Annotated in this window: 80 protein-coding genes, 3 tRNA genes and 6 pseudogenes; 30 read left to right on the forward strand and 59 right to left on the reverse strand. The window is 47.0% G+C overall.

Translation table 11 applies throughout. The features are described 5' to 3' along the window. Positions 1–37: 37 nt before the first annotated feature. Together EPO18_RS02425 and EPO18_RS02430 are read right to left on the reverse strand one after the other, a co-directional pair. Positions 38–1198 carry a YagK/YfjJ domain-containing protein gene (locus tag EPO18_RS02425; RefSeq protein WP_292430017.1) on the reverse strand — a complete coding sequence of 387 codons (1161 nt, stop codon included), beginning with the start codon at positions 1196–1198 and terminating at the stop codon, positions 38–40. 1069 nt (positions 1199–2267) lie between these two features. Then, positions 2268–2492: a helix-turn-helix transcriptional regulator gene (locus tag EPO18_RS02430; protein ID WP_292430020.1), complete on the reverse strand. Its 225-nt coding sequence runs from the start codon at positions 2490–2492 to the stop codon at positions 2268–2270. Between the two features lie 175 nt (positions 2493–2667). On the opposite strand from EPO18_RS02430, the pseudogene EPO18_RS20780 reads away from it, so the two are divergent. After that, positions 2668–3321 (forward strand): annotated as a pseudogene (locus EPO18_RS20780) (IS1 family transposase); the annotation flags it as partial. A gap of 32 nt (positions 3322–3353) precedes the next feature. On the opposite strand, the gene EPO18_RS02440 reads toward EPO18_RS20780, so the two are convergent. The 4 genes from EPO18_RS02440 to EPO18_RS02455 form a co-directional block, all read right to left on the reverse strand. Then, positions 3354–4376, reverse strand: coding sequence for a hypothetical protein (locus EPO18_RS02440; protein WP_292430026.1), 1023 nt, complete (start codon positions 4374–4376; stop codon positions 3354–3356). Positions 4377–4549: 173 nt separating this feature from the next. Beyond that, positions 4550–5578: a type I restriction-modification system subunit M gene (locus tag EPO18_RS02445; protein WP_292430029.1), complete on the reverse strand. Its 1029-nt coding sequence runs from the start codon at positions 5576–5578 to the stop codon at positions 4550–4552. A 47-nt stretch (positions 5579–5625) separates the two neighbouring features. After that, the gene (locus EPO18_RS02450) at positions 5626–6879 is read right to left on the reverse strand and encodes a tyrosine-type recombinase/integrase (protein WP_292430032.1); all 1254 of its coding nucleotides are present in this window, start codon (positions 6877–6879) and stop codon (positions 5626–5628) included. A gap of 177 nt (positions 6880–7056) precedes the next feature. Then, positions 7057–7143 (reverse strand) — tRNA-Leu (locus tag EPO18_RS02455). Between the two features lie 88 nt (positions 7144–7231). Between EPO18_RS02455 and queA the strand changes: the two genes are divergently transcribed. From queA to EPO18_RS02545, 18 genes are all read left to right on the forward strand, one after another. Next, on the forward strand, positions 7232–8251 hold the full coding sequence (gene queA, locus EPO18_RS02460; RefSeq protein ID WP_292430035.1) for a tRNA preQ1(34) S-adenosylmethionine ribosyltransferase-isomerase QueA: 1020 nt from the start codon (positions 7232–7234) through the stop codon (positions 8249–8251). 977 nt (positions 8252–9228) lie between these two features. Then, positions 9229–11139 (forward strand): sigma-54-dependent Fis family transcriptional regulator, encoded by a 1911-nt coding sequence (locus EPO18_RS02465; protein ID WP_292430039.1) that lies wholly within the window; start codon positions 9229–9231, stop codon positions 11137–11139. Between the two features lie 80 nt (positions 11140–11219). Then, a complete protein-coding gene (locus EPO18_RS02470) occupies positions 11220–12632 on the forward strand; it encodes an aldehyde dehydrogenase family protein (protein ID WP_292430041.1) in 1413 nt (470 codons plus the stop codon). A 212-nt stretch (positions 12633–12844) separates the two neighbouring features. Next, positions 12845–13069 carry a zinc ribbon domain-containing protein gene (locus EPO18_RS02475; RefSeq protein ID WP_292430044.1) on the forward strand — a complete coding sequence of 75 codons (225 nt, stop codon included), beginning with the start codon at positions 12845–12847 and terminating at the stop codon, positions 13067–13069. Between the two features lie 103 nt (positions 13070–13172). Further along, positions 13173–14276, forward strand: coding sequence for a cobalamin-independent methionine synthase II family protein (locus EPO18_RS02480; protein ID WP_292430046.1), 1104 nt, complete (start codon positions 13173–13175; stop codon positions 14274–14276). A gap of 18 nt (positions 14277–14294) precedes the next feature. Then, on the forward strand, positions 14295–15062 hold the full coding sequence (locus EPO18_RS02485; RefSeq protein ID WP_292430050.1) for an SDR family NAD(P)-dependent oxidoreductase: 768 nt from the start codon (positions 14295–14297) through the stop codon (positions 15060–15062). Positions 15063–15090: 28 nt separating this feature from the next. After that, a complete protein-coding gene (locus EPO18_RS02490) occupies positions 15091–16656 on the forward strand; it encodes an NAD(P)/FAD-dependent oxidoreductase (RefSeq protein ID WP_292430053.1) in 1566 nt (521 codons plus the stop codon). 10 nt (positions 16657–16666) lie between these two features. Further along, on the forward strand, positions 16667–17434 hold the full coding sequence (locus tag EPO18_RS02495) for an SDR family NAD(P)-dependent oxidoreductase (RefSeq protein WP_292430055.1): 768 nt from the start codon (positions 16667–16669) through the stop codon (positions 17432–17434). Between the two features lie 11 nt (positions 17435–17445). Then, positions 17446–18366, forward strand: coding sequence for a CoA transferase subunit A (locus EPO18_RS02500; RefSeq protein WP_292430058.1), 921 nt, complete (start codon positions 17446–17448; stop codon positions 18364–18366). Next, positions 18359–19222, forward strand: a complete 864-nt coding sequence (locus EPO18_RS02505; protein WP_292430061.1) for a CoA-transferase subunit beta — start codon at positions 18359–18361, stop codon at positions 19220–19222. Before EPO18_RS02500 ends, EPO18_RS02505 begins: the two co-directional genes overlap by 8 nt. Positions 19223–19225: 3 nt before the next feature. Next, complete coding sequence (locus EPO18_RS02510) at positions 19226–20140, forward strand: XcbA family protein (protein ID WP_292430064.1); 915 nt, start codon at positions 19226–19228, stop codon at positions 20138–20140. Continuing rightward, the gene (gene comA / locus EPO18_RS02515) at positions 20133–21008 is read left to right on the forward strand and encodes a phosphosulfolactate synthase (protein ID WP_292430067.1); all 876 of its coding nucleotides are present in this window, start codon (positions 20133–20135) and stop codon (positions 21006–21008) included. The genes EPO18_RS02510 and comA overlap by 8 nt, the downstream gene beginning before the upstream one ends. Continuing rightward, positions 21008–22519 (forward strand): 2-phosphosulfolactate phosphatase XcbC, encoded by a 1512-nt coding sequence (gene xcbC / locus EPO18_RS02520; protein WP_292430070.1) that lies wholly within the window; start codon positions 21008–21010, stop codon positions 22517–22519. Before comA ends, xcbC begins: the two co-directional genes overlap by 1 nt. Beyond that, positions 22516–23883, forward strand: a complete 1368-nt coding sequence (gene xcbD, locus EPO18_RS02525) for a 3-sulfopropionylcysteine synthase XcbD (protein ID WP_292430072.1) — start codon at positions 22516–22518, stop codon at positions 23881–23883. Before xcbC ends, xcbD begins: the two co-directional genes overlap by 4 nt. Further along, positions 23880–24935, forward strand: coding sequence for a coenzyme M biosynthesis enzyme XcbE (gene xcbE, locus EPO18_RS02530; RefSeq protein WP_292430076.1), 1056 nt, complete (start codon positions 23880–23882; stop codon positions 24933–24935). Before xcbD ends, xcbE begins: the two co-directional genes overlap by 4 nt. 16 nt (positions 24936–24951) lie before the next feature. After that, a complete protein-coding gene (locus tag EPO18_RS02535; RefSeq protein WP_292430079.1) occupies positions 24952–26319 on the forward strand; it encodes an FAD-dependent oxidoreductase in 1368 nt (455 codons plus the stop codon). A 228-nt stretch (positions 26320–26547) separates the two neighbouring features. Beyond that, positions 26548–26694, forward strand: a complete 147-nt coding sequence (locus EPO18_RS02540) for a hypothetical protein (RefSeq protein ID WP_292430081.1) — start codon at positions 26548–26550, stop codon at positions 26692–26694. A gap of 354 nt (positions 26695–27048) precedes the next feature. Beyond that, complete coding sequence (locus EPO18_RS02545; RefSeq protein WP_292430084.1) at positions 27049–27660, forward strand: hypothetical protein; 612 nt, start codon at positions 27049–27051, stop codon at positions 27658–27660. Between the two features lie 17 nt (positions 27661–27677). On the opposite strand, the gene EPO18_RS02550 is transcribed toward EPO18_RS02545, so the two are convergent. Further along, positions 27678–28079: a hypothetical protein gene (locus tag EPO18_RS02550; protein ID WP_292430086.1), complete on the reverse strand. Its 402-nt coding sequence runs from the start codon at positions 28077–28079 to the stop codon at positions 27678–27680. Positions 28080–28515: 436 nt separating this feature from the next. Here EPO18_RS02550 and EPO18_RS02555 point away from each other — a divergent pair, with 436 nt between their 5' ends. Then, positions 28516–28854, forward strand: coding sequence for a hypothetical protein (locus EPO18_RS02555; RefSeq protein ID WP_292430088.1), 339 nt, complete (start codon positions 28516–28518; stop codon positions 28852–28854). A 754-nt stretch (positions 28855–29608) separates the two neighbouring features. Here the strand turns inward: EPO18_RS02555 and EPO18_RS20655 are convergent. The 7 genes and pseudogenes from EPO18_RS20655 to EPO18_RS02580 form a co-directional block, all read right to left on the reverse strand. Further along, positions 29609–29911, reverse strand: a complete 303-nt coding sequence (locus EPO18_RS20655; protein ID WP_363331468.1) for a type II toxin-antitoxin system RelE/ParE family toxin — start codon at positions 29909–29911, stop codon at positions 29609–29611. Next, complete coding sequence (locus EPO18_RS02560) at positions 29898–30179, reverse strand: type II toxin-antitoxin system ParD family antitoxin (protein ID WP_292430090.1); 282 nt, start codon at positions 30177–30179, stop codon at positions 29898–29900. Before EPO18_RS02560 ends, EPO18_RS20655 begins: the two co-directional genes overlap by 14 nt. A 286-nt stretch (positions 30180–30465) precedes the next feature. Beyond that, positions 30466–30663, reverse strand: coding sequence for a hypothetical protein (locus EPO18_RS02565; RefSeq protein ID WP_292430092.1), 198 nt, complete (start codon positions 30661–30663; stop codon positions 30466–30468). Next, a pseudogene (locus EPO18_RS20660) lies at positions 30653–30790 on the reverse strand (hypothetical protein); the annotation flags it as partial. The pseudogene EPO18_RS20660 and the gene EPO18_RS02565, both read right to left, overlap by 11 nt. Before the next feature lie 34 nt (positions 30791–30824). Further along, positions 30825–33308 (reverse strand): DNA/RNA non-specific endonuclease, encoded by a 2484-nt coding sequence (locus EPO18_RS02570; RefSeq protein ID WP_292430094.1) that lies wholly within the window; start codon positions 33306–33308, stop codon positions 30825–30827. 36 nt (positions 33309–33344) lie between these two features. Next, positions 33345–34229 carry an SGNH/GDSL hydrolase family protein gene (locus EPO18_RS02575; RefSeq protein WP_292430097.1) on the reverse strand — a complete coding sequence of 295 codons (885 nt, stop codon included), beginning with the start codon at positions 34227–34229 and terminating at the stop codon, positions 33345–33347. 143 nt (positions 34230–34372) lie between these two features. Beyond that, positions 34373–36181, reverse strand: coding sequence for an alpha-amylase family protein (locus tag EPO18_RS02580; RefSeq protein WP_292430100.1), 1809 nt, complete (start codon positions 36179–36181; stop codon positions 34373–34375). Between the two features lie 532 nt (positions 36182–36713). Between EPO18_RS02580 and EPO18_RS02585 the strand changes: the two genes are divergently transcribed. Together EPO18_RS02585 and EPO18_RS02590 are read left to right on the forward strand one after the other, a co-directional pair. Then, the gene (locus EPO18_RS02585) at positions 36714–37016 is read left to right on the forward strand and encodes a type II toxin-antitoxin system Phd/YefM family antitoxin (RefSeq protein WP_292430103.1); all 303 of its coding nucleotides are present in this window, start codon (positions 36714–36716) and stop codon (positions 37014–37016) included. Then, positions 37006–37392 (forward strand): type II toxin-antitoxin system VapC family toxin, encoded by a 387-nt coding sequence (locus EPO18_RS02590; protein ID WP_292430105.1) that lies wholly within the window; start codon positions 37006–37008, stop codon positions 37390–37392. The genes EPO18_RS02585 and EPO18_RS02590 overlap by 11 nt, the downstream gene beginning before the upstream one ends. Before the next feature lie 288 nt (positions 37393–37680). On the opposite strand, the gene EPO18_RS02595 is transcribed toward EPO18_RS02590, so the two are convergent. From EPO18_RS02595 to EPO18_RS02610, 4 genes are all read right to left on the reverse strand, one after another. After that, positions 37681–37881: a hypothetical protein gene (locus EPO18_RS02595; RefSeq protein ID WP_292430108.1), complete on the reverse strand. Its 201-nt coding sequence runs from the start codon at positions 37879–37881 to the stop codon at positions 37681–37683. Between the two features lie 525 nt (positions 37882–38406). After that, on the reverse strand, positions 38407–39615 hold the full coding sequence (glcF, locus tag EPO18_RS02600) for a glycolate oxidase subunit GlcF (protein WP_292430110.1): 1209 nt from the start codon (positions 39613–39615) through the stop codon (positions 38407–38409). Between the two features lie 16 nt (positions 39616–39631). Beyond that, a complete protein-coding gene (gene glcE / locus EPO18_RS02605) occupies positions 39632–40687 on the reverse strand; it encodes a glycolate oxidase subunit GlcE (RefSeq protein ID WP_292430112.1) in 1056 nt (351 codons plus the stop codon). Further along, positions 40687–42144, reverse strand: coding sequence for an FAD-linked oxidase C-terminal domain-containing protein (locus EPO18_RS02610; protein WP_292430114.1), 1458 nt, complete (start codon positions 42142–42144; stop codon positions 40687–40689). Before EPO18_RS02610 ends, glcE begins: the two co-directional genes overlap by 1 nt. An 840-nt stretch (positions 42145–42984) precedes the next feature. Here EPO18_RS02610 and EPO18_RS02615 point away from each other — a divergent pair. Continuing rightward, a pseudogene (locus EPO18_RS02615) lies at positions 42985–43092 on the forward strand (cytochrome c); the annotation flags it as partial. Positions 43093–43122: 30 nt separating this feature from the next. On the opposite strand, the pseudogene EPO18_RS02620 reads toward EPO18_RS02615, so the two are convergent. The 3 genes and pseudogenes from EPO18_RS02620 to EPO18_RS20785 all read right to left on the reverse strand — a co-directional run. Then, positions 43123–43314, reverse strand: a pseudogene (locus EPO18_RS02620) (IS3 family transposase); the annotation flags it as partial. Positions 43315–43326: 12 nt separating this feature from the next. Then, the gene (locus EPO18_RS02625) at positions 43327–44385 is read right to left on the reverse strand and encodes an IS110 family RNA-guided transposase (RefSeq protein ID WP_292430116.1); all 1059 of its coding nucleotides are present in this window, start codon (positions 44383–44385) and stop codon (positions 43327–43329) included. A 218-nt stretch (positions 44386–44603) separates the two neighbouring features. Continuing rightward, positions 44604–45637: pseudogene (locus tag EPO18_RS20785) on the reverse strand (IS3 family transposase); the annotation flags it as partial. 75 nt (positions 45638–45712) lie between these two features. On the opposite strand from EPO18_RS20785, the pseudogene EPO18_RS02640 reads away from it, so the two are divergent. Next, positions 45713–45949 (forward strand): annotated as a pseudogene (locus EPO18_RS02640) (tyrosine-type recombinase/integrase); the annotation flags it as partial. 87 nt (positions 45950–46036) lie between these two features. On the opposite strand, the gene EPO18_RS02645 reads toward EPO18_RS02640, so the two are convergent. The 17 genes from EPO18_RS02645 to EPO18_RS02725 form a co-directional block, all read right to left on the reverse strand. Next, a tRNA-Lys gene (locus tag EPO18_RS02645) sits at positions 46037–46112 on the reverse strand. Positions 46113–46161: 49 nt separating this feature from the next. After that, complete coding sequence (gene queC, locus EPO18_RS02650; protein ID WP_292430120.1) at positions 46162–46836, reverse strand: 7-cyano-7-deazaguanine synthase QueC; 675 nt, start codon at positions 46834–46836, stop codon at positions 46162–46164. A 32-nt stretch (positions 46837–46868) separates the two neighbouring features. After that, positions 46869–47510: a 7-carboxy-7-deazaguanine synthase QueE gene (gene queE, locus EPO18_RS02655; protein WP_292430123.1), complete on the reverse strand. Its 642-nt coding sequence runs from the start codon at positions 47508–47510 to the stop codon at positions 46869–46871. Positions 47511–47512: 2 nt separating this feature from the next. Beyond that, positions 47513–48391: a tol-pal system protein YbgF gene (ybgF, locus tag EPO18_RS02660; RefSeq protein ID WP_292430125.1), complete on the reverse strand. Its 879-nt coding sequence runs from the start codon at positions 48389–48391 to the stop codon at positions 47513–47515. Positions 48392–48393: 2 nt separating this feature from the next. Then, positions 48394–48969 (reverse strand): peptidoglycan-associated lipoprotein Pal, encoded by a 576-nt coding sequence (pal, locus tag EPO18_RS02665; protein WP_292430128.1) that lies wholly within the window; start codon positions 48967–48969, stop codon positions 48394–48396. Between the two features lie 57 nt (positions 48970–49026). Continuing rightward, a complete protein-coding gene (tolB, locus tag EPO18_RS02670; RefSeq protein ID WP_292430131.1) occupies positions 49027–50310 on the reverse strand; it encodes a Tol-Pal system beta propeller repeat protein TolB in 1284 nt (427 codons plus the stop codon). 82 nt (positions 50311–50392) lie between these two features. Continuing rightward, on the reverse strand, positions 50393–51679 hold the full coding sequence (gene tolA / locus EPO18_RS02675) for a cell envelope integrity protein TolA (RefSeq protein WP_292430134.1): 1287 nt from the start codon (positions 51677–51679) through the stop codon (positions 50393–50395). A gap of 9 nt (positions 51680–51688) precedes the next feature. Continuing rightward, positions 51689–52084 (reverse strand): protein TolR, encoded by a 396-nt coding sequence (gene tolR, locus EPO18_RS02680; RefSeq protein ID WP_292430137.1) that lies wholly within the window; start codon positions 52082–52084, stop codon positions 51689–51691. A 41-nt stretch (positions 52085–52125) separates the two neighbouring features. Continuing rightward, positions 52126–52803, reverse strand: a complete 678-nt coding sequence (gene tolQ / locus EPO18_RS02685) for a protein TolQ (protein WP_292430140.1) — start codon at positions 52801–52803, stop codon at positions 52126–52128. Further along, positions 52793–53209: a tol-pal system-associated acyl-CoA thioesterase gene (gene ybgC, locus EPO18_RS02690; protein ID WP_292430143.1), complete on the reverse strand. Its 417-nt coding sequence runs from the start codon at positions 53207–53209 to the stop codon at positions 52793–52795. Before ybgC ends, tolQ begins: the two co-directional genes overlap by 11 nt. 9 nt (positions 53210–53218) lie before the next feature. Then, on the reverse strand, positions 53219–54250 hold the full coding sequence (ruvB, locus tag EPO18_RS02695; protein ID WP_292430234.1) for a Holliday junction branch migration DNA helicase RuvB: 1032 nt from the start codon (positions 54248–54250) through the stop codon (positions 53219–53221). Continuing rightward, positions 54250–54852 (reverse strand): Holliday junction branch migration protein RuvA, encoded by a 603-nt coding sequence (gene ruvA / locus EPO18_RS02700; protein ID WP_292430145.1) that lies wholly within the window; start codon positions 54850–54852, stop codon positions 54250–54252. Before ruvA ends, ruvB begins: the two co-directional genes overlap by 1 nt. Next, positions 54849–55349, reverse strand: coding sequence for a crossover junction endodeoxyribonuclease RuvC (gene ruvC / locus EPO18_RS02705; protein WP_292430237.1), 501 nt, complete (start codon positions 55347–55349; stop codon positions 54849–54851). Before ruvC ends, ruvA begins: the two co-directional genes overlap by 4 nt. Positions 55350–55362: 13 nt before the next feature. Further along, entirely contained in the window at positions 55363–56109 is a 747-nt protein-coding gene (locus EPO18_RS02710) for a YebC/PmpR family DNA-binding transcriptional regulator (protein ID WP_292430148.1), read from the reverse strand. A gap of 191 nt (positions 56110–56300) precedes the next feature. After that, positions 56301–56942 (reverse strand): HAD-IB family phosphatase, encoded by a 642-nt coding sequence (locus EPO18_RS02715; protein WP_292430151.1) that lies wholly within the window; start codon positions 56940–56942, stop codon positions 56301–56303. Next, on the reverse strand, positions 56939–58522 hold the full coding sequence (gene serA, locus EPO18_RS02720; protein WP_292430153.1) for a phosphoglycerate dehydrogenase: 1584 nt from the start codon (positions 58520–58522) through the stop codon (positions 56939–56941). The genes EPO18_RS02715 and serA overlap by 4 nt, the downstream gene beginning before the upstream one ends. Positions 58523–58625: 103 nt before the next feature. Beyond that, the gene (locus EPO18_RS02725) at positions 58626–59693 is read right to left on the reverse strand and encodes a L,D-transpeptidase family protein (RefSeq protein WP_292430156.1); all 1068 of its coding nucleotides are present in this window, start codon (positions 59691–59693) and stop codon (positions 58626–58628) included. A gap of 269 nt (positions 59694–59962) precedes the next feature. On the opposite strand from EPO18_RS02725, the gene EPO18_RS02730 reads away from it, so the two are divergent. Together EPO18_RS02730 and EPO18_RS02735 are read left to right on the forward strand one after the other, a co-directional pair. Further along, complete coding sequence (locus tag EPO18_RS02730) at positions 59963–61369, forward strand: amino acid permease (protein ID WP_292430159.1); 1407 nt, start codon at positions 59963–59965, stop codon at positions 61367–61369. Positions 61370–62729: 1360 nt separating this feature from the next. After that, positions 62730–62936, forward strand: coding sequence for a hypothetical protein (locus EPO18_RS02735; protein ID WP_292430162.1), 207 nt, complete (start codon positions 62730–62732; stop codon positions 62934–62936). Between the two features lie 80 nt (positions 62937–63016). Here the strand turns inward: EPO18_RS02735 and EPO18_RS20665 are convergent, their stop codons facing one another. The 9 genes from EPO18_RS20665 to EPO18_RS02775 all read right to left on the reverse strand — a co-directional run bounded on the left by EPO18_RS20665 (position 63017) and on the right by EPO18_RS02775 (position 73775). Then, complete coding sequence (locus EPO18_RS20665) at positions 63017–63214, reverse strand: Arm DNA-binding domain-containing protein (RefSeq protein ID WP_363331470.1); 198 nt, start codon at positions 63212–63214, stop codon at positions 63017–63019. Between the two features lie 154 nt (positions 63215–63368). Then, positions 63369–63456 (reverse strand) — tRNA-Ser (locus EPO18_RS02740). Between the two features lie 69 nt (positions 63457–63525). Further along, positions 63526–65433 carry an ATP-binding cassette domain-containing protein gene (locus tag EPO18_RS02745; RefSeq protein WP_292430165.1) on the reverse strand — a complete coding sequence of 636 codons (1908 nt, stop codon included), beginning with the start codon at positions 65431–65433 and terminating at the stop codon, positions 63526–63528. A gap of 1 nt (position 65434) precedes the next feature. Continuing rightward, positions 65435–66661 (reverse strand): competence/damage-inducible protein A, encoded by a 1227-nt coding sequence (locus EPO18_RS02750; RefSeq protein ID WP_292430168.1) that lies wholly within the window; start codon positions 66659–66661, stop codon positions 65435–65437. Positions 66662–66910: 249 nt separating this feature from the next. Continuing rightward, positions 66911–69535 (reverse strand): EAL domain-containing protein, encoded by a 2625-nt coding sequence (locus EPO18_RS02755; RefSeq protein WP_292430171.1) that lies wholly within the window; start codon positions 69533–69535, stop codon positions 66911–66913. After that, positions 69532–69978 (reverse strand): hydrogenase maturation protease, encoded by a 447-nt coding sequence (locus tag EPO18_RS02760; RefSeq protein ID WP_292430174.1) that lies wholly within the window; start codon positions 69976–69978, stop codon positions 69532–69534. Before EPO18_RS02760 ends, EPO18_RS02755 begins: the two co-directional genes overlap by 4 nt. A gap of 7 nt (positions 69979–69985) precedes the next feature. After that, complete coding sequence (locus EPO18_RS02765; RefSeq protein WP_292430177.1) at positions 69986–71524, reverse strand: nickel-dependent hydrogenase large subunit; 1539 nt, start codon at positions 71522–71524, stop codon at positions 69986–69988. Positions 71525–71527: 3 nt separating this feature from the next. Next, complete coding sequence (locus EPO18_RS02770; RefSeq protein ID WP_292430181.1) at positions 71528–72469, reverse strand: NADH-quinone oxidoreductase subunit B family protein; 942 nt, start codon at positions 72467–72469, stop codon at positions 71528–71530. Positions 72470–72881: 412 nt separating this feature from the next. Further along, positions 72882–73775, reverse strand: a complete 894-nt coding sequence (locus EPO18_RS02775) for an AEC family transporter (protein WP_292430186.1) — start codon at positions 73773–73775, stop codon at positions 72882–72884. Between the two features lie 115 nt (positions 73776–73890). Between EPO18_RS02775 and EPO18_RS02780 the strand changes: the two genes are divergently transcribed. The 4 genes from EPO18_RS02780 to EPO18_RS02795 all read left to right on the forward strand — a co-directional run bounded on the left by EPO18_RS02780 (position 73891) and on the right by EPO18_RS02795 (position 76803). Further along, positions 73891–74274, forward strand: coding sequence for a rhodanese-like domain-containing protein (locus EPO18_RS02780; protein WP_292430188.1), 384 nt, complete (start codon positions 73891–73893; stop codon positions 74272–74274). Positions 74275–74312: 38 nt separating this feature from the next. Then, positions 74313–75038 carry an orotidine-5'-phosphate decarboxylase gene (gene pyrF, locus EPO18_RS02785; protein ID WP_292430191.1) on the forward strand — a complete coding sequence of 242 codons (726 nt, stop codon included), beginning with the start codon at positions 74313–74315 and terminating at the stop codon, positions 75036–75038. 64 nt (positions 75039–75102) lie between these two features. Continuing rightward, positions 75103–75834: a sulfite exporter TauE/SafE family protein gene (locus EPO18_RS02790; RefSeq protein ID WP_292430194.1), complete on the forward strand. Its 732-nt coding sequence runs from the start codon at positions 75103–75105 to the stop codon at positions 75832–75834. A gap of 9 nt (positions 75835–75843) precedes the next feature. Continuing rightward, positions 75844–76803: a sigma-54 interaction domain-containing protein gene (locus EPO18_RS02795; RefSeq protein ID WP_292430197.1), complete on the forward strand. Its 960-nt coding sequence runs from the start codon at positions 75844–75846 to the stop codon at positions 76801–76803. Between the two features lie 105 nt (positions 76804–76908). Here the strand turns inward: EPO18_RS02795 and pdxJ are convergent, their stop codons facing one another. From pdxJ to EPO18_RS02855, 12 genes are all read right to left on the reverse strand, one after another. Further along, the gene (pdxJ, locus tag EPO18_RS02800; protein ID WP_292430201.1) at positions 76909–77673 is read right to left on the reverse strand and encodes a pyridoxine 5'-phosphate synthase; all 765 of its coding nucleotides are present in this window, start codon (positions 77671–77673) and stop codon (positions 76909–76911) included. 127 nt (positions 77674–77800) lie between these two features. After that, a complete protein-coding gene (gene recO / locus EPO18_RS02805; protein ID WP_292430203.1) occupies positions 77801–78580 on the reverse strand; it encodes a DNA repair protein RecO in 780 nt (259 codons plus the stop codon). Next, positions 78573–79454, reverse strand: coding sequence for a GTPase Era (gene era / locus EPO18_RS02810; protein WP_292430206.1), 882 nt, complete (start codon positions 79452–79454; stop codon positions 78573–78575). The genes recO and era overlap by 8 nt, the downstream gene beginning before the upstream one ends. Then, positions 79451–80134, reverse strand: coding sequence for a ribonuclease III (gene rnc, locus EPO18_RS02815; RefSeq protein ID WP_292430209.1), 684 nt, complete (start codon positions 80132–80134; stop codon positions 79451–79453). The genes era and rnc overlap by 4 nt, the downstream gene beginning before the upstream one ends. Beyond that, on the reverse strand, positions 80131–80508 hold the full coding sequence (locus EPO18_RS02820) for a DUF4845 domain-containing protein (RefSeq protein WP_292430211.1): 378 nt from the start codon (positions 80506–80508) through the stop codon (positions 80131–80133). The genes rnc and EPO18_RS02820 overlap by 4 nt, the downstream gene beginning before the upstream one ends. A gap of 91 nt (positions 80509–80599) precedes the next feature. Further along, a complete protein-coding gene (gene lepB / locus EPO18_RS02825; RefSeq protein ID WP_292430214.1) occupies positions 80600–81376 on the reverse strand; it encodes a signal peptidase I in 777 nt (258 codons plus the stop codon). A 69-nt stretch (positions 81377–81445) separates the two neighbouring features. After that, positions 81446–83245 (reverse strand): translation elongation factor 4, encoded by a 1800-nt coding sequence (gene lepA / locus EPO18_RS02830; protein ID WP_292430217.1) that lies wholly within the window; start codon positions 83243–83245, stop codon positions 81446–81448. A 236-nt stretch (positions 83246–83481) separates the two neighbouring features. Beyond that, positions 83482–84243, reverse strand: a complete 762-nt coding sequence (locus tag EPO18_RS02835) for a DUF3530 family protein (protein ID WP_292430220.1) — start codon at positions 84241–84243, stop codon at positions 83482–83484. A gap of 29 nt (positions 84244–84272) precedes the next feature. Further along, complete coding sequence (locus EPO18_RS02840) at positions 84273–85328, reverse strand: AI-2E family transporter (RefSeq protein ID WP_292430223.1); 1056 nt, start codon at positions 85326–85328, stop codon at positions 84273–84275. 43 nt (positions 85329–85371) lie between these two features. Beyond that, a complete protein-coding gene (locus EPO18_RS02845) occupies positions 85372–86043 on the reverse strand; it encodes a glycine-rich domain-containing protein (protein ID WP_292430225.1) in 672 nt (223 codons plus the stop codon). Positions 86044–86169: 126 nt separating this feature from the next. Next, positions 86170–86505, reverse strand: coding sequence for a cold shock domain-containing protein (locus EPO18_RS02850; RefSeq protein WP_292430228.1), 336 nt, complete (start codon positions 86503–86505; stop codon positions 86170–86172). Between the two features lie 207 nt (positions 86506–86712). Continuing rightward, positions 86713–86999: hypothetical protein (locus tag EPO18_RS02855; protein WP_292430231.1), on the reverse strand; the 287-nt coding region annotated here is incomplete at its 5' end.

An 86999-nucleotide genomic window follows, 5' to 3' on the forward strand; every position in this document is an offset into this window, starting at 1 on the left:
GGCTAGGGATTGGATACCGCCTATGTTTTAAGGTTCGTTAAGCAGCAATCCGCTTATTATTACTCAAGTTCGCTAAGGTTGATTTCCTTGGTCGGCCTCTTTTCTCAGCTTCTGCTTGTTCTATTTTTTTAGTTAATATTTCACATTTTCCAAATGATCGCCCATTTTGGGGCACGATTGCATTAGCGTAGTAGTCAGTCTTCGTCAGATAGCTCGCTACCCTCTGAAGGTTTTCGATTTTTTCAAGCTGATGGTGACTAATCATACCAATCCCCAGAAACTTATAGTCCGCTTTTTTGGCATTACAGTTGAAATAAAGACCTTTCCCATCGGTAATATCATTCACCCAAAATTCCCCAAGCATTTCGATTCGGTCAATATCCTGTTTATCCATAGAGCCGTCAAAAAAGAGCAGCATATGATAGTGAAACCCAGTCAAATGAGTATATTCCAGTTTCCAAACATAGCCGACCATCCCTTCAAACAAATCATTCCTTGACCAATTATGAAAAAAATCTTTGCGATCTTTTTTTACCTGAACATACATTTCTAATATATCGTCCTTGGTTAGCATGGCCCCGCCCATGATGTCTTTTTTATACCTACAGTCAAGGCGACCCACTAAAAGCCTCGGATGTAAAAAGAAAAGATAAGCGATATAATTAATCAGGCTTTTGGTGTTTTTATTTACAAGGCGTTTATGTTTATAAATGGCGTTTTTAAACTCCTTACCATTCACCTCATTTCTGATTTTATCTACAAACACATTGAGTATGTTTGCTAACTCTTCCAGATCATATGATTCAGAAAACCAGCATAGATTATTCCCAATCTTACCCATATTCAAAGGTCCCACTTTCTCCCTTAGTTCATTCTCGAGTTTAATGTACAGACCTGTGTAAGGATTCAGAGTATGAATAGGAAAGGTTTCTGTTATCAAATCAGTACAGCCAGAATTAATGTAATACATTAACAGTGTCAGAATGCTGTTATTTTTGCATTCAATATAAGGTCCATTACCACGGCACACTTTTGCATCAAAAAGCTCACCTGTTGAATTGCTTATGATTTTAACCAGTTTTTCAAGTTTGATAATATCTCCCGCTCTATCATATTCATCAGTGCGCAGGAAATAGTCACCATAATACCCATAAGTATTTTCTTTGAAAGCATCAATAATCTTTTCTTCATCAATCATGGTAATACAGCCTCAATATGTGAACCCAGGGGGCTCTTAATACAGGAGTCAGTCAATATGCAGAGACTTGACTGAGTTAATTTGTTTTTCATTGGCATCAACATCTATTCACTATTAATTATTAATTATTAATAACATAAAAGCCAAAATAAGCATCCACTTAATATGCCGGATATGTAACAAATATTTGTCTGGGCTACTCTTAAAATCAGCAATATTTTTAATTAACTTCATAATATAGTTAGTGACTTAAATCCAAATCTTTGACGCGATAAAAAGCGTGATATTCACAGTCACGCTTAGGTTAATTCAAACAGTATTGGCGACACACAGAGTGCTATGCAGTAAGCCAGTCGATGAATAGATTCATCGCGTAAAAGTTAGGTCTTGATGCAAATAGTTAGGTTTTTTGTATTATATTTCAGTTGCTTGTTTGTATATTCGATTTCTCCACTGTAAAATCTGTTGATCTCGGTTCTTTACACAGTTTCGCCGTTGGGTTTGCTTATACTAAGCTAAAACCGTGCTGGGCATTTATATGGATTTTTCTTATGCGGAATATTCTCTTGATCTGTTTAACGACAATTTCCTATATAGGCTTCCTTAAAATGTTATGAATATTTAATTTACATTTAATCTATATATAACTTTCCTTCAGTTTAATAATTTGCCTTCAACTATTAATAGTTATTTTTAATAATCCCCTATGATTATGACTGAGTATTTGGTTAAAGGAGTTAACCCAAAAATTATGAAATTAATGATACATCCACATCCGATCTATTCGTCGAGTTGAAGTCTTGTATTAAAATATCGTGAAATTGCGTTTTATATTTATTAATATTTTTTTCATGCAATACTTATTAAATTAGGCTTTTATTGCATTTATTATTAAAATATATTTATAAACTGTACATCGACACACTCCGCCAATACATGGGTAACGACTAAAAATTGCTTGTCGACTTTTCTTAATAGCTAGCGAAAGTACTATGTTAATCAAGGTATGCGCACGAAAAGCCAAATGATGAATTTTTGATTGATTAAGTAGAGCATTTAGTTTGTACTTTCATGCAGCCTCGCTCATGGAAGTAATTAGATTACGAATGTCCTCAATACGCCAGGCGGTTGTACGCGGCCCTAGCTTGACGGGCTTAGGGAATCGACCATCTTTAACACCCTGCCACCAAGTTGATTTACTCACAGGGATAAGCGCAGGTATAGGCGGTTGTGCATTGGGATTGCCGATTATTGTTGACAGGCGTATATAGCCCGTTTGAGGTAGTTGGTGCATTTTGTATTACTCCCGGTGGTTAATGTCTAATGTCCGGGACAGTTTATTACTATCCGAAATACCTAGAAATACGAGTCCGGCGGTGACCGTTCATCGTCAGACCGCACAATGTACAGTCTCCGAACGGAGACTGTGTAATGGGTCAGGAATGTGATTTTCTTGTATCCTATTGGTTATGACCTATTACAAAGAAATGACATGCACAGCTTATGGCTGTAATCCCATTATGAAGGCCGTCCCCAGTGCAGCGCATACACAGCGTTACCTTTGTAAATATCCGGATTGTGAACCTAAAACTTTCATGTTGGCTTACCGCTTGTGAATACGGCATTAAAGAGTAAGTTTTCGACATCTCAAGAAAAATACCGTAATTAGCACTTTCTTTGTATGCAGAGGGGATTTTGGGGGAGAGATTGGAATTGGCTTGTAAAGAAGCTGAAATGGATATGCAATGGTCCTTTGTCGGCAACCAGTCCAATCAACGTTGGCTCTGGTATGCCGTTGATCATGCCACGAACACGGTATTGGCTTATGTGTTTGGCAAACGCAAGGATGAGGTATTCAAAAAGCTGAAAGCATTGCTCGAACTCTTTGGCATTAGCCGTCATGACATCGATGAGTGGGGCGTTTATGAGCGCCATTTTGAAAGCGATATGCACGAGGTCTGTAAACGTAATACCCAAAAGATGAACGCAAGAGTCTGAATCTCAGGACTTGGATTAAGCGGCTTATACAAAAAGCAATGGATTTTTTCGAACTTGGAGATTATGCATATACGGCCATCGGGTTGCTGATCAACAAATTCGAATTTGGTTTGGATATTCAGCCAAATTGCACATTTAACCCACTACCGGAGTCTGCTTACCGAAATCGAATTCCTTTTTCATTTGCGGCTTTTCTAATCCATCCTGAAACTGTTCGAGGTTCATACTCCATACTTTTTTGTTTCAGCCAATCAGAAAAATGAAGTCCAGCTTTTTCCGCGCTGGGGTGTTTATTAGTATCTTTGAGCCATTCATTAATTACTAAGGCTTTTGCTTCATGATCTTTCTTGTGGCGTTGCCGATTTAATTCGGCCGACCGCTCTTTTTTCCTCTTACGATCTTCTTCTTCCTGTTTGATTTTCTCGTTCTGATATTCATCATGTGTTTTAGTAAGTTCAAGTCTATGAACTAAAATAATTCGTTCAACCTCGTGTAAATGTTCAGCATAGCAAGCCGCATCCATCGCTTTCAAAGCTTCGCATCCGGCCATAGAAAGGTTAATATTTGATCCGATAGTCTTGAAGCCCATCTCTCGAATCATTTCGTCCAGATTAGCAAATACTTGTGAAACATCTTCATTTATAGAATCAGGATTTATAAGGTTGATTGCGTCTGATAATAGCCATAGAGCTAGCACAGCAAAAAGCTCAAACGGTTTGCAATCGTCTGTGACCACTTCTGTTGCTTCACTAAGCTCGTCCAAAAAGCTGACACACTCTTTTAATGTATCTATTTCACTGGTGTTTCCTGCTGTGGGAATATCCAAATCAACTTCTCGATCTGGGTTAAAAACCCATTTACAACCGTCACCATTATCAACAGAGTCAAAGAAATACAGTGCATATTGATATTCGTCCTCTTCATCTCGACTTTTACATTTCCCTAGTTCAGACTGAGTTAATATGGCAAATAATCGATTGATTTCATTTTCTTTCACAGATTGAAAATATATATTAAATAGTCCATCAATGTATTCAGCAATCGATATGCATTGTTCTACAGTCCGATTTTTCAGTAATGTTCGTGCACGCCATGCAATATCGGGTAAATGAGAAATCGGATAAATTGGAACATCGCCAGATAAAGGATTGAATTTTTCAAATTGATTCCAGAATTCCATTTTGCGACCTCTTGTGCTTGCCCTTGATATATTTTCACGCCAGCCGGACAAGGATTTCCAGTTTTCGGGGGATCAGCCTAGACACGACAAAATTAATCAATCGTCACATTGACGACTAAATTGTTTGATACTTCTTAAAATTCTCCGCCTGCTCAAAAATTTCCTTATAAACCTCATCCCGGTCTACCGGCGGATAACGCACCATTCGCCAAAATAAAACCCGCCACACCATTTTCCGAAAGTTTGGAAACCATGTGCAGAATCCAGCCATAGTTAGCGTTGCTGGTGGGTGGCGTTTCGTAGCCATTCCAGCGGGGATCATCGGTCAATTCATTGGATGCTCGCCAGTCTTTTTGATTAAACGGTGGATTAGCCATAATAAAATCGGCTTTTAAATCGGGGTGCTGGTCTTTAGCAAAGGTATCACGCGAGGCCGCACCCATATTGGCGGCAATGCCACGAATGGCGAGGTTCATTTTCGCCAGCTTGTAGGTGGTGGTTTGCTCCTGCCCATAAATGGAAATGTCTTTGCGGTTGCCTTTATGACTATCGACAAATTTCATCGATTGCACAAACATACCACCAGAGCCGCAACAAGGGTCATAGATTTTGCCTTTGTAGGGTTCAATCATTTCCGCAATCAGATTGACGATACTTTTGGGCGTATAGAATTCGCCCTTGCCTTTGCCTTCCGCCAATGCAAATTTACCCAGAAAGTATTCATATACTCGCCCCACCACATCTTCATGCTGGCTGCTGATGGTCTGAATGTTGTTGATTTCATCCAGCAGGGCAGCCAGTTTGCTGACTTCCAAATCCAGCCGTGAAAAATAGTTGTCCGGCAACGCTCCAGCCAGCACTTTATTTTTCTTTTCGATGTCATGCAGGGCGGTATCAATTTTTACCGCTATATCATCCTGCTTGGCGTTTTTCTTGATGTAACTCCAGCGCGATTCTTCGGGCAGATAAAACGCGTTTTTCATGGTGTAAAAATCGACCATATCCACATACTGATCGCCATGCTCGGCAATGATTTCCTGTTTTCGCGCTTCAAAGGTATCACTGACGAATTTCAGGAAAATAAGACTTAAAACAACGTGTTTGTATTCTGATGGTTCAACACTTCCGCGCAACTTATTGGCCGAGTCCCAGAGTGATTCTTCAAAACTTTTTTGTTTCGTTGCGGCTGATTTTTTTGCCATGTCATTCCTTGAATGAATTTTAGATAAAGATTCTAAGTTGGTCGTTGTTAAGCAGTTTGCTTAAAAGGTAGCACATCCGCACCTTTTTTCAGGTTATCAAGATAATCGGCCCAGGATTGCATCATGCGCCGTCTTTCATCCAGATATTGCGCCCGATTATAGGCAGCTCTGACTTGATCTCGTGGCGTATGTGCTAATTGCCTTTCTATCGCATCCGGACTCCATCCTTGCTCATTGAGCAGGGTGGATGCGGTGGTTCTGAATCCGTGAGCTGTCATAACGTCCGAATCGTATCCTAGCGATTTAAGCGCCGTGCGAATGGTGCCGTCCGACATGGGTCGCCCATCACCACGGATTGACGGAAACACATATTGCCCTTCGCCGGTAAGGGGTTGGATTGATTCCAGGATTGCTACAGCTTGAGTGCTTAACGGTACAATGTGATGAAAATCGGTTTTAGAAATATAAGGTCGCCATTCCCGTGCTGTCAAATCAACATCATCCCAAAGCATTTGCCGGATTTCGCCCGGTCTTTGAAATAGTAACGGCGATAACCTAAAAGCCGATTGCACAACAAAAGTGCCTTGATAATTCGATATATCCCGCAAGAGTAGGGCGACTTGCTTGGGGTCAATAATCGCGGCCCGGTGCTTCACCTTTTGCGCCGGTATCTGCTTAGCTACGGGTTGCGCCGGATCGTAGTCGGTGTAATTGTGAACAATCGCATAGGCAAATGCCGAACTGATTTCCGCGTGCAATCGGTGCGCCGTTTCAAGTTGCTGTTTATCGATCATCGGCTTTAAGACTGCCAGCACATCGGCGGATTTAATTTCCTTGATAGGTTTATCACCTAATAACGGAAAAGCTAATCGTTCAATTCGACTTGTTTTCTTTTGATGTGTTGTTGCGCTTGTCAGGTGGGCGATTGAATCCAGCCATTTTCGGGTTACATCAGCGAAACTGTCCAGAATTGGCAAGCCTTCGTTTATTCGATCTTCATTTAATTTGGAAATCCGTTTGACTGCCTTAACTTGCTTTCTGAGTTGGCCGGGATCAATGCCATTTGCAATTTGTGCGCGGGCTTCTTCGGCTTTGCGCCTTGCATTTTCTAAACTGGTATCAGGATAGGCCCCAAAAGCGATTTTCTTACGCTTCCCTTCAAACTGATAGACGAACCGCCACAATTTAGAACCACCAGCTCCGACGAAAAGAAACAGGCCACCGCCATCATTGATGGTGTAATCCTTTTCTTTGGGTTTTGCTGCTTTGTAAACCACGTCTTTATTGAGATTAACCGCCATTTGCCACCTCTCATTTGTTACCTTTTTAATGAGCATTATAGGCAAGGTAACAAAAAAGGTAACACTTTTTATCGGATACCCCTGTGTTTCACTGGATTTCTTCGGACAATAAAAAACCCGCCAAGCCTTACGGCTTGCGGGTTTATGTACGTCTTTGCACGGCTCTGTACTTATGTTTGGTACCGAGGGCCGGAATCGAACCGGCACGATGTCACCATCACCGGATTTTGAATCCGGCGCGTCTACCAGTTCCGCCACCCCGGCAAAGAGCATGTATTATAGGTAACGTTTATCAAAAAGGCTAGTTTTTTTAAAGTGTATTTGAAAGCTTAACCTGATAACATCGTCCGCTATGAAAAAAAGTGATTTTAACTACCCGTTACCCGAAGAATTAATCGCGCAAAAACCCTTGGCCGAGCGCAATGCAAGCCGTCTATTATATGTGGATCGAAATACCGGACGGATAACCGACCGGCAGTTTACCGATTTTATCGATTTAATCGATCAGCGCGATTTACTTGTTTTTAACGATACCAAAGTGATTCCTGCACGGCTATTTGGCAAAAAACAAAGCGGCGGCAAGGTCGAAATTCTCATCGAGCGCATTCTGGACGATCATCACGCTATTGCTCATGTCAGATCGAGCAAATCATCGAAACCCGGCACTTTGATTGAATTGGAATGCGGCTATTGCTGCGAAGTGTCGGGTAGGATGGATGACCTGTTTCGATTGGAGTTTAAAGGCGATAAAAGTTTGCTCGCACTATTGGAGCAAATCGGCCATATTCCATTGCCGCCTTATATTACTCGTGAAGACGATGAGTCCGACCTGACTCGCTACCAGACTGTCTTTGCCAGAGAAGCAGGCGCCGTTGCGGCGCCCACCGCAGGCCTGCATTTTGATCAAGCGCTGATGGAAAAGCTTAAAGTCAAAGGCGTGCAAACCGCTTTTGTGACTTTGCACGTCGGCAGCGGCACTTTTCAGCCGGTCAGAGTGGAAGATTTATCCGAACATTTAATGCATAAAGAATACTTTGCTGTGCTGCCGGAAACCGTAACCGCTGTTCAACAAGCCAGAGCAATTGGAGGGCGGGTTATTGCGATAGGCACGACGGCGGTCAGGGCGTTGGAATCAGCATCCCAAAGCGGCCGGCTAGAGACCGGTTTTGGTGATACGGATTTATTCATTACCCCCGGCTATCAATTCAAGTCGGTTGATGCGATGCTGACCAACTTTCACCTGCCCGAGTCTACTTTATTGATGTTGGTTTCAGCGTTTGCCGGTTACGAACACATTATGAACGCATACAGCCATGCAATCGATCATTCTTACCGATTTTTCAGCTATGGTGATGCGATGTTTTTGGGGTAGATATTCGATGGAAACTGTAGGATGGTTTCACTTTAATATACACAGTTTCAAGTTGTTTCGATATGGCTATTCCGATTCACTATCGTTTGACTAGTGCGCCTAAATTTACCCCTGAATTTTTGATTAAACTCCCCTACTCCACAAGGCGAACCATCGGCTTGTGCAGAACTCAAAACACCTTTAATCGCTGAAACACTCTATATACAGTTTCTATTTGTGCCCTCTCAATAAGAAAGGCCAAAGCTACTCTGTTTGTTTCGATTATTCGGTAGACACTAATATTCCGGTAGTGTTGCTTTTGCATAATTCCAGAGCACCTAGTGCTTCAAGAAAGCAAGCCGCGCCATCACCCTTAATCTTTCCGACGCTATTTTCGTGCTATCTGTTCGTCGACCGCCAATACCTCGGGAAAAAGGAACCTCTTGCTTATCGTAAATGTGGCATAGAAAAGCCAGATCACGTCCCATGCGGTCACGTATATGGCTTGAAGAAAAACTGCCAAAGGCCCAACCTGAACTGTGTCGCTATGGAACACCTGTAACGAAACGACACAGTTTGACAATCCCGAATTCATCAAAAAAACACAAAAATCTCTTGCCTTATCAAATGGTCAATTCTGTCATAGTGAGGCTTATAGCGGCGAAGAGGCATTATTTAAGCATTTGGCACAGATCATGCTTTATACTTTGACAATCAGCTTTGAGGCAATGGCAGCACTGTAGACATGACGGCTTAAATTTGAGGGTTGGATTATTGCTCTGCATGTAAGCCAGATGTCGGGGTTTAATTCTTGGGACTTATCTAAAGCAGCGTCTCTGATATAGGTATAACTACTATGTTTCACCTAATCGAGTTTGAGCGTAAGATGATGAAAAAGAAAAAACGCCATTGTAAGTAATTGTTAAACCTGCCCAAAAAGGTAAACAGGTGCAGCAAAAATTACGCTATCTGATCAAAATTAAAAATTAGGAAGCAGCATGTTGACCAAATCGACCGACACTACTTTACGTAAAGCGCGTCATCTACTGGTTGAACGAGGGGAGTTACCGCCCTCCGAATTAGTAGGAGCCACGGTTTTGCAATCTTGGAGCCGCTGTCTTAATGCGGGTCTTGTGCCCATTGGCGGCCCGTCGGATGCGCCTTGTCTTGAAGGCTTCGAGTTTGCCCGCGCCGCCGACCGGCAGCACCTACTGATCGCACATGCTCGGCCAGTTATGGAGTACTTGTACTCACAGATACATGATTCCGGTAGCATGGTTATTCTTGCCGATGATTGTGGGGTACTGCTCGAGACCCTGGGCAACTCCGATTTTTTGGATCGTGCCGAACGGGTCGCCCTAAGGCAAGGTGCTTCGTGGCTCGAACAACATCGGGGCACCAATGGCATCGGTACGGCTCTGATGGAGAACAGCCCGGTGGTCGTTCATGGTTTCGAGCACTTTCTCGAACGGCACAGCTTTCTTTCTTGCGCCGCCGTGCCCGTAGCGTCACCGAGTGGACGCGTTCTGGGTGTGCTTAACATATCCGGCGATAACCGAACCCGCCATCCTCATCCCCATACCTTCGGGTTTGTGCGAGCGGCAGCGCAGATGATCGAGAACCGCTTGTTCTACGCACTTCATGGCGACGCGTTACGGTTACGCTTTCATCCGCTTGCCGAAGGTATCGGCACTATTGCCGAGGGTAAGGTCGCCCTGTCGGATGACGGCTGGATAGTTGGCGCCAACCAGTCCGCATTAGCCCTGCTGGGGCTGTGTCCTTCCGACCTTGGGACAACGCCGGTTGCCCATGTGCTGCAGGTATACCTAAAGGATCTGGTCCATTGGGGACTGCGACGCGGCAGAGAACCGATGCGAGTCATGCGGCACACCGGCGAATGCTTGTTTGTCCGTGTCGAATTGGGTCATAAGACTTTCCAAACCTTCATTCCTCGTGAACCCGAAGCCAAGGAAGATGCGCTGTCGGCGCTCGATACCGGCGACATGCAGATGAAAACCGCCATCCATAAGGCGCGCCGGCTAGTCGGAAAGTCCATAGCGCTGCTGCTGCGGGGAGAGTCGGGGGTCGGCAAGGAGCTTTTCGCTAATGCTTTCCACAATGCCGGGCTGCGGCGGGGGAAACCTTTCGTTGCCGTTAATTGCGCAACGCTGCCGGAAAGCCTGATCGAGACGGAGTTGTTCGGCTACGATCCAGGTACTTTCACTGGCGCTCGTAAGGAAGGCTCTCCCGGCCGCATACGTTCGGCGGACGGCGGCACTCTGTTCCTCGACGAGATTGGCGATATGCCGCTGGCTCAACAAGCGCGGCTGCTACGGGTGTTACAGGAGCGCGAGGTGGTGCCGGTGGGAGGCATCAAGCCTATGCCAGTCGACTTCGACTTGGTCTGCGCCACGCACCGCGACTTAAGGGCCGAAATGGAAGCCGGCCGCTTCCGTGACGATCTCTACTACCGCATCAATGGCTTCAATCTTAAATTACCGGCCTTGCGCGAGCGTAGCGATTTCGATGTGTTGGCAGCGCGCATGTTGCAGGAAATGGCCCCGGACCGGAACGTGATGCTCGATGACAGTATCGCAGCGGCCTTCGCCGCTTACGCCTGGCCCGGTAACCTGCGCCAATTGGTTAATGTCCTGCGAACCGCTACCGCCCTGCTCGACGAAGGAGAGAAAATCATCGGCTGGCAGCATCTGCCCGACGACCTCGCCGAAGAACTGCTGCTGGACCGGCATACGGCTGCATCTCCTGATGAGGCAATTGCAGCAGAAAACCTGAAAGAATTGTCGGAAGCCGCTGTAGCGCGTGTGATCGCCGCAAGCCGCGGCAACATGTCCGAAGCCGCGCGGCGCTTAGGCATTAGTAGAAACGCTCTATATCGCAGAGTGAAATAGGGCCAACACAATCGCCAACTGCAAAAAGATGCAGGTTGGCTTATGAGATTCATCATACACAACGTGGATAAATATATTTTATGAGTACAGATACAAAAACCGAACTAGATGAAATCGCTATTTATGTTCAAAAAGCGCGTAGTGCCCAAAAAGAAATTGCGGATTACACTCAAGATCAAGTTGATGAGCTGGTAACAGCAGTATGCTGGGCTATCGTCCGTCAGGATCGCGCAGAAGAATTAGCGAAACTGGCTGTTGATGAAGGCGGTTTCGGCAATTACAACGATAAAGTGAGTAAGATCCGTAACCGATGCATGGGAACCCTGCGCGATATGCAGACAGTGAAAACGGTCGGAGTTGTGGAAGAAATCCCCGAAAAAGGCTTAGTTAAAATCGCCAAACCGGTCGGCGTGATTGCTGCGCTTATTCCTACGACAGGCCCTGACGCGACACCGCCTTTAAAAACGCTGCTGGCCTTGAAAGGCCGAAATGCCATCATAGTAGCCGCTCATCCCCGGACGCAAAAAACCACCGAACTCACCGTAAAGTATATGCGCGAAGCCTGCGAACAGGTAGGAGCTCCGGCGGATTTGGTTCAGGTTATTGAAAAACCCTCACTTCCGAAAACCCAAAAATTGATGCAGCAAGCGGACTTGATTGTAGCAACCGGCGGCGCCGCAATGGTAAAAGCGGCATACAGTTCCGGAACGCCCGCTTATGGCGTTGGAGTTGGTAATTCAGTTCATGTGATCGATGAAACGGCCGATCTGGATGATGCCGCCAATACCATTGTGACGGCCAAGAAATTCGATTATGCGACCAGTTGTCTGGCTGATAATTCGGTTGTAGCTCATGAGTCGATTTATGACGACTTAAGCGGACGTCTGAAAGAACTGGGCGCTTATCTTTGTAGTGCGGATGAAAAAGACAAATTACGACGACTGATGTGGCCGACGCCTGAAAACCATATTCCTGACGTTAGCGTAATCGCAAAATCGCCGGCCTTTATCGCAAAGTTGGCCGGCTTCAATGTGCCGGAAGATTGCAGTTGTTTAGTCGTGGAAGAAAACGGCGTGGGCCCTGAGCATCCTTTTTCAGGGGAAAAACTGTCGCCGGTACTAGCGCTATACCAATACGTTGGCGACATTAACAATGCGATAAACCAGGTTAACGCTATTACGGACTATCAGGGGCATGGCCACACCTGCGGCATCCATACGGTCAACGACGACCATGCGCTGGCCTTGGCAATGCAAACCAAGACTGGCAGGGTGATGGTCAACCAGAGTTTGAATGAAGGCGCGGGCAGCCCGCGAAACGGTCTGCCTTATACGCTCAGCCTAAGTTGCGGTACCTGGGGTGGGAATATAACGACGGAAAATGTCAATGCCCGGCACATGATTAATCTCACCTGGGTTTCCAGGCCGATTCAGCCAAGACCGATTGATGAAAAGAGTCTTTTTGAAATGCATTGGCAAAAGCACAGTCGTTAAGTTGTTAAAAACTTGTTTTAAGTTACAGCGTTTTCAAATTCAGTTAGTTACTAAAGGCGTGACGGGAGTGCAAGCTTTGCTTGCCAGCGCAGGCGAAGCCTGCACTCCAGCGACAGTGACGACGACATAGCCATTTAACTGTGTAATTAATTTAAATTGAAATCACTATAAGTGACTTGTAATAGAAATATCTAAATAGAGGTCTTGAGCAAATGCCGGTTTATCTAATCAGATGCGATAAATGCGATCATCAATTTAAAAGCTTGGTTTTGGCTAATACTCAAGAGCCCAAAGAATGGGTGTGTTCCCAATGCGGCAGCCATGAAGCAAAACCGACTCATGTCTATGACGATCCGCATCCACTGGAAAACGACCATGGCGCAGGCTGTCCGTGTTGCAGCGGGATAAGCGGAATATTTAAAACACAAGTCAATTAATTATAAGGAGGTGTTCTTGATAACTTTGATTCATGGGTTGATTAAATCAACTGATCATTATTAAAAAACCGAAAACAAAAAACTATAAATTAGGAGGTGCAGCATGAATAAGGTACTGATTCCAACAAGTATGGTAGGCAATTATCCCAATCCAAGATGGTGGGATGCAAAATTTGCAAGACATTTCAAGGGTGACCGGCAGCCGCCGGATGCTATGTGGCGGGAAGCGCTGGAAGACGCTATGGCGGCCATCGTGACCGATCAAGTCAATGCCGGCCTGGATATTATCGCGGACGGACGGTTACACGGCGATAACTATGCCGACGCTGCACTTTATTATTATTTTAATCGCTTAGGTTATGACCTTTCCGGTAGCCATCTCGGTTTTCCGATCTACAGCCGATTGCATTCCGCCACGGTTACGCAGGAAATCAAACGCCGCGGACAAATCATGGTCGAACAAGCCCGCGCTCTCAAACGGGCGACTGATAAACCGGTCAAAGTTCAATACACCGGTATTCAGGTGCTGGCGCAATGCACCAATGACCTACATTATTCTAACAGCCGCGATCGCGCGATGGCCCTTGCCGCTGCTATTAATGAAGATATTTTGGCGGTTGACGAATTGGGTGTTGAGTATATCCAGCTTGACGAATTTACCTGGCCTTATTTTTACGAAGATTGGGCAATCGAAGCGTTCAACCGCGCCGTTGCAGGCGTTAAAAACGCCAAGATCGTTTGCCATATCTGTTGGGGAAATTGGGGCGGCACGCCGGCTTATTATCCCGATGATAGCGTAGGCGCCGGTGAGGTTTTCGATTTAACAAAACGCGCCCAAGACGCTAAAAGCCCGAATCCGACAGCATCGGTGGTGCCTAAGTCTTATGAGGCAAAAATCGATGTCTTTAACATTGAAGGCATCGGCCGCATGTCGTTTGACGAATCGGGACTTGAACTGCTCAAGACTCATCCAATACCCAAAAATATGATGTTCTGGGCGGGCGTTATCGATGTCAAAAGCACAGTCACCGAAACGGCAGAGCAAGTTGCGGACAAAATCCGCAGTTTATTAACTGTGGTTCCCGCCGATCAGCTCGGTGTCACTACGGATTGCGGATTGATACTGTTACAGCGTTATATCGCCCAGGATAAGCTTCACGCCATGGTTGAAGGCGCAAAAATCGTCCGTAAAGAATTAGGTCAATAAATTAACTAAAGGTGTGTTATGTCGGGAAAATTACAAAATAAAACGGCTGTTATTACTGGAGCAGCCAAAGGGATCGGTTTTGAGACTGCGCGATTATTCGGAAAAGAAGGCGCGAAAGTCACCATTATGGATATTGACGAACAAAGCGCGATTGAAGCCGCAAAAAAACTATGCGATGAAGGCATTGAAGCCTATGCCTTTCAATTGGATGTGACGAACGCGGAAAGCGTAGAAAAAACCTTCCAAAAAGCGATAGCGAATTATTCAGGCGTGTTGAACATTTTGGTCAATAACGCAGGCATCGCGGATTTCGGTACTGTAGAAAATACCTCTTTGGATGTTTGGAACCGCATTATGGCGGTCAATTTAAACGGTACGTTTTTTTGTTCCAAGGCTGCGATACCGAGCATGAAAGAGCATGGCGGCTCGATTGTCAATTTCGGTTCGGTTGCCGGAGTGGTCGGCATTCCGGGGATGGCGGCCTATTGTGCAGCAAAAGCCGCGGTTGTCGGCCTGACTAAACAAATGGCAGCGGATTATTCTGCGCAAGGTATCCGAACCAACTGCGTCTGTCCCGGCACTATAGCCAGTACTGCGCTCGGGCAACAACTGCTCGGTAGCGATACCTCTGAAGAAACCCAGAAAAAACGTTTAGCGAAATATCCTATAGGGCGTTTCGGTGAGCCGGTCGAGATTGCAGAAGCCGTATTGTTTTTAGCCTCCGACCAAGCCAGTTTTGTCAGCGGCGCGGCTTTCAACGTCGATGGCGGCATGACGGCGATTTAAAGGTCAATCCAAATAGCAATAACACTAAATGGCAACTGCAATGGATATTTGGGGAGACTACTTTACTATCGCAAAGTGGCAAGACTTTGTGGCCGGGGCGCTGGAATCCGGCAGTAGTTATCCTGTTTTCAACATAAACCCAAACGACGCCCGCGAATTTGACGCTATTTATCTGGGCGGCGGAGCCGCCGGACGCTTTGGTGCGGCTTATTTGCGGGCGCTTGGCGGGCGCGTGCTGATTATCGATCGCTGGCCATTCCTGGGCGGCTCCTGCCCTCATCAAGCCTGCGTGCCTCACCATCTGTTTTCGGATTGCGCGGCGCAACTGATGCTGGAGCGCACTTTTTCCGGCAAGCTCTGGTTTCAAGATCTCAACGACAAAATGGTTTCTATCAAGGCCATCGTTGAACTGTTTCGCAGCGGCAGGACAGGCCCCCATGCGATGATGAACTATCAAAGCAAAGAACAGCTCGGCCTGGAATTTGTATTGAATGCAGAAGCCAAGATCATCGATGCCCACACGATACAAGTCAATGACAGCCAATTCCATGCCAAAAACCTGGTGCTGGCACTGGGAGCGAAACCGGTAGTGCCGGATGTTCCGGGCATTCAGTTAAAAGGCGTATTCAATTCCCAGAGTCTGGTTGAAAAATTGGACTATGAGCCGGGCAACACCGCTGTAGTTATCGGTGGCGGGAAAACGGCAATCGAATACGGCTGCTTTTTTAATGCCACGGGGCGACGCACTATTGTTGTTGCCAGACATCAAGCGATGCCGATGCTTAAAGATGCCGAATCCCGCGCTTACGCGATCAAAATGATGGAAGAACAGGGTATGGAGTTTCTGGAAAACGCGGAATTATCGGTTATTCACGGGGATGCGCAAGGCAAGGTGAAGACGGTCTCTATAAAAACTTCCGATGGCATCATCGATATCGATACCGATTTTATTTTTATCGCGATTGGCGAGCAGGCCAATTCGGAGCAGGCCGCCCAAACATTGGGGCTGGAATTGGACGATAAAAGCGCCATCAAAGTAAATCGACGTATGCAAACCTCACTAGCCAATGTTTATGCAGTCGGCGATGTGACCGGGCCGCCGATGGAAATGTTTAAAGCCAGGAAGGAAGGCGTATGCGCCGCTAAAAATATCATGGGCCAAGTGAGCGAATATAAAGCGGCCGATTACCCTGATTTTATGCATACGCATTACGAGATCTGTTGGCTGGGGCTAAGCGAAGCACAAGCGCGTGAGCGCTATGCCAATGTAAAAATCATGAAATTACCGCCCGATAATCCCAACGGTCTCGATGTCGGCTTGCCGGCAGGCGACCGGATGATGCTGTACTTGATGGCGAAGCCGCGGATGTCGGGCTTTCAAAAGCTGATTATCGATGGCGACACACGAAAAATAGTCGGCGCTATCCATATCGGTTATGGCGCTAAGGACGGTTTTCAATACCTCAACTATCTGGTTAAAAATGGGGTAACGATAGATGACTTAGCCGATATGGACGAATTGTTTATCAGTCCCAGTTATTTCATTCAATTGTGCCGCTTACGTGCCGGCGATATTCATTTTAATGACATGTAGAGCCCCAATAATGATGAATCGATTTCAAGGAAAACAGGCCGTTATAACCGGCGGCGCTACCGGCATGGGTTATGACATAGCCAGACGTCTTGGCATGGAAGGGGCTTCGCTTGCGATATTGGACATTAACGAGGCCGCATTATCGGATGCAACCCAAGCTCTTCGTGCCAATGGCATCGTTGTCAAAGCTTATCAAGTTGACGTCTCCGACCCTCGCGAAGTGGCTGAAACCTTCTCTGGACTGATTGCAGACTGTTCCGGCACGCTCGATATTTTGATTAACAATGCCGGTATTGTCGATTTCGGTACCGTTGAAACCACTGAATTCGATTCTTGGAATAAGGTCATGGCAGTCAATTTGAACGGCACGTATCTGTGTTCGAAGTTCGCATTGCCGGCAATGAAACAACAAGGCGGAACCATCGTTAACTTCGCCTCGGTGACGGGGATGGTAGGTATTCCCAATATGGCCGCTTATTGCACGTCCAAAGCCGCGGTCATAGGTTTGACCAAACAAATGGCGGTTGACTATTCAAAGCTGGGCATACGTGTCAACTGCATTTGCCCAGGCATGATTGCCGATACCCCCATGGGACGGCGAATTCTCGGAACTGACGAATCCGAGCAGTTGATGAAGTTACGACTCAGTAAATATCCGATCGGGCGATTCGGTAAATCCGAAGAAATCGTCGCGGCGGTGTTGTTTTTGGCTTCCGACGAAGCCAGTTTTGTCTGCGGCTCCGCATTTACTGTAGACGGCGCGATGACAGCTATTTAAGGTTAAAACTTATGTATACACAAAACGATAAACGATGTTCATTAACTGAACTCGTTGCACACATACAAAACGGCGATTGTTTGGCTATTGGCGGTGGCTTATCCTGGCGCGAACCGATGGCGGCTTTGCGGGAACTGATCCGGCAAAACATTAAAGACCTTAAACTGGTCGGTTCGGCACACGGCATCGATGTCGATTTGTTGTGCGGTGCCGGAAGCGTTGCCGTCAGTGCCGAATCCTATGTCGGCTTTGAGCAAGATTTCGGCATGGCGCTGAACTACCGTCGAGCCTGCGAAACGGGTGCCGTGAAAGTGGAAGATAACTGCTGTTACTCCTTAGTTCAGCAACTTCGGGCAGCGATTCAAGGCTTGCCTTTTATGCCGATCCGCTCGGTGCAAGGGACGGATTTTCTTAAGCTGCACCCTGAATTTAAAACGATGACCTGTCCTTTTACCGGCGAACAACTGGTTTTAGTGCCTGCGCTCAAACCCGATGTCGCGCTTATTCATGCCCACTATGCCGACGAGCATGGCAATTTGCATATTGAAGGGCCGCCGGTGGCCGACGTTCTTTTTGCCAAGGCATCCAAAAAAGTCATCGCTACGGTTGAAGCTTTAATCCCTCATGATGAATTGGCAAAAAAAGGCGTAACGATTCCGTATTTTTATGTCACCGCCATTTGCGAAGTTCCCTACGGCGCTCACCCGACTTCCTGCTACCCGAATTATGCTTATGACCGGGAACATACGGCCTCTTATTACCAAGCCGCCAAACACGGCGCGGACAGTTTTAATCAAAACTACCTGACGCCTTTTGTTCACGACTGCAAAGATCATGACGCTTATCTCTTAGCCGTCGGCGGCAAAGCCAGACTGGCTTGTTTGGAGCAGTGGGATCAGAGCATGGAAAAATGGATGCAACTTTATGAATAATCAAAATAAGATTCAAACGTGTACACTCGGCGAATTGATGATTTACCAGATCGCACTGTCGATAGAAGACGGGATTTTAGCGTTTCACGGTTTCGGGTCGCCTCTGGTGCAGTTAGCGTTGCATCTGGCAAAACGCAATCATGCGCCCAATTTGGTGTTGGTCGCAGGTGCGACGTATGGCATCAATCCGACCCCGGCATTTTTAACGCCAACGACCAACGACTTCGCGATGAACCGCGATGCCGAGTGTCATTTAACGATTGAAGAACTTTTTGACCTTGCTGCGAGCGGACGATTAGGCCGGATGTTTTTGTCGGGTTTGCAAATTGACCGTTGGGGCAATATGAATGTCACCCGCTTGGGAAACGATGAGCGGATATCGTTAAAACTGCCCGGCGGAGGCGGGGGCTGTAATTTATCCGCCGATGCCGATCATGTAACTATCTGGACGGCGGCGCATCGCACCCATGCCGACGAACATGGCCGCCGCCGTTATCGCTTGGCTAATCGTTGCGATTTTATCACCAGTGTAGGACATCGCACCGCGGAAGGCTTGCCGCGTGCCGGTATGCCTTATCGCGGAAGCGGGCCGGATTGCATAGTGACTGATTTAGGGGTATTCGGTTTTAATCAGGAAGGTCATGTGCAATTACGCGCCCTTTACCCGGATACCAGTGTCGAAATGATTGCTGAAAGCACGGAATTCGATTTGCCTGTTGCCGCTGATCTGTCGACAGCCGCTTTGCCCGAGCCCGAAATGATCGAGTTTATCCGCCGTCTGGACCCGCTAAAAATCCATCAGCGGGAACTCAGTTCAGCCGATCGTGGACGCTTTTTTCAATTGAAAGAGGCATGACCGATGAATGGCGAAATTCTACAGGTCGGGACTTTAAAGCAGCAGATTAACTTCGTACCTTTGCCGTACCGTTGCGTGAGCTTCCAACCTTATGAAGGCGAAATGGATGCCGCCGTGATAACGCAGTATCTGCTGGACCGGGAAGTCTATCGGCGCACCGACATTATCATTTTGCATAATTCCCGTCAGGAATATGCCGTTGCCGCCGTGCAACGCACAAGCTCCGAAACCTTATTTTGTCCTTTAGAAAAGGTAGAAGTGCTGGCGTTGCCGGATGATTGCGTTTTTATTGAAAATCCCGATACAGACCCGGCCAATCGCTCTGCACTGGCTAAACTAGCGGTTGATCGAGGCGTTACCTCCGAACAAACCGCAATTGTGCAGGGTAGCTTTGACCACATCAATATTATCCATCGGCCTAAGCCTTTTGTTTTGCGTGTTGTTGAGGTCGTGCCGCCGTCTCCGCCCAAACTGTTTCATTTAGTGGAACACGTACTCAGTTACGCTGATTTACCGCCGGTAATTGTAGAACTGGTCGCTATTGATTTACGCGATCTTGCTAAGGAAGCAACGCCGGAGGCTTTTCTGGTGCCCTGCCGGTCAGGTGGGCTGGATAAGCTGTCCGCACCGGTTTATTTCCTGGATGAAAGGCCGAAACAACGCGAGAACTGGACCCTGATCGGTTGTGAACGCAGCCTTCAATTTCATCAGCATTACTATGGCGACGTTCCACCGCGCATAGAAATGTGTCCCCGCCAACTCGTTAAAGATGACGGAAAGACAACCCTTTTAAAATGCTGTCTTCTTGAATTCGATATAGAGCAAAACGGTCATTTAATGACGGTGCCTTGGGGTTCCGACTTGGCAATGATAGAAAAGGCATTACAGCAATTATTAAGGGATAAAACTTATGAGTGAATTGGCATGGGAAAATATTATCACCGGCATTCGCAATTCCAGGGAAGTCAAACCGCGTAAAACCGGAACCACGATGGTTATGGATGTCGGCAAAGGCATCAGTGAAACGCTGAGTATTTTGCAAACGACCTCAAACTATATCGATTTGTGGAAATTTGGTTTCGGCACCTCGGTTTTTCTGGAAAAAACCTTATTACAGGAAAAACTGAAATTACTGGAAAGCTACGATGTGCTGACTTTTCCGGGAGGAACCTTATTAGAGGTGGCTTTATTGCAGCATCATTGCCGCGTTTTTATGACGCATGCGAAATCCTTAGGCTTCACTGCGGTGGAAATTTCCGACGGCACCATACCTCTGCCCGCATTCAGACGAAAAAAAGTCATTGAGTGCGCTTTGAATGCAGGGCTGATTCCGATTACCGAAGTGGGTAAAAAAGACCCGAAACGGCAGCCTACCACCGAACAAATTGCCGAAGAAGCACTGCAGGACCTGGAGTGGGGAGCGGCATGGGTCATCATTGAAGGCAGGGAAAGCGGACAGGGAGTCGGTATTTTCGACGAAGCCGGAAAAGTCGAAGAATCTTATATCGACCGTATTGTTGAAATTATGGGCTCCCAAGTCAATGCGTTGATTTGGGAAGCGCCGCTAAAAAATCAACAAGCCTACCTGATAGAAAAGTTCGGAGGAAACGCCGGATTAGGCAATATTTGCCCGGATCAGGTATTGGCCGTGGAAGCTTTGCGGAATGGATTGCGCTTCGATACCTTGGACCGAGTCAGTTCGCAGTTGATGCGCAGAGGGGATTGGGACCCCAACCAAACTGAGCAGGACTGTAACGCGGCCGTCCAATTAACAGGGAAAAGCTAATGTCGGAAGAAGTCGCGGGAGCAATTCAGAAACAAGTGTTGGAAATAGGCACTCGATTAACATCGTCTCCTTCGGAGTGTTTGATCGAATCCGCTTTCGCCTGGGAGCTGAGTCATCAACAACACTTGTTTGAAGCTGTTGGCTTAGTGGATCTGGCTCACACCATCAGTACGATGGAACTGGGAACCATTCCCCGGCAACAAGGCATTGAATTACTGCGTTTCTTACTGGCTCTGCAAGATAAACCCGATTCTTTCAAGGCAATACCCGCAGGCGGCGATATCTATACCAATCGTGAAGCCTGGCTGGCGGAAAGAACCGGTGCCGTAAAATGGCTAGGTGCCGGACGCGCCCGGCGTGAAGCTATTACCTCGGCCTTCGTTTTAGATGTCAGGCAAAGGCTACTGACGCTGTCGGAAACCCTGATAATGCTGGCTGAAACGTTCATTAACCGGGCGGAGAACGATAAAAATACGCTGATGCCGGATTATACCTATCTGCAAGCCGCGCAGCCGACGACATTCGGGCACTACTTATTGGGCTTTACCTATCCTTTACTAAGAGATTTGGCACGGCTTGATTGCCTGCTGGAAAAAGTGAATCGCAGTCCAATGGGCTGCGGCAGCACAAACGGTTCGCGTTTGCCGCAAGGGCGCGAGCAATTAGCTGAATTATTAGGCTTTGCCGATATTATTCCGCATGCGCGGGATGCGATGTGGCAAGCCGACTTAAGCATAGAAAATAGCGCCCTATTGACGGCTTGTATCGTTAACCTCAGCCGTTTAGCGGAAGACCTGCAAATTTTCAGCACCCAGGAGTTTGCGTTGGTTGAATTGGACGATCAACATGCTCGGGCCAGCAAAATCATGCCGCAGAAAAAAAATCCGTTTGCTTTAACCCACATACGAGCCATCGCCAATAAGATGATCGGCCTGACGGCTTCGGTTTGCGCGTCGGCTAGAACGCCCTCCGGCCAACCGGATAACCGTTTGATGATTTACGGGGAATTGCCGGAGGGTATGCAACTGGTTGAGCAGGCGGCGGCGCTGATGTCCGAAACGCTGCAACGGCTTAGTTTCAAGTCGGATAGAGCGTATGCCCTGATTGGCTCAGGATGGGCTTTAGCGACGGATTTGGCCGAGGCGCTGGTGCAGTATTGCGACCTTGATTTTCGCAGTGCGCATCAGTTAGTGGCGAGTCTGGTCAGGGAATATCCGGCCCATAGTGATTTGAAAATGGATGCCGACGCGGTCATGCGCATGAGCGAAAAAGTGCTGGGTAAAACGATTAGCCTGACCGATGCACAACTTAAGTCGGCATTAACGCCCGAGGAAGCGATTCAGCAGCGAAAAGAAGCCGGAGGCACGGCAAGCGCCAGCCTGGATGCCATGTTGGCCGATTGCCGTCAGCAACTGAATATGTTTCGGGAAAAAAACCAAGCCAATAAAACTTTTTTTGAAAATAAACGCCACAGTTTATTGCAGCGCTCAGAGAGCTACATAAGAACATGAGTGATTCAGTCCATATCAGTGATTCTGAAATTTACGGCGTATCCTGGACAACACCGGAGCTTCGCGGTCTTTTCTCAGAGCAAAACCGGATTAAAGGCTGGCTGGAAGTCATGACCGTGCTTGCCGGCGTACAGGCCGATTTCGGTTTAATTCCAAAACAGGCCGCCCTCGAAATTGAAACCTTTTATAACCATCTTTCAATCGATGAGACTTTTTTAAAAGATATTGGCGAAGATTTTATCAAGACCAATCACTCTCTGTTGGGGCTCATCAATGCCGTAAAACAAAGGTGCGGCCCGCTGGGCGGAGAATGGCTTTGTTATGGCGCAACCGTACAAGACATAACGGATACGCATATTGTCCGTGTGCTGATGTCAGTCAGGCAATTATTTGCCGAGCAACTTACCGAATTGGAAAAAGTCCTTAAAACGCTGGCTATTGAGCACCGTTTGACGCCCATGTGCGGCCGCACGCACGGACAGCCCGGATTGCCTATTACCTTTGGATTTAAAGCGGCCGGTTGGCTGGATGAATTCGATCGGCACCGGTTGAGACTGAATGAATTAAAAACTCGCCTGGGAGTCGGGCAATTATGCGGAGGAGTCGGTAGCTTATCGTCGCTAGGTTCTAATCCCCTGGAATTACAGGCGGCGTTCATGCAACGGCTGGGGCTGGAAGCGCCGGCGATTTCCTGGACCAGTAGCCGGGACCGCTTGGCCGAATGGTTAAATGTTCTGGCAATGATAACCGCAACGGGTGATCGCATAGGGCAGGAAGTATTCAATTTGCAGCGTCCTGAAATAGCCGAGTTAAGTGAGGGTTTTATCCCCGGAGCCGTCGGCAGTATTACCATGCCGCATAAACGAAACCCTGAAATATCGGAACATCTAGGCACTTTGTCCAGAGTCGTCAGGCATCATGCCGCCCATATGGCTGAAAGTTTGGTGCATAGCCATGAACGCGACGGCCGAGCCTGGAAAAGCGAGTGGGCCATTATCCCCGATGCAACCTTAGCCGCTGGAAAGTCGCTGATGCTGCTTAAATCACTGATCGAAGGATTACAAATTAATGCTGAGCGAATGCTGCAAAATATTGAGGCAATGAAAGGCTTTATTCATGCTGAAAAAGTGATGTTGGCTTTGGCAGAGAAAATCGGCAAGCAAAGTGCCCATAAGCTGGTTTATGACATTGCCATGCAGAGTCAAGAACAGAATATGCCACTGAAGCAGGCCTTGATGCAGAACAGCCAAATTGCTTCGCTACTGAGCGAAGATGAAATTAACAGCTTATTCGATCTGGATAAAAGCGTCGGATGCTGTGCGGAAATGATTGATCAAGTAATTGCCCGGATTAATTTGCCATGAACAACAAATCACTAGAGCTTCAACGAAAAAATACCATTGAGACAATAAGCGCTCAAATACCCAGGCACAGTCTTGCTCAATATCCGACTCCGCTAAGACCCGCCAAACAGCTTTCCGAATATTTGTCCGGACCGGAACTTTGGTTTAAACGGGACGATTTAATCAGTTTTGGTTTTGGAGGCAATAAAATCAGGGGCCTGGAAGTCATGCTGGCGGATGCGTTGGCACAGGGGGCCGATACACTGATTACCGGCGCCGGAGTGCAATCCAATCATGTCCGGGCCACGGCCGCCACGGCAGCTTATGCCGGACTGCGTTGCATTGCGGTCTATTGGGGCAATCAACCCGCTCAAGTGGACGGCAATTACAGGCTGACCAAATTATTAAATGCGGAATTCCGTTTTACACAAAGCGATGACAGAGACTCTGTTGATGCGATGATCAATGCTGTCGCGGAAGTACAGCGATGGAATGATGTCAAACCTTACGCAATACCGCGTGGCGGAGCTTGTGCTATGGGGGTTTTGGGTCATGTCTTGGCTGTTTTCGAGCTTTATCAACAATGCCTGAGTCAAGGTGTAGAACCCGATGCGATCGTACTGGCAGTAGGTTCCGGCGGAACCTATGCGGGTTGGCTGCTGGGCATCAGGCTGTTGAATCTGCCCTGGAAAATGCTCTGCTACACCGTCAGCCGGGAGCCGGAACAGGTCAGTCAGCAAGTTGCCGATTTGGCTACCCAAGCCGCAGCCTTATTGAAACTGGATTGGACTTTTTGCGCCGAAGATACGCCCGTCTTTGGCGGCTTTATCGGACAAGGTTATGGCATCCCAAGCCCGGAAGCAGCCGAAGCGATCAAGCAAATCGGCCGTAGCGAAGGCATTTTGCTTGATCCTGTCTATACCGGTAAAGCAATGGCCGGATTCCTGCACGGGCTGCGAAACAAACAGTTTGAACAACACAAAAAAATAATTTTTGTGCATACCGGCGGCGAACCGGCATTTTTTGCCGGAAACGGCGATTGGTTGAATTCCAGTCCAACCGCTGAACAATAACGAATTAGGGGAATATATGAGAATCATCGTCATAGGCGGTGTCGCAGCGGGCACAAAAGCAGCGGCAAAAGCGCATCGGGTTGATCCGAATAATGAAATCATCCTTTACCAGGATGAATCCGAAGTGTCCTACTCCGCTTGCGGATTGCCTTATGTTATTAGCGGTGTAATCGCCGATGAACGAAAAGTCATCATCAGGCAGCCTGAAGATTTTGCCAAGGACGGTATCCAGGTTTTTATACGGCACCGCGTGCTTGGCATCGATACTGGCAAACAGCAACTCACCGTAAGGAATCTGCAAAACAATACGGATTTTATCGTTAGCTATGATCGATTGATTATTGCAACCGGCGCTCGTCCAATAGTGCCGAATATTGAAGGAATAACATTGGAAGGCGTTTTGACCTTGCGCAATATCGCTGATCTGGCACGATTCAAAACATTGTTAAGCACAGTGCAGCCGCAAAAGGCCGTCATTATAGGCGCCGGGTATATCGGCTTGGAACTGGCCGAGACTTTCCATGAGCTAAATATAACAACCACCATCATCGAAAAGGCCCCCCGTATTTTGCCGAAATCCGATCCGGAAATGGCTCAACTCGTACATGACCATTTGCTGGAAAACCAGGTTGAAATAATACTTGGCGACGGTTTAGCCAAACTTGACGGCAACAATGGCCGAGTGACTTCCGTGGAGACGGAATGCGGAAAAATAATACCTGCCGATCTCGTTGTGATCGCCATTGGTGCAAAACCTAATGTGGAACTGGCAAAAGAGGCCGACATTGAACTCGGGATCACCGGAGCCATTGCTGTTGATTCAAGAATGGAAACCAACATACCGGGCATTTACGCCGCCGGTGATTGTTGTGAAACAGTCAACCGGATAACAGGTGCAACAACATGGATGCCTTTGGGCGATATCGCCAATTTACAAGGCCGTGTTGCAGGGGAAAACGTTGCGGGGGGCGACGCCCATTTCCCCGGCGTTTTTGGAACGGCAATATTCAAGACCTTTAAATTGACAGTCGCAATGACCGGTTTATCTGAGCAATCCGCGCTGGAATCGGGGCTTGATCCCATTTCGATTAAAACGGAAGGAAGCGACCGAGCTCGGTATTATCCCGGTAAACAAGATTTTTCCTTAAAACTCATCGCCGATCGGAAAGATGGCAGACTATTGGGCGCTCAAGCGATTGGTCTTGGGAGTGTCGATAAAATGATCGATATCGCAGCTACCGCATTACTGGGTAAGCTGACTTGCTCTGATCTTGAAAACGCAGACCTCGCTTACTCGCCACCCTTCAGTCCGGTGCTATCGCCAATCATCGTAGCGGCCGGTGTCTTACACAGTAAATTGAGCAAATTAAGTTTAACCGGCTAAGCATTTAATTAATTTTCGAGTGTTAATCACTATACAAAACCTACCAGATAACTACAGAAATCAACATTGAAAACTTCCCATGCACCAGGAATGCTACCTATGAAATCAATATCTTACAGCATATTAAGTTGGTAAAGTCAGTGTTGATAACTGGAAAATATTGGGCGCTGATTGACTTATTTTCAGCCTTTAACAGCATAAAGATTGATTTAGAATGATATTTTAAAATTGAAAAACCGAGTAAAGTCGTTTGTTGCCGGTAACTGCGGCGCGGCTGGTGTGACTCTTGAAGACCGTGAGGACTTGTTGGGTCATCATGCTGGACACATCACTACGCATTACAGCAAGGTGGAAATCACCCGACTGATTGAATGAATTGCTTTGCGATGGTAAACATCGACCAGAATTGTGACGCTGATTAAATATGCTTAATCGTCAAAAAATCGGAAATAGAAATGACAGGCATAAAAAAAGTTGCCTTTGAAGACTAACAGATTGATTAGTAATAACTTTGTGGTGGGCCGTGCGCGATTCGAACGCGCGACCATCGCATTAAAAGTTCGATTCTAATCTATATCAAACAACTGCATACTACTTATAAATCCATATAATTAGAAGCTTATCAGCAATTAGACATCATGTAAAGTCGTTAAAAGTAGCAAGAAGTAGTACAAACCACTGTAGTTTTGTAAACTGTATTTAATGTGTCGATAACTATCCCAAGATGAAATGAATGACATTAGCTTTGAGAATATTAAAATACGGCCTGACATTTTTCCGTCAAAATGGCATTACAAAAACCTTAATCCAGAAGATGTTGAATGGATAACAGGAGGAATTAATCGAGCCAGCCAACTCACGACAAATTCTAGGCTTAATAGCTCTTACTGGAAGAAAATCTCCTTAGACAAGTTGGTTGAATCATATGGCGATGCGTGGAATTATAATGACCAGATGATTATTTGCGTTTGGGACGCTCATCAAAAAGAAAGTGAACCGCCTATCGGTTTCATTTCGTTTGATGTTTCTTGGCACGAAACCACAACTAAAAAAATAAATGACCTCTTTCTTACCATTAACCTTATTTGGGTTCGTCCTAATAAACGTGGATTAGGAGGAATAAGCGCAAGGCATATTACATCTCACCTGATCTTATATTTTGAAAGCTGCAAACTTTATCACCCGTTTGTTGCATTGAAAGGCTTAACCGTTTTTTATTATGCGGATTTTGACTCATTAGGTGGAGAAAAAATTTCCTATATCATCCAGAAAAATCTGGAAAACATGAAATACAACAATACTTGGAAAATCAGAGAACTAAACTTTGATGTCGGCTTTTAACGACTATGCCACACTGCTTAATTTTGTGGTGAAGTAGCAAACTTCACAATATCCTCATTACAATTTATATCAGCCATAACAATCCCTTCTTTTTCAATTTGCTCTTTAATGTCATTGAACGCATCGAATAGATTGCTTTGGCTGTCATCAGGCGCATCGTAGGCAAATAAAATCTCATCTGGACGGATAAAACGATACTTTTCCAATTGCTGAACTTTTGCAAGCCAAGAAAGACCGTGGTCAATCAACTGACTAGGCTTATCTTGCTTAAAGTGAATCGGTTTGATAACTGATTGCTTAGTATTTTTGCAAACGAAGGGAAATTTAACCTCATACTTATCCGCCTCACCAATCGCGCCTTCCTTGTATTTTTCGCCAAGATTGCAATGGTTAAGCAAGTCTCGCACCTGCTTTCTCATTTTCTCTTCATGCCCAGGCTCATAGATAAAACTACGATGAATATAATGTTCAAACAGCTTATCGACAGTAGCAACTGGATTTGTGCAGAATAAAGCCCGGCTATTGCTGAAACGAACAATATCTTCACGACAACGGTGTTAATCGGCGTGCAAATTTTGCCAGTTCCTTTTAAAAAACAGCATCCTTATTTACCAGCTAAAATTTTTATCTTGTTGTTTTTATGATTTTCCGGGGAGTCGCTATTTTTGCGAAAGCTTTTATGGGCATCCCTGCCCAACAAGCGGCAAAAACTACGCGACCGCTAATGCCTGCGGCGGCCCCAGCCGTCCTGCTTCTTTCGTTGGATACCCAACAAGGGGTATCCAACATCATTCTCGCAATGACTCGACGCGATGTCGGGAAAGCCTGCATTTTCACTACGCAAAAAGACGCTTCGTGAAAACACATGCGCTATCGCTTCTGGGGACTACTCGACTCCTGTCTCGCAGCGATCGCCGGGAGCAAGGAATTAAAAGCGCAACCGTTGTCAGAGAGCTTGCAGTAGTGAGGCGCCTTCTGACATTGGCTTCCAGGGTTTGGCGTGATCTGGATAATCAACCGTGGTTAATGGTGGCGCCATTACTACGGATGCCAAACTGGAAAGATGCGGCGCAGCCCTATCCGCTTTCAATTGATGAGCAAAGGCGATTTTTTAAAGAATTGCCCGTGCATTTGGCAGAAATGGCGCTTTTTGCGATCTATACCAGCGCTCGTGAGAATGTGGTGGCTGAATAGCGCTGGGCTTGGGAAATCAAGGTGTCTGAAATCGGGTCATCGGTATTTCTAGTACCTGGCGAGTTCACCAAAAACGAAACCACGTGCCTGATTGTGCTAAATAGTGTGGCTCAAAAGATTGTCGAATGTCGACGAGGAATACAGGAAACTCACGTATTTGGCTATCGAGGTAAACCTGTTGATCGGATGCATAATTCAGCGTGGAAAAAAGCCTGGTTAAGAGCAGAGCTGCCAGTAGGTGCTAACACGTATTGTCGGGGCCACACAACTTGCGACACACCTTTGCAAGGCGTCTACGATTAGCTGGGGTGCCTTTAGAAACAAGAAAAGCCTTGATGCACCACATAGACGGTGACATTACGGTTCACTATTCGCCAGCAGAGGTTGGAGAACTACTGAGCGCGGTCGAGAAATTGACCCAGGTAGAAGGGGTGACCATGCTGCGATTAGCCTCATGATTTACCCAGTGGGTAATTTTAAAAACAGCAGGCATAAAAAACCAGCTGATAACGACATCTAACTGGTTGATTTTCTTGTACTTTGGTGGTGGATCGTGCGCGATTCGAACGCGCGACCATCGCATTAAAAGTGCACCCATCAGAACAATATCAATTATAAATCAATGACATAGGATACGGTCATTGCGTGACTTTGCACGACAGTGCATAACGAATCACAACCGAAACACGCAAAATTCACGCAATATCAGGTAACGGTTTTGACAATATTCGGCTACGAAGTACTCTAATTGTCGTTAGAAATTTCGGTCATAATCCATGCGCTCATGAAGTATACGAGATACCAAGATCGCATTAGGGACTATTCGATAGATAATGATGTGTTTCCCAGCTGGAAAGCAGCGATGCTCCGAAGAAATCTTTTTCTTCCGATGACCAATCTCAGGGTTCTGCTGAATGGTCCTCAAAGCTTTGTCTAAGACGGTCCGATAAATATAAACTTGATTCTCACCCCAGGATTCCAAGGTGTATTGCAGGATGTCAGCAAAGTCATCTTCGGCCTGAGGCGATAGGATTAACGATAATTCACCCCCTGACATCTGAACTGATTTTTTTGCCGTTACGAGAATTCTCAAATGCTTTTTCAGTGATGTCTTCCAGCCGTTTGACAGAATAAGGGAGACCTTCACCACGGGTTAACTGATCATCGCCGATCTTCACAGCAGCCCTGAGTTTTTCTAATTTTTCGTCTTCTTCCCACATGCGACGGATGGCATCCCGTACAACTTCCGAAGCATTGCTATAAAAACCAGTCCCGACTTTGGCTTGTAGATATTGTTCGATTTCAGGGGATAAATTGATATGCATGGTCTACCTCGATTAAGTATACATAATACTTACATATAACATACATAAATAAACTTTTTTCCGCAATGTATGTTAATCAACTTATAAAAATCGCCAGTTTTTTAGCGTTCTTATCAACGTAGTAAATGAACAGACCGAAGGATAAAGATTGAAATTATTTTCTTTGGATATCGTAATACTCTTGGGAAGCTAAACCTTATCAATGGGTTGGTCAGATTCAAATCGAAAATCTGTTGGTGAATATACCAATGAAGAAATCGAGGGTTTACTTCGTTTCAATCAGCGCTTATCTGTTAATCAGCGCCCAATTTTTTCCAGTTTCAGCATCGGTTATGCTCGTCATTAAAATCATAAAACCACAAGATAAAACTTTTAGCTGGTAAATAAGGATGCTGCTTTTAAAAGAAACTGGCAAAATTTGCACGCCGATTAACAGACCATAGTAATTATTTCCCCACGCCACAACTATACCGTCATGTTTCAATGCCGGAGTGGTAGTCTCCTGCTGCTATAGCCTTAACGTTATTTAATTGAGGAGGAATAGTAGCCTCACCGTTCCTGTTATATCCCCAGCCCGCTACCGTACCATCGGCTTTAAGTGCAAGAGAATGAGAGCATCCTTGCTCTCAATTATCTAAGTAGAGGTTACTGCCAGCATTGATCTAAACTACAGACAAAACCAATCGGATGATGGGTAAAGTGCATTACTGACATACGTTCACCGCCATGCGCATAAGCACGCTCTTTAGTTATCCATTCCCCGCGTAGTCTAAGGGCCGTTCCCGTTTGAATGCTTGGGACGGGTCTGGCTAGCCCAAGCCGGTCACCAAAGCGGATCGATAGAAAAACCTGCTCCTGATCGGCAATCACTCGCTGAAGATCGGCATTGACATCTTGGTCACCTTCAATTGACTCGGTTACTGTGAGGATGACATGTTGATGGCGATCCCCCCCATTATTTTCGATACCAAGATATTCCGCGACTATGGTCTCGATTTCGACGACATCCCGTTGGCGCCGCTCACGCATTTTCTTGCGGCGCGCTTCTAGTCCCAACGGGGCCTCTTCCGGTTGTACTTCAATTGTTTGGGACTGTGTATAAGCCGTAAGAAACGACTCGAAACTGTCAAATTGCCCAAATCCCTTTGTACGAATACTCGATCTGCGCGGATGTTGAATATCCATCAAGCTTCTTAAAGGACGGTCTGTTGTGTCCCCTTGCATAACATCAGCTGCTAAAACATTCGCGCCGAATGCGATGCCGGTGAGTTGCTCGAGGCGGGCAATGGAGACTTGAAAATTATTGAAAGTACCGACCGGTAGGCGTTCGAAAGTGATATTCCGAGCGTATTGTTTTTGACTGACCACATAGGCACTGGAGTAAAGCTTGCCTGTAGCGTCGATAACCACAACCACTTTCCAGAAAGCCTGCGGAATCTTCACGCCACGGTGGAGCTCGTCGTCGCCCCGAAACAGAGGGCCCGTAAAAACCGTGGCCCGCAGGTCATCCTGGTCCGTATTCGTCAAGATAAAGTTTTCGAGCCCTTGCCAGAGCGATTCCCCCTGATTGAATTCCCAGTATTGGGGAGAACAGTTGGTCCAATGGAAAGTATCTTCGTTTGCGCGGGCTAAAGTTGCGGCATCACCCCAAACCGGGTCAAGCCGGCGCACCAGATGTCCCCGGTCAAAATAATTGCCATTGGGCTCGTTGCCGTAAAGTTCATCACCGACTTGGAGTTCTTCAGGCAGGCGAGGGTCGTAGAACCAGGCATCATTTCCCCGGTCGAGGCTGACCGACTGAGTGCCATCGATATTTACAGCCGTAAAAAATGCAAGTCGACGATCGGTGTTGAAAACGATGGAGAAATGCTCATAGCGCAATTCCCCGTCAGCATTACCCTGAATCGAGGCTACTTGGCCGAAGCGTAGTGCCCGGTCGGTCAGCGTGGGGAGCGGCACTTCCTGGCCAAGAAAATTCGCATCATAGCCGACCCGGCCGGCATAGTAATTTATAGGATGGGTCCGACGACGAACTCGGCGTTCAGCTTCCGCGACTTCAGGCGAAGCCGGTGCTGGTAAGGCAGGGCTTACAATGCTGATTTTCTCGTTACGACCTGCGAGCGGGCGAATGCCATCAATGTCGTCGAGTAAGGCTTTCACCAGGAGCGGAGGATTTGGCGCATTTTTCTGTTGCGCACGGATATTGCTGAGGATCGAACTGACGCGGATGCCCTCATTCGCTTCCCAACGCAAGAGATCTTCAGGCAAATGGCTGGCCACTTCTTCTGAGACCCACTCGCCCGTAGTCCGTTGGTACTGGATAGCCCCGTTCTTTGTTCGGGCCACTGGTACGCCGCTATGATGGACGGCTACGACCTGCCAATTGTCGTTGAAGGTGGGAGAGCCGGATGAGCCAGGTGCTGTGTCCGAGGCATACCAAAGAAAGTCCTGCCGAAATTCAGCATGGCCATCACCGATCTGGATCACTTTATTTTCCCGAATGGCGATAAACTTTTCGTCCCCATTGGGGTGTTGAATCACGGTCACAAATTCGCCTTCCTGAACTTTATGGATCCCTGGCTCCAGGCGTAGAAAGCCGAATTCATCAAGGGTCGCCATGCCGTCGACCGAGCGCTCCATCACGGCCACCACCGTAAAATCGAGGCTGTCCCTGGGGACGGTAATGAAGGTACTGTCGGGGTCAAGACGAAAGCGTCGGCTGGTCTTGAATTGACCGTTCGCATCGCGTTCGTATCCAAATTCGATGATGGCCCGTCGCGCCTCGTCAATGGAGCCGATGACATGGTTATTGGTGATCATCAATCTCGGTGTAATCAGGAATCCGGTTCCCCAACTGCCGCTTCCCCCAAAGTCTTCGGGGACATCGACGCGTCCAACGGCAGCAGAAGCCAATTGACCTCGGGCGAGATAGTTAACGGGTAAAAGATCATTGCGGCCAATAAATCGCTCAAAGTCTCGGCCTGTAAAGCCCCCGCCACTGCGGGCCAAATGGGTGAGGCGAGCTCCCAAAACCGCATCACTGGGTTTTGGTGCTGGGCGTTTCTTCAATGTTCGTATCAGACCGATAAATTCTGGCGAGTATTCTTTTTTAATATCAAAGTAGGCCATGACTGATTCCTGTTGTGACTAAAAAATTTTTAGGTGTTAAGGATTATTGAACAAGGGTGCCATAGTTTCATGAAGACGTTGCGCCGCACGAGCGAAGGCACTGTTGATTGGATGGAGTTCGTTGGCCCAGTCGGCATAGGGATCGAGGATGGGACGAAGATCGACATAATGAAAATTTGGATAGTGGGTATCCAAACTGGTAAGCATGTCGTTATATAAGTCAATGATCTTAAAGACGATATTTTGCTGTTCGATTTCGTCGAGAATCGCTTTCTGCGCCAGTGCGGGACGGAGCCAAGGACCAGCAAATGTAAAGAATACGAAATTGACGCCTTTTCCAGTCGGAATGGTATGGCCATAACCGTGCGTTACGATATGCGTATCAGGTGAGCGTTGAGCAACAGCGGTAATCAGATCTTCGAAATAGCGCCGAAAAACGTTGTTGATCATCTGTGAGGCGAACTCAAAGCGGAAAGAGTCCAGCCCGCTGAGTTTATGATTCAAGTAAGACTCAAATTCATCGCCGGCAACATCATTACCGCCGCCTGAAAAAAGAAAGACTTTCGGCTTGATTTGTTCTATGCGTCGCAAAATCGTATGAATCTGGGGAATTTCACGCTGGAATTGACGATTGATATCCGTGCCATAGATCATGTTTTCCAGCGTATCACCGGCTTTCGCAAATTTCTCGATATCGTAGTCAAAGAGATTTCTCAGGCAGTCAATCAGATCAGAACCCGGCAGATAATCGAACCAGGAATCGCCTTCGGCGATAATTCTGCTACGGCGCTTTGCTGACGCGGCTTCAAAAACAAACGGCTGAGCATGCTGACTCTCTACCGCTTTGAGTCGAGAAGCTTCTTTAAAATTAGCCAGTTCCTCAGGCGTGAATTTATCTAAATAGCTAAAATCTTCACTCATCACGGTTCTCCTATTAGAGCTAGTTTATAAAATAAGTTGTCTTCAGGGGCAGACAAGCTACGTCAGCCTTCATGGGGGGCTTCTACCCCTTAAAAAATATATGACCCCAATTAGACCCAATCTCAAACTCAAGTTGATAGTTGTTAATATAGGGTGTCCACCCGCTGATTAGGTCGATCCAACGTCCGTTGTCCGAGAAATTGACGGTCACTCCCTGTGTAGTTAGCGAAATTGAGAACCACCATGAACTGATGGAACTCCCTATTGGGCGAATGGTCGTATCTCTTAAAAATCATAAGACTGCGATGAGAATCGATGCCAAAGCCAGCAGGATTAAATTGAGTCTGCCATTCTTCCCAATAATCCGGGTAGAAGTTCCCGGTCCGTAGGACTTCGTAAGTTTTGCGAACTTCGCAAAGCTTGGAATACAGATTAAACAGAGAGAGGCCAATCTTATCCTCTACATATGGCCAGTGTAACGGTCGTGGTTGTACTCTTCGGCCGCTCCCGTGGTCGTCTTCGGGAATCCAATGATCTTCGCCGAACTCTTGCCCATTTTGGATCATGGGTGTTCCGCTAGAGGTCATCATCGCTATCATGTAGGGCTGAGTGCGATAAGCCTGCAATGCACCCTCATTAGAGTGTGCCCCTGCCTGCCAATTGACGTGAGAATGGTCATGATTACTTAAATAGACGGTTGGCCTCTTCATAGCATCTTCGAGGTACCGACTGGTGTTGAGCGCATTGAGCAGCTTGGACGGAATCGTATTATTCCATAGGCCGTCAAATGTACCTGCGTAAAGTGCATTGTCCCAATAACTGGTGGCTTTAGTGTGATTAGTAACATTTGCCGCATTCAATTGAAGATGTTCAAGAGTGAGGGAAAAGTGTTGTTCTCCGAGATCTTTAAGATGGGAGTCTATATCATGAAGAAGTTGGGGTAGCCCATTCAGGGTTTCATCATTGTAGAAATTGACCGTATTATCAAACCGAATGCCATCAATCTTAAAGGTATCAATCCAGTAGAAGCAGACGTCTCGAATAAACTGGCGAGTGCATTCTTGATTAAAATCCAGATCTTGCAGCCCTTCAAAGTCTCCATAAAATTTACCCGTATACGGGCAGTCGGTATCATAAGTCTGATAAAAACTCTTATAAGGAAAACCTGGATAAACATGGTTAAAGACTCCATCCATGATCACGTGAATGCCTTCCTGATGGCATAAGTCAATCAGTTTCTTGAGCCAGGAAAGCTTTTCTTCCGGCTGAAACAGATTATTAGCATAGCGATAGCCGACCGAAAAATACAGGGAAGGCGTATAGCCCCAATTAAATTTTGAGTCATTCCATGCCGTCCAGGGCATGAAAAGAATGGCGTTAATGCCGAGCTTTTTGAAGTGCCCGACCATGTTTTCGGGTTTGATTTTATCTCGGACCGCATCAAGAGGCGCGCGAGCTCCCCGATATTCGTCCGTAAAATCATCAATCATCATCTCATAGATGATCAGATCCCGAAGGGGAAGCCTACCGCCCGCGATGGGAGAAATCACATTATCATCAGGCTGGCTTCCCCCAATCACGAAGCCAGCATTCATGTTTTCACGCCCCCCGTATCGAGTGCACGGGTCACTCACCCAGCGGGGTGGTTCGGACGCGTCGTTGAATGTGACGTAGTATTTGTATTCATAGAATCCAGCCTTTAGATCGACAGGCGTTTCATAACTCCATATTTCACCCTCAGGATGGGGGGCTTTAGTTAAAGCCGGTGCATTCATAAAGTCCCACGCAGTTTGTCCTAACTGAGCTTGAAAATCGCCGGTAACCTGAATTAATTTGATATTGTGTCGAATCTCGCCGTTAACACTAGGAAAGAACACCTTAAACCTGACTTTGTCAGCGGATTGACTGTTTCCGACTTGCCATGAGCCGAGTTTCTCTTTCATATAGTCCATAACTCTTTCTCCTGATGATGTAAATATCCAATGAATTCATCATTACAACGATCTGAATGAGCAAAGCTGGAAGTACAAAGAAATCCCAACTTTTTGTTATATCATTAAAAAATCGGTATGTGGATCGCGCAAAAAGTAAGTGAACAAAATTTCAAAGGGGAATCGCTGTTTTGACGCTTATTCCGGTAGAAACCAAGATTGGTTTCATTTAGCGGCTTAAATAAGCGGCCCATGCTAAATAAGGTGAATTAATCGCTAAAGGCAATCCATGGAACTTTGTTGGCCATGATGCGCGTGGATTTCTCCTTTAATCTTTGAATTCTATAAATATTAAAAACAGCTAACCTATTAACTAGATGATGCGCTTTGGATTTTTCGCTGTCAAATTTTAGTTAATGACTACTATCTGAATAAAGGGTTTATACAGATCAAAAAGAAGACTCAATCTTCATGTTGATAGGCATTTTAGTCACTGTATTAAAGTTATTGGATGATTGCATCCCTGTATAGATTCGATTTCACGATCAAGATCATGTTAAAATATTTATTTTTAAATATCTATTATCCTAGCCCCATGCAACTCACTGCCTCACAACTTCAGTCAAAGCATAAAGCACTCATCGACGCTCTGAAACGTGGAGAAACGGTCGAGATTACTTATCACGGTCAAACGCTCGGTATAGTCCATCCAGCAGCACCAACTGTTAATTCAAAACAGCAAGAAGCCGCCATGAATGACTTTTTCGGCATGCACCGAGATTTAGGGGTTACCAGCGTGGAAGACGAATTACGCACGATCCGCAAGGGACGCCGGAGTACATTGAGTGATCTTTGATACCAACATTTTGATTTACGCTGACAGAGGCGTGGCATCGGCCAAAGAATTAATCTTAAGCACACAGAATCGATCAATTTCTGCCGTCACCTATATGGAATACGTGCCGTTTTGCCGAAATAAAAAAGAACTGGCAACATTCGAGAAAATGCTCAATGTGCTTCAATTCACTATTCATGAAATTGACCACGCTATTTCCTATCATGCTCGACAATTAGTGAAACAGTTTGCTCTCGGCCATAACATGGAAATGGGTGATGCCTTAATTGCTGCTACCGCTATGGCCCATAACGAACTACTATGCACGGGCAACATCAAGCACTTTGCTCAAGTTAACGGCTTGATGCTTGACCATTATCAGCCAAATGAGAACTGATTTGATATGTCAGAAAATTCTGTATTTGTCTAAATTAGTCTAAAAATTGTCCAGCCTTAGCGAACTTAATGTCTTTATACCGGTTATCTCATGTGGCTGATTTATTCAGTGATGTTTTAAGAACATATGCCAAAAATGTGTATTCGTTCAACTCTGACTGGCAGATACTTCTAAAGAAGTAATAATTGTCCACGATTAGGTTTAAACCACTACCGCAAAAATAGGACGGATCCATTTTTAGCTGTCGCGAAAAAATTTTGGCGCCTTATACCTCAGGACATCGTCGAATTAGTATTCAGCAAATCCTCCAATCATGACACCGACGTAATCCATTCCCCCCATCCCTTCAACTGTAACAATTTCACCATTCTGAGGATGACGCCAATGGTTAACGACTAATCCGGCTATCCTTTCAGTTTTTATAACTTCAGATTCATCAAGGAGGATTGCCAGATCATTTTCTGCCATTGGATTGATAATTACACTCATTAAAGTACCTTTACATTAATTAACAAATAAAAAGCGTTCAATGTTATCAGCAAATCAGTGTATAAAAAACAAACTGTTATTAATCGGCGTTAAGTTTTTTCCAGTGATCAGCAGAGTGATAATTTTAAAAAATCATTTTAGAACAATTATTTGATCTATTAACTGAAAAAATTAGACGCCCATTATGTTCAAAAACTTGCAAATTTTCGAAGCCGGTTAACACTCTGAAGCTTTTGAACTTAAAAAAATTTTTTCGAAGGTTGCCTGTTAATTCGCATCCAATATTTTCCCCCATATATAACTGGAAATTATCTATTCATAATTGTTTTTAACCACTGTAGTTTTTAATGTAGTTTTTGGGTACACGCTGCCCTGCCCTAAACCAAATTATATTAGGGTTTCGTGACTCGAATGGCTGTTGCTGACATCATTAAAATTCTTTAAAACCCGAAAAAATGCATTTCAAAATATCCATTTAGCTCGGGAGTTGTTGCTGTGTGAACTGACGCCACCCGCTTTCAAGTTTTAGCTCTCCATTTTAGGCGCCAATAGCTCGACCCAATGTACCACTGGCACACTTGCCTTTTCCTGCAAGTGCATCCAACAGCCAATGTTGGCGGTAGCAATTACATCGGGTTGTTCAGCCTGAAGCGCCTGGATTTTAGCCTTTTGTAAACGCCCGGCTAGTTCGGGTTGCAGGATGGAATACGTGCCTGCCGATCCGCAGCACAAATGCGAATCGGCGACAGCCGTTAAAGTAAATCCTAATTCAGTGAGTAGGTTTTCCACCACACCGTTCAGTCGTTGTCCGTGTTGTAATGTACAGGGCGAATGGAACGCAACCTTACGTGACAACGGTTGCAGGCTCAATATGTCCTCGACTTGCAATATCTCACTGATGTCTTTGGTCAGTGCGGCAATTCGTGCGGCTCTGTCAGCATAGAGCGGATCATCCTTTAATAACATGCCATAATCCTTGGTAGTGACGCCGCAACCACTGGCCGTCGTGATAATGGCTTCAATCCCATTTTCCACATGCGGCCAGCAGGCATCAATGACCCGGCGCATCATGTCGAAACTGGAGGTTTGATCGTTCAGATGATAACTCAGCGCGCCGCAGCAATGATCAATAGGCACTACATCGATACCGAGGCGATCAAGCACTCTTGCCGCGGCTGCGTTGATACGCGGCGCCAATGTCGGCTGCACGCAACCTTGCAGAATCAACATTCGCCGATCATGGCGTGCGGCAGGCCAGCTATCAGCGGTTTGCTTAGACGGTAATTTGGCCTTCAGGCGCTTCGGCAACACTGGCCGTAACCAAGCGCCAATCCCGGCCAGCATCTTAAAACGGCGCGGATACGGCAAACTCCACAACAGCAATCGCCGCAACAATCGTTGTGGCCATGGCCGGGAAACACGCTCTTCTATAATCTCACGACCAATATCCAGCAGGCGGTTGTACTTGACTCCAGACGGACAAGTGGTTTCGCAAGACCGGCAGGTTAAACAGCGATCCAGATGTTGTTGTGTCTCCTCTGTCGCGGCTTCACCTTCCAACAAGTGCTTAATCAGGTAAATACGGCCGCGCGGTCCATCAAGTTCGTCGCCGAGCAGTTGATAAGTCGGACAAGTCGCGTTACAAAATCCGCAATGCACACAGCTGCGTAGTATAGCTTCGGCTTCTCTGCCCGTATCGGTGTTGTTAATGAAATCGGCGAGTTGGGTTTGCATAGAGATCGATAAGGTTTCAGCGGTGCAAGCGACCGGGGTTGAATAGTTTTAAAGGATCGAAAGCTGCGCGAATTTTCTGCTGTAAAGCCATCAACGCCGGATCAAGTCTGATCCAATCGGTCTTGTTGTTGCCGCGAAAGCAAACGGCATAGCCGCCAACTTTGGCAGTAGCAGCATGAATGGCCTCCGCCGGCTCTTCGGTTTTCAACCACCGCAGCGCTCCGCCCCAATCCAGAAACCAATCGCCGGATAATGACAGGGATGCCGAGGCAGGCGCCACGCTGATCCGCCATAAATTGCCGGGCTGCTGAAAATACGTGAGTCGCTGCTCTCGCAAATCCTGCCAGAAACACTCACCTTGAACATCGGTGTCACCGCCAAGTTGACGGGCAGCGGCCTGCACGGCCGCTTGCGCGCCGGATAATCGCACTCTCAACTGCTCGCCATCGTAGGCCGACGCCGATAGTGGCCAGGGTCTAACCGATAATGCGTTCATCTTGGTCACTGCTTCACCGGCAGAAAGCGTATAAGCCAAGGTCAATTCCGACTTGGGAATTGGGAGCACTCTGAGCGAAACTTCCAACAGCACACCCAGACTTCCCAGTGCACCAACCATCAAGCGAGACACATCGAATCCAGCCACGTTTTTCATCACCCGACCGCCAAAGTTCAGCACTTCGCCACCACCGTTGATGATCTTACAACCCAGCATAAAATCGCGAGCACTGCCGACAAAAGGCCGCCGTGACCCGGAAAATCCGCAAGCCAAGGTGCCACCCAACGTTGCATATTCACCAAAACCGGGCGGCTCGAAAGCCAGCATTTGCCTGTGTTGTGCCAATAGGCTTGTAATGTTGTTGAGCGAGGTGCCGGACCTGGCGGTAATCACCAGTTCACTGGGTTCGTAGTCGATAATACCGCGATGGCCAGCCATTGGTAATGGTGTTGTCGCTTGACAGGCTCCGCCGTAGAACGCTTTGCTGTCACTGCCAACGATGCGCAGTGCGGTGCCGGTTGCAGCGGCTTGTTGAACTTGTTTCTGGAGGTCTTCGCTTAGATCCTGTTCACGCATTAAAACCGCTCCAATTCTGGATGAGGCAATTGGCCGTGATGAACATGCATATGCCCAAGTTCCGCACAGCGGTGCAAAGTTGGAATGGCTTTGCCGGGGTTAAGCAGACCGCGCGGATCGAAAGCGTGTTTTAGCCTGTGGAATTGTTGCAGTTCGGCAGCCTGAAACTGTACGCACATCTGGCCGATTTTTTCGGTGCCGACACCGTGTTCGCCTGTAATCGTGCCGCCCATGGCAACACAAAGTTCTAAAATTTTGCCACCCATGGTTTCGGCCTTGGCAAAATCATCCGGCCGGTTGGCGTCGTACAAAATGAGTGGATGCAGATTGCCGTCGCCCGCATGAAACACATTGACCACGCCAAGTTGATATTGATCGGCCAACTCGGTGATTTGCTTTAACACGGCGGCCAGGTGTTTGCGCGGGATGGTGCCGTCCATGCAATAGTAGTCGCTGGCGATACGCCCCACCGCCGGGAAGGCCGCCTTGCGTCCGGCCCAAAAGCGTTTACGCTGATTGTCATCACTGGCTTTGCGAATTTCGATGGCGCCGTTGCCTTGTAAAATGGACTCCGCGCGAGCACTGTCGGCAGTAACCTGTTCGGGCATTCCATCCAGTTCGCATAGCAGAATTGCGGCAGCATTGATTGGATAACCCGCGTTAACAAACGCCTCGGTCGCACGGATAGCGGCGTTATCCATCAATTCCAGGCCCGCCGGCAAGAGGCCGTCGGCAATAATGGCCGCTACCGCGGCACCGGCCTGTTCGACACTGGCGAATGCAGCGAGTAATACCTGGGTCTGAGGTTGTAATGGCAACAGGCGCACGGTGACTTCCACTACTATGCCAAGCAAACCCTCCGAACCAATTGCCAACGCCAGCAAGTCATAACCCGGCATATCGAGGCCACTACCACCCAAGGTCAATAACTCGCCATCGATCGTCACGAGCTTAACTTGATGTACGTTATGCACGGTCAATCCGTACTTTAAACAATGAACGCCACCGGCGTTTTCGGCGATGTTGCCCCCGATGCTACAGGCAATTTGTGAGGATGGATCAGGCGCGTAGTAAAGGCCATGCGCTTTAGCTGCTTCGGAAATGGCCAGATTGCGCACACCGGGCTGTAATGTCGCGGTACGATTGACTGGGTCAATCGCCAAAATCCGGTTCATTTTGCTCAGCCCCAACACAATACCGCGTTCGACCGGTAAAGCCCCACCAGCCAACCCTGTGCCGGCCCCTCTCGCCACAACTGGAATCTGATGTGTCGAGCATAGTCTCAACACAGCCTGCACCTGCTCCACCGTTTCCGGCAAAACCACCAGTGCCGGCAAATGACGATACGCAGACAAGGCGTCACATTCATACACCCGCAAGCGCGCCTGATCAGCAATCACACTGTTAACGCCAACCAAAGCTTGGCACTGTTGGATAAAGTGGTCAGACAAGATCACAATGAATTCAAATAACTGTCGATGAAAGTAAACATTAGTTCAGACCTTAGTTTACCCATTAAAACTGGCTAGCCGTAAAAATTTGGATTGATCTATGGATACAAAGGCCGTGAAGCCGCTCAACTGATTCGGATTTAGAGATTGTCCGGTCGATCACATCATTTGAAAACGGCGTCTAAATTTTGCCAATTTTACAGCACAAGAGCGTTTAAATTGGCCAATAGCTATCCACTATCATGTTGATAGTATTACACATGCAAATTTTTTATGTGGAAAATTCAACGCTGATTACTGGCAAATATTGGAAGCCGTTTTCCAGTACAGTATCTAATTAAATTGTGGAAGTTATGTAAGCGGTCTGTTTAAATTATGACAGTCCGTTAATCAGTTATCGTTCATCCAATCATCCGTAGCTGGCTTTCTAGTAACTCCCTTCTATTGTGCTATAGTTCAATGGCTTTAACAGCGAATCATTTATTTGCTGCGGTTTTGTTGACAAATAATCAGGTTAATCATTCATGATCGAACCCGTTGCATTACAAGATTTTTTTATCACTTTTTTCTCATCTGCTTTAATCATATTGGCAGGTGCAAGTTATGCATTACTGTTCGCCTGGTCTAAAGTTAATCCAAATTTCCGCATATGTTTCTTATTTCGCGTTGATTCTCTCCGTAGCTGAATTAACGCGGGCCGCTCACTTTCAAGGCTACTGGCTGATTATTTCCTTTGTGATGGTAATCGGCTATTTTTTTGCACCGATAGGCATTTGGCATTTGTGCGTTAAAACACATGCTAAGCCTGTCCCCTGATCTAATAACAATAACAACAGAGGATAAGCTATGAACGAAACACCCTTGTGGGCTTCGGAATCATTCTGGAAGAAAACGGCAATCTGGGTAACGGCGGGATCATTTTTGATTTTAGTTGTGTTGACCATGGATTCATTATGATGTGTCAACACTTTTCCGGACACACGGTTAAGCAGCTTTGTGTTGCAATTCATAGTCTACAGGCGATAAATAGCCATTTGCGGAATGGAGGCGTTCGCGGTTGTAAAAGACTTCAATATACTCAAACACAGCCTGTCTAGCGTCGGCACGGGTTTGATAGGTTTGATGATGTATCAGCTCGGTTTTCAGGGTATGGAAGAAGCTTTCTGAAACCGCGTTGACGCTCCTATGTCAAGGACAACTCGCTTCTTTTAAGTCGGCCAATATGAGCGGATAAAGTTCACGGACAAGGTAACGTTTTAAGCACCGCTGAATTTCTTTGGTTGATTTTCCTTCTGCTGTCCTGCGGGCAACGTAGGCTCGCGTACGCGGATCACTGCGCATCCTGACTAATACAATGGTCCATAATGCATTATTTGCGGATCGGCTGCCTCCCCGGTTAAGTCGGTGACGCACGGTTTTCCCCGATGAGGCCGGTAGCGGGTTCGTGCCGCATAAAGCCGCTAGGGCTGCTTCGTTCCGTAAGCGCTCTGGGTTATCGCCAGCAATGGTTATTAGTGTAGCGGCTGTTTGCGGGCCGACGCCAAATTGATCACGTAGCCGTTTAGCCCCCTGTTTAGTAAGCGAATCTAACGTCGCATCGAGCTTCTTAAGTTCCTCTGTTAAATATAACCATCGCTCTGCCAATAGGCGAAGCGAGATCGTTAGTGTTTTAAGTAATACGGTATCGCCTAATGCTTCAAGTTGCTCACAGCCTTTTACACATTGATCGGGTTTTGATTTCCAGAGCCGGTTGCGAATGTCATCCGGGGCGCTGACCAGTAATGCACGAAGTTGGTTTATGGTTTGCGTCCTGGCTTTGACGGCACTTCGTCTTGCGACGGAGATCATTCGCATAGCTTCAGCAACCCCACTTTGGAGCTTAGGTATAGCTTGAGCTTTGCCGGATAAAACCATTCGCGCAGCATTCTCGGCGTCAGTGGGGTCTGATTTCCCTTGAAAACGGCGCTGTGACCGGTCAGGCCGATTAATTTCAAAAATTTCAACCGTCTTGGTTCGCAAAAATTGCGTTAGGCCGGCACCATAAGTTCCGGTACCTTCAATCCCGGCACTGCGCAATTGGCCAAAAGACTGAGCCCACCGCCACAATTCCTGGTATCCCGTTAAATTTGCGGGAATCGATAACTCACCAAACCATTTTCCTCGAGCATCGATGACCACGCCAACGTGGGTATCCAAATGCGTATCCACACCCAAAATTACTTCATAGGGTAAAAATGCTTCGGTCATGGCCTAAAGTCTCCTGAAGATGCTAATAAAATCACCTCACTAACACCCGGACAAGACACTCAAGTTGCAAGACAAAGCTCCTATTAGGTCACAAGTAATAGTTCCGGTGAATATCGGAGAACGCCGGTACCCAACCGACAGGTCAACACAAAGACAATGAGGTCAATCCCAGCACGGGTCAGATTGGGCCGAACGTTCAAGAGCATTTTATTCTGAGTATCCCAACAGTTGCCTTTACGGCTCATGCTCTGCCGGATGCCGTGCTGTTTTAATAGCGCCCGATGACTTTCCGAAGCATATTGACTGCTTCGGTCACTGTGCCACAACAAGTCTTCCCCAGGTTTTCGTTTCCAAATGGCCATTAATAGTGCGTCGTTCACCAGTTTAGTCCGCATATGCTCGGCCATTGACCAGCCTACGACTTGGCGGGAATACAGATCAATCACGACTGCTAAATACAACCAGCCTTCTTGAGTAGGGATAGTGGTGATGTCGCCGGCATAAGCCTGATTGGGCTGGTTCACTGTGAATTGACGATCCAGATGATTAGGTGCAATCGGCTGGTCATGCTTGGAATTCGTTGTAGCCTTGAATTTACGTTTCGTTTTACAAACCAAATCGGCTTCCCGCATCAACCGCCCTATGCGTCGACGACTGACTGCCCGATCTCGGTTTAATAACGATTTTTGGAGTCGCCGAGTTCCATAGGTAGCGCGGCTCTTCTTGAACAATCCTTGGATAATAGCCGTCAATTCAATATCATCCGTTTCAATCGTGGTTTGGGCGCGATGCAGCCACACATAGTAGGCACTTCGGGAAACCTGCATCAATCGACACATCGAATCAATTGGAAACTTGGTATCATGCTGTTTGATCCAGGCGTACTTCTCGGCAACTGCTCCTGCGTCGCCTAAAGCGCCTACTGTTGGTGCTCTACCTCCTGCATCCATGCAGTCGACCGTTGCTCCTTGGCAAAGTACGCTGCTGCCTTTTTTTACAGATCGCGCTCCTCTGTCAGTCGGGCATTTTCTTTCTTTAGACGCTTTAATTCTTCATAAAGATGATCGTCAGTCCGAGCCGTTTTATCGCTCTCTTTCGGGCGGCTATATTTTGCTATCCAGGTATGCAGGGTATTCACATTAATACCGAGATCTTTGGCGACCTGGATAATGGGCTTATCGGATTCATTCGCCAGCTTAACCGCTGAGGCTCTAAATTCGGCTGTATAGGTTTTTAGTTTTTCTCGGTTCATTTCGGATCACACTCTTTTCGGGATATTTTAAATTGTGTGTCCGGTTTAGTGTAGCCACATCAAAAAGCGTGGGTAAGAGCAGGGTTGCCAGTCGGCTCCAATGTATTGTCGGGGCCACACAATCTGCGACATACCTTTGCTAGGCGTCTGCGGTCGGCTGGGGTACCTTTAGAAACCCGTAAGGCATTGATGCACCATATCGATGGTGACATAACTGTCCACTATTCGCCAGCAGAAATTGAGGAACTGTTGATTGCGGTCGAGAAATTAAAAACGGTAGAAGGAGTGACTATGTTGCGATTAGCATCATGATTTACCCACTGGGTAATTTGAGAAATAGCAGGCATAAAAAAACCAGCTGATGATAACATCTAACTGGTTGATTTACTTGTACTTTGGTGGTGGGTCGTGCGCGATTCGAACGCGCGACCATCGCATTAAAAGTGCGGTGCTCTACCGGCTGAGCTAACGACCCAACAAAGACCGCCTATTATACTGATAAATCTAATTTTGGCAACATCTTTTTAATTTTTGTACCTTGTTGGATCTTGTATTCCTGCTTCAGCAAATCCAATTTTTCTTAGCCGACAGGCATCACAAACTTGACAAGCACGACCTTGCTCATCGGCGGAATAACAGGAAACGGTGCTTTGATAATCCACACCTAACTCAACACCCTGCTTAATAATTTCCGCCTTACTGAGCGCAATCAGCGGGGTATGTATGGTGAAATGTTCACCTTCTACGCCCGCCTTAGTGGCAAGGTTCGCTAATTGCTGAAATGCTGCGATAAATTCAGGCCTGCAATCAGGATAGCCGGAATAATCTACGGCATTAACACCAATAAAAATATCAGTAAGATTTAAAACTTCCGCCCAACCCAAGGCAAATGACAGGAATATGGTATTCCTTGCCGGCACATAGGTTACCGGTATACCTTCTTGTGCAGTGTGAGGCACGGCAATATGCTCATCGGTCAGTGCTGAGCCGCCGATCGAGCTTAAGCCCAGTTTAATGATTTTATGATCTTCGACTTGATAATCTGCGGCTATCCGCGTAGCGGCAGCTAGCTCGGCATTATGTCGCTGGCCGTAATCAAAGCTTAAGGCGTAACATTTGAATCCCTGCTTTTTTGCAAGAGCAAGAACGGTAATTGAATCTAATCCTCCCGACAGAAGGATAATGGCTTTTTTTTGCATACTTGTACTGAGCGTAGTAGATGTATCGGGGCTTACTTACCTTGGGCATCATCCCAGAGTAATTTATGGAGTTGAAGTTGAAAACGGACAGGTAATCTGTCTTTTAGAATTTTTTCGGCAAGTTCGGTTGGATTTTGCTGCCCCATCACCGGTGAAAATAATATCTCACAGCGATTAGGCAAATCATATTCAATTAAAACGGATTTTGACCAATCATAGTCCTTATCATTACCGATAACAAACTTAACTTGGTCTTTTGCAGTTAGATATTCGATATTTTGATAAAAGTTTCTGCTTAATTCACCTGAGCTGGGTGTTTTAAGGTCCATAACTTTAACAATACGCGGATCGACTTTCGACACATCAAGCGCACCGCTGGTTTCAAGCGAGACAACATAACCTTTGTCGGCCAACTTGGTCATTAACTCAAGACAACCCGGCTGTGCCAAAGGCTCGCCGCCCGTTACTGTAATATAGCGGGCTCCGTATTGTTCAACTTCCGCAATAACCGCATCTATTTCTATTTTTTTACCGCCTGTAAAAGCGTAGGCTGTATCGCAATAGACGCATCTTAATGGACAACCGGTGAGTCGAACAAATACGGTGGGTAGGCCTACCGTATTCGACTCGCCCTGTATCGAATAAAAAATTTCAGTGATTCGTAACAAACTCACAACTACTGTTTAACATCTTCAAGCAGAAGTAATTTCTTGGTCGCCAGACGCGCCGCTGTCGAGCCGGGAAAATCCGTAGTGACTCGCGTTAAATATTCACGAGCCTTAACCGGATTTTTTTGCTCAACCTCGATAGTGCCTAATTTTAACAAAGCATCAGGCACTTTAGAGCTGCCCGGATAATTTTCAATTACGCTATTGAAGGCTTTGCGCGCCGAATCAATATCCTGATTGACTCTATAGGCTTCACCTAGCCAATATTGGGCATTATTTGCATACTCGCCTTTCGGATTTTTACCCAGCAATGCATTGAATTCAGCAATTGCCTGAGCGTTATGTCCGTTTCTAAGCGCTTCATAGGCTTGTTGATATTGCTGCTTATCGTCGCCTACAGGAGGTAGGCGAGGGGCGTTAGCAGGAGCGGAAGCTTCACCTGAAACTTGCACAGTATCCGTTTTTTGTACTGGAGTCTGCTTAACCTCCGGCACTGCAGGAGCCGCAACTGGAGTTTCAGCCGCCTTTGCTTCAGATGCAACCGCCTCCCCCTGCGTTTGGGGACTTTCAACGGTCGCCGGTTTAACACCTTCAGCTTTTTTCTCAAGACCTTGCATCCGCTCATCAAAATCAGAATACATCGTGCTTTGAGATTTTTTCATCTCGGCAATAAGATTTGCCTGCTCTTCTACTTTGCCTGTGAGTTGCTGCATTTCAGCTTGCAGTTGCTCCAGTCGCCCCATCATTTCATACAGCGCATTGGTTGATGAAGGCTTTACAGTATTGGCCTCACTCGCTGGGTACATGGAATTATCAACGACTGGCGGTAAAGGATCCGCATTAACAGCGCTACAAACACACAGCAGCATGATAAGACGAGCTTTCATTTTTATTTACCTTGGTAAACTATCTCAACGCGACGATTAAGCTCCCAGGATGCTTCGTCGTGTCCTAATGATGCGGGCTTTTCTTCGCCGTAACTAACGGTATCTAGTTGGCTTTGCGAAACACCTTGAACTTTCATCATACTGACTATGGATTTTGCGCGTTGCTCACCTAATGCAATGTTGTACTCGCGCGAACCTCGTTCATCACCATGACCTTCCATAACAACGCGTTGGTCAGGATGTGCCATCAAATATTGTGCATGCGCTGCAATTACCGGAACAAAATCATCCTGAACCTGGCTGCTATCCAACATAAAATAAATAGTGCTTTTTGACAACGGGTTGTTCGGATCGCTAAATTCAGGGCCTATGCCTGCATTAGGATACATTCCCGAAGCATTCATTTCTGACCCGGACAATCCTGATCCATTATTTAAGCCTCTGGTTGACGCATCGTTAATACCACTCGCAGCATTTTGACTGCCGTCGGTAAGACTCGCATCTTTTTCATCTTCACTGCAACCGGATAGAATTACCGCGCTTATAGCCAATGCCAATACTGTTTTATTCAATTTCATTTTTAATTCCAAAAAATAGTTATTAATTTTATAAAAAATCTGTCGCACTCAATCGAACTAGGGTGACCATGCCGGTTCACGAATTTCATTGCTATCAAATACCAGCTTCTGTTGCATTTTACCATCCAATGATACAGCCGATAAGTAGCCAGCATTACCTTTTCGGGAAGCGTATAAAATCATACTGCCGTTCGGGGCAAAACTTGGTGATTCATCTGATCGGCCATCAGTGATTACATTAACTGACTTAGTTGCCATATCCATAACGGCAATACGAAAATCACTGCCATTCCCGTGTACCATGGCTATGTTTCTGCCATCCGGTGAAAAACTGGCCCTTGCATTATAAGCACCTGAAAAAGTCAGCCTTTTTTCATCTCCACCTTGGCTTGACATAATATATAACTGTGGTTTCCCGCCCCGGTCCGAGGTAAAAACAATACTACTGCCATCAGGAGACCAAGTTGGCTCGGTATCAATCGCAAAACTTTTAGTTAATTTAGTTAAAGTACGCGTTACCAGATTTAAGACAAAAATATCGGGATTGCCATCTTTAGATAAAGTCAGAGCCAATTTCCCCCCATCGGGCGACCATGAAGGTGCGCCATTGATGCCCGGAAATTCGGCAACTCTGACTCTTTCGCCGGTAGCCAAGGTCTGAATATAAATTGCGGCTGATTTTTTCTCAAACGACACGTAGGCTATTTTTCTGCCATCAGGCGACCACGCAGGAGACATCAACGGTTCCACGGATGAAGCTATAGTTTGCGCGTTAAATCCGTCTGCATCTGAAACTTGAAGCTTATGGGTACTTTGTCTGCCTTGTCTGCTGCTGGTAATGTACGCAATCCGGCCACTGAAAACACCTTTTTTACCGGTTAATTTCTCAAAGATCAGGTCGCTGATATGATGAGCCGTTCTACGCAAATCGCCCGCCGATGATGTCATTCGGTAACCCATCAGTTGTTCGCCCTTATAGACATCAAATAACTGAAACTGGACATTGTACTGACCATGGTCTTCTATCACTTGACCGATAACCAGGTAATTCTGACCTATAGCCTGCCAGTCTTTGAATTGAATAGCTTCCGCAGTGCCGGGTTTAGCCGGCATACTTTGCTTGTCCAGCGTTTTAAAATAACCACTACGCCCTAAGTCTGCATCAACAACAAAACTAACATCAACCGGAACGCCCGATGCCCCTTGCATGGCAAAAGGAACCACTGAAATAGGCAATGCACTCTCAATGCCCTCGGTAATTTCAATCGTCATCTCTGCATAGCTACTTGGCACATAGAAACTAATCAGACCAATCAACAAAACTTTTCTAAAAAAACTCACTTGTTCACCTCAGTAACTTAACTGAAAAAAGGCCATTAAATGATTGATATCATCTTTATTGATAATCATACCGTGTTTCGGATTATCTGGAACGGTCCGGATCAAACAAAAACTTAAATGACTTAAATTCTCTAGCAGATAGTTCTTTATCTTTAGGTACCGGAAGTGGCGATGCTTTGTGTACAGCATTTTCCGCTGACCGATCAAAAACTTCATCACCGCTAGAAGTAACAACAACGGCATCAATCACTGTACCATCTGACATCAATCTGACCTGAATTGTACACTTTAAACCTTCTGAAGCGGAAACCGGTCGAATCCAGCTTCGGGCTACTTTTTGTCGAATGGCAGCAGCTGCTGTTTTTATCGCCAACTGATCTTGTTCGGCATCCATTCTCGCTTGCTCTGCCTCCATTCTTGCAGCTTCGGCTTGTTCCGCCTCGGCTTTGGCTCTGGCGGCTTCAGCTCGCTCCGCTTCAATTTTGGCTTGTGCAGCCGCTTCAGCTTTTGCTTTTTCTGCTGCCGCTTTCGCTTTGGCGGCCTCCGCCCGCTCCGCTTCGGCCTTGGCCTGTGCAGCAGCCTCTGCTTTTGCTTTTTCTGCTGCCGCTTTCGCTTTAGCGGCTTCCGCCCGCTCCGCTTCGGCCTTGGCCTTTGCAGCGGCCTCTGCTTTTGCTTTTTCTGCCGCCACTTTCGCTTTAGCAGCCTCAGCTTTGGCTTGTTCGGCGGCTTCTGCCTTCGTTTTTGCAACTTCGGCTTGTTTTGCTTCGGCCTTAGCTTGCTCAGCGGCTTCGGCTTTCGCTTTGGCTATTTCGGCCTGCTTTGCTTCAGACTTGGCTTTCTCGGCGGCCTCTGCCTTCGCTTTTGCGGCCTCGGCTTGCTTTGCTTCTGCTTTGGCCTGTGCGGCGGCGTCGGCTTTTGCTTTGGCTATTTCGGCCTGCTTTGCTTCAGCCTTGGCTTTCTCGGCGGCCTCTGCCTTCGCTTTTGCAGCCTCGGCTTGCTTTGCTTCTGCCTTGGCCTGTGCAGCAGCTTCGGCTTTCGCCTTAGCTATTTCGGCTTGTTTTGCTTCGGTTTTGGCTTTTTCTTCTTCAGCTTGCTGTACTGCCTGTTCGGCTTCCTGATTAGTTTCTGTTTCCGGTTTTAGTTTCTCTTCAACCGGAGTTTCATTCTGCTTTTTTGGTTCTGCTGTGATATCAGCCGGATTCTTAACTTTAGTTTCATCGACAATTTCAGCATGAATAATTTCAGGCGCGGACTCCGATTCCGTTTTATCGGGTTTCAATAGAGCACTTAAGGCAAACAGGCCTAATATCGTAAGATGCAAAGCCAAAGCCAGAATGATTGGCCAGGAAAATTTCTTTTTACTATCCATCGAAATTTATTATTCGCTCGACTTGGTCATTAAACCCACACTGGACACACCGGCATTTTTTAATCCCGCCATCAACGTAACGACAACACCGTAATCAATACCTTTGTAAGCTCCGATTAGAACCTGCGTTTTCGGTTTGTTGGCTAATACTGCCATTACCCGGCCTTCTACCTCTTCTGGCTGTACCTGCTCCGGTTCTTTATCATCAATTGTAATAAAATATTGACTCTGTTCATTAATCGACACAATAACAGGTAAATTATCGCCTTCCGATTCTACCGTTGCAGATTCAGCTTGAGGAAGCTCGACCTGCACACCTGTCTGCAACATCGGCGTGGTGATCATGAAAATAATCAGTAACACCAAAGTCACGTCAATGTAAGGAACTACATTGATTTCCGCCATGGGCTTTCTGCGCCCATTTTTTCTGCTTATTTCCGGTCCGCTCATTTTTGATGCGCCTGCCTTTGTAACAACACGACGAACTCTTCAACAAACAGTTCATAACGGCCGGTCAATCTGTCCAGTCGAGTGGAAAAGCGGTTATAGGAAATAACCGCGGGGATCGCGGCAAACAGGCCGATAGCTGTTGCAATCAACGCTTCGGCAATCCCCGGTGCGACTTGCGCCAAAGTTGCCTGCTTGACATTACCTAGCGACATGAATGAATTCATGATGCCCCACACCGTGCCGAACAAACCGATGTAAGGACTGATCGATCCGACCGTAGCAAGAAATGCCAAATGCTCATCAAGCCGTTCCAATTCTCTCGACAATTCGATGCGCATGACTCGTTGCGCACTTTCCACCTGTACTCCGGGCTCTACATTACCGGCTTGCCTCATTCGGGAAAATTCTTTATATCCCGCCAGGAATATTTTCTCTATACCTTCCGGCTCAAAATCCTTGGCTGCCAATTTTCTATAAAGGTCGGCCAATACCACGCCTGACCAAAACTGCTCTTCAAATTCATCGGTGATTTCAACCGCTCGATTAAGCTCTTTGCGTTTAGTAAAAATGAATGTCCATGATGACATTGATGCAGTTAGCAATATCAGCATGACGAATTGAACAACAAAACTGGCTTCTTTAACTAAATGGAAAATCGATAAATCAGTATTCATTTACTATTTGCTCTAAAATTACTATAAATAAGGTTTCAGGAATCGCTTTAGGACGCATGGTTTGTGCATCCAAACAGGCAATTCGAACACTGCCCTTGCATAAAACATCGTCGTCTCGTGTAATGATTTGCTCGAATGTAAGGCTGGCTTTTTTAGCTAAAATCACCCTCGCGCTAACTTGCAGTTGTTCATTAAATCGTGCGGGACTCAAATAATCGACCTGAACCGAACGCACCACAAAAATAATGCCTTCATTAGCGATCAGTTTATCCTGCTCATAACCCATCGCCCTGAGCATCTCGGTTCTGGCCCGTTCGAAAAATTTCAGGTAGTTGGCATAAAACACCACTCCTCCTGCATCGGTGTCTTCGTAATAAACCCGTACCGGCCAGAAAAAATTTTTCATATGGTTTAATTATTCAAACAAATCCTCTGACAGGCCCAAATGCTTTGGAGGCGTCAAGCCAAAGTGCAAATAAGCATTTTGGGTAACCACTCGACCTCGAGGCGTACGCATAATAAAACCCTGTTGCAATAAATACGGTTCCACAACATCTTCAATCGTGCCCCGTTCTTCGCTGATCGCGGCGGCCAACGTATCCAATCCTACCGGCCCGCCGGCAAAACCCTCAATCATAGCCATAAGCAGCTTGCGATCTAATGAGTCAAATCCGTTACTATCTACTTTCAACATTTCTAGAGCCTGAAAGGACAGTTCCCCGGTAATCGTGCCATTGCCTTTGACTTCCGCATAGTCGCGTACCCGCCGCAACAATCTATTGGCAATCCGGGGCGTACCGCGAGAACGGCGGGCTATTTCGTAAGCGCCTTGCTGTTCCATTGCAATGCCCAGCACATGGGCTGAACGCGTCACAATATTCGCCAGCTCATCAACTGTGTAGAACTCCAACCGCTGAACAATACCAAACCGATCACGCAACGGGGACGTCAGCAAACCGGCGCGGGTAGTTGCGCCTATTAGGGTAAAGGGCGGCAAATCCAGCTTGATGGAACGTGCGGCAGGGCCTTCGCCTATCATAAGGTCAAGCTGATAATCTTCCATAGCCGGATATAAGATCTCTTCAACAGCCGGACTTAAGCGATGTATCTCATCTATAAACAACACATCGTGAGCTTCAAGATTAGTCAGCAACGCCGCAAGGTCGCCTGCTTTATCAAGTACAGGCCCTGATGTTTGACGAATTTTAACACACATTTCGGCGGCTATGATATTTGCCAATGTGGTTTTACCTAAACCGGGAGGGCCGAAAATTAACACATGATCCAGCGCTTCTTGCCGCGCCGTGGCCGCTTGGATAAAAATCTCCATTTGCTCGCGCAATTCTTTCTGACCGATATAATCGGCCAGACGCTTGGGCCGAATAGCTCGATCCTGGCGCTCTTCATCCGAATGACTGTGGGCGGTTACCATTCGATCACTATCAATCATCTTACTGTACCTTGAAGCGCCAGCCTGATAATGTCTTCACAACTTTTATCTTCAACACTGATATTTTGCACCATTTTACTGGCATCCAACGGCTTGTAACCCAGAGAACACAAGGCGCTAATGGCTTCCTGCTTTGGGTTACCGGCTAGTTGAGCATTACCGACACTCGCCACTGATAAACCGACTGAATCACCCAAGTCGGGCAATCTGTCTCTCATTTCAATAACCAGGCGCTCAGCCGTCTTTTTGCCAACTCCAGGCAAGCGCACCAATGCCTGAGTGTCATTATTGTAAATACAGCGATGGAATTCTTCGGCGCTTTGTCCTGACAAGATCGTCAAAGCCAACTTCGGTCCGACGCCATTGACCTTGATCAAGGTTCTGAACATCGAACGATCCGCTTCGGTTGAAAACCCGAATAGAATATGCGCATCTTCCCGAACGACCAGATGGGTATGCAATATTATCTCTGAACCGATGGCAGGCAGATTATAGAAAGTCGTCATCGGCGCTTCGACTTCATAACCTACTCCGCCCACATCCAGCATCAACAGAGGCGGCGCCTTAAGCACCAGTTTGCCGCGCAGAAAACCAATCATCGCAACAGCCCCCGCTGCAAACGTTGCGCAGTCTGCTGATAATGGGCATGACAAATGCTGATACCCAACGCATCGCCGGCATCGACTTGTAAATCACCTTGAATATTTAACAGAATTTTCACCATGTGCTGAACCTGAGTTTTTTCGGCACTGCCCTTGCCCACCACAGCTTGTTTGACTTGCCGGGCCGCATATTCAAACACCGGCAAACCGGCGGTTTGAACCGCGCAAATCGCCGCTCCTCTGGCTTGACCGAGTTTAAGCGCAGAGTCGGCATTTTTATGCATAAAAACCTGCTCTATGGCCATTTGTTCTGGTTGATAGCGCTCGACAACTTCCAGCATACCATCAAATATCTGTTTGAGCCGATCGGGAAAGTAATCGGCATTAATCCGAATACTGCCGCTGGCTATGTACTTATAACCGTGCAATGAGCTTTCTATAATTCCGTAGCCGGTTATTCTTGAGCCGGGATCTATCCCTAAAATTCTCATCAGCTACAGTAAACTATCAATCCAACCCTTCCATAATTTCATCGCTAATATCCGCATTGGAATAAACATTCTGTACGTCGTCCAAATCTTCCAACCTGTCTATCAAACGCATCATTTTTTCCGCGCACTCGGCATCCAGCTCGGCCATTGTTGCCGCCTGCATCGTGATCTCGGCATTATCCGGTTCAAAACCTGAGGCAACTAAAGCCTCCTTTACTTCCAGATAATTTTCCGGCGTAGTCATCACATCAACGGAACCGTCATCATGGGTAATAACATCTTCCACTCCGGCTTCCAGTGCCGCTTCCATCAGAGAATCTTCATCAACAGAAGGCGCATAACTGAGTATTCCTACTTTACTGAACATATAGGCCACAGAACCATCTGTACCCAAGTTGCCGCCTGCTTTAGAAAAAGCATGACGGACTTCACCGACAGTACGATTGCGATTGTCGGTCAGGCAGTCGACCATAACTGCGGTACCGCCGGGTCCGTAGCCTTCATATCGAACAACTTCGTAATTAACGCCTTCTAAGGCGCCGGATGCTTTTTTAATCGCGGTATCAATAGTATCCCGGCGCATATTCGCACCTAAAGCTTTATCTACCGCAGTGCGCAAGGCAGGATTACTTGCTGCGTCCGGTCCGCTGGTTTTTACCGCTACCATTATTTCACGCAGTATCTTAGTAAAAATTTTTCCGCGCTTAGCATCCTGTCCCGCCTTACGGTGCTTGATATTAGCCCATTTACTATGCCCTGCCATTGTCTCTCTCTTAAAGTACAGTTAAATATGTGCTCGTAATTACTCAGCAGTTAGGAAAAATAGAACGCTGATGACGCTGATTATTATGATCAGATAAGATTTTTCAATATTTGCAACTATCTGTGCATATCATATTTATCTGCGTCATCTGCGTTCCATTGTATTTTTATGGGACTGAGTAGCTACAAAGCTTATAAAATATGCGCCAATATAGAAACCAAGCTTGATTCAGCGCTGTAAAGATCGGCCTGATCACGAACAATCTGTCTGTCAACCACACCGCCAAAGCCGATCACAACCGCTCCGGCCTGTTTGGCTTCCATGTCGGTCTTGCCATCACCTATCATGACCAGCGAACCTTGCGTCTTAAGTAGCCGTCTGCAAATCTCGGCTTTTCCGCCCGATCTGGCCAGTGGCGAATTTTGGTCATAATTAAGATAACTACCGTCTTCATTGAAGTAAATATCGACAGCATGAACCTGAGTTTCAGATAGGCCTAAATACCTTGCAAGCGGCAAAATAGCCTGCCGAATTCCGCCACTGATAATATGCAACTCCTTGTCCGGTGAGGTTAAAGCATCAAACACTTCTTTAACGCCATCGACTATCTGCTCAATATACAAATCCGCAAGCCAGCCGATACTGTCCCGGTCCGGCCTGATCAACGACAAACGCCGCTCATAAACCGCTTCCAGCGGCACCTCGCCATTCATCGCCGCATCGGTCAATCTGGACATTTCCGCGCCTAGACCGACACGTTCGGCAAGTTCGTCTATACCTTCTATTTTGCTTAACGTGCTGTCGCAATCGAAACAGATGACATCAAAACTCATAGGTTAATCTGGATAGCCTTGTGTACGGCAGGTATATGACATAATTGCTGCAACAAATCGCCTGTTAAAGGCTCGGTAACGCTGATAACTGCCATCGCCCGCTGCTGCACATCCGCCGTTCCAACCTGCATTCTGGTGATATTGATATCCGCATTGCCCAGCACGCTGCTGATTGCCGATATAACGCCCGGTTTGTCATCGTGCTGGGTTACTAATAAAGTTCCTTCGGGCACCACTTCAATGTCAAACTGGTCTATACAAACCAGACGGGGATGACTGCCGCCCAGCAAGGTCCCAGCCAGCGTAATGGCTCGATCTGAACAATGTCCGGTAACCCGGATCAACGACAAATAATCTTGAGTTTCTTCGGTTTTCGATTCAACCAGAGCAATGCCCTGGCGTTTGGCGATGTTTTCGGCATTAACCCGATTGACCGGTGTAGAAAATTGTCCGCTTAACACGCCGATCAATGCAGCAACTGAAACCGGACGCGCCTCGACTTCTGCCGCTCGACCCATCAATGCAACTTCTATCTTTTCTATCGGCTTGGTCGCCAGACCAACTAGCACCTTGCCGAGAATATTGGCCAACGTCATAAATTCGTGCGATTTTTTCAACTCTTCCGCAGAAACCCGGGGCAAGTTTAAAGCATTAACCGCTTCCCCGGTTTTTAAAAACGTGACCGCTTGCCGGGCAATCTCGACGCTCACAGCCACTTGCGCTTCACTGGTCGATGCGCCCAAATGCGGGGTAAAAACGATATTATCCAACTCCAACAGCGGCGAATTGGCAGGCGGTTCATTTTCGTATACATCAAGCGCCGCACCGGCTATTCGACCGTTTTTCAACGCGTCATACAGTGCAACTTCATCAATCAAGCCACCTCTGGCGCAGTTGATAATCATCGCTTCTTTTTTCATGACCGCCAGTTGAGCACTGCCGATAACGTTGCGGGTTTTTTCGATCAAAGGGCAGTGTAAAGTTAAATAGTCCGCCCGGGTCACCAATTCATCCAGACCCACCGATTCAACGCCCAGGTCTTCGAATATTTCAGGCGCAACAAACGGGTCATAAGCAATCACCTGCATTTTCAAGCCCAAACCGCGCTGCGAGACAATCCGCCCGATGGTGCCGAAACCGAGTATTGCCAGCGTTTTATGAGCAATCTCCGATCCCATCAATTTAGAGCGCTCCCATTTTCCGGCGCGAACCGAGCGGTCTGCGGTCGGCAAATGCCGGCTCAGCGACATCATGTGTGCAATCGCCAATTCGGCAGTCGTGGTCGCATTGGCGTCCGGGGTATTCATGACAATAATCCCCAGCTCTGTCGCTACAGGTATATCGACATTATCGACACCGATGCCGGCGCGACCTATCAGCTTAAGGTTTTTTGCCACCTGCAACACTTTGTTGGTCACCTGAGTGTCGCTACGAATCAGTAGCGCATCGTAATCCCCAATGATGTTACAAAGCTGGTCTTCATTAAGCCCGGTCTCAATATGTATTTGTATGCCGGACTGGTCATTTAAATAATTAATGCCAGCTTCTGCTAATTTGTCGGAAATAAGTATTTTTTTCAAAGGAATACACCGGAAAAGGACTATGCGTCAAAAAATATAGTTTAACAGATTTATTCGCAGGGCTGTTGACCCTGCATTTATAAAGGATTTTACAATCTCTGTCTTAGTTACCGTGATAATAACCATCCGGAGAAGGCTTGCGCACCGGCTTTAACGCTGATGGACTTGCTGGTGCCGGAGCTTGCGCCGGCATAGACTCTGCCACTTCTTCCAAAGGAGGTAAGCGTTCATAAATTGCCACTGGATCTCCGCTTTGTTCCTTAAGCGCTTTATTTAAAGCCGCTTGATCAAAATCAGGCAGTTCCTGATTATTATTGGCCTTTTGAATCAACCTTAGCGCTACGGCAAAACGTTGATCCAGCGTTGTTTCTTCACCTTCCAGATCAGGATGCGCTTCTACATAAAGAACATTGTCCAACCACCCAATTTTGATCGGCTGTTTAACAATATATACCGGCGTTCCGACCGAAACCATATCATATAATTCCTCAACATCTTCGGGATACATCCGAACGCAACCATGCGTTATCTGCATGCCTATGCCATTAATTTTATCAATATCGGTACCATGTATACGATATTCTCCCGGCAGGGCCAGATGCAGAGCTCGTGAACCTAGCGGATTATGTGGCCCTGGAGGAACTATAGCCGGCAAAGGATCGCCATTCGCGGCGTGCTCTCGTCTTATAGACTCTGGCGGATGCCATGCAGGATTCATGATTTTTCGCGCAATTTTGGTTTTACCCAACGGCGTCTTCCAATCTTGCCTGCCAACACCGTGTGCGTAAGACATAACCTGCCGAGGTGTCTCACCTTTCTTAGCCGGCGGGTAATAATACATGCGGTATTCGGAAATATTTAAAGTAATCCCGTTATGAGGCGAATCCGGCAAAATACGTCTATTGGATAAACGAACAATCTCACCTTTTCTAACCAGCCAGCGATCGACATCCTGATTCAATCTGACTATTTCAGTTTGCCCCAAAAGAAAGCGGCGCGCTACGTCCAGTAAAGTTTCATCCTGTTCCGCGCGAGTTATAGGCATATGATCAGGATATTGAGTAATAACGCTATCATTACTGTTTTCCGGCATTGTGTAGGTCGTAGCATTAGCCCGACTGCCAATGGCTAGCAGTAAGATAGTAAAAGCAAGTAGTGCGCGAATATTCATTGCAATAAATTTCTCAGAAAATACAATATAAAATAATAAATTTTCTTCAACAACCAGCGTTACTAGTTGTAGTGTGGATAAATCCGCACTGACAGACAATCCCTAGTCAATCATTCAAGATATGCCAATCTAAATAAACTGCTTATATTATCATGCGAGGCTAATTCGAGCATAATTTTGCTGATTTGATGGACTTGTTTTGGAGATTATCGCTATTCACCCTATAATTCAGCCAATTCAACATATTACATCTAATAAGAGACCGTCAAATGTCCATGCAAATTTTTCGCAGTAAACATGTTATTTCAGATGATGACGCGGGTACCGGCCTCAGGCGTTGCCTGTCAAAATGGGATTTGGCCTTTCTCGGCATCGGCGCGATCATTGGCACCGGTATATTTGTACTAACCGGAGTCGCCGCCGCCACCCAATCCGGACCTGCCGTGATGCTATCATTTGTCATAGCCGGACTCGCCTGCGCTTTTGCAGCTTTGTCTTATGCAGAGTTAGCCGCTTCGGTCGGCGGCTGCGGCAGTGCTTACGGCTACAGCTATGTTGCATTCGGGGAAATATTCGCTTTTATAATCGGCTGGGACTTGCTGCTGGAATACAGCCTTGCCGTTGCGACCGTCGCCAATGGCTGGTCGGGCTATTTTAACAACGCACTGACCGCCATCGGCATACCGTTGCCGGAGATGTTGACTAAATCACCTAAACTCGGAGGCTTAATCAACCTGCCTGCAACCGCCATCATTTTGATATTGATGCTACTGCTGATCATGGGCGTAAAACACAGCGCCAAAGTCAACAATGCAATGGTGTTCGTCAAGCTGCTCACTATTACCGTTTTTATTGCTGTTGCCGTATTCAACATCCATCCGGAGAATTGGCAGCCATTTATGCCGTTCGGTTGGTTTCAAACCCTGCCTGACGGCAAAACTACCGGCGTCCTGGCCGGCGCATCGCTGGTGTTTTTCGCCTACGTCGGCTTCGATGCGGTATCCACTGCCGCCGAGGAAGCCAGTAACCCACAACGCGACCTGCCTTTTGGCATCGTCATGTCTCTAGGCTTTTGCACCGTTATCTACATCCTGGTATCAGGCCTGCTGACTGGCGTCGTTAACTATACCGAACTCAACGTATCGTCACCTGTCGCTCACGCGCTGAACCTGCTTGGTTACAATTGGGCATCGGCGCTAATCTCAACTGGGGTTATTGCCGGTCTTACTACCGTGATGCTGGTTTTGTATTACGGCCTGACTCGCATCATTTTCGCAATGTCACGCGACGGCCTGCTCTCGCCATTCTTTAGCGAAGTGAACCCCAAAACCCAAACGCCGGTACGTGTCATCGTATTATGCGGCATCATCATGGCAATAGCCGCTGGCTTCATACCTCTCGGCGATCTGGCCGAACTGGTCAACATCGGCACCTTGGCTGCATTCGTACTAGTGTGTTTAGGAGTATTGGTATTGCGCATCAGCAAGCCGAATATGAATCGTCCGTTCCGCTCACCGTTTAGCCCGCTGTTTCCGGTGCTAGGCATATTATCTTGCTCTGCGCTAATGGCATTTTTACCCGCCCTCACCTGGCTGCGCTTTGTGATCTGGCTGGTTATTGGATTAATAGTGTATTTTTCTTATTCAGTGCAGCATAGCAAGTTAATCAAAACTTAGGTTCAACTCATCAGTGCAATCGCCACCGACTGGAAAAGAAAAGTTTAGCTGATATAGTTTCGCGATTTTTTATTCGACCAAAGACGAAAAAGCGTATGAGAAACTATAAAAGCTAAACCAAGCACAAAGATACCAAATTGAGATGCAGAAAAAACCGGAAAGAGACCGCCAAACTACTATGCTTATCAGCGTCAACTCTGTGCCGAGAGCTGAAACGCAATCTAGGCAAAAGATGCTGGCGCAGATAAAAGCGGATAAGCGCAGTCAAATCAGGAAACGAATGAGTATCGACGAACATCCTGAGGTCGTTGCGCAAAAGAGACCCGCATCGGCTCTCGGGAAATCGATACAATAGGCAAGAACGATCAACACACTTTTGTAACGATAAGATCGAGTTCCAAGTTCACCCTAATAGACGAACTAACAGCAATCCTCCACTACCGCCTCTAAACCGGGCGCAAGCCCCAGCACCTAATCCTGTTGACTTAACCAAAGCCACCGCGTTGGCTGAGCGTAGCCGAAGCCAACGTCGGCTACGCTCAACCAACTGCTTAAGTCAACGGTATTGGACCCAGCACCGCCCAAAATCACTTCTTCTCGCCTGCGCGATTTTTGCGAAAAAATTTCAGTGAGATAAATTTTGAATCTGAGATTGGTGCTTAAGCAGCGGAATGACTAAGCGTCAGGCTATTAAAAGCGAGAATTTGAAATGGCGAATTTTGAACTGATTCGACGATTTATGCGAGGGAGACAATAGAACATACCTTGAAAGCTCCGTTATTAAAGGCATTTTAAAAATCATTAAAACAGCTACCCCCACACGATCAACCCTACCCCGGCTTTCGACACAATAAAGCCAGTGTCGCCCGGCCTTGATTGTTACGTTATCACATTGGCTTTAAGTCGGTTCATGGGGTTGTTTTGAGAATCTTTATTTGTGCACACCAACCGTGAACCATACGCGGCGATAAGAGCGCGGTTATCTGCTCATTGAGCTAATAGGTTTTGCCATTAACTGATTCTTTTGCGGTCAGCATAGCCACTTAAGCCGCTGTACTGCTGGTTCGATGCGGTCATTATCCGTTTCTTTTGATGCTGCGCGCTTATTGTTATTTAAACGGTGATTTAAGTAATTACACGTATTTATCCGAGCTCGAAAATAAGAGACACTCACCGCGAGCCCTAGAACTCAGCTTATGAATTCTTATGCTTTTTACCAGATTCGCTTTCACTAAATTAAGTGATCAACGAGAGGTTCGTTTGCACTTATAGCGCAATTCAAGTTATTAATTTATTAAGCAACAAGAACAAATGAACTTCATGCGACCCATTTAAGCTTACTTTTACTGAGAAGAGTGTCATGAAAAAATTACATGAAAATATTGCTGTAGCAGTTTTTTGTCCAAAATGTGGTGAAAAACATCCAACCGAATTAATTGATCAACCCAATATCTCGGTGATATGTCACAACCACAACAGTGATTACATTTATTTCCCTTTCGGTAGATCAATAGATGAAACGGAACCACAAACCTTATGCGCTGATAAGTGTCCAGAAACCGCCTAGGCTAAAATTTTAATTACGCGGCCATAAATGTTTGCGTGTGCTGATGGTCTGGGAATGATAAGCGTGGAAGAATTACACCCCTATCCTCCTCCGATACCGGGGCAAGTGCCAAAAGATAACGACTTTTCCTTACCCCCAAACCGATATTTAAAACGCCACCACTTACCCCGGCCATCCGCTTGAGGCTTCAGCAAAAGATACAATCCCTTTTCATCGGTCAGCTTGAAAGGCGTTTTTTCGTGTTTGTGGACGTTCTTACAAGCTGCATCAGATAGCATTGGGGGGTAACTCCATTATAGGATAGCTGTGTTGCCCCCACGATCCCCTGAATGCCAACGAACCCTAATTGCACTTCGCTGGACAAAAAAATACCCGCCAAGCCAGATAACTTGCGGGTTTTTGCACTTCTTGGCATCTCACTGGATGCGTAAATGGCGGAGAGAGAGGGGTTCGAACCCTCGATACGTTGCCGTATACACACTTTCCAGGCGTGCGCCTTCGACCACTCGGCCATCTCTCCTATTATTTTGCCTCCTGTGATCACAGGAAGCCGACTAGAATAATCGATATTGCATTTTGACGCAATGCCCTAACCGCCACTTGCCTCAGTCAGCGCTTCTAACTCATCCCATCGCAGGTAAACTTGCTCCAGTTTTTCATCGATCTGTTTTAGTTCATCCAGGGTCTTAGCAACGGCTGTTGAATCTTGTTTATAGAACTCAGGCTCACTGATTTGCCGGTTTAATTCCGCTTGCTTGGTTTCCAGTTCATCAATCAGCTCCGGCAATTTAGCCAGTTCCTGTTGCTCTTTAAAGCTCAGCTTTTTCTTCATAGTGGGACGCACGGGAGCCGGTGCCGCTGGCTTTTCCTGCTTAGTTATCTTGACAGCTTCGGCCTGTTTCGCCTGCTTAACATGATTCATCCAATCGGTATAGCCGCCGACAAACTCATCGACTTCGCCTGATCTATCGAGAACAAAAACGCTGGTTACCACGTTATCCAGAAAAGCCCGGTCATGACTGACCAGCAGCAACGTGCCGTCAAAGTCGACCAGCTTTTCTTCCAGAAGCTCCAAAGTTTCCAAATCCAGATCATTGGTCGGCTCGTCCATGACGATCAAATTGGCGGGCTTGGTAAATAACCGCGCCAGCAACAAACGGTTTTTCTCGCCACCGGACAAGCTTTTGACTGGCGAACGCGCTCTGGCCGGTGCAAACAGGAAATCCCCCAGATAAGACATCACATGCCGCTGGTTACCTGAAATTTCAACAAAGTCATTGCCATCGGCGACGGTGTCGGCAACGGTCATTTCCGGGTCAAGCTGATCGCGCAACTGGTCGAAGTAGGCAATTTCCAATCGAGTGCCCTGCTCTACCGTGCCGCTGTCGGGTTCCAGCTGTTTTAGCAGCAACTTCAATAAGGTGGATTTGCCTGCGCCGTTCGCGCCGATCAGGCCGATTTTGTCGCCGCGTTGAATCAGCGTGGAAAAATGCTTGATAATCTGCCGGTCCCCATAAGCAAAGCTGATATCGTTGACTTCAATAACTTTTTTACCGGAGGCATCGCCCCTGTCCAGGGATATTTTGCTGGTACCTTGAGTATTGCGACGCTGAGCGCGTTCGGCACGCAACCTCTCCAGCGCCCTGACCCGGCCTTCATTACGGGTACGCCGGGCTTTTATGCCCTGCCTGATCCAGACTTCTTCATCGGCCAGTTTCTTGTCAAACTCAGCATTCTGGTTGGCTTCGTCTTCCAGCGCGGCAGCTTTGCGGGTTAAAAAATCGTCATAACTGCCCTGCCAGGATACCAGATTGCCGCGATCCAGATCGATAATCCGGGTTGCCAGTTTTTGCAAAAACGACCGGTCGTGAGTCACGAACAATACCGCACCCTGGAAATTCAGCAGTTGTTCTTCCAGCCAGGTAATGCTTTCAAAATCCAGATGGTTGGTCGGCTCATCGAGTAATAATACTTCAGGCTCTATGACCAAAGCGCGAGCTAAAGCGACGCGCCGTTTCCAGCCGCCAGACAAGCCGTTGATTTTCAATTCGCCGGGCAGATCCAGTTTGCTTAAGGTAGTTTCAACACGCTGCTGAAAGTGCCAACCGTTATGCGCTTCGAGTTTGTGCTGCAAATCGCCCAGCTCATTCAAAGCCTTGTCGTCATCATAATCCATGGTTAACGACATCGCGTGGTAACGGGTAATCCACTCGCCCAACTCGCCCAAGCCACCGGCAACCGCATCGTAAATGGTTGCATCATCCGGCAATTCCGGCGTTTGCTCCAACCATGCCAGTCTTAATCCCGGTTGCTGCCATATGTCGCCGTGATCGGGCTGGACATTACCGGCAATAATCTTCATTAAGGTTGATTTACCCTCGCCGTTACGGCCTAACAATCCTACCCGCTCTCCAGCATCCAGCTGAAAATCGGCATTGTTTAATAGAGCATGAGTTCCATAGGCAATGGAAACGTTGGACAATCGTAATAAGGGCATTTTAAAGTTCTTTATGTTGTAAATAGCGTCGTAATAAATCCAGTGCCAGTAACGCCGATTGATTTTGCTTGCGTTTGATAGGGCCTGCCACTGAATGAGTAGTTCGATGAAATCCATCTCCAGTTAGCAGTACATTATATAGAATAATGGCTTGGTCTTTATCGTGAAATGTTTGACTGTCTCCGGCGTAGAGCTGAACCAGCACAAAATCGGCATCGCCGGTCTGTTTTATTTCGCTGGCGATAGCTTGCGCAGTCGCCCATAAATCATCGGCATTTATCGTAATTCCCAGTTTTTGTCCCAGCCTTTCCAAAGATTGCTCGTAGCGGGTTTCCAGCAGCCATTTCAAACCTACGCACTTCGCCGCCAATAGGCCCTGGCTGGCCGTTTCCACTAAAGCCAGTGTATATTTTTCGCTAGTCATCAACTGGTCGACCGTAAACACCAGATCGCCGCTTGCCGGCCCGAAGCCGTCAATTGCAAAAACATTATCGCCGAGCGCTGCTGCAATTTTGGACGCCAACGAGTTCATAGCCGTTTCTGGATAATCATGCGGAAACAGCAATTTGGTTTGCACATCGTCAGGGCTTGCACGGAAACCCAACTGTACTTGAGCCGGGATTTCAATTGCGCTGATAATCTCCTGAATCGCCGACTCGCCTATACCCAAGGTTTTAATAGTGACTAACTTTTCCGGTCGCAATAAAAACCGGCTTGCCAGCGTTGGCCGAATGGTTTCCAAAAACAAATGCTGCATTTCCTTAGGCACGCCGGGTACAAAAGAAAACCAACAACGCCCGACTTGCAAAGAAAAACCCGGCGCAGTGCCCCAGGCATTATCAATACGCTCAGCCCCCTTCGGAAACATTGCCTGCTTGCGGTTCGACTCGGGCATGATCCGGTTTCTGAGCGTAAAGAACCGCTTGATCTGCTCAAAGGCAACGGCATCGAATTCCAGCGGCAAATCGAACGCTTCGGCGACAGCCTCGGATGTCAAATCATCAACGGTCGGCCCTAAACCGCCCGTGCAAACGCAGCAGTCTGCGCGCACTGAAATCTCCCTCAGCAAGGTTACCAAATCATCAAGCTTGTCGCCTACAGCAGTATGCCGGGTTACGGTAAATCCCATAGTTACGGCTTGTTCCGACAACCAGGCCGCATTGGTATCGACGATTTGCCCGGTAACGACTTCTTCACCTTGGGAGAATATTTCTAATGTTGGATTCATGCTGGAAATCAGGGTTATTGAGTTTGTATGCCGACCATAGTCGGCTAAAGCGTTTTGAAATACAAATTGGCCTTAACACTGAAAATGGAAGTTGATTTATCCCCAAAAAAATCATTTTGTCCACGAAAACCAAAAGTAGACGCCTCTAGACGACACAAAAAGCACGAAAAGCCAACGTACTGCTTTTATTTCGTGTCTTTCGTGGTTTTCGTGGATCAATTGCGGTTTTTAAGCTTACAGGAGTTCCGGCTATTTTTTGATTGATTCAACAATGCCGTGATCAATCCAGCGTCTCTGAAACTCATCGGCCGGCAATGGAGGCGAAAGATAATATCCTTGAATCTCGTGACAACCGTAAGACTGTAACAGTGTCAACTGGGGTTCGGTTTCGACGCCTTCGGCGATTACCTTCATGTTTAAAACCTGTCCCAAAGACACGATGGTCTTAATAAACGCCGCCTCGTTCGAAGCGGGGTCGTCGTTATAGGCCAAAATGAACGAGCGGTCGATTTTAAGAGTCTGGATGGGTAATTTTTGCAAATAGGATAAAGACGAATAACCGGTGCCGAAGTCGTCCATAGCGAGATGAATACCGCGTTCCCGGATTTGCTGTAAACGTTCGGTCGCTTTTTCGATATCGTGCATGACCAAACTTTCGGTCACTTCTAACTCAATCCAGCCAGGATTCGTACCAGTTTCGTCCAAAATGCTGTCGAGAATAGCAATAAAATTATCGGCCAAAAGTTGTAGAGGCGATAAGTTGATTGCTATCCGAAAGCTTTCCTGTCTGTTGGCCCACTCATTGGCTTGCAAACAGGCTGTCTTCAGTATCCATTTGCCTAACGGAATAATTAAAGCCGCTTCCTCGGCGATAGCGATAAAGCGTTCCGGCGGCACAATACCGAAACCGGGACGCTTCCAGCGAATCAGCGCTTCAGCCCCGGTTATGCGGCTTAAAGAGCTGTCGGCTTTAGGCTGGTAATAAAGCTGGAATTCTTCCTGTTCTATAGCCGAACGCAATGCGTTTTCCAATGAAAGCCTCTGATGCGCTGCCTCGTTCATGCCCGCTTCGAAGTATTGAAACATACCTCGGCCTTTTGCTTTTGCCGCATACATAGCGGTATCCGCATGCTTGGTAAGAGTATCGAAGTCATCGCCATCATCGGGAAAAATGGCGATGCCGATGCTGACGCCGACGAAAACCGTGTGGTCGTTAATTTGCACCGGCCTGGTCATCGCATCGACCAATTTTCGAGCAAGCTCCGTTGCATCGGTGATGCCGACTAAACCGGGTAGGATAATGGTAAACTCGTCTCCGCCCATACGGGCAACCGTATCGGTTTTGCGTAAGCACTCTTGAATACGCGTTGCGATAATCTTTAATAAACTATCGCCGGCCCAATGGCCGAGCGTATCGTTGACGTTCTTAAAATGATCCAGATCAAGAAAAAACAATGCGAGACGAGCATTATTGCGTTCTGCCGAACAGATTTCGTGCTCAAACCGATCCTTGAACAGAAACCGGTTAGGAAGATTGGTCAGCACATCGTAGTACGCCAGCTGTTTAAGCTCCTGTTCCGTTTGTTTCTGATGGCTGATGTCCGTGGAGATCGCCACATAATGCGTTAGCCGACCCAGTTTATCAGTAACTGCGTTGATGCTGAGCAGCATGGGGCAAAATTCGCCATTTTTTCGGCGATCCCATATTTCTCCTTTCCATTCCCCCTCATTCAATAGCGAGTGCCATAAATCTTTGTAAAACGGCCTGTCATGCAGATTCGATTTCAACATACGGGGATTCCGACCCAGCACTTCGGAACGCCGATAGCCGGTGATTTCGCAGAATGCCTCATTGACTTCCATGATAGTACCCTGAGGATCGGTAATGAAAATCGCCTCGCTACTATTGTCGAAGACCTTGGCACTCAGTCGTAGGCGGGTTTCCCGATCTTTTAACTCGGTGATGTTCAAAGCGGTTACGACTGCTCCTTCCAGTTTTCCCTGCTCCGAATGCAGCAAACTGCTATTCAGCCAATAGATGGATTTAGAGCCATCCTGATTTTTTCTTAAAAGCTCATGCTCACCTGTGTAGTCGCCTTTAAGCCTGACGGTTTCCAAAAATACGGAACGGACAGCCCAAGGCAAAACCGGCAAATCTCCGGCAAGATGCTGTTGTTCAACAGGAGATAACAAATCGTCGATACCGGTTCCCAATAATTCAGCTTCGGTGAATCCGAGCTCCCGCTCCACCCCTGTATTCAGCCGCCGAATTCGGCCTTCGGTATCAATGACGAACAGAAGGTCTTCGATAGTATCCATGACGCGCTCGACAAAGCGATTAAGGTCTTGCTGCTGATTCGCTCTATGTTGGAGCTTTGCCTTTTGCTGTTCCGATTCGCTGAGCATGGCATCCATGCTTTGGGTGATAACAAGGATTTGCCTTTGCTGTTTCAGATTGGCTAAGCGTAATTCCTCTATTTCTTCCTGCAGCCTAAGCACTGTTTCGGAATCTCCGCTGCCGGAGATATTTTCAACTGTTTCTAACTGGCTGGTTTGGTTTAAGGACACCAGAAATTGACCTTCGTGTTCTTGGACACTGAACTCGGCAATTTTCAAATCGATGCATCGGCCGTGCGCCGGACAAACAAGGCTGTTTCCGTTGGACAGCGGACAATGCGTCAGATCGTAACCTTCATGAGAACAAAGAGCGGGGACAGCCTTAAATTCGCCCTGAATATTGAAAATCAGAATATCGATAGGGCGGTGCTCGCCCGGTAATTGCAACCGGCCTTTCCAGCGCGGCGGATCGACCGAGTCGAGGAATGTTACCGATTCAACGATGACATCGCGAAAACGTGGACGTTGACGGCTCATTCCGGTAAAAGATCTTGTATTAATCGGACAGCTTTGGGTACGGCCTGTTCGGTTTTATCGGACAAGCCGGAAAAAAACGGGGTGACGGCAGCGATTTCGACACCCACGATCAGAATATCCGGCAACGGTTCCCTGATGACTTTAAGAGCTTCCAGTAAATACGGAATTCCCAAACCGTGGCCGGTGAGCTGCTGAGGTCTGTCGGCCAAATCCTCCGGTTTCAACGCAAAAATCTCGCCGGTATTCCCGAAATTGGCCAAGGCATCGACCAGAATCGCCTGACTGCAATTTTCAAAAAACCGAAGCGCATTGAGTCCGGCGATGCCCGCATTGAATATCTCGACATTTTTCGGCCATGTTAACTGCCGAAGCTGTGCGTAGATGCGGACACCGAAACCGTCATCTCCATGCAGTTCATTACCGAAACAAACAATGTGGCGCATACTTAGCTTAGGGCCATAAGGTCATGCGTTTGCCCGTATCGAGCACATGCACGGTACAGACCAGACAGGGATCATGGGAGCGGATAATATGGCCGATTTCCACCGGATCGTCGGGATCGTCGACAGTCAGGCCAATCAAACTGCTCTCCCAATGCCCGTGCCGGCCTTCGCTATCTTTGGGCGATGCGTTCCAGGCGGTTGGCGTTATAACTTGATAGCAGCTAATCACGCCGTCGGTGACTTGCAACCAATGACCCAGTGCACCGCGCGCTGCCGTTACCAGCCCACAGCCCTCCCCGTCAGGGATTTCCAGCTTGTCGGGAGGAATCATATGCGGGTCGTTAGGATGCGCGGCCAGCTCATTCAGAGTTTCGCGCATTTTATGCAGCAGCCGAGCGGTACGGCGTAAGCGGGCGAACTGACGAAGCCAGGCATTGCCGCCCTCCGCCTGATATAACGAGCTGATCAACGGCTCGCCGTCGATCAGCGCATCGGCCAGAGGGCCGGTTTGCACGACTTTATCTTGATAGCGCGGAGCTTTGCACCAGGTATAGCGATCGGAGTGGGGTTGATAATCCGGAATGGTCTGCCCCTGAAACGGATGGCGACCGCCCGTGTACGGCTGAAACCAGGAATAGCGCACATGCTCGGTGATTTCGGCTTGCTCGAAAGGCTCGACATTACCGGTATCGCCATTGAGGAAACCGGCCCGGAACAAATGCTTGCGCTGCGGAGGAAAAGTCCCGGCATCGGCCGGGTCGTCGTAAGAACCGTAACTGAGCATATGCGGCGTACCGAAACCTACATGATGCAGGCCGATGCCGCGACTCATCATTGTGAATAGCCCGATGGCGCCGTCGGCGTGGGCCTCCTTCGCTGTCAGCCAAGTAAAAAACTCATCGGCGGATTCCAGGGCCAGCCAGGAATCCAGGTCGGTGCCGATAATGTTCTGTTCGAACCAACGGGTCACTTTGTTGAGGATCGACAGACTGTCGATAATGTGGCGGCTACTCGCAGGCGTAGTTACACCGCCCGGCAACATATAAGACGAATGCGGCCACTGACCGCCAAACAGCGCAATAATTTCGACGAGATGACGCGAATGTTCAAGCGCACCACGATGAACCCAGCCTTTGAACGGCAGGAAAGCAGTGCGCGCTTTTTGATAAAACGACCGATCGTCATATTTGGGATGACAAAAATCCGCAGTAAAAAATAAAAAAGACTGTCGCAGATCGCTTTGCACCGTCTCGGCCATCAAACATAGGTTGCGGATGCGAATAGCTGCGGGCGGCACAGCAATGCCGGCTAGATTTTCCAACGCCAGCACCGCAGCGGTTAATTGCGCGGTGCCGCAAATGCCGCAGATACGCGGCGTAATCACCAAAGAATCTTTGGGCTTGCGGCTTATCAGGATTTGTTCGAACCCTCTATACATCGAGCCGATACAGCGGGCGTCGACGACTTTGTTGTCTTCCAGTTCCAACTGAAAATCGAGATCGCCCTCGACCCGGTTAAGGTCTATTTGAATAGTTCTTTTGGACATGGGTTAAGGATCCATGGTCTTGTTCAGCACCCGCTCAGGGGCTGCTTCATGAGCTAAGCTCTTGTAAGCCATGTAATTGGCCCGCTCTACGCCCAGCGGTAGATGTACCGGAATGGTACCGATTTTTTCGGTGCGAAATAGATCCTGATCCTGGGGAAAATCCGGGGACGTGCAGCCAAAACATGGCACTCCTGCACGGGTCTTGCTGCTGCGGCCGTTCCAGAGTTCGGTGTTGCAAATAGCCACCGTGACCGGTCCTTGGCAGCCCAGATTAAAGAACATGCACGCTTTACCGCCGAACACGGTTTCTTCCACGTTATACTCGTGATATTCGTTGCGTGTGCAGCCTTGATGCACAGTAGTATTGAAAAAGGCTTTGGGGCGGTTAATATGGTCGAGTTCTACCGGAAGCCCGGATGCCAGCATGGCCAGTATTTTGGTCATCGCATTGGGATGTGCCGGGCAGCCTGAGAGATTGATGACCGGCAAACCTTTTCGCGAACGCCATTCAATCGGCAACAAGCCGCCGGGAGACTGCTTGTCGAACTGCAAGCCGAGACAATCAGTCGGATTAGGCGGTGCGGCATGGACGCCGCCATATGATGCGCAAGTACCCAGGGCTACTACGTATCCCGCCTTTTCGGCCAGCTGGCTGATCAGGCTCATTTTGGAACGTCCCCGATATGGATCGTACATGCCTGAGCCATTCGGGCCGGTGATAATGCTGCCCTCAACGCACAAAATATCGAGGGCTTGTTGATCCGCGAGGATCGCCTCGATCAAAGTGTCCAGTCGGCTGGTCGGCTCTATCGACAGGGAAGGTTGCCACAGCATCTCAATGTTGTATTCATCCACGAGTTCTTCCAGAGACGGGCTGTCCGCACACAAAATCGACATGGTGTCGCCACCGCAGGAGCCGGTTTGTAGCCAAAGTAATGATGTCATAAAACCTCTGTGATACTTCAACATTGAATAAATACGTACCCAAGAAAAACCCGATATTACAGCTCTCATTGGAGCGTAACGATGCGGGAACGTGTTTTACGCTATCTCGCTTATTGTCGTCAAACTTGCTTGATGGACTTAGGCTCTAAATGTTTTGTCATTGTAAGCCTTGTTTATCGCGAGGTCATCCGAATTATCAAAGCCTATAGCATACGTTGGATGCATGCCTGAGCTCATGATAATTTTATAGAGATTGCTGTTGATTTTAGTTATTTAGCCACGGATTTACGCAGATAAACACTGATAAATATTGTGTGACACGAGGAATAGATGTAACCCGTTGTTCATCTGTGAAAATCCGTGTTCATCCGTGGCTGAACTGCTTTTTCTAGGTTGATCCGGGCTTTCGTTTCTATAACACGCTATGCCAGAACGGCAATGCAATCAGGCTGATCGCTGTGGTCACCGTTACCGCCATCGCATACAACGAACTATCCAGCCGATAACGATCACAAAAAACGATACCCAGCAACATGCTTGGCATGCACAAATCAAGCACAGCCGCAGCACGATATTCGCCGACAATAGGCAAATAGCCGACTAAAACCATGGCAAACAACGGCATCAGCGCCATTTTAATCAACATGACGGGGATGACGTAGGGGATGTTACGGACGGTTACTGCTTTCCAGCTTAAAGCCAGACCTAAAGAAAATAGCATCAGCGGTACAACTCCGGCAGATAATTTTTGCAGTACACCGGTAAGCCATACCGGGGCAACCAAGCCGTTCAGATTCAACATAACCGCGACAGCCGCAGCCCAGAACGGCGGTGCGTTAAAAAACAGCCATAACGATCTAGGCTTTGCTGCGCTATCTTCGCCGTAATGCCGCGCCACGATAACACCAGCGGTAAACAATAAAGGCGTAGCTGCAAACAAATCCATCTGTATGACCACCGATCTGGACCAACTGCCAAACGTTTGTTCCAAAACCGGCAAGCCCAGATAGGTCACATTCGGGAATGCCGCCGCCAATATCATCGCGCCCATGCGCCGGTCTTCAAACTTGAACAGTGCACCAACAATCCAAAGGCAAAACATCGCAAAAACAATACTGCCCACACCCAGCAAGGTATACTGAAAAGAATGCAAGCCTATATCTGCCGACCATAGAACCTCCAATACCATGGCCGGCAGCAATAAATAATAGACCACCGTGGTCAAAACCTGCCGCGTTTGCTCGGCTGACAAGCCCGCAGGTTTTGCAAAACGCCAACCTGCGCCGCATGCCATTATCAGGGTCATTTGTATCAATGTTGAATTCATAATCGTGGACTATTGTGGCAATAGTGAATTTTAACATTCACCGTTAAAACAAGTTCCGGTAATATATGTCGACTTATTATTCGGGAGCGTTTAAGTGCGTTTACTTTCAAGATATTGCCGAATCGGTGTTTTTTTATTGATGGCCAGTCCTTTTGCCGTTGCTGAAACCGATGTCATCTCGCCTAAAGAAGCCGCAACAATGCGCGTCAGAAACAAGGCGGTTATTGTAGATGTACGTGAAAATGACGACTGGAATGAACACCATATTCACGGCGCTATTCATATTCCGCTATCCCAATTAAATGAACGGCTACAGGAACTTGAATCTTATAAAAACCGCACGGTTATCACACAATGCCAAGCCGGCCTACGTTCCGCACAGGCCCAGCTGATGTTAAAGGCGGCGGGATTTTCCAAGGTTTACTTAATGAACGGCGGAATTCAGGCTTGGCATGAACAAGGCCTAGTGACCGAATAGACCTGAACCTTTTACCTTGAACCTTTTACCTTAACCATATGTCTCAATCATTTATATCAACCAAATCCATCCCCGTCCGTGAACGCTTAATCATGGCGCTGGATGTCCCCAGCATTCCGGAAGCACAAGCTTTAGTGGAAGAACTCGGCGATTCGGTGATCTTTTACAAGGTCGGCATGGAACTGTTCATGTCGGGCGATTATTTCGGTTTTATTGAATGGTTAAAACAGCAAAATAAAAAAATCTTTGTCGACCTGAAGTTTTTTGACGTTCCCGCCACCGTAGGCAGGGCCATTAAAGCCTTAAGCAGCAAAGGCGTCGACCTGGCCACCATTCACGGCAACGATGCGATTATGGAAGCCGCCGCCAAGGAAAAAGGCGATCTTAAAGTACTGGCCGTAACCGCGTTAACCAGCTTGGATCGCGGCGATCTTGACGACTTGGGATTTGCCTGCGATGTGCGCGAGCTGGTTTTATCCCGTGCTAAACGCGCCTTGCAAATCGGCTGCGACGGCATTGTTTCGTCCGGTCTTGAAGTCGCGATGCTCAGAGAAGAGCTGGATCATAAGCTACTTGTCATCACACCGGGCATCAGGCCTGTCGATAATCGTGAAGAAGACGACCAAAAACGCGTGGTTAGTGTAGAAATGGCTTTCCAAAACGGCGCTGATTATATCGTTGTCGGGAGACCTATCCGCGACGCTGAAAATCGCAAAGCAATGGCTGAGAAGATTCAGTCGCAAATTCTTTCTCAGTTTCAATAATTCTCAATCAAAAAAGGCGACCGGCGGCCGCCCTCACCTATTTTTATAATAATGCCTTGCGACTATGGAATTTGATTTAGCATTTACTACCTCCACTCTGGTCGCGTTTACCATGGGTTTATTCAGCAGCATGCACTGTATCGGCATGTGCGGCTCCATTATAGGCACATTAACCTTAAGCCTAAGTCCGGAAATACGAAATCAAAAAAAGCGGCTGCTCCCTTTTGTGTTTAATTACAACATCGGCCGCATTACCAGCTACACACTAGCCGGGGCATTAGCTGGCGTTATTGAAACATTGGTCACTATGCCGATGGGTGAAATCAGCGGGCACAGACTGTTGCAAATACTATCGGCCGCGATCATGACCGGAGCGGGACTTTATATAGCCGGATGGTTTCCCCGCTTTGCCTATATTGAAAAAATCGGCCTGCGTTTCTGGAAAAAAATCGAGCCTTTCGGCCGTAAGCTGATCCCGGTAAAAAACCCTAGCCAAGCTTATCTTTTCGGCATGGTGTGGGGATGGTTGCCGTGCGGCTTGGTCTATTCGGCTTTGGCGCTCGCCGCAACCGCTGGCGACATCAGGCAAAGCGCTCTAACAATGCTGTTTTTCGGACTGGGAACTTTACCGGCAGTCATGGGAGTCGGTATAATGACCGGAATATTAACAAGGTTGTCCAGAATGCAGCGCTTCAAACAGGCTATAGGCCTGTTCATGATCGTGCTGGCTCTATTGGCTGCCCTGCCCTGGCTTAATCCCATGGCGATTACAACGCATATGGCACTACATAATTAAGAGGTATCTATGGATCATTTTAACGCGATCATCGGTCAATCTCCTGCATTGGATTCCTTAATCCGTAGCGCCAGAATCGTTGCAGCTACCGATGTCACAGTGTTGCTCAAAGGAGAAACAGGCACCGGCAAAGAAGTACTCGCCACTGCCATTCAACAGGCCGGCGCTCGTGCCAATAAAGCTTTTATTACCTTAAATTGTGCAGCATTGCCTGAAAGCCTGATCGAGTCGGAACTGTTCGGCCATAAAAAAGGTTCGTTTACAGGGGCCACATCCGACAAACAAGGCCTTTTCCAAGCAGCTGATGGCGGCACTCTGTTCCTTGATGAAATCAATTCATTGCCGTTGTCGATTCAGGCAAAATTATTACGTTTTCTTGAATCCGGCGAATGTCTTGCGGTCGGGGAAGTTAAACCTTATAAAGTCGATGTCCGCGTTATTTCTGCAACGAACACAGACCTAAACAAGCAAATCGAAGCTGGCGAATTCAGATCGGATTTGTACTTTCGTTTGAATGTCGTGCCTTTAGAGTTACCGCCACTAGCACAACGCACTGAAGATATTGAGCCGCTGATCAAGCACTTTCTGGACATCTTCCAGAACACGCATGCACTAACTGCTCCTAAATTCAGCAAGCAGGCTTTAAAAACACTAAAAACCTACTCATGGCCGGGCAATATTCGTGAATTACGCAATGTGTGCGAAAGGCTCAGTATTTTATTAGCCGGTAAAGTTATCGAGCCGGAAAACCTTCCGTTTGAATTCACAACCCAAAAAGCCGGTAATACGCCAGCAACAACCGACTTTACTCTGCCTGAGGCCGGTTTAAAGCTAGATACATTAGAAGCCGACTTAATACATCAAGCCTTGAACCGCACTAACGGCAATCGCAGCAAGTCCGCGAGATTGCTAGGCATCTCCCGCGACACCCTGCTTTACCGCATGCAAAAACACGGTTTTGCAATATAAGACTGTACAGCCTCTAAAAATCTTTTAGAGGCTTCTATTTTTCAAGTATTTTAAAAATCAATCGCGCTGTTGCACAAATCCGCCGGGAGCGGATTTGCATTTACCCTAAGGGTGCCGGGCAGGACAGCCCTGCATGAATCTTGCATTGCGCATGACTTGCTTTAAATCCCTGACAGTCTTGGCCAATCCCGAAAACACGGCCTGTGCAATAATCGAATGGCCAATATTAAGCTCGACTATTTGCGGTAGCGCGCATATCGCTTCAACATTATAAAAATTCAGACCATGTCCCGCGTTAACTTGCAATCCGGCACTATGCGCATAAACAGCCGCTTTCCTGATACGCTCCAGTTCTTCGGCTTGCTGTTGCGGGGTAGTTGCATCAGCATAACATCCGGTATGCAATTCAACTACCGGCGCTCCGGCTTTGACCGCAGCATCAATCTGCATTTCATCGGGATCGATAAACAGCGACACTTCAACACCTGCGTTTGCTAATTCATCACAGGCCCACTGTAGACGATGTAGATTACCGGCGACATCCAGTCCACCTTCAGTAGTCAACTCCTCCCGTTTTTCGGGTACCAGACAGCAAGCATAGGGCTGTACTTTCACAGCGATGCCGACCATTTCATCGGTGACCGCCATTTCCATATTCAGCCGAGTATGCAGCATGTCCTTTAATAAATAGATGTCCCTGTCCTGAATATGCCGCCGGTCTTCCCGCAAATGCGCGGTAATGCCGTCGGCGCCAGCCTGCTCTGCAACGAGTGCTGCCTGGACCGGTTCAGGATAACGCGTACCTCTGGCCTGTCTCAAGGTGGCTACGTGATCGATATTCACGCCTAATAGGATCTGTGATTTATTCATTTTAGTGTGTTTGTGATTTTATAATGGAACGCGGATAACGCAGATCATTATGATCTGTAATATTTTTCTACTTATCGACCAAAGGCGAAAGACGAAGGGCAAAAAACAAGCTTCACCATGGTCGGTCTTAGCCTTTAGCCTTTAGCCTTTCGTCTACCTGTTGAGCGGTAGCGAAGACTTTACTAATAACGGCCCGGCTTTTAAGCTCCCTACCCTGTAAATAAACATCAATAACCATCCTCATCAATATTTTTGCTTCGTTTAAAACTTGCGGTTCGGTTAGCTCCCTGGCGCTTAACGCCAGCAAGGTTTTGCCTGAAAACCGCCCATTAACAACCTCAATCGGCCCTTGGCCTACGTTGAAACCGTATTTTTTTAATGAATCAATCGGCTTTTCATTGTTGTCGTATTCCAACTGCAAACCATAGCCAGCACATTCGAGCAGATTAAGCTCAAACAGCCTCAATACCGATTCGATATTGGATGCAACCGCCAGAGAAGATAAACACTCACTGTAATAGTCGAATACTTCCGGATGGGGGTCGTATTTATGCAAAAAATGGCCGACCAGTTCATTGATATAAAAACCGCAATACAGCGCAAGCCCCTTGATCTCGCTAAACGGCTGAATTATATCGGAGTGTATGCCACCGGCTGGTCGGAAACCGGCGCGGCGTTCGACATCGGTCAAGGTTTTCAACTCGGCCTTGCCGATATAGGAAATAGACAGCGGAATAAAAGGTTGCAGTATTCCTGCTGTTTTGGACTTAGATTTTCTTACGCCTTTTGCCAGCAAGGAAATGCGGCCGAAATCCTTGGTTAACGCATCAATAATCAAGCTGGTTTCCCGGTATTTGCGCTGCTGCAATATAAAAGCAGGCTGCAAATAAACTGCGGATTCAGTCATTAAAACCTAAACTTTGCAAGGCTCGTTCGCTATCCGACCAGCCTTTTTTAACTTTAACCCAAAGCTGTAAATAAACCTTCTGCCCGATCAGCTTTTCTATATCCTGCCGGGCATCGGTGCCGACTTTTTTCAGCATCTCGCCATCCTTGCCGATTACGATGTTCTTTTGGGTCAAGCGTTCCACCCAAATAATCGCGTATATTTTGGTGATGTAGGGTTTTTCTTCGTAGCGCTCAATCTCTACCGTAAGCGCATAAGGCAGCTCAGCGCCTAAACGTCTGGTCAGTTTTTCCCTGACAATTTCAGCGGCTAAAAAACGCTCGGACCGGTCGGTCACCTGATCTTCGGGATAGATCAAATCCCGTTCCGGCAACAGTTCCATAATCAAGCTTTCCAACTGATCGAGATTGGTTCGTTTTAACGCGGAAATCGGTATCAAATGTTTGAACGGAAACCGATGTTGAGCTTCATTAAAGAACGTCAAAATGGCTTCTTTGTCTGCGACCTTATCGACTTTGTTAACAGCAAGAATCACCGGCAACCCCGCCTGCTCCAGCTTTTTAAAGATGGCCTCATCATATTCATGCCAGGACAAACCGTCGATCAGCCAGACAATTACATCGACGCCCAGCAAGGTTGTTTCAGCGGTCCGGTTTAAATAACGGTTCAGCGCCCGCTTTTCACTGTTATGCATGCCCGGCGTATCCATATAAATGGCCTGCCCGGCGTCGGTGGTGTTTATGCCGAGAATTCGGTGCCGTGTAGTTTGCGGTTTGCGCGAAGTGATGCTGATTTTCTGCTTCAACAAATGATTCATCAATGTTGATTTGCCGACATTGGGCCGCCCAATCAAGGCGACGAAACCACAATTCATTTATTGTCCTTACTTAATAATTCGAGCATAAGCTCCGCCGCCGACTGCTCGGCTTTTTTTCTGGAGTTTCCTGTGCCAATGCAAAACTCCGTTGTTAACGATATTGTACATTTAACTTTGAAAGTCTGTTCATGTGCAAGCCCGGACATGGACATTAACGTATAATCCGGCAAATCCAGTTTTTTGGATTGCATCAGTTCCTGCAATTGAGTTTTAGGATCTTTCTGCCAATTATCCAAAGACAAACTTTTCAGTTTTTCCGCAAACAATTGCAATATCCATTGCTGGCAAGCATCCATGCCTTGATCGCTGTATAAGGCGCCTATAATAGCTTCCAGTGCATCGGACAAAATGGAATCTCGGCGAAACCCGCCACTCTTCAACTCGCCCGAACCCAGCAGCAAATAGTCGCCAAGTTGTTGCTTTCTGGCTAGCTCCGCCAACGAACTCTGATTGACAAGACTCGCTCTTAACCGGCTTAAGACGCCTTCACTGGCGACGGGAAATAACTCATATAACTTTTGGGCTATAACAAAACCCAAAATTGAATCGCCCAAAAACTCCAACCGTTCATTATTATTCGACCCGGCACTTCGATGTGTTAAAGCCGTGGTAAAAAGCTGCGGATTATTAAACGTGAGACCCAGCTTTTTACACAGATCTTCGGGCTTTTTTATCACTCCTGACCGGCCTCGACAGTATCGTGAAATTCGGCTAAAGCACTCAGGTTACCGACCAAGTTCACAACAGTCTCGTACTCGATGTCCACTTTTACATAATTACCATGCTTGATAACTTTAATATTATCTTGTTTGACATCATAGACATAATTGATGGCAAAGCGCTTATTCAAGCTGTCCCTGATTTCAAACTCACCTTTTGATGCAAGATCAGGAGTTGCTTTTAAAGCCTCCAAGGCACTCGTTACCTTGCCGTGATCCAGGTAAATCGGAACTATTTTAAGTGTTAATAAGACAAAAAAACCGATGAGCCCCAGAATAAATAAAATCGATATCAAGGTCAGCCCTTGCTGGCGGTTAGGCGATAAATTCATTTTTTTCTCCAGATGTTTTATTAAAAGAAATAAGTAAAGCTTCCGCTCCTGCTAACGCTCCTTACTTACATCCATGTAAGTATAGTGCAGTTTAATTCAACACTGTGCCGATACGATCAAACCCTATACCTTTATGTTGCCAGTCCCAACTCATCCAGATAAAAAAGGCCTGTCCAACCAGGTTTTCTTCAGGAACCGTACCCCAATAACGGCTATCATTGCTGTTATCGCGGTTATCGCCCATCACAAAATAACTCCCTTGCGGCACCACATAAACGCCTTCGGCAGAAGCCGCCCCATTTCTAATTAAAATACTATGCTCAACGCCGGTTAAGTCTTCTAATAAGTGCTCATTCCCGGTCATATCCTCACCTTGGCCTACGCCCTGATAGCGTCCCAACGAAACCTGCTTGATAGGTAGGCCGTTGATATGCAACTTCTTATCATAATAAGCGATTTTATCGCCCGGCAAGCCAATTACACGCTTTATATAATCGACAGTTGGGTCTTTAGGATAACGAAAAACGACAATATCTCCGCGCTTAGGCTCATTCCGTTCAATGATCTTTTTATTTACAACTGGTAAACGTATTCCATAGGCGAATTTATTCACCAGAATAAAATCGCCTATCAATAAACTCGGCATCATTGATGCTGAAGGTATGCGAAAAGGCTCGGCTATGAATGAACGCAGCAATAACACAATCAGCACAACCGGAAAAAAAGAGCGCGCATACTCTACCAGTATGGGTTCATTTTCTTCATCGAAAACCTCCCCTCTTAATTTAAGTACCAATAAATATCCACCCCAAATTACACCGGTAACCAGCGTGGCGACGACAAGAAAAAAGGAAAAATCGTAGTCCATGTTCATATCTTAATAATGTAGGGGCAATCCCTTGTGGTTGCCTTGGTGCATAAAGGTTTAAAAACAGAGTTATTCTTTGTTAAGCTGCAAAACCGCCAAGAATGCCTCTTGAGGAATCTCAATATTACCTACCTGTTTCATTCGTTTCTTCCCGGCTTTTTGTTTTTCGAGCAATTTTTTCTTACGGCTAATATCGCCGCCGTAACATTTCGCGATCACATTTTTTCTCATCGCTTTTACGGTTGATCGAGCAATAATCTTAGAGCCAATAGCTGCCTGTATTGCAACTTCATACATTTGCCGCGGTATCAGGTCTTTCATTTTTTCGACCAGGTCCCGTCCACGGTTATGGCTTAGATCGCGATGTACGATAATAGATAGAGCATCCACTTTTTCGGAATTAATCAACACGTCCAACTTGACCAGCTCGGCTGTTTGAAAACGTAAAAACTCGTAGTCAAACGATGCAAAGCCACGGCTCACCGACTTTAATCGATCAAAGAAATCCAGCACCACTTCGCTCAGCGGCATTTCATAATGCAATGACACTTGCCTACCGACGTATTGCATATCTTTCTGCACGCCACGCTTTTCAATACACAGCGTAATTACGCCGCCCAGATAGGTTTGCGGCACCAGGATATTGGCCCGGATAATAGGTTCCCTGATTTCCCTGACTGTCCCCATATCCGGCAGCTTGGCCGGATTGTCAATCATCAGGACCTGATCATTTTGAGTAATGACTTCATAGATAACGGTAGGCGCTGTCGTAATCAGATCGACGTCGTATTCTCTTTCCAATCGTTCCTGCACAATCTCCATATGTAACATACCGAGAAAGCCGCAGCGGAAACCGAAACCCAAAGCCTGGGACGTTTCGGGTTCAAAGTGCAAGGACGCATCATTGAGGTTTAACTTGTTAAGCGCCTCGCGCAAATCTTCGTAATGATCCGAACTGACCGGATACAATCCGGCAAAAACGCGCGGTTGAACTCTTTGAAATCCGGTAAGTTGCTCGGCAGCCGGTTTATCCGTCCAAGTAATGGTATCGCCGACCGGCGCACCGAAAATATCTTTAATGCCAGCCACGACAAAACCGACTTCGCCGGTGTTTAACACTTCTTTTTCCAGACGTTTTGGTGTGAAAACACCGACTTTCTCGGCGATAAACGACTTGCCGGTAGACATGATGGTGATCTTTTGTTTTCTGCGGATACTGCCATGCACAATCCTGACCAGCGACACCACGCCTAAATAACTATCGAACCAGGAATCGATAATCAAAGCCTGTAACGGACCGTCTATATCGCCTTGCGGTGGAGGAATCTTAAGCACCAGTTGTTCCAGCACATCTTCAACACCCAAGCCGGTTTTAGCGCTGATCATCAGCGCCTCGTCGGCCGGAATACCTATCACCTCTTCAATTTCAGCTTGCACCCGCTCAGGCTCGGCAGAAGGCAAATCGATTTTGTTTAACACAGGCACCACTTCCAGCCCCTGCTCTATCGCCGTATAGCAGTTGGCAACGCTTTGCGCCTCAACACCCTGCGCAGCATCAACGACTAACAACGCGCCTTCGCAAGCCGCTAAAGACCTAGAAACCTCATAAGAAAAATCGACGTGCCCTGGGGTATCGATGAAATTAAGCTGATAGGTTTCACCGTCTTTCGCCTTGAAATCCAGCGTAACACTCTGCGCTTTAATCGTGATGCCTCGCTCTTTTTCAATATCCATCGAATCAAGCACTTGTGCGGACATTTCTCTAGCACTTAAGCCACCGCAGATTTGGATAAAACGGTCCGCAAGCGTCGATTTACCATGATCGATATGCGCGATAATGGAAAAATTTCTTATATGTTTTAAATCCACTTATATTTCTACTTGTTGTAATAGTATTAATGCATCGTGCCAAACATTGCCAATTAAGTAGAGCCACTGCCTTACACCACTTGCCATGATTGTATTTGCACACTTTAAATTTTAGCTGGGCATTGTAACAGATTTAGCGCCACTCAAAGTCTACTTTCACCATCAATCTCGGAGAGCCGTCTTCGTGTTCGGCTATATCTTGCATTGGTTGCTCCAGGCGGATTCATCGCCATCAATCATTGAGCGGTTGAAGTCGCGCTCATGATTACTCCCAGCCAGCTGTATATCCGCTTTACAAGCAAGCCTTCATCATGAAGATAAGTATGGCCTTCATCGTTAATTTTAATCTGCCGGTAAACCTCATTTTCTTTTGCCGCTAAGCGCCGGTCTCTGGCGCTTTCTGTAACGTCTGGCACGTCTAATGCACCATAAATATCCAGCATTGGAATCTTGACTTTCTTGATAAACTCGAGCGTCTGAGCAGTTTTATTTTCGGTTGCAGGGACCGGCAGACTAATGGTCACCAGTGCTTTAATATCCGCCGTCCGCTCACTCAAGGCATAAGCAGCCATCAGCCCGCCTAAACCATACCCAACCAAAACAATATTTTCTGCGCCACTGTTTCTTGCATAATTAATTCCGGCCTGAATTCGAGCCGCCGCCTCTGGAAATAACGCATAATATTCTTCTTTTTCAACGCCTATTTCCCTAAGCGGCATTTGCAGTGAAAGCGTTGCCCAGTTATGTTCGGGTAAAAAAACCCTCAAACCGTAAATCAGGTGTTGCTGATCGGGATGTCCCCCCATATCATGGAGAATGATAACAGTGTCTTTACTAGTGTTTTTTTCTGTTTCCGTATACAGGCCGAGAAATTTTTTTCCTTCGGACTCAAGCCAGATCGTCTTGCCCATTGCCAGCGTCTTATTAATGCTTTCAGCAAATTCGATTTCCCGCTTTTCATCGCTAGCCCGGCACACGTCTGCTGAAAAGTGAGCCACGCAAAGAACAAAAACAAAAAAGCTGAGCTTCATTGTCGGCCGTAAAAATCGCTGTACCGATATAAATCATGCACATGCCGCAACAGCACCATAATGACCGAAGCGACAGGCAATGCCAGCAAAATGCCCAGAAAGCCGAATAGCTGACCACCGGCCAATACCGCAAACATGACGGCAACAGGATGCAAACCGATTTTGTCGCCGACCAGCATCGGTGTTAATACCATGCCTTCTAAGGATTGCCCGATGATAAAAACAATCGCGACCGGTACCAGCTGTATTAGCTCATGATATTGCACCAAAGTCGCTACACAAGCCATAACAATACCAACGATTGAGCCCAGATACGGAACGAAACTGACCAGTCCGGCCAGCATGCCTATCAACAAAGCCAAATCAAGGCCGGTTATCCACAGCCCAATACTGTAAATACAGCCTAAGGCCAACATGACATAGAACTGCCCTCGGACAAAAGCCGCCAATACTGTATCAACTTCTCCAGCGAGTTTAGAGGCGGTAGGCGCTACACGCCGGGGCAATAAGTCATGAACTTTGGCAACCAGGCCATCCCAATCACGTAATAAATAAAAAGTCACTACGGGAATTAACAGCAAGTTCATCAGCCATTCGGCTATCACTCCGCCGGAATGAGAAACCGAGCTCATTATCGTCGCAGCAATGCCGCCCGCTTGCTCCCAGTGACCTTTAATAAGGTTAACAATCTGATTGAGGTTAATCGGCCTGATGCCTAGATGAAATCGCCTTTGCGTCCAAGGAATGACTGTTTCATTCAGCCATGTGACATAAGCGGGTAAGCTGCTCACAAAATGCTCGACCTGATATTCCAAAAGAGGGACAAGCAGCAACAAGACCAAAACAAAGACCAGCGTCATCACCGAGAAAACCACCAACACAGCTTTGGTTCTGGATAATTGATAGGTTTCCAGCTTATCGGTCAGTGGATCGCCGAGGTAAGCCAGCATTGCCGCAAATGCAAACGGCATCAACACCGGCGCCAACAGGTAAACCAGCCAGGCAGCACCTGCGATAAAAGCAAAGACCAGCCATTTTTGCGAATCAGTCATTACAACCCCTAATATAATATATGCCTATGTAAACTAGCACCGTTCAGTCACCCCCACCGCAGCCGCCCCCGCAACCACTGCTGCAACCGGACGAATCCCCAGAATCGGACACATCACCCGAACTGTCGGAAGAACCGCCGCAACCTGAAGAACAACCGATATGGCTGGCGCAATAACCGCCCGCTGGATTCTTTTTACAGTCTAGCTGATAAACAAAGCCATTATTTATATTTAACAAACCATCCATTGCAAAAATAAGCGGCAATCGAGCCGGTTTTTTAGGATTAATCTGCTCCAATGCACACGCCAACCGCCAAGATCGTTTAATGCCGTCCTTCGCAATATTCTGCGTAGACATGGCCTCGGCAGGCGTATGATGTAAAAAATGCCCCATCGCCTTAGTACAGAACTTTTCGTAAATACGGGTAAAAAGAATAAACTCATGCCAAGCGTCGTCAATGACTTGAGACGGCATCGATACCATGCGATTTTTAGCTTGGCGACAAATACGGAAATAGTCTCTCAAGCCTTGAAAAACCATATCAAGCTGCTGCTCGGTTAACTGGGGGTGCTTCTGTGACAATTTATGTCGTATACCTTTATGAAACTGATATCGCTCGATAAATTTAAGTTGCTTGACTTTATTAGCCCTAATTACAAAATAAAAAATAAGGCTCAGTACGACGGCGCTAATCAAAGGAAAAGATAAACTCATGCTGTACTCAATCGTTTATAAGCAAGCCAAGAATTAAGTGCATCAACAGTAGGCGCTCGCTCAAAGCGCCTACTGCTGGTAAGCGACGCATTGGCCGTAGAAAAACATCTCGTTCTTTTGCAATAATTAAGTCGAGTAAACAACCGCTGCAGCCGCAGCGGCGATAAGCAGTATACCCAACGCTATTAACAGAATGCGTTTATTGGTATGAAAAAGGCCTGCCGCTTTGTCTTCCAAAATTTCCACGCCTTCAATATGTGCATTAACCGCTTTGAATTTGCCCCGATTATCTCTTGCGCTCTGATAATAAATAACATCGCCCGTCACTGGGCGACGGCTTGTTCCCTTGAGCGCAGAAATGTGTATAAAAATATCCTTCCCGCCTCCATCAGGGCTGATAAAGCCAAACCCCCGATCTTCTTTCCATGTTTTTAAAACTCCTTTAATCAATATCTTTGTCATAAAAATTTCTTTTTGTTGTTTTAGCCTTACCTACCTGAATGTAGATTAAGGGGCGTTAGCCTTGTGCGTCTGCGTTTTACCGTTGTTTTGTCAGAGTGTCGACCCTAATCTATAGCCTAATTAATCAACCTAATAGCTTGTAAAACAGATGACTCTGATTGAATCCATTGCACAAGATCGATTGATCCAATCAGAATTTCATATGATCTAGATTTTTTTCTTGATAATGACTTTATCGTCAATAATTAACTCTGAGATCCCGCCCAAAGATCCGTGCAATGTGCACGATGCGTTTTTGAAGCCACCTTTATTAGCGTTTTCACCTACCCATTTCAAAGTAACATATGTTTCTTTGTCACTTTCGATTTCAGAAGGGAAAAATACTTGTTCCCCTGTTTCCTGCTTGATTTTCGGCGGGCATTTTTCATTTGCCATTGTTTGCATAGCGACATTGTTTCTAATCTTTGCAGCAGCTTCTACTTGTTCAACAGGCT

This window comes from Methylobacter sp. (genome assembly GCF_004322395.1).
Taxonomy (GTDB): Bacteria; Pseudomonadota; Gammaproteobacteria; order Methylococcales; family Methylomonadaceae; genus Methylobacter_A.

Coding starts and splice junctions, on each gene's coding strand:
- EPO18_RS02425 (WP_292430017.1), bottom strand. CDS start 1,198: ATGATTGATGAAGAAAAGATTATTGATGCTTTCAAAGAAAATACTTAT.
- EPO18_RS02430 (WP_292430020.1), bottom strand. CDS start 2,492: ATGCACCAACTACCTCAAACGGGCTATATACGCCTGTCAACAATAATC.
- EPO18_RS02440 (WP_292430026.1), bottom strand. CDS start 4,376: ATGGAATTCTGGAATCAATTTGAAAAATTCAATCCTTTATCTGGCGAT.
- EPO18_RS02445 (WP_292430029.1), bottom strand. CDS start 5,578: ATGGCAAAAAAATCAGCCGCAACGAAACAAAAAAGTTTTGAAGAATCA.
- EPO18_RS02450 (WP_292430032.1), bottom strand. CDS start 6,879: ATGGCGGTTAATCTCAATAAAGACGTGGTTTACAAAGCAGCAAAACCC.
- queA (WP_292430035.1), top strand. CDS start 7,232: ATGAAAAAAAGTGATTTTAACTACCCGTTACCCGAAGAATTAATCGCG.
- EPO18_RS02465 (WP_292430039.1), top strand. CDS start 9,229: ATGTTGACCAAATCGACCGACACTACTTTACGTAAAGCGCGTCATCTA.
- EPO18_RS02470 (WP_292430041.1), top strand. CDS start 11,220: ATGAGTACAGATACAAAAACCGAACTAGATGAAATCGCTATTTATGTT.
- EPO18_RS02475 (WP_292430044.1), top strand. CDS start 12,845: ATGCCGGTTTATCTAATCAGATGCGATAAATGCGATCATCAATTTAAA.
- EPO18_RS02480 (WP_292430046.1), top strand. CDS start 13,173: ATGAATAAGGTACTGATTCCAACAAGTATGGTAGGCAATTATCCCAAT.
- EPO18_RS02485 (WP_292430050.1), top strand. CDS start 14,295: ATGTCGGGAAAATTACAAAATAAAACGGCTGTTATTACTGGAGCAGCC.
- EPO18_RS02490 (WP_292430053.1), top strand. CDS start 15,091: ATGGCAACTGCAATGGATATTTGGGGAGACTACTTTACTATCGCAAAG.
- EPO18_RS02495 (WP_292430055.1), top strand. CDS start 16,667: ATGATGAATCGATTTCAAGGAAAACAGGCCGTTATAACCGGCGGCGCT.
- EPO18_RS02500 (WP_292430058.1), top strand. CDS start 17,446: ATGTATACACAAAACGATAAACGATGTTCATTAACTGAACTCGTTGCA.
- EPO18_RS02505 (WP_292430061.1), top strand. CDS start 18,359: ATGAATAATCAAAATAAGATTCAAACGTGTACACTCGGCGAATTGATG.
- EPO18_RS02510 (WP_292430064.1), top strand. CDS start 19,226: ATGAATGGCGAAATTCTACAGGTCGGGACTTTAAAGCAGCAGATTAAC.
- comA (WP_292430067.1), top strand. CDS start 20,133: ATGAGTGAATTGGCATGGGAAAATATTATCACCGGCATTCGCAATTCC.
- xcbC (WP_292430070.1), top strand. CDS start 21,008: ATGTCGGAAGAAGTCGCGGGAGCAATTCAGAAACAAGTGTTGGAAATA.
- xcbD (WP_292430072.1), top strand. CDS start 22,516: ATGAGTGATTCAGTCCATATCAGTGATTCTGAAATTTACGGCGTATCC.
- xcbE (WP_292430076.1), top strand. CDS start 23,880: ATGAACAACAAATCACTAGAGCTTCAACGAAAAAATACCATTGAGACA.
- EPO18_RS02535 (WP_292430079.1), top strand. CDS start 24,952: ATGAGAATCATCGTCATAGGCGGTGTCGCAGCGGGCACAAAAGCAGCG.
- EPO18_RS02545 (WP_292430084.1), top strand. CDS start 27,049: ATGAATGACATTAGCTTTGAGAATATTAAAATACGGCCTGACATTTTT.
- EPO18_RS02550 (WP_292430086.1), bottom strand. CDS start 28,079: ATGAGAAAGCAGGTGCGAGACTTGCTTAACCATTGCAATCTTGGCGAA.
- EPO18_RS20655 (WP_363331468.1), bottom strand. CDS start 29,911: ATGTCAGGGGGTGAATTATCGTTAATCCTATCGCCTCAGGCCGAAGAT.
- EPO18_RS02560 (WP_292430090.1), bottom strand. CDS start 30,179: ATGCATATCAATTTATCCCCTGAAATCGAACAATATCTACAAGCCAAA.
- EPO18_RS02570 (WP_292430094.1), bottom strand. CDS start 33,308: ATGGCCTACTTTGATATTAAAAAAGAATACTCGCCAGAATTTATCGGT.
- EPO18_RS02575 (WP_292430097.1), bottom strand. CDS start 34,229: ATGAGTGAAGATTTTAGCTATTTAGATAAATTCACGCCTGAGGAACTG.
- EPO18_RS02580 (WP_292430100.1), bottom strand. CDS start 36,181: ATGGACTATATGAAAGAGAAACTCGGCTCATGGCAAGTCGGAAACAGT.
- EPO18_RS02585 (WP_292430103.1), top strand. CDS start 36,714: ATGTTAAAATATTTATTTTTAAATATCTATTATCCTAGCCCCATGCAA.
- EPO18_RS02595 (WP_292430108.1), bottom strand. CDS start 37,881: ATGAGTGTAATTATCAATCCAATGGCAGAAAATGATCTGGCAATCCTC.
- glcF (WP_292430110.1), bottom strand. CDS start 39,615: ATGCAAACCCAACTCGCCGATTTCATTAACAACACCGATACGGGCAGA.
- glcE (WP_292430112.1), bottom strand. CDS start 40,687: ATGCGTGAACAGGATCTAAGCGAAGACCTCCAGAAACAAGTTCAACAA.
- EPO18_RS02625 (WP_292430116.1), bottom strand. CDS start 44,385: ATGACCGAAGCATTTTTACCCTATGAAGTAATTTTGGGTGTGGATACG.
- queC (WP_292430120.1), bottom strand. CDS start 46,836: ATGCAAAAAAAAGCCATTATCCTTCTGTCGGGAGGATTAGATTCAATT.
- ybgF (WP_292430125.1), bottom strand. CDS start 48,391: ATGAAAGCTCGTCTTATCATGCTGCTGTGTGTTTGTAGCGCTGTTAAT.
- pal (WP_292430128.1), bottom strand. CDS start 48,969: ATGAAATTGAATAAAACAGTATTGGCATTGGCTATAAGCGCGGTAATT.
- tolA (WP_292430134.1), bottom strand. CDS start 51,679: ATGGATAGTAAAAAGAAATTTTCCTGGCCAATCATTCTGGCTTTGGCT.
- tolR (WP_292430137.1), bottom strand. CDS start 52,084: ATGGCGGAAATCAATGTAGTTCCTTACATTGACGTGACTTTGGTGTTA.
- tolQ (WP_292430140.1), bottom strand. CDS start 52,803: ATGAATACTGATTTATCGATTTTCCATTTAGTTAAAGAAGCCAGTTTT.
- ybgC (WP_292430143.1), bottom strand. CDS start 53,209: ATGAAAAATTTTTTCTGGCCGGTACGGGTTTATTACGAAGACACCGAT.
- ruvA (WP_292430145.1), bottom strand. CDS start 54,852: ATGATTGGTTTTCTGCGCGGCAAACTGGTGCTTAAGGCGCCGCCTCTG.
- EPO18_RS02710 (WP_292430148.1), bottom strand. CDS start 56,109: ATGGCAGGGCATAGTAAATGGGCTAATATCAAGCACCGTAAGGCGGGA.
- EPO18_RS02715 (WP_292430151.1), bottom strand. CDS start 56,942: ATGAGTTTTGATGTCATCTGTTTCGATTGCGACAGCACGTTAAGCAAA.
- EPO18_RS02725 (WP_292430156.1), bottom strand. CDS start 59,693: ATGAATATTCGCGCACTACTTGCTTTTACTATCTTACTGCTAGCCATT.
- EPO18_RS02730 (WP_292430159.1), top strand. CDS start 59,963: ATGTCCATGCAAATTTTTCGCAGTAAACATGTTATTTCAGATGATGAC.
- EPO18_RS02735 (WP_292430162.1), top strand. CDS start 62,730: ATGAAAAAATTACATGAAAATATTGCTGTAGCAGTTTTTTGTCCAAAA.
- EPO18_RS20665 (WP_363331470.1), bottom strand. CDS start 63,214: ATGCTATCTGATGCAGCTTGTAAGAACGTCCACAAACACGAAAAAACG.
- EPO18_RS02745 (WP_292430165.1), bottom strand. CDS start 65,433: ATGCCCTTATTACGATTGTCCAACGTTTCCATTGCCTATGGAACTCAT.
- EPO18_RS02750 (WP_292430168.1), bottom strand. CDS start 66,661: ATGAATCCAACATTAGAAATATTCTCCCAAGGTGAAGAAGTCGTTACC.
- EPO18_RS02755 (WP_292430171.1), bottom strand. CDS start 69,535: ATGAGCCGTCAACGTCCACGTTTTCGCGATGTCATCGTTGAATCGGTA.
- EPO18_RS02760 (WP_292430174.1), bottom strand. CDS start 69,978: ATGCGCCACATTGTTTGTTTCGGTAATGAACTGCATGGAGATGACGGT.
- EPO18_RS02765 (WP_292430177.1), bottom strand. CDS start 71,524: ATGTCCAAAAGAACTATTCAAATAGACCTTAACCGGGTCGAGGGCGAT.
- EPO18_RS02770 (WP_292430181.1), bottom strand. CDS start 72,469: ATGACATCATTACTTTGGCTACAAACCGGCTCCTGCGGTGGCGACACC.
- EPO18_RS02775 (WP_292430186.1), bottom strand. CDS start 73,775: ATGACCCTGATAATGGCATGCGGCGCAGGTTGGCGTTTTGCAAAACCT.
- pyrF (WP_292430191.1), top strand. CDS start 74,313: ATGTCTCAATCATTTATATCAACCAAATCCATCCCCGTCCGTGAACGC.
- EPO18_RS02790 (WP_292430194.1), top strand. CDS start 75,103: ATGGAATTTGATTTAGCATTTACTACCTCCACTCTGGTCGCGTTTACC.
- EPO18_RS02795 (WP_292430197.1), top strand. CDS start 75,844: ATGGATCATTTTAACGCGATCATCGGTCAATCTCCTGCATTGGATTCC.
- pdxJ (WP_292430201.1), bottom strand. CDS start 77,673: ATGAATAAATCACAGATCCTATTAGGCGTGAATATCGATCACGTAGCC.
- recO (WP_292430203.1), bottom strand. CDS start 78,580: ATGACTGAATCCGCAGTTTATTTGCAGCCTGCTTTTATATTGCAGCAG.
- era (WP_292430206.1), bottom strand. CDS start 79,454: ATGAATTGTGGTTTCGTCGCCTTGATTGGGCGGCCCAATGTCGGCAAA.
- EPO18_RS02820 (WP_292430211.1), bottom strand. CDS start 80,508: ATGAATTTATCGCCTAACCGCCAGCAAGGGCTGACCTTGATATCGATT.
- lepB (WP_292430214.1), bottom strand. CDS start 81,376: ATGGACTACGATTTTTCCTTTTTTCTTGTCGTCGCCACGCTGGTTACC.
- EPO18_RS02840 (WP_292430223.1), bottom strand. CDS start 85,328: ATGACTGATTCGCAAAAATGGCTGGTCTTTGCTTTTATCGCAGGTGCT.
- EPO18_RS02845 (WP_292430225.1), bottom strand. CDS start 86,043: ATGAGTTTATCTTTTCCTTTGATTAGCGCCGTCGTACTGAGCCTTATT.
- EPO18_RS02850 (WP_292430228.1), bottom strand. CDS start 86,505: ATGACAAAGATATTGATTAAAGGAGTTTTAAAAACATGGAAAGAAGAT.